Source organism: Prosthecobacter fluviatilis (genome assembly GCF_055388355.1).
The window spans coordinates 5,513,478-5,628,820 of sequence record NZ_AP043782.1 but is presented as its reverse complement, the minus strand read 5'-3'; the positions used below and the strand labels follow the sequence as shown (position 1 = coordinate 5,628,820).

78 protein-coding genes and 1 tRNA gene (2 of these 79 cut by a window edge) are annotated in these 115,343 nt (G+C 60.3%); 45 read left to right on the top strand and 34 right to left on the bottom strand.

Annotation, left to right across the window (positions count from 1 at the left end):
- Window positions 1–10,389 carry the 3' end of a putative Ig domain-containing protein gene (locus tag ACZ5WW_RS21920; protein WP_377162888.1) on the top strand. 11,541 nt of this gene lie to the left of the window's left edge, so the window shows 10,389 of its 21,930 coding nt (coding positions 11,542–21,930); its start codon lies beyond the left edge, outside the window; its stop codon occupies window positions 10,387–10,389.
- Between the two features lie 205 nt (window positions 10,390–10,594).
- Here the strand turns inward: ACZ5WW_RS21920 and ACZ5WW_RS21915 are convergent, their stop codons facing one another.
- Together ACZ5WW_RS21915 and ACZ5WW_RS21910 are read right to left on the bottom strand one after the other, a co-directional pair.
- Entirely contained in the window at window positions 10,595–11,455 is an 861-nt protein-coding gene (locus ACZ5WW_RS21915) for a hypothetical protein (RefSeq protein ID WP_377162886.1), read from the bottom strand.
- Between the two features lie 42 nt (window positions 11,456–11,497).
- Window positions 11,498–12,568, bottom strand: coding sequence for an SPFH domain-containing protein (locus ACZ5WW_RS21910; RefSeq protein WP_377162884.1), 1,071 nt, complete (start codon window positions 12,566–12,568; stop codon window positions 11,498–11,500).
- A 227-nt stretch (window positions 12,569–12,795) separates the two neighbouring features.
- On the opposite strand from ACZ5WW_RS21910, the gene ACZ5WW_RS21905 reads away from it, so the two are divergent.
- The 3 genes from ACZ5WW_RS21905 (at window position 12,796) to rpoN (ending at window position 17,529) form a co-directional block, all read left to right on the top strand.
- Window positions 12,796–14,763: a phospho-sugar mutase gene (locus ACZ5WW_RS21905; protein WP_377162882.1), complete on the top strand. Its 1,968-nt coding sequence runs from the start codon at window positions 12,796–12,798 to the stop codon at window positions 14,761–14,763.
- Between the two features lie 198 nt (window positions 14,764–14,961).
- Window positions 14,962–15,942, top strand: a complete 981-nt coding sequence (locus ACZ5WW_RS21900; protein ID WP_377162880.1) for a chromosomal replication initiator protein DnaA — start codon at window positions 14,962–14,964, stop codon at window positions 15,940–15,942.
- Between the two features lie 168 nt (window positions 15,943–16,110).
- Complete coding sequence (rpoN, locus tag ACZ5WW_RS21895; protein WP_377162878.1) at window positions 16,111–17,529, top strand: RNA polymerase factor sigma-54; 1,419 nt, start codon at window positions 16,111–16,113, stop codon at window positions 17,527–17,529.
- 172 nt (window positions 17,530–17,701) lie between these two features.
- Here the strand turns inward: rpoN and ACZ5WW_RS21890 are convergent, their stop codons facing one another.
- Together ACZ5WW_RS21890 and ACZ5WW_RS21885 are read right to left on the bottom strand one after the other, a co-directional pair.
- Window positions 17,702–18,283 (bottom strand): hypothetical protein, encoded by a 582-nt coding sequence (locus ACZ5WW_RS21890; protein ID WP_464694188.1) that lies wholly within the window; start codon window positions 18,281–18,283, stop codon window positions 17,702–17,704.
- Between the two features lie 108 nt (window positions 18,284–18,391).
- Complete coding sequence (locus ACZ5WW_RS21885; protein WP_377162874.1) at window positions 18,392–19,528, bottom strand: M20 family metallopeptidase; 1,137 nt, start codon at window positions 19,526–19,528, stop codon at window positions 18,392–18,394.
- A gap of 69 nt (window positions 19,529–19,597) precedes the next feature.
- On the opposite strand from ACZ5WW_RS21885, the gene ACZ5WW_RS21880 reads away from it, so the two are divergent.
- The 3 genes from ACZ5WW_RS21880 (at window position 19,598) to chrA (ending at window position 25,037) form a co-directional block, all read left to right on the top strand.
- Complete coding sequence (locus tag ACZ5WW_RS21880; RefSeq protein ID WP_377162872.1) at window positions 19,598–22,396, top strand: PSD1 and planctomycete cytochrome C domain-containing protein; 2,799 nt, start codon at window positions 19,598–19,600, stop codon at window positions 22,394–22,396.
- 267 nt (window positions 22,397–22,663) lie between these two features.
- Window positions 22,664–23,656: a bestrophin family protein gene (locus tag ACZ5WW_RS21875; protein ID WP_377162871.1), complete on the top strand. Its 993-nt coding sequence runs from the start codon at window positions 22,664–22,666 to the stop codon at window positions 23,654–23,656.
- A gap of 70 nt (window positions 23,657–23,726) precedes the next feature.
- On the top strand, window positions 23,727–25,037 hold the full coding sequence (gene chrA, locus ACZ5WW_RS21870; RefSeq protein ID WP_377162869.1) for a chromate efflux transporter: 1,311 nt from the start codon (window positions 23,727–23,729) through the stop codon (window positions 25,035–25,037).
- 15 nt (window positions 25,038–25,052) lie between these two features.
- Here the strand turns inward: chrA and ACZ5WW_RS21865 are convergent, their stop codons facing one another.
- Entirely contained in the window at window positions 25,053–25,742 is a 690-nt protein-coding gene (locus ACZ5WW_RS21865; protein ID WP_377162867.1) for a VIT1/CCC1 transporter family protein, read from the bottom strand.
- A 188-nt stretch (window positions 25,743–25,930) separates the two neighbouring features.
- Between ACZ5WW_RS21865 and ACZ5WW_RS21860 the strand changes: the two genes are divergently transcribed.
- The 5 genes from ACZ5WW_RS21860 (at window position 25,931) to ACZ5WW_RS21840 (ending at window position 33,076) form a co-directional block, all read left to right on the top strand.
- Window positions 25,931–29,050, top strand: coding sequence for an efflux RND transporter permease subunit (locus tag ACZ5WW_RS21860; protein ID WP_377162865.1), 3,120 nt, complete (start codon window positions 25,931–25,933; stop codon window positions 29,048–29,050).
- A 47-nt stretch (window positions 29,051–29,097) separates the two neighbouring features.
- Window positions 29,098–29,589, top strand: a complete 492-nt coding sequence (locus ACZ5WW_RS21855; protein ID WP_377162863.1) for a hypothetical protein — start codon at window positions 29,098–29,100, stop codon at window positions 29,587–29,589.
- An 88-nt stretch (window positions 29,590–29,677) separates the two neighbouring features.
- Window positions 29,678–30,661 carry an efflux RND transporter periplasmic adaptor subunit gene (locus ACZ5WW_RS21850; protein WP_377162861.1) on the top strand — a complete coding sequence of 328 codons (984 nt, stop codon included), beginning with the start codon at window positions 29,678–29,680 and terminating at the stop codon, window positions 30,659–30,661.
- Window positions 30,662–30,690: 29 nt separating this feature from the next.
- Complete coding sequence (locus ACZ5WW_RS21845; protein ID WP_377162859.1) at window positions 30,691–31,998, top strand: TolC family protein; 1,308 nt, start codon at window positions 30,691–30,693, stop codon at window positions 31,996–31,998.
- Window positions 31,999–32,068: 70 nt separating this feature from the next.
- Window positions 32,069–33,076 (top strand): methyltransferase, encoded by a 1,008-nt coding sequence (locus ACZ5WW_RS21840; RefSeq protein ID WP_377162857.1) that lies wholly within the window; start codon window positions 32,069–32,071, stop codon window positions 33,074–33,076.
- Here the strand turns inward: ACZ5WW_RS21840 and ACZ5WW_RS21835 are convergent.
- Both ACZ5WW_RS21835 and ACZ5WW_RS21830 read right to left on the bottom strand, forming a co-directional pair.
- Window positions 32,971–33,543: a c-type cytochrome domain-containing protein gene (locus ACZ5WW_RS21835; RefSeq protein ID WP_377162855.1), complete on the bottom strand. Its 573-nt coding sequence runs from the start codon at window positions 33,541–33,543 to the stop codon at window positions 32,971–32,973. The genes ACZ5WW_RS21840 and ACZ5WW_RS21835 overlap by 106 nt on opposite strands.
- 84 nt (window positions 33,544–33,627) lie before the next feature.
- Complete coding sequence (locus ACZ5WW_RS21830; RefSeq protein WP_377162853.1) at window positions 33,628–33,909, bottom strand: putative quinol monooxygenase; 282 nt, start codon at window positions 33,907–33,909, stop codon at window positions 33,628–33,630.
- 77 nt (window positions 33,910–33,986) lie between these two features.
- On the opposite strand from ACZ5WW_RS21830, the gene ACZ5WW_RS21825 reads away from it, so the two are divergent.
- From ACZ5WW_RS21825 to ACZ5WW_RS21815, 3 genes are read left to right on the top strand one after another with little or no spacing between them, the layout of a single operon-like run.
- Window positions 33,987–35,090 carry a leucine-rich repeat domain-containing protein gene (locus tag ACZ5WW_RS21825; protein WP_377162851.1) on the top strand — a complete coding sequence of 368 codons (1,104 nt, stop codon included), beginning with the start codon at window positions 33,987–33,989 and terminating at the stop codon, window positions 35,088–35,090.
- A gap of 56 nt (window positions 35,091–35,146) precedes the next feature.
- A complete protein-coding gene (locus tag ACZ5WW_RS21820; protein ID WP_464694187.1) occupies window positions 35,147–36,097 on the top strand; it encodes a carboxylesterase family protein in 951 nt (316 codons plus the stop codon).
- Window positions 36,098–36,118: 21 nt separating this feature from the next.
- The gene (locus tag ACZ5WW_RS21815) at window positions 36,119–36,604 is read left to right on the top strand and encodes a Fur family transcriptional regulator (RefSeq protein WP_377162847.1); all 486 of its coding nucleotides are present in this window, start codon (window positions 36,119–36,121) and stop codon (window positions 36,602–36,604) included.
- A gap of 110 nt (window positions 36,605–36,714) precedes the next feature.
- On the opposite strand, the gene ACZ5WW_RS21810 is transcribed toward ACZ5WW_RS21815, so the two are convergent.
- Window positions 36,715–38,301, bottom strand: a complete 1,587-nt coding sequence (locus ACZ5WW_RS21810) for a hypothetical protein (RefSeq protein WP_377162845.1) — start codon at window positions 38,299–38,301, stop codon at window positions 36,715–36,717.
- Window positions 38,302–38,488: 187 nt separating this feature from the next.
- Between ACZ5WW_RS21810 and ACZ5WW_RS21805 the strand changes: the two genes are divergently transcribed.
- From ACZ5WW_RS21805 to ACZ5WW_RS21795, 3 genes are all read left to right on the top strand, one after another.
- Window positions 38,489–39,142, top strand: a complete 654-nt coding sequence (locus tag ACZ5WW_RS21805; RefSeq protein WP_377162843.1) for a TPM domain-containing protein — start codon at window positions 38,489–38,491, stop codon at window positions 39,140–39,142.
- Between the two features lie 431 nt (window positions 39,143–39,573).
- Window positions 39,574–40,320, top strand: a complete 747-nt coding sequence (locus ACZ5WW_RS21800) for a hypothetical protein (protein WP_377162841.1) — start codon at window positions 39,574–39,576, stop codon at window positions 40,318–40,320.
- A gap of 679 nt (window positions 40,321–40,999) precedes the next feature.
- Window positions 41,000–42,487 (top strand): hypothetical protein, encoded by a 1,488-nt coding sequence (locus ACZ5WW_RS21795; protein WP_377162839.1) that lies wholly within the window; start codon window positions 41,000–41,002, stop codon window positions 42,485–42,487.
- A 32-nt stretch (window positions 42,488–42,519) separates the two neighbouring features.
- Here ACZ5WW_RS21795 and ACZ5WW_RS21790 read toward each other — a convergent pair whose 3' ends face one another.
- Entirely contained in the window at window positions 42,520–43,878 is a 1,359-nt protein-coding gene (locus ACZ5WW_RS21790) for a DUF1552 domain-containing protein (protein WP_377162837.1), read from the bottom strand.
- A 162-nt stretch (window positions 43,879–44,040) separates the two neighbouring features.
- On the opposite strand from ACZ5WW_RS21790, the gene ACZ5WW_RS21785 reads away from it, so the two are divergent.
- From ACZ5WW_RS21785 to ACZ5WW_RS21775, 3 genes are all read left to right on the top strand, one after another.
- Window positions 44,041–44,508 carry a plastocyanin/azurin family copper-binding protein gene (locus ACZ5WW_RS21785; protein ID WP_377162835.1) on the top strand — a complete coding sequence of 156 codons (468 nt, stop codon included), beginning with the start codon at window positions 44,041–44,043 and terminating at the stop codon, window positions 44,506–44,508.
- A 27-nt stretch (window positions 44,509–44,535) separates the two neighbouring features.
- Window positions 44,536–45,063 (top strand): hypothetical protein, encoded by a 528-nt coding sequence (locus ACZ5WW_RS21780; RefSeq protein WP_377162833.1) that lies wholly within the window; start codon window positions 44,536–44,538, stop codon window positions 45,061–45,063.
- A 185-nt stretch (window positions 45,064–45,248) separates the two neighbouring features.
- On the top strand, window positions 45,249–46,772 hold the full coding sequence (locus ACZ5WW_RS21775) for an ammonium transporter (RefSeq protein ID WP_377162831.1): 1,524 nt from the start codon (window positions 45,249–45,251) through the stop codon (window positions 46,770–46,772).
- A gap of 109 nt (window positions 46,773–46,881) precedes the next feature.
- Here the strand turns inward: ACZ5WW_RS21775 and ACZ5WW_RS21770 are convergent, their stop codons facing one another.
- Window positions 46,882–48,270: a CPBP family intramembrane glutamic endopeptidase gene (locus tag ACZ5WW_RS21770; protein ID WP_377162829.1), complete on the bottom strand. Its 1,389-nt coding sequence runs from the start codon at window positions 48,268–48,270 to the stop codon at window positions 46,882–46,884.
- An 81-nt stretch (window positions 48,271–48,351) separates the two neighbouring features.
- Here ACZ5WW_RS21770 and ACZ5WW_RS21765 point away from each other — a divergent pair, with 81 nt between their 5' ends.
- The 4 genes from ACZ5WW_RS21765 (at window position 48,352) to ppk1 (ending at window position 54,419) form a co-directional block, all read left to right on the top strand.
- Window positions 48,352–49,602 carry a glucuronyl esterase domain-containing protein gene (locus ACZ5WW_RS21765; RefSeq protein ID WP_377162827.1) on the top strand — a complete coding sequence of 417 codons (1,251 nt, stop codon included), beginning with the start codon at window positions 48,352–48,354 and terminating at the stop codon, window positions 49,600–49,602.
- Between the two features lie 73 nt (window positions 49,603–49,675).
- A complete protein-coding gene (locus ACZ5WW_RS21760) occupies window positions 49,676–50,701 on the top strand; it encodes an ROK family protein (RefSeq protein WP_377162825.1) in 1,026 nt (341 codons plus the stop codon).
- Window positions 50,702–50,734: 33 nt separating this feature from the next.
- Window positions 50,735–52,291 carry a hypothetical protein gene (locus ACZ5WW_RS21755; protein WP_377162823.1) on the top strand — a complete coding sequence of 519 codons (1,557 nt, stop codon included), beginning with the start codon at window positions 50,735–50,737 and terminating at the stop codon, window positions 52,289–52,291.
- Window positions 52,266–54,419, top strand: a complete 2,154-nt coding sequence (gene ppk1 / locus ACZ5WW_RS21750) for a polyphosphate kinase 1 (RefSeq protein WP_377162821.1) — start codon at window positions 52,266–52,268, stop codon at window positions 54,417–54,419. Before ACZ5WW_RS21755 ends, ppk1 begins: the two co-directional genes overlap by 26 nt.
- Before the next feature lie 132 nt (window positions 54,420–54,551).
- Here ppk1 and ACZ5WW_RS21745 read toward each other — a convergent pair whose 3' ends face one another.
- Entirely contained in the window at window positions 54,552–55,286 is a 735-nt protein-coding gene (locus ACZ5WW_RS21745) for an MIP/aquaporin family protein (protein ID WP_377162819.1), read from the bottom strand.
- A 129-nt stretch (window positions 55,287–55,415) separates the two neighbouring features.
- On the opposite strand from ACZ5WW_RS21745, the gene ACZ5WW_RS21740 reads away from it, so the two are divergent.
- Window positions 55,416–56,279 carry an alpha/beta hydrolase family protein gene (locus ACZ5WW_RS21740; protein ID WP_377162817.1) on the top strand — a complete coding sequence of 288 codons (864 nt, stop codon included), beginning with the start codon at window positions 55,416–55,418 and terminating at the stop codon, window positions 56,277–56,279.
- Window positions 56,280–56,299: 20 nt separating this feature from the next.
- Here the strand turns inward: ACZ5WW_RS21740 and ACZ5WW_RS21735 are convergent, their stop codons facing one another.
- Window positions 56,300–57,112 carry an MlaE family ABC transporter permease gene (locus ACZ5WW_RS21735; RefSeq protein ID WP_377162815.1) on the bottom strand — a complete coding sequence of 271 codons (813 nt, stop codon included), beginning with the start codon at window positions 57,110–57,112 and terminating at the stop codon, window positions 56,300–56,302.
- Between the two features lie 210 nt (window positions 57,113–57,322).
- Here ACZ5WW_RS21735 and ACZ5WW_RS21730 point away from each other — a divergent pair, with 210 nt between their 5' ends.
- Window positions 57,323–58,087 (top strand): hypothetical protein, encoded by a 765-nt coding sequence (locus ACZ5WW_RS21730; protein WP_377162813.1) that lies wholly within the window; start codon window positions 57,323–57,325, stop codon window positions 58,085–58,087.
- A gap of 33 nt (window positions 58,088–58,120) precedes the next feature.
- Here ACZ5WW_RS21730 and ACZ5WW_RS21725 read toward each other — a convergent pair whose 3' ends face one another.
- Window positions 58,121–59,599, bottom strand: a complete 1,479-nt coding sequence (locus tag ACZ5WW_RS21725) for a hypothetical protein (RefSeq protein WP_377162811.1) — start codon at window positions 59,597–59,599, stop codon at window positions 58,121–58,123.
- Between the two features lie 88 nt (window positions 59,600–59,687).
- On the opposite strand from ACZ5WW_RS21725, the gene ACZ5WW_RS21720 reads away from it, so the two are divergent.
- The 3 genes from ACZ5WW_RS21720 (at window position 59,688) to ACZ5WW_RS21710 (ending at window position 63,599) form a co-directional block, all read left to right on the top strand.
- A complete protein-coding gene (locus ACZ5WW_RS21720) occupies window positions 59,688–60,479 on the top strand; it encodes a TatD family hydrolase (RefSeq protein ID WP_377162809.1) in 792 nt (263 codons plus the stop codon).
- 47 nt (window positions 60,480–60,526) lie between these two features.
- The gene (locus tag ACZ5WW_RS21715) at window positions 60,527–61,498 is read left to right on the top strand and encodes a DUF6807 domain-containing protein (protein WP_377162807.1); all 972 of its coding nucleotides are present in this window, start codon (window positions 60,527–60,529) and stop codon (window positions 61,496–61,498) included.
- A 67-nt stretch (window positions 61,499–61,565) separates the two neighbouring features.
- Window positions 61,566–63,599, top strand: a complete 2,034-nt coding sequence (locus ACZ5WW_RS21710) for an FAD-dependent oxidoreductase (protein WP_377162805.1) — start codon at window positions 61,566–61,568, stop codon at window positions 63,597–63,599.
- Window positions 63,600–63,632: 33 nt separating this feature from the next.
- Here ACZ5WW_RS21710 and ACZ5WW_RS21705 read toward each other — a convergent pair whose 3' ends face one another.
- Window positions 63,633–64,385, bottom strand: a complete 753-nt coding sequence (locus ACZ5WW_RS21705; protein ID WP_377162803.1) for a polysaccharide lyase — start codon at window positions 64,383–64,385, stop codon at window positions 63,633–63,635.
- Between the two features lie 102 nt (window positions 64,386–64,487).
- Between ACZ5WW_RS21705 and ACZ5WW_RS21700 the strand changes: the two genes are divergently transcribed.
- Entirely contained in the window at window positions 64,488–67,547 is a 3,060-nt protein-coding gene (locus ACZ5WW_RS21700; protein ID WP_377162801.1) for a hypothetical protein, read from the top strand.
- Window positions 67,548–67,652: 105 nt separating this feature from the next.
- Window positions 67,653–67,728, top strand: a tRNA-Lys gene (locus tag ACZ5WW_RS21695).
- A gap of 23 nt (window positions 67,729–67,751) precedes the next feature.
- Here the strand turns inward: ACZ5WW_RS21695 and ACZ5WW_RS21690 are convergent.
- Window positions 67,752–68,441, bottom strand: a complete 690-nt coding sequence (locus ACZ5WW_RS21690) for a PIG-L deacetylase family protein (protein ID WP_377162799.1) — start codon at window positions 68,439–68,441, stop codon at window positions 67,752–67,754.
- A gap of 262 nt (window positions 68,442–68,703) precedes the next feature.
- Here ACZ5WW_RS21690 and ACZ5WW_RS21685 point away from each other — a divergent pair, with 262 nt between their 5' ends.
- Together ACZ5WW_RS21685 and ACZ5WW_RS21680 are read left to right on the top strand one after the other, a co-directional pair.
- On the top strand, window positions 68,704–71,547 hold the full coding sequence (locus ACZ5WW_RS21685; RefSeq protein WP_377162797.1) for a protein kinase family protein: 2,844 nt from the start codon (window positions 68,704–68,706) through the stop codon (window positions 71,545–71,547).
- A 114-nt stretch (window positions 71,548–71,661) separates the two neighbouring features.
- Window positions 71,662–73,179: a tannase/feruloyl esterase family alpha/beta hydrolase gene (locus ACZ5WW_RS21680; RefSeq protein WP_377162795.1), complete on the top strand. Its 1,518-nt coding sequence runs from the start codon at window positions 71,662–71,664 to the stop codon at window positions 73,177–73,179.
- A gap of 12 nt (window positions 73,180–73,191) precedes the next feature.
- On the opposite strand, the gene rimO is transcribed toward ACZ5WW_RS21680, so the two are convergent.
- From rimO to ACZ5WW_RS21665, 3 genes are all read right to left on the bottom strand, one after another.
- Window positions 73,192–74,550, bottom strand: a complete 1,359-nt coding sequence (rimO, locus tag ACZ5WW_RS21675; protein WP_377162793.1) for a 30S ribosomal protein S12 methylthiotransferase RimO — start codon at window positions 74,548–74,550, stop codon at window positions 73,192–73,194.
- An 81-nt stretch (window positions 74,551–74,631) separates the two neighbouring features.
- Window positions 74,632–76,641, bottom strand: a complete 2,010-nt coding sequence (locus ACZ5WW_RS21670; protein WP_377162791.1) for a hybrid sensor histidine kinase/response regulator — start codon at window positions 76,639–76,641, stop codon at window positions 74,632–74,634.
- A 33-nt stretch (window positions 76,642–76,674) separates the two neighbouring features.
- On the bottom strand, window positions 76,675–77,274 hold the full coding sequence (locus ACZ5WW_RS21665) for a hypothetical protein (RefSeq protein WP_377162789.1): 600 nt from the start codon (window positions 77,272–77,274) through the stop codon (window positions 76,675–76,677).
- A 299-nt stretch (window positions 77,275–77,573) separates the two neighbouring features.
- Here ACZ5WW_RS21665 and ACZ5WW_RS21660 point away from each other — a divergent pair, with 299 nt between their 5' ends.
- Window positions 77,574–78,053 (top strand): Fur family transcriptional regulator, encoded by a 480-nt coding sequence (locus ACZ5WW_RS21660; RefSeq protein WP_377162787.1) that lies wholly within the window; start codon window positions 77,574–77,576, stop codon window positions 78,051–78,053.
- 9 nt (window positions 78,054–78,062) lie between these two features.
- Here the strand turns inward: ACZ5WW_RS21660 and nagB are convergent, their stop codons facing one another.
- Together nagB and ACZ5WW_RS21650 are read right to left on the bottom strand one after the other, a co-directional pair.
- Window positions 78,063–79,949 (bottom strand): glucosamine-6-phosphate deaminase, encoded by a 1,887-nt coding sequence (gene nagB / locus ACZ5WW_RS21655; protein ID WP_377162785.1) that lies wholly within the window; start codon window positions 79,947–79,949, stop codon window positions 78,063–78,065.
- A 98-nt stretch (window positions 79,950–80,047) separates the two neighbouring features.
- Complete coding sequence (locus ACZ5WW_RS21650; RefSeq protein ID WP_377162783.1) at window positions 80,048–80,965, bottom strand: LysR substrate-binding domain-containing protein; 918 nt, start codon at window positions 80,963–80,965, stop codon at window positions 80,048–80,050.
- Window positions 80,966–81,049: 84 nt separating this feature from the next.
- Here ACZ5WW_RS21650 and ACZ5WW_RS21645 point away from each other — a divergent pair, with 84 nt between their 5' ends.
- Together ACZ5WW_RS21645 and ACZ5WW_RS21640 are read left to right on the top strand one after the other, a co-directional pair.
- Complete coding sequence (locus ACZ5WW_RS21645; RefSeq protein WP_377162781.1) at window positions 81,050–81,331, top strand: antibiotic biosynthesis monooxygenase; 282 nt, start codon at window positions 81,050–81,052, stop codon at window positions 81,329–81,331.
- Between the two features lie 23 nt (window positions 81,332–81,354).
- Complete coding sequence (locus ACZ5WW_RS21640) at window positions 81,355–81,777, top strand: carboxymuconolactone decarboxylase family protein (RefSeq protein WP_377162779.1); 423 nt, start codon at window positions 81,355–81,357, stop codon at window positions 81,775–81,777.
- A gap of 2 nt (window positions 81,778–81,779) precedes the next feature.
- On the opposite strand, the gene lipA is transcribed toward ACZ5WW_RS21640, so the two are convergent.
- The 7 genes from lipA to ACZ5WW_RS21605 form a co-directional block, all read right to left on the bottom strand.
- Window positions 81,780–82,682, bottom strand: coding sequence for a lipoyl synthase (gene lipA / locus ACZ5WW_RS21635; RefSeq protein WP_377162778.1), 903 nt, complete (start codon window positions 82,680–82,682; stop codon window positions 81,780–81,782).
- A gap of 230 nt (window positions 82,683–82,912) precedes the next feature.
- On the bottom strand, window positions 82,913–83,263 hold the full coding sequence (locus ACZ5WW_RS21630; protein ID WP_377162776.1) for a VOC family protein: 351 nt from the start codon (window positions 83,261–83,263) through the stop codon (window positions 82,913–82,915).
- 34 nt (window positions 83,264–83,297) lie between these two features.
- Window positions 83,298–85,988 carry an AsmA family protein gene (locus ACZ5WW_RS21625; protein ID WP_377162774.1) on the bottom strand — a complete coding sequence of 897 codons (2,691 nt, stop codon included), beginning with the start codon at window positions 85,986–85,988 and terminating at the stop codon, window positions 83,298–83,300.
- Between the two features lie 108 nt (window positions 85,989–86,096).
- Window positions 86,097–86,810: a hypothetical protein gene (locus ACZ5WW_RS21620; RefSeq protein WP_464694186.1), complete on the bottom strand. Its 714-nt coding sequence runs from the start codon at window positions 86,808–86,810 to the stop codon at window positions 86,097–86,099.
- Window positions 86,811–86,833: 23 nt separating this feature from the next.
- On the bottom strand, window positions 86,834–87,487 hold the full coding sequence (locus ACZ5WW_RS21615) for a helix-turn-helix transcriptional regulator (protein WP_377162770.1): 654 nt from the start codon (window positions 87,485–87,487) through the stop codon (window positions 86,834–86,836).
- A gap of 59 nt (window positions 87,488–87,546) precedes the next feature.
- Window positions 87,547–88,269 carry a hypothetical protein gene (locus tag ACZ5WW_RS21610; RefSeq protein WP_377162768.1) on the bottom strand — a complete coding sequence of 241 codons (723 nt, stop codon included), beginning with the start codon at window positions 88,267–88,269 and terminating at the stop codon, window positions 87,547–87,549.
- 14 nt (window positions 88,270–88,283) lie between these two features.
- Window positions 88,284–89,813, bottom strand: coding sequence for a B12-binding domain-containing radical SAM protein (locus ACZ5WW_RS21605; protein ID WP_377162766.1), 1,530 nt, complete (start codon window positions 89,811–89,813; stop codon window positions 88,284–88,286).
- Between the two features lie 408 nt (window positions 89,814–90,221).
- Between ACZ5WW_RS21605 and ACZ5WW_RS21600 the strand changes: the two genes are divergently transcribed.
- Window positions 90,222–91,382 carry a KamA family radical SAM protein gene (locus ACZ5WW_RS21600; RefSeq protein WP_377162764.1) on the top strand — a complete coding sequence of 387 codons (1,161 nt, stop codon included), beginning with the start codon at window positions 90,222–90,224 and terminating at the stop codon, window positions 91,380–91,382.
- A 168-nt stretch (window positions 91,383–91,550) separates the two neighbouring features.
- Here the strand turns inward: ACZ5WW_RS21600 and ACZ5WW_RS21595 are convergent, their stop codons facing one another.
- The 3 genes from ACZ5WW_RS21595 to ACZ5WW_RS21585 all read right to left on the bottom strand — a co-directional run bounded on the left by ACZ5WW_RS21595 (window position 91,551) and on the right by ACZ5WW_RS21585 (window position 96,288).
- Window positions 91,551–92,468 carry a glycosyltransferase family 2 protein gene (locus tag ACZ5WW_RS21595; protein ID WP_377162762.1) on the bottom strand — a complete coding sequence of 306 codons (918 nt, stop codon included), beginning with the start codon at window positions 92,466–92,468 and terminating at the stop codon, window positions 91,551–91,553.
- Window positions 92,469–92,561: 93 nt separating this feature from the next.
- Window positions 92,562–94,007, bottom strand: coding sequence for an exopolysaccharide biosynthesis polyprenyl glycosylphosphotransferase (locus ACZ5WW_RS21590; protein WP_377162760.1), 1,446 nt, complete (start codon window positions 94,005–94,007; stop codon window positions 92,562–92,564).
- 205 nt (window positions 94,008–94,212) lie between these two features.
- A complete protein-coding gene (locus ACZ5WW_RS21585; protein WP_377162758.1) occupies window positions 94,213–96,288 on the bottom strand; it encodes a TonB-dependent receptor in 2,076 nt (691 codons plus the stop codon).
- A gap of 96 nt (window positions 96,289–96,384) precedes the next feature.
- Between ACZ5WW_RS21585 and ACZ5WW_RS21580 the strand changes: the two genes are divergently transcribed.
- The 4 genes from ACZ5WW_RS21580 to ACZ5WW_RS21565 all read left to right on the top strand — a co-directional run bounded on the left by ACZ5WW_RS21580 (window position 96,385) and on the right by ACZ5WW_RS21565 (window position 99,608).
- Window positions 96,385–97,311, top strand: coding sequence for a metal ABC transporter substrate-binding protein (locus ACZ5WW_RS21580; RefSeq protein ID WP_377162756.1), 927 nt, complete (start codon window positions 96,385–96,387; stop codon window positions 97,309–97,311).
- A 176-nt stretch (window positions 97,312–97,487) separates the two neighbouring features.
- Window positions 97,488–97,916, top strand: coding sequence for a hypothetical protein (locus ACZ5WW_RS21575; RefSeq protein ID WP_377162754.1), 429 nt, complete (start codon window positions 97,488–97,490; stop codon window positions 97,914–97,916).
- A 1-nt stretch (window position 97,917) separates the two neighbouring features.
- Window positions 97,918–98,736 carry a metal ABC transporter ATP-binding protein gene (locus ACZ5WW_RS21570; protein WP_377162752.1) on the top strand — a complete coding sequence of 273 codons (819 nt, stop codon included), beginning with the start codon at window positions 97,918–97,920 and terminating at the stop codon, window positions 98,734–98,736.
- 35 nt (window positions 98,737–98,771) lie between these two features.
- On the top strand, window positions 98,772–99,608 hold the full coding sequence (locus ACZ5WW_RS21565; RefSeq protein WP_377162750.1) for a metal ABC transporter permease: 837 nt from the start codon (window positions 98,772–98,774) through the stop codon (window positions 99,606–99,608).
- A gap of 192 nt (window positions 99,609–99,800) precedes the next feature.
- Here ACZ5WW_RS21565 and ACZ5WW_RS21560 read toward each other — a convergent pair whose 3' ends face one another.
- The 4 genes from ACZ5WW_RS21560 to ACZ5WW_RS21545 form a co-directional block, all read right to left on the bottom strand.
- Complete coding sequence (locus tag ACZ5WW_RS21560; protein ID WP_377162748.1) at window positions 99,801–105,575, bottom strand: aminoglycoside phosphotransferase family protein; 5,775 nt, start codon at window positions 105,573–105,575, stop codon at window positions 99,801–99,803.
- 577 nt (window positions 105,576–106,152) lie between these two features.
- Entirely contained in the window at window positions 106,153–108,510 is a 2,358-nt protein-coding gene (locus tag ACZ5WW_RS21555) for an FAD-dependent oxidoreductase (RefSeq protein ID WP_377162746.1), read from the bottom strand.
- A 524-nt stretch (window positions 108,511–109,034) separates the two neighbouring features.
- Entirely contained in the window at window positions 109,035–110,093 is a 1,059-nt protein-coding gene (locus ACZ5WW_RS21550; RefSeq protein WP_377162744.1) for an NAD(P)-dependent alcohol dehydrogenase, read from the bottom strand.
- Between the two features lie 25 nt (window positions 110,094–110,118).
- A complete protein-coding gene (locus tag ACZ5WW_RS21545; protein WP_377162742.1) occupies window positions 110,119–110,529 on the bottom strand; it encodes a (R)-mandelonitrile lyase in 411 nt (136 codons plus the stop codon).
- 152 nt (window positions 110,530–110,681) lie between these two features.
- Between ACZ5WW_RS21545 and ACZ5WW_RS21540 the strand changes: the two genes are divergently transcribed.
- The 3 genes from ACZ5WW_RS21540 to ACZ5WW_RS21530 all read left to right on the top strand — a co-directional run.
- Window positions 110,682–111,716, top strand: coding sequence for a LacI family DNA-binding transcriptional regulator (locus tag ACZ5WW_RS21540; protein ID WP_377162740.1), 1,035 nt, complete (start codon window positions 110,682–110,684; stop codon window positions 111,714–111,716).
- Window positions 111,717–111,967: 251 nt separating this feature from the next.
- Complete coding sequence (locus ACZ5WW_RS21535; protein ID WP_377162738.1) at window positions 111,968–113,083, top strand: efflux RND transporter periplasmic adaptor subunit; 1,116 nt, start codon at window positions 111,968–111,970, stop codon at window positions 113,081–113,083.
- A gap of 12 nt (window positions 113,084–113,095) precedes the next feature.
- On the top strand, window positions 113,096–115,343 hold the 5' portion of the coding sequence (locus tag ACZ5WW_RS21530; RefSeq protein WP_377162736.1) for an efflux RND transporter permease subunit. It continues 962 nt past the right edge of the window; only the first 2,248 of its 3,210 coding nucleotides appear in the window; its start codon is at window positions 113,096–113,098; its stop codon lies off the right edge, out of view.

The following is a 115,343-nucleotide window of genomic DNA, read 5'->3' as shown; positions in this document are numbered from 1 at the left end:
GCGACAGTCTTCCTCAATGCCTGGATCGACTTCAATCAAAACGGCTCGCTCTCAGACGCTGGCGAGCAGATCGCCACCAACACGCTCATCGTCACCGGCACCTCCAATTCCAACCGCACCGTTTCCTTCACCGCTCCGGCCAGCGCAGCTCTCGGCAGTGCTGGCGTGCGCGTGCGCCTCACCTCCACCTCCTCTCCCGGCCCGACCGGCGCCAGCGGCAACGGTGAAGTGGAGGACTATGTGACCACCATCGTCGCACCCACCACCGACTATGGCGACTTCTCTCTTTTTGCCGACGCCTACAGCACGGGCAGTTCCAGCCTAAGGCTCGGCGCCCTGCAGGATCTGGAAGGCAGCGCCACCAAGGACTCCAGCGCGCAGGGAGATGACACCACAGGCACCGACGACGAAGACAGCGTGACCTTCCCCTCCATGACCGCCGGGCAGCCCATGTCCCTGCCGGTCACCGTGACCAATCTGACCGGCTCCACGGCCTATCTGAACGCCTGGATCGACTTCAACAACAACGGTGTCCTCACAGACGCGGGCGAGCAGATCGCCACCAATGTCAACGTCATCACCGGCACCAGCGGCGGCACGGTCACTCTGAACTTCAACGTACCGACCAATGCCGTCACCGCCGCAGCTCTCATCGGCGCACGCTTCCGCCTCACCAACGTCCAGACACCGGGCTCCACCGGCGGCGTCGGCATCGGCGAAGTGGAGGACCACACCGTCGTCATTCTCGCTCCTCTCACGGATTTCGGTGACTTCAGCGGCGCCCCCAGCGTCTCCAATACCGCCAGCACCAACCTCCGCCTTGGCGCCCTCGTTGACACCGAGTACGCCGCCACCACCGACGCCACCGCCACGGGTGACGACCTGAACGGAGTGGATGACGAAGACGGAGTCACCCTGCCTTCCATGACGGCCGGCGCTCCGGCCACCGTCTCCGTTGTCGCCACCAACAGCACCGGCTCCCCCGCCTACCTGAACGCCTGGATCGACTTCAACAACAACGGCGTCTTCACCGATTCTGGCGAGCAGATCGCCACCAACACCGCGGTGGTAAACGGGGCCACAAACAGCACCTACAACATCATCACAAACGTCCCCGCTGCCGCTGTCACCGGCACCAGTCTCGGGGTCCGCGTGCGTATCTCCAATGACATCTCTCCAGGTTCCACCGGCTCCGGCGGCGTCGGCGAAGTGGAAGACTACGTGGTCAGCATCGCCCAGCCGACCACCGACTTTGGCGACTACTCCCTCTTCAGCGTCATCAGCGGCACCACCAACAGCAGGCTGCGCCTGGGAGCTCTGACAGACACGGAATACAGCGCCACCACCAATGCCACCGCCACCGGCGACGACATCACCGGTGCGGACGATGAAGACGGAGTCACCCTTCCCTCCATGATCGCCGGTGCTCCGGCCACCATCCCGATCATCGTCACCAACACGACAGGCTCCTCGGCCTATCTGAACGCCTGGATCGATTACAACGGCAACGGCTCGCTCGCAGATACCGGGGAGCAGATCGCCACCAACACCGCCATCACCACGGGCACCAGCAACAGCACGGTCAACCTCAGCACCACCATCCCCGCCACCACGCTCACGGGTGTACCGCTCGGGGTCCGTGTGCTGCTCACCTCCACCTCTTCGCCGGCCACCAGCGGCAATGTCGGCACCGGCGAAATCGAAGACTATGTGGTCACCATCACCGCTCCCACCACCGACTTTGGCGACTTCAGCAGCTTTGCAGACGCCTCCCAGGGCGTGAGCCCCAGCCTGCGCATGGGCGCCAGCGTCGATGCCGAGTACACCTCCACACGCAACTCGACCGCCACCGGTGACGACATCACCGGCATCAACGACGAAGATGGTGTCACCCTGCCCTCCATGACCGCAGGCCAGACACTGACCGTCCCAGTCGTAGCCACCAACTCCAGCGGAGCCATGGGCTACCTCAACGCCTGGATCGACTTCGACAACAACGGCACTCTGGCCGCCGGCGAGCAGATCGCCACCAATCTCAACATACCGGATGGCAGCAGCGACACCTCCTTCAACATCACCTTCACCGTGCCTCTGGCCGCAGTGACAGGCACGAATGTCGGTGCCCGCTTCCGCCTCTCCGCCCCGACATCGCCTGGTCCCACCGGGGCCAACGCCGCCATCGGTGAAATCGAAGACTATGTGGTCAGCATCGCGGCACCCACGCTCGACTTTGGTGACAACAGCGGCATTGGCAACGCTGCCAGCACCGCAAACAGCAAGCTGAGGATCGGTGCTCTGGTCGATGCTGAATTCGCCGCCAACAATAACGCCACCGCCACGGGTGATGACATCACCGGCAGCGATGACGAGGATGGCGTGACCATTCCCACCCTCACCGCCGGCTCCTCTGCCACCATCCCTGTGGTCGTCTCCAACACCACCGGCTCATCCGCCTACCTCAATGCGTGGATCGACTACAACAACAACGGTCTGCTGACAGACTCCGGCGAGCAGATCGCCACCAACACCGCCATCGCCACAGGCACCTCCAACGCCACCAGAAAACTTAACATCAACGTGCCTCTCAATGCCGTGGCCGGCACACCCGTCGGAGTGCGCGTGCGCCTGACATCAGTCTCCTCCCCAGGCTCCACCGGCACTTCATCGGGTTCGGGTGAAGTGGAGGATTATGTCGTCAGCATCGTCGGCCCCACCACCGACTACGGTGACTGGAGCGGCATCGCCGACGCCTCCAACACCGTCGTCTCCAGCCTCCGCCTTGGCGCGCTCACAGATGCCGAGTTCAGCTCCACGAAAAACGCCACCGCCACCGGAGACGACACCACCAATCTCGCAGACGAAGACGGTGTGGCTCTGCCAGCCATGACGGCAGGCGGCACCTATCAGGTTCCGGTCACCGTGACCAACACCAGCGGCTCGACAGCCTACCTGAACGCCTGGTTTGACTTCAACAACAACGGCTCCTTTGCCGACGCAGGCGAGCAGGTCGCCAGCAACGTGAGCATCACCAGCGGGCAGACGAATGCGACTCTCAATCAAAGTGTCATCGTGCCTGCCAGCGCGGTCACTGGAACCAATCTCGGCGCACGTTTCCGCCTCACCGCCACCAGCACGCCAGGCTCTACCGGCACGGGCGGCGGCAATGGTGAGGTCGAAGACTATGTCGTGAACATTGCCGTGCCGACGACCGACTTCGGGGACTTCAGCCGCTTTGCCGGGGCTTCGAGCACGGCGAATGCCAAGCTGCGCCTCGGCGCCCTCGTGGACACCGAATTCAGCGCCACCACAGACACCACAGCCACAGGTGACGACCTCACCGGCAGCGATGATGAAGATGGCGTCACCCTGCCCAGCCTCACCGCCGGTGCTCCCGCCACCATCCCGGTCGTTGTCACAAACACCTCTGGCTCCGCCGCCTATCTCAACGTCTGGATCGACTACAACAACAACGGCGTGCTCACAGACGCAGGCGAGCAGATCGCCACGGATGTCAGCATCGCCAGCGGCCTGACCAACAGCACGCAGAATCTCAACATCACCGTCCCGGCAGGTGCCGTGACAGGCTCCAACTTGGGCGTGCGCGTGCGTCTCACCAGCGTCTCATCCCCCGGCTCCACCGGCGCAGCCGGCACCGGCGAGGTGGAAGATTACGTCGTGTCCATCATCAGCCCGCCGCTTGACTACGGGGACTGGAGCGGCATTGGCGATGCAGCCTCAACGGCCGACAGCACGCTTCGGCTCGGAGCCCTGGTGGACACTGAATACGTCTCCACCCTCAATGCGTCCGCCACAGGCGACGATACGACAGGCAGCGATGACGAAGACGGCGTCACCCTGCCCAGCCTCACCGCCGGTGCTCCCGCCACCATCCCGGTCATTGTCACAAACACCTCTGGCTCCGCCGCCTATCTCAACGTCTGGATCGACTTCAACAACAACGGCGTGCTCAGCGATGCAGGCGAGCAGATCGCCACGGATGTCAGCATCCCCTCAGGCATCACCAACAGCACGCAGAATCTCAATATCACCGTCCCGGCAGGCGCCGTGACAGGCTCCAACTTGGGCGTGCGCGTACGTCTCACCAGCGTCTCATCCCCCGGCATCACCGGCACCGCTGGCAGCGGCGAAGTCGAAGACTACGTCACCTCCATCGCTGTGCCGACCACCGACTTCGGCGACTGGAGCGGCGCTGCGGATGCCTCAAGCCTCGCCAGCTCCAACCTCCGCATGGGCGCGCTTGCAGACACGGAATACGTCTCCACGCTCAACGCCAGCGCCACAGGTGACGACATCACCGGAAGCGATGACGAAGACGGCGTCACCCTGCCCAGCCAGACTCCCGGCACCGCAGGCAGCGCCACCGTGGTCGTGACCAACAACACTGGAGCCCCCGGCTACCTCAACGCCTGGATCGACTTCAACAACAACGGTTCCTTCGCCGACGCAGGTGAGCAGATCGCCACGAACACAGTCATCGCCACCGGCACCAACGGCGCAGCGCAGGCTGTGAACTTCATCGTGCCCGTCGGCGCAGTGCCTGGGCAGCGCGGTGCACGCTTCCGCCTCACCAGCACCCAGAGCCCCACCTCCGTCGGCGCCAGCGGCACCGGTGAAGTGGAGGACAGCCTCGTCACCATCACCTGCCTTCCCATCTCAGTTTCACCCACCACGCTCACCACACCGACGGTCGGCACCGCGACATCGCAGACGGTCACCGCCACGGGTGGCCTGGCCCCTTACACTTACAGCGTCGGCACCGGCACGCTTCCCGCAGGGCTTGCCCTCAGCAGTGGGGGTGTTCTCTCCGGCACGCCTACCAGCAGCAGTGCCGTCACCTTCAGCATCGTCGCCACAGACTCCTATGGCTGCACAGGCACGCGCAGCTACACCGTCACGCCAGTGTGTCCGGCCATCACCGTCAATCCGGTCACCCTGCCCAGCGGCACTGTCGGCACGGCCTACTCGCAGACGCTCAGTGCCAGCGGCGGCACAGCCCCCTACACCTTCACCGTCGCCAGTGGCACACTGCCGGCAGGGCTGACGCTCAACACCACCAGCGGCATCAGCGCCGGTCTGATCTCCGGCACACCGACCACTGGCAACGGCGCCGGCGTCAGCGTCACCTTCCGCGCCACTGACGCCAACGGTTGCACGGCCACCCGCACTGTCACCATGACGGTCTGCCCCGTCATCACACTCACTCCGGCCACGCTTCCGGCTCCAGTGGTGGGCACAGCTTACTCGCAGACGCTGGCAGGCTCCGGCGGCGCAACACCATACACCTTCTCGCTTGCCAGCGGCACGCTTCCTTCATGGGCCACGCTGAGTTCCTCAGGAGTTCTCAGCGGCACGCCCACCAGCACCGCTTCCGCCACATTCTCCGTGCGTGCCACAGACGCAAACGGCTGCACAGGCACGCTGAGCTACACGCTCACCCCCGCCTGCCCGGCAGTCACCATCACGCCGTCGGCACTTGCCCAGGGCACAGTGGGCACCGCATACTCGCAGACGCTAACCGCCGCCGGCGGCACCGCGCCATACAGCAGCTGGACGGTCACCAGCGGCACACTTCCCGCAGGCCTTTCCCTCGACTCCGCCACCGGCGTCATCTCCGGTACGCCCACCGCCACCGCCAGCCCTGCCACCACGATCACGGTGCGTGTGAATGACACCTATGGCTGCCAGGGCACGCGCTCCGTCACGCTGCAAATCTGCCCGGCCATCACGCTTTCTCCCGCCACGCTGACCACACCGGTCATCGGCGTCGCGTATTCCCAGTCCCTCAGCGCCTCCAGCGGAGCCTCGCCTTACAGCTTCACTCTCGCCAGCGGCTCCCTGCCCGCCTGGGCCACGCTGAGCACCGCCGGCGTGATCACAGGCACCCCCACCAGCGGCACACCCGCCACATTCGCCGTGCGCGCCACGGATGCCAACGGCTGCTCCGGCACCGCAAGCTACACGCTCGCCCCGAACTGCCCGGCCATTGCCATCGCGCCAGCCACACCTCCGCAGAGCACGGTGGGCAGCCCCTACTCACAGACGCTCACCGCCACCGGCGGCACCGCACCTTACGGCAGTTGGACAGTCACCAGCGGCACACTGCCCGCAGGCCTATCCCTCAATCCTGGCACAGGCATCATCTCCGGCACACCCACCGCTGCCAACGGCACTGGCGTCAGCGTCTCCATCCGCACCACAGATGCCAATGGCTGCCAGGGCACACAGGCCATCACACTTCAGGTCTGCCCCGTCATCACGCTGGCCCCCGCCACACCAGCCACACCGACCGTGAGCACCGCCTACTCTCAGACCTTCACGGCCTCCGGTGGCGCAGGCTCCTACACCTTCTCCATCGCCAGCGGTGCGCTGCCCTCCTGGGCCAGCCTGAGCAGCGCCGGGGTGCTGAGTGGCACGCCAGACAGCCCTAACAGCGCCACCTTCACAGTCAAAGCCACAGACGCCAACGGCTGCTCCGGCACGCAGAGCTGCACACTCACCCCAGTCTGCCCGGCCATGGCCATTTCCCCCACCACAGCCGTCACCGGCACGGTGGGCTCCATCTACTCCCAGACGCTCGCCGGCAGCGGCGGCACCGCACCTTACAGCAGCTGGACGGTCACCAGCGGCACGCTGCCAGCAGGTCTCTCCCTCAATGCCAGCACCGGCATCATCTCCGGCACTCCAACCGCCTCCACCGGACCTGCCGTCAGCGTGACCGTGCGCACCACGGACGCACGTGGCTGCCAGGTCTCCGCAGTCATTTCGCTCAAGGTCTGCCCGGTCGTCGCTCTCAGCCCGGCCACCCTTCCCACCAGCACCGCTGGCACCAGCTACACGCAGACCATCAGCGGCTCTGGCGGCGTTGCCCCCTATGCCTTTGCGGTCTCCGCCGGCACACTGCCCGCAGGGCTCACGCTCAGCTCCGCTGGTGCGCTCACAGGCACCCCCACCACCACGGCTTCTGCCACCTTCACGATCACAGCCACAGACGCCAATGGTTGCACCGGCACGCGCAGCTACACGATGGCTCCAGCCTGCCCCGTCATCACCGTCACTCCGGCCACTCTGCCAAACGGCACCGTCAACACCGCCTACTCGCAGCCCCTCGCCTCCAGCGGCGGCATCGGCACCATCACCTGGTCCATCAGCAGCGGCAGCCTGCCTGCGGGCCTGAGCTTGAACCCCGCCACGGGCGTCATCTCCGGCACACCCACCAGCACTTCCGCCTCTACTTTCACCGTGCGCGCCACGGACTCCAATGCCTGCACAGGCAGCACCACATACACCGTCACACCGGCCTGCCCCGTTGTCACCATCACCCCGGCAACCCTCGCCAGTGGCACGGCCGGCACGGCCTACTCGCAGACGCTCTCCGGCGCTGGCGGCATCGCTCCTTACACCTCTTGGACGGTCACCGGCGGCAGCCTGCCTGCTGGCCTCACCCTGAACTCCACCAGCGGTGTCATCAGCGGCACGCCAGCCACCTCCAATGGCGCAGGCGTTAACGTCACCATTCGCACCACGGATGCCAACGGCTGCCAGGGCAGCTCGGTCATCGCCATCAAGATCTGCCCGGTCATCACCCAGTCTCCTTCCTCGCTGGCGGCTCCTGTCGTCGGCACCGCCTACTCTCAGAGCATCACGCCCGCAGGCGGCGTTTCCCCCTACACCTTCACCCTCGCCAGCGGTTCCCTGCCCACCGGCCTCACGCTCAGCAGCAGCGGCACGATCAGTGGCACAACCACCGGCACCGCTTCCGCCACCTTCACCGTCAAGGTGACTGCTGCAGACGGCTGCTCCGGCACCGCCGCCTACACACTCTCCCCCGTGTGCCCCACCCTGGCCCTCGCCCCGTCCAGCGCCGCACTCCCCGTCGCCTATCTTGGTGCCTCTTACACACAAGCTCTCACCGCCTCCGGCGGCACCGCCCCCTACACTTACGCGCTCCAGAGCGGTGACCTGCCAGGCGGCGTCCTCATCTCCCCCTCCGGCACCCTCAGCGGCACGCCTACCGCCAAAGGCTCCTTCCCCGTCACGATCCGCGTCACTGACGCCAACGCCTGTTCACAGTCCTTCAGCCTCACCCTGCAGGTGCGCACACTCTCTGTCGGAAATCTTGTTTACGAGGACTCCAACAACAACGGCCTCAAGGAAAGCAGCGAGCCCGGCGTGGCAGGAGCCACCGTCCAGCTCTTCTCCACCGGAGATGACAACGCCATCGGTGGCAGCGGCACCGCGGCGGACACGCAAGTCGGCAGCGACTTCGTCACCACCTCCACCGGCGCCTACCTCTTCAGTTCCCTGCCCGCAGGCAATTACTACGTCAAGGTCACGCCACCTGCGGATTACCTCTTCACTGGCGGCACCGCCTCCACCTCTGACGACAACGTGGATAACAACAACGACGGCGCTCAGCCCGGCGGCTCCGGCACACCTCTCTTCAGCCCGGTCATCAATCTCGCAGGTGGCGCAGAATCCACCACGGATGGAGACAGCGATGCAGACACCAACCTCACCGTGGACTTTGGCCTCTGGTCCAGCGTCGCCGTCGGCAACTTCATCTTCCTCGACATCAACGGTGACGGCCGCCGCAACGAAGGTGAAAGCCTCGGCAACATCTATGTCGAACTCTACGCCCAGGGTGCCACTCCCGGGGTGGATGACCCCGTCAGCGTCGGCACCTCGGGCTGCAGTTGCAAAGGCCGCTACTACCTCGAAGGACTCAACCCCGGAACCTACTTCCTTTACATCCCCGCCTCTCAGTTCACCACAGGCTCCCCCTTGGAAGGACTCCTGCCCATGTCTTCCGTGGTCGCCGGAGATGACGACGTCGGCCAGGATCTCATTTTCAACAGCAGCCCCGCCGTCAATGGCGCCCGCACAGCCATCTTCACCCTCCGCCCCGGCTTCTGCCCTGTGGGAGCGGCCGAATCCGGCGCTGAAGGCTCCACCGATGACGACATGGACGCCCGGGTCGACCTCACCCGCGACCTCGGCATCGTCGCCCCTGCCGGCACCGGCTTTGCCGCCAGCACGGCCATCCGCCGCTACATTGTCACCGGCGGCTTCACCGCCAGCGTGCTCCCCGGAGCCAGCACCTTCGCCACCTGGAGCCAGGGCAGCGACATCGGCGGTGCTACCGCAGACCCTGACGAAGACGGCAGCGCCAACCTCATGGAGTACGCCCTTGGCACAGATCCCGCCAGCCCGCTCCAGCCCAACCGCTTCGCCCTCACTCACGACGCCGCCACCGGCAGCCTCGTGGCCCAGCTGACGGTGCCCACCGCCACCCATGACGACCTCATCATCAGCCTCGAAACGCTGACAGACCTGAGCAAAGCCGCCGATGCCTCCGCCTGGAAGAAGCTCTCCATGGCGGCCACCACCACCATCAACGCAGACGGCACCCTCACCCGCTCCTACTCAAACCTCGAAAAACTCCTCGTTTTCAAAGGCATCGACGCTGGCTACGTCCGTCTCCGTATCGATCTCGACGCCAACCGTGATGGCATCTCCGAAGCCACCGTCACCTCCGCCATCCAGGGCTGGAGCCGCCAGAACTTCGCCACTGGCTCACGCACCTTCAGCATGCCGCTGCTCAATGCTGCCTTCTTCAACGGCCGCGCCGTCTCCGTTAGTGGCGGCGAGGTCATGCTGCCAGCCATCATCACCCTGCCCGCCGGCTCGTTCTACCTTGAAGCCATCGACGGCCCGCTGGCCGGACAGCGCTTCGAGATCGACGCCACCAGCAGCTCCGGCAACACAGTCGCCCTGCAGGGCGGTCAGAACCTCGGCGGCCTCGCCGGGGCGCGCATCAGCATCCGCCAGCATCACACCCTCGGCGAATTGCTCCCATCTGGCGCATTCAGCAGCGAAGACCGTGTCCTCTTCTTTGACCCCGCCGCCGGAAACTACACCACTCTCACCAACAGCAACGGTTACTGGCTCAGCGACGTCCTCAGCATGAACGCCCGCCCCTTCTCCGCCCACGAGGCCGCCATGGTGCAGATCCGTGGCTCAGGCAATGTCCTCATGTTTACCGGCGAAGTCCGCCAGACCAGCCTCGCCATACCGCTTGTTGCCGGCACCCAGCTCATCGCCCCTGGCTGGCCCGTGGCCACCCCTGCCCCCGTCAGCGGCCTCTCCTCCGGCCTCAGCCCCGACACCGCCGACCGCCTCCGCCTCTGGGACGGCGACCCCACCCCCGGCGCCACCGACTACACCGGCTACTACCTCGACGGCACCACCACCCCGCCCGCCTGGACCCCGCAGACCACCCCCGCCCCCGCCGCCACCATCCAGCCCTTCCACGGCTACTTCCTCATCCGCACCGCCCCGCTGCAGTTACAGCAGTACGGCCCGTGGTGAGCACTAGCCCAGCAGGACGGATGTGGCGAAAACCCGCCTTTCTCTGAGAGAGTGTGAAGACACCCCGGCTGCCAAAGATACCAGAAGCTGTCACCCAAAGTTTGCAAGCACTCGCTTCGGCTGCACAATCCCCCACAGCCGGTTGCCACACTCTTTTTCCCAACAGCCTCGTTTCTCCCAGGACAGTCTCTAGAGGCTGGACGCTTTATCGTAACGAAGATCTTGCACTCAGGGTATCCTCCACAAGCTTCCGAAACTGAAGCATCTTGTCGTACTCGGCTTTCTTGATTTTAGCGACTGCAGGATCGACATCCGCTCCAGGGTTCCCGTTTGGCCCATCAATCATGACGCGTTCAAATTCATGCCTCTCAATGTGCCCGGGACCTTGCAACAGCGTCCTCTCATCGATGGAGCACACCTCCGGGCCGATCTTCACCGAATACTGATAAAAGCAGTTGGAGAAACCATCGAAGGCCAGTCCATGAAACTCGGCAAACGCATGCCCGGGAATGCTGCGAATCCGGTCTTCATGCAATTCGGGACGTACTCCGCCATCTGTTTTTTCCATAACCTCGGGAAACCGCCCTCGGACAACAGCCGCCACCGCGTCGAAGTCGGCAATTGAGAGTGATCTGGCATAGCTGCGGGGCAGCAGTTGCCGCAGCGCCTTGGCATTGGCCATGGTCAGTTCCCAATCGAAAAGCAGACAGCTGTCAGCGGCATAAAAGGGCGCGGACAAGAGCACCTTTCCATCCTTCTCCTCCGTCCAAAGCTGGTAATAACTGCCACCCGAGAACAGGTAATAATTAATCCTGTCAGGGTCCGGACGCGGTTTGTCGTACTGATGGACCTCTTCCTTGGCTTTGACCAGCTTGTCCCCCTTTCGCAGTTTTAGAAATGGCGCGTTGTCAAAGAGAGGCATGCGATCCACCTCAATAACGTCCCGCACTCTGCGCTGCATGCTCTCGATGGAGTCGAATCCATCGTACGCCAGCCGATGCTGGGCAAAAAGCACAGGAACTGCGGTGAGCAGGAAAGCACAAACTGAAAGCAACCATGTTTTCATGGGAGAGGGTTCGTGCAAACCAAGCGATGCGGGCAGAACTGCTCAATGCGCCAGAAACTCGTCCAGCGCCGCCTTGGTGATGCGGTACTGCGTGCCGATCTTCTTCGCCTTGATGTCGCCGGACTCGATGCTGGAGATCACGTCCGCCTCGGTCACACCGAGGGTCTGCGCCACCTGCGCGGGGGTGAGGATGTCGGCGGCAGGCGCGGCGGCGGGTGCTGGAGCAGCAGTGCCAGCCGGTGCTGCGGCGCCGGAGGCCATGTTGAAGGCTCCCTGGGCCATCATCTGGTTGGCCATGCCAAAACCCATCGCGATCTCGGCGGCGGATCCGGCAGGGCCGCCACCGCCTTTGGCCATTCCTTCGGCCATCTGAAATTTCACGTAGTCATTCAGGTTGCCGATGGCACCCATGCTGCTGCGCTTGTCGATGGCGGCCTCCACTTCCGGCGGCACGCTGGCGTTTTCGAGGATGAAGCTGGTGATCTCGATGCCATACTTGCCCTGCGTGTTGGGATTGATGATGGGAAGCAGCGCTTCTCCCAGCTCCGAGTAGCGGGTGGCAAGGTCCAGCACCGGCACCTTGGCGCTGGCCAGCGCGTCCGTAAACACACTGACGATGCGGCTGCGCATCGTGTCGGCAAACTCATCCAGACGGAACTGATTGTCCGTACCGGCCACCTCTTTGAGGAAGAGCTTGGGGTCGGTAATCTTGAAGTCAAAGGTGCCAAAGGCGCGCACACGCACGATGCCGAAATCCGCATCCCGCATCATGATAGGGTTACTGGTGCCCCACTTGTTCCCCGTGAAGAGACGTGTGGTGACGTAATAAATGTCCGCCTTGAAGGGAGACTCAAAACCGTACTTCCAGCCCTTGAGTGTGGAGAGGATGGGGATGTTCTCCGTGCTCAGCGTGTGCTTTCCGGGGCCGAAGGTGTCGCCGAACTCGCCAAGATAAACAAACTGCGCCACCTGCGACTCGCGCACGATGAGCTGCGCACCACGCTTGATTTCCTTGTCCTCGTCAGGAAAGCGCCAGGAGAGCGTGTCACGTGAATCATCATTCCACTGGATGATTTCCAAAAACTGTCCTTTGAGGTAATCCATCAGGCCCATGATCGTAAGAAGGTAGGAGGGTTGTGTTGTGCGTTGGCTCGGAACAGTGCCGATATTAATGAGCGTCGTTTGATTTGGCGAGTGCAAATCCGTCACAGCTTTTGTAAAGCCCGCCCATGCCGGACAGGCGCCCCCACAGCCCGGAAACGATAAGCCATTCCTCATCTCCCGCTGAGCGCTTTGCCGTTTGATTCCTTAAAGGTCCGCTACAGATTGACTTTTCACCTATGTCCCTTGCCGATCAACTCCAAGCCGCCGTCACTTCCGGGCAACTCCTGCCTGCCAGCCTCGACAACATCAATGCTTTGCTCGCTGCCAGCGACAATCCGGTCTATCGTTCCAGCATTGAGGAGCTCGCCTCGGCCGGCCAGTGGGCGGAGTTGAACGACCGCTTCTTCCAGGCGCTGAAGTTTGGCACCGGCGGCCTGCGCGGGCGCACGATCGGCAAGATCGTCACCAAGGCCGAGCTCGGAGCCGCCCCTGCAGACCAGCGTCCGGACCATCCCTGCGTGGGCACGAACGCCATGAATTTTTACAACGTCAGCCGCGCCACCCGCGGGCTGGTGACATACATCAAAAACTACCGCGCCAATGCCAAGCTGGGCGGAAGGCCCAGCATCGTCTTCGCGCACGACACGCGCCACTTCTCCGCAGAGTTTGCCAAGTTTTGCGCCAAGATCGCCACGGACACAGGCGCTGACGTCTATCTTTTCGACAGCTGCCGTGCCACGCCGGAGATGTCATTCGCCGTGCGCCAGCTCCGTGCAGATGCGGGCGTGATGCTGACCGCCTCCCACAACCCGCCGCACGACAACGGCTACAAGGTGAACTTCAACGACGGCGCCGGCATCGTGGAGCCTCACGCCACCGGCATCATCAAAGAGGTGAACGCCATCAAAGACGAAGGCTACACCGCCCTGCCAGCTGCCGAACAGGGCAGGCTGATCCTGCTGGGAGACGAGATGGACCAGCAGTACCTCGCCCGTGTGGAAACGATGATGCTGCAGCCCGAGCTGCTGAAAAAGGAGGAGGCCAAGAAGCTCAAGATCGTCTTCACCGCGCTGCATGGCACCGGCGGCGTGCTGGTGCCCGTGCTGTTGAAAAAACTCGGTTTCAATTTCCTCACCGTACCGGAGCAGGACGTGCGCGACGGCCGCTTCCCCACCGTGAAGTCTCCGAATCCGGAGAATGCCTCCGCCTTGAAGATGGCCGTGGATCTGGCCAACAAAGAGGGCGCGGACATCATCATCGGCACCGACCCTGACTGCGACCGCATGGGCGTGGGCGTGCGTGACTCCAAGGGCGAGATGGTCCTCCTCACCGGAAACCAGGTGGGCTCTCTCATGGCCTGGTACCGCACCAAGACGATGTTTGAGCTGGGCATTCTCACCCCGGCCAACAAGGGCCGCGCCGTGCTGCTCAAGACCTTTGTCACCAGTCCGCTGCAAGACGCCATCGCGGCGAAGTTTGGCGTGGGCTGCGTGAACACCCTCACCGGTTTCAAGTGGATCAGCTCCAAGCTGGCCAAGTACGAGGCTGCCCTGCCGGCGGACATCCAGGCTCGCTACCGCGATCTGAACAACGTGGAAAGCCGCGCCGCACGTCTGCAGCACAGCAAGTTCCTCATCTTCGGCGGCGAGGAAAGCTACGGCTACATGGGCGATGACTTCAGCCGCGACAAGGACGGCAACGGTGCCGTGGTCATGTTTGCCGAGCTGGCCGCCTACGCCGCCAGCCTGGGCCTCACCGTAGCAGGCCTGCTGGACCAGGTGTACTCCGAGGTGGGCTACTTCCTGGAGCGCAATGAGAGCAAGGTCTTTGAAGGTGCCACCGGCGCCGCGCAGATCGCCAAGCTGGCGGACAGCTACGGCAGCAATCCGCCCAAGGAGGTGGATGGCTCCGCAGTCGTCAACGTGCGCGACTTCCGCAAGGACGAGATCAAGGACGAAGAAGGCGATGTGGTGCTCAAGGAGAAGATGCTCTTTGTGGACCTGGCCGACGGTCGCAGCTTTGCCGTGCGCCCCTCCGGCACCGAGCCGAAGATCAAGTACTACATGTTTGGCCGCAGCGTGCCCGCCGCAGGCCAGAGCCTCAGCGCCGAGGAGCTCGCCGCCGCCAAGGCCAAAGTGTCCGCCGGTCTCGCCTCCATGTGGGCCTGGCTGGACAAGGACATCGACGCCCGTCTGGCGGAGTAAAGCGCTGCACCCATGGCGTAGCGCGAAAATCTGATTTCGTGTCCCTTGGGTGAAGTCCCGGCAAATTTGAAAACAATGGCAATGCAGCTGAACAAACTTCAGCCGCATTCGTCTATCTACTCAGTAACCCTGTTGCTGAGGCAGATGGCTGGAAATTGCGGCTTGAAGTTCTCAGAAAGTTAAGAACTATTAATCATTATGAATTCTCAAACCACTCGCGGTAGGCTTTTCAGCCCATTCGGACTGGGTTGGTGCGCCGCCATCGTCTTTGCATCGACGGCCATGGCACAGCAGCAGCGCTATTATCCGCAGCCGCAGGGCTATCCTCAGCCTCAGGGTGGATATCCACAGCAGTACGCACCACCTTCCGGCTATCAGCAGGCGCCCCAGGGTTACCAGCAGCAGCCTCCAGGCTATGGCTACCCGCAGCAGGCACAGCCGCAGTATGAGAGCCCCCTGCAATTCCTGCCCAAGTTTGGCCGCCGCATGAGCGAGATGGCGCGTCGCCTCTTTTACGGGCAGGACCCCACCGGCTACGATTATCCCGCCCCGGGCTATGGCCAGAACGGCGGCAGCTACAGCCTGGACTCCACCCCACGCCCGCAATCGGCCCCGGTTTACCCGCAGCAGTCCCCACAGGGCTACCCGATGCCGGGCGCGGGTTACGCCCCTCAGCAGCCAAATTACCAATACCCCCCCCAGCAAAGGCAGCAGCAAAGGCAGCAGCAACAGCCAGCCCAGCCAAACTACAGCTACCCTCCGCAGCAGCAGCAAACAGCGCCCACTTCCGGCAGCAAAAGCAAAACGCCTGCGCCAAGTCCGCAGGGCAAGTCGCCCTCTGCCCAGCCCCCCAAATACACCCCGCCCAGGGTGAGCGACTCTCCGCCTGCGACCAAAACGCCCACCTCCCCCGTGACAGCCACTCCGAAAAAGGAGACCAAACCCGAAGCCCCCGCGCCTACCACGCGCCGCTCCGAGTCCGCGCCCAAAGAATTCCCCACCACCACCTCCAACTCCGGCGCAAGCTCCTCAGGCTCATTCCTCAAGGGCAAAAAAACCACCAAGCCTGGCCGCGTGATCAGCCCCTACCCGCCATATAAAGAACTCGACATCACAGGACTCGAGAGCGGCTCGCTCGCCCTTGACCCCACCACTCAAAAGGTCTTTGAGGTACCTTGAGGCTTTCAGATTATTTCCAGATCACACTAAGAAATCCCGGTAACCACCGGGATTTCTGTTTTTATGCCAGCGGCAGCTCTTTTGCCAAATTTGAAAATAAATAACGTGATGGCCTGATGTTTGCTTGCTAATCCTCTTGGATGGCGCTTGGCTGTCTTCCAACCATTCATGGCCGACCACGGACTCCAGCAGTTACAGACACAAAAGCTCGCCATCGGGCCTCAGATGCAACAGAGCCTGCAGATCCTGCAGGCTCCCACTCTGGAGCTCCGGCAGATCATTCAGCAGGAGATCGAGATCAACCCTGTGCTGGAGCTCGAAGCGCCTGAAACCTCCATCCAGGACGCCATCCCTGACGATCCCGATGACCGCAGTGTGGACGACAGCGACATCGACGCGCTGACGCAGATGGACGACGAATGGCGCGAGTACTGGCAGCAGAGCCGCCAGCAGACCGCCACCCGCCGCAGCGACGACCAGGAACGCTGGCAGTTCCTCATGGACTCCATCGTGGCGCAGACCACGCTGCAGGAGCACTTGCTCTCCCAGCTCCACACCTCCGACGCCAAGCCCGCCGTGGCAGAGCAGGTGGAGTTCCTCATCGGCAATCTCGACGACCGCGGTTTTCTCAACACCCGCATCGACGACCTCAGCCTCCAGCACGCCATACCCATCGACTCCCTGCAAGCCGCCAAGAAGCTGCTGCAGAGCTTTGACCCCGTGGGCGTAGGCTCCGAGGACCTGCGCGAGTGCCTGCTCGTCCAACTCGAGCGTCTCGGCAAAAAACAGAGCCTCGCCTGGCGTCTGGTGGACCAGTACATCGACGACCTCGCCAACAAGCGCTACCCCATCCTGGCCCGCAAGCTGGGCGTGCCGCTCGAGCAAATCTCCCGCGCGGCAGATTTTATCAGCACGCTCGACCCGCGCCCTGCGCAGCGCTTCTCGGTTTCGTCCAACAACTACGTCACCCCCGACGTCGTCGTGGAGCGCCAGGGTGGCGAATGGGTCGCCGTGATGACCAACGACGACCTGCCGCACCTGCGCATCAGCAACACGTACAAAGACCTCCTCTCCCAGCCCAGCAACAACGGCGAAGTGCGCAACTACGTGCGCGACAAGATCCGCAGCGGCAAGTTCCTCATCCGCTCCATCCATCAGCGCCAGCAGACGATCCACCGCATCGCCACGCAGATCCTCAAATACCAGCGCGAGTTCCTGGAAAAGGGCACCAATTTCCTCCGCCCTCTCAACATGGCCACCGTGGCCGATGAAGTGGGCGTGCATGAGACGACTGTGAGCCGCGCCATCGCCGGCAAATACATCGCCACGCCCCATGGCGTGTTCGACATGAAGTTCTTCTTCTCCCACGGAGTGAAGACCGAATCCGGCGACGACCTCAGCAACACCAGTGTCAAAAACGCCATCGCCGATCTCATCAAAAACGAGCCCAAGCACAAGCCCCTCAGCGACGACAAGCTCGCCAAACTCCTCGACGGCCAGGGCATCAAAGTCGCTCGCCGCACCGTGGCCAAGTACCGCGAAGCGCTGGGAATCCTGCCGAGTCATCTGCGGAAGTCATTTTCGTGAAGCCTGGAGTACGATGGACACTCTTGTCCGTCGATCAACGCTCACGCCAACCCCCGGCTGCCTAATAGTCTGAGAAAACCCCGTAGCTCAGTGAGAGCGGTTTACGACTTAGCTCCGGAGGGCGCAAACCATTAGCAGGGCAACACTTCGACTAATACGCGGCTCGCGAGCCTTACTTTGCCTGAGAGATGATTTCCTCGAGCCACCTTCCAAAAGCGTCTGCACCGATCTCCCCATAGCTGTCCGAGAAATGAATCACACGCCCATCCCGGACAATACGGATGTCGATACCTATGGCGCCAAAACCACCGATGGGATGCCCCGTCGTCTTAAAAATTCGGGACATCTCCTTTTCCCGCTCCTCCTGCGTGGAAAGAGACGCCAGGTACTCTTGAGTATCTTCAGACGCAACCGCAGTCTGATAATGCCTCAAAATGGCTGCACAGAGCTTCTCTCTCGTGAAAGACGCCACAGGCCGCACGGGCCCCTCGGTCTTGTCATTGGCTCCGCCTTTGCCAGCATCTTTCCATGTCGAGACAGTCAATACACCTTTGTCCGACCGAACGCGCACTCCGCGCCACTCCGGAGCCACGCATCCCTGATCAATCATCATGGAGACAGTCACGGACTCCCAGGCAGCCGAAAGCTCTGAGGCCAGATCCTTCGATCTGTCTGCAGCCCACGAATTCATCGTGAAGACCAGCACGATTAAAATGATTAGCGCAACTTTCATGATTCTACTGGTTTGGATCACTAAGCACGAGTTGAACGGAGAGAGGCATTTTCCTCACAACTTGCACTCCAATAGCAAACCACATTTACCCGGAGAACCGCAATGAATATCTCCATATCCCGCCCTCCCTCACACAAACCGCCGCGCGATCTCCGTGTAAAACGCCAGCGCCTTCTCCACCTCGGCGCACTCCACGTACTCCACCGCCGCATGCGCCTGATCAATGCTGCCCGGTCCAAACAAAATCGTCGGGATGCCCATGCGTGAAAACTTGCTGGCATCGCTGCCAAAGGGCACGCCGCAGACCTCGTCATTCCGCTGCATCTCTCCCAGCAGCGTGCGCGCCAGCTGCACCAGCGGCTCGCCTGCATCCGTCTGAAAGGCCCAGTCCTGCAGCATCGGAGCCTCCATCTCCGCCACGACGTCCGGATGCTGCTTCATAAGAGCATCCAGCAGCACCTGGTAGTGCGCCAGCACCTGCGGCACTTCTTCACCAGGCAGCAGGCGGCGGTCGATCTCGATCACGGCTTCATCCGGCACAAAGTTCACCTGCACGCCGCCGTGGATCACGCCCACATTGCAGGTTCCAGGCCCCAGCAGCGGATGCGCCGCAGGCTGCATGCGCGCATGATCCTCATTCAGCGCCAGCACCACACGCGCCATCGCCGTGATGGCATTGACACCCAGATGCGGCTTGGAGCTGTGCGCAGCCTTTCCCTTCGTCTTGATGCGCCAGCGCAGCACCCCCTTGCTCGCGATCACGCAGCGGAATTCCGTCGGCTCCGCCACCACGGCGGCAGCGGCCTGCAGGCCCTCGCAGAGCTTCACCACCCCACGAAAAGAATACTCCTCATCCACCACGGCAGCCATCCACACCTCGCAGGGCGGCAGCTCGCCGCTGGCGTGAATGTCCGCCACGGCATGCATCATGGCGGCCAGCCCGGCTTTGTCGTCCACGGAGCCACGGCCATGCATCTTGCCATCACGCACCACGGGATCAAAAGGATCAATCGTCATGCCCTTGATGGAGACGGTGTCCATGTGCGCCTCAAAGACGATGCGCCGCGTGGAGTCACGGCCGGGGATGCGGGCGATGACATTGTTTCTGCCTGGAAACACCTCCTGCTCCCACACCTCGATGCCGCGCTGCTCAAAGAAGCGCCGCACATACGTCGCCGCCTCCGCCTCGCCGGGGCCGCCCTCGTAGGAGCTGTTGATGCTGTTGATGCGGACGAGTTCGGAGAGGGTCTGGAGGACGGGGGACATTCCTACAGCCTAGTCAAACTCACCTCCGCAGCAAGAAGCCCTGCTTTATGGCCGTAGTTTTGCTGTCTTATGAAGGCCGCTTTTTCCATCGCCCTAGTCACGACGCTGCATGCAGCCAGCGCCGCAGCTGCCGCGCCCGCGGAGGATGCCAAAATCGCGTTCTTTGAAAAGACCATCCGTCCCATCCTCGTCCAGCGCTGCTACGAATGTCACTCTGTCGAGGCGGGCAAGAGCAAGGGTGGCCTCCTGATCGACTCACGAGACGCCATTCTCAAAGGCGGCGACAGCGGTCCGGCCATCGTGGCAGGCGATCCCGACAAGAGCCACATCATCGAGTCCATCCGCTACAAAAACCAGGATCTGCAGATGCCTCCCAAGGGGGCCATGCCTGCGGCGGAGGTCAAGGCGCTGGAGGAGTGGGTGAAAATGGGCGCGCCAGATCCGCGCAATGCCGTTATCTCCGGAAAACAGAGCGCACCCCGTGTCATCGATCTCAAGGAAGGCTCCAAGCACTGGGCCTTCCGCCCCATCGCCACCCCAGCCATTCCCAAGACGGGAGCCGCCAATCCTATCGACGCTTTTATCGGCGAAAAACTCGCGGAAAAAGGACTCAAGCTGGCCCCGCAGGCCGACAAGCGCACGCTCATCCGCCGTGCCACCTTTGACCTCACCGGCCTGCCGCCCACGCCGCAGGAAGTGGACGCCTTTCTTGCAGACAAATCCCCTGACGCCTTTGCCAAGGTGGTAGACCGCCTGCTGCGCTCGCCGCAGTATGGTGAAAAATGGGGCCGCCACTGGCTGGATGTAGCCCGCTACTCCGACTCGAACGGGCTCGACGAAAACATCGCCCTCGGCACCGCCTGGCGGTACCGCGACTACGTGGTGCAGTCCATCAATGCGGACAAGCCCTTCGACCAATTCCTGACCGAGCAGATCGCCGGAGATCTGCTGGAGGCCAAGGACCTCGCCGCGCGCAAGGAACACGTCACAGCCACCGCCTTCCTGAACCTGGGTGCCAAGGTGCTGGCAGAGCCGGACAAGGAAAAGCTGACCATGGACGTGGTGGACGAGCAGATCGACGTCATGGGCCGCGCCTTCATGGGCCTCACTCTCGGGTGCGTGCGCTGCCACGACCACAAGTTTGACCCCATCCCCCAGTCCGACTACTACGCACTGGCCGCCATTTTCAAGAGCACGCAGAGCTTCAGCGTGGACCGCATCGGCGCGCTGAGCACGGCCTACGAGGCACCGATGGGATCGCTGGAAGATTTTGCCGAGGTAAAATCCACCGAGCGCATCCTCAAAAACCAGCGCGCCGCCGTTTCCAAGGCCGAGGGAGATGCCATCGCCGCTCTGCGCAAGGAGGTGCGAGCACGTGCGGTCGATTACCTCATGGCGGCCGCGAAGCTGCCCGAAACTCCCGTCATGAGCCAGGTGGAGCCCGTGGCCAAGGCCAACGGCCTGCGCCCGCACATCCTGCTAAACTGCCGCGTGTATCTCGCCGCGAATGAGAACCTCCCCTTTTTCAAGCCCTGGCAGGACGCGCTGAAGTCCGGCAGCGTGGAGACACTGCGCGGCTACTACAGCGCCATCTTCACAGCAGCAGAAAAAGTCACACCCGCCGCGCCTGCCAAGGCAAAAGGAAAAGCGGAAACCGCAGACACCTATGCGGACTCCCTGCTGCATCAGGCACGCGCTGCGCTGGATGCACCCGCCGGTTTCCTCGCGCTGCCACCGGAGCCCATGATCCTCTTCCCCAAAGACGTGGCCGAAAAGGTCCGCTCCCTGAAGGACACCATGATGACCACGGAGAGCAATCTCCCCGACCTGCCCACCGCCATCGCGGTGTCTGAAGCCCCCAAGATCCTCAAGGAGCTGCCCATCCACATCCGTGGCAACCACCTCGCGCTGGGCAAGCCCGTGCAGCGCGGCGTCATTCAGGTGGTGCAGACGGCGCTCAAGACCACGCCGCAGTTTCCCACGAATCAAAGCGGCCGGCTGGAGCTGGCACGCTGGCTGGCCCGCCCAGATCATCCGCTGACCTCCCGTGTCATCGCCAACCGCATCTGGTCCTGGCACTTCCGCCAGGGCATCGTGCCGACCACAGACAACTTTGGCCTGCTCGGCCAGCAACCCACACACCCTGCCCTGCTCGACTGGCTGGCCCGCTGGTTCACCACCAGCGGCTGGAGCATGAAAGACATGCACCGTCTCATCATGAGCTCTCAGACCTACCAGCAGAGCTCGCTCTCCACCGCACAGGGAGATGCGGCCGATCCTGAAAACCTGCTGCTGCACCATTTCCCCGTGCGCCGTCTGGAGGCCGAGGAAATCCGCGATGCCCTGCTGCAGGTGGCCGGCAGTCTGGACACCACCATGGGCGGCAAGACCATCCCGCGCCGCAATCGCGAGTTTGTCTTCAACCACACCTCCAAGGATCTGACCACCTACGGCAGCACGCGCCGTGCGCTGTACATGCCCATCATCCGCAACAATCTCTACGATCTCTTCCAGCAGTTTGACTATCCGGATCCAGCCACCAGCACCGGCCTGCGCCACAGCTCCGTCGTCTCGCCTCAGGCACTGCTCCTGATGAACAGCGACCTCGTCACCGATGCCGCACGCGACTTCGCCGCGCGTGTATTCAAGGTCTCCCCCGAAAAGGAGGCCCGCCTGCGCGCCGCCTACCGCCTTGCCTTTGCCCGCGAAGCCACCGCCGAAGACCTCCGCCGCGCCGAAAACTACCTCACCGCCGCCGACGCCTCCCTAAACTCCACCCAGCAGGACTCCACCAAACGCGAACTGGAAGCCTGGACGCTCCTCTGCCAAGCCCTGATGATGAGCAATGAGTTCATCTATTTGAGGTAGTTTGCGCCAGCCGTCTTTTACTCCGGGGACAAGGCTGGACGCAGGCGCATGCATGCTCTGGCCCGATGCTCAGGAGCCTCTGGCAAAATGAAGGGCTGCCGTCCATGCCCGACGTCGGCTTCCTCCCCGCCACAGGCGGAAAAAATGGATCGCGCAGGGCACGTTTGGCCCATATAGACAGCCTCGTTCGCCGAAGTCCGGGCTGGCATGCAGCATGCTTTTCTTCGGCCTCCCAAATCCTCATCTCCCCAACCGCAACAGCGCACCATGTACGTCGGCAAAGACTTTCGTTTGATCCATCTCTGGCACTTCGCACGTCGGAATTTCATCGAGTCTTTGCTCATCAGCACCATCGCGGTTGTGCTCTACCGCTTCGCCGGACTGCGCTGGATCGCCATTCCCTTCCTGCCCATCGGCACCATCGGCACCGCCGTGGCATTCTTCGTCGGCTTCAAAAACAACCAGGCCTTTGACCGCCTGTGGGAGGCCCGCCGCCTGTGGGGTGGCATCACCAATGCCTCACGCAGCTTTGTCGCCCACCTGAAGGCCAGCCTTCCCGCCGACTCCGATGAGGTGCGTGAGGCCGCCTACCGCCACCTCGCCTTCATCAACATCCTCCGTCTTCAGCTGCGCCGCACCATCCCGTGGGCCACCAGCAAGGAGAACCTGCACAAGACCTTCGCCGGCGAGCGCCACGAACTGGAGGAATTTGAAAAAGGGCTCAAGCGCGTGCTCGGGGAGCACGACAAAATGATCTACTTTGACCGCCTCAAGAGCCTCAACAATCCCGCCTGCATGCTGCTCAAGGTCCATGCCGAGCACCTGGCCCGGATGAAGCGCGAGGGGGCGCTCGATCCCTTTGAGCACATCGAGCTCATGCGCCTCGTCACCGAATTTCACAATCTCCAGGGCGGCTGCGAACGCATCAAGACGACCCCGCTCTTCCGTCAGTACAACATCTTCAGCCGCATCTTTGTGCACATCTTCATCCTGCTGCTTCCCTTTGGCCTGCTGAAGGATCTTAGTGCCATTATGGGCGGGCCCGGTGTCTGGCTCACCATTCCCTTCTCGATCCTTATTTCCTGGGTCTTTTACACCATGGAGCAGACCGGCGAGTTCAGCGAAAACCCGTTCGACAACGCCATCAATGACACCCCCATCTCCACCATCTGCCGCAACATCGAAATCGATGTCCGCGAGATACTGGGCGAGGAAAATCTGCCTCCCAAGCTGCAGCCCGAAAACAACGTGCTTCTCTGACTCCAAGGGGCCGCCGCGCTGAGTCTTATCCCCATTGATCAACGCTGCGCCCTCTGGCATTGAGGCTCCAATGAGTCACGACGAAACGCCGCCCACCATGCCCAGCTTTGCCACGGCCCTTCGCTACTGGCTCAAGCTCGGCTGCATCAGCTTCGGCGGTCCGGCCGGTCAGATCGCCATCATGCACAAGGAGCTGGTCGAAAAGCGCCGCTGGATCGGTGACTCCCATTTCCTGCATGCGCTGAATTTCTGCATGCTGCTGCCCGGTCCGGAGGCACAGCAGCTCGCCACCTATCTCGGCTGGCGCTTGCATGGCGCAAAGGGAGGCATCGCCGCAGGAGCGCTGTTTGTGCTGCCGTCCGTCTTCATCCTCTTTGGCCTGAGCTGGCTCTACATGGCGGGCGGGCATCTTCCGTGGCTCGCAGCTATTTTCCACGGCCTGCTCGGAGCTGTCATCGCCGTGGTGGCAGAGGCCGTGCTGCGCATCGGCAAAAAGGCGCTCAAAAGCCCTGTTCTCTGGGGCTTGGCCACGCTGAGTTTTGTCGCCATCTATTTCTTCCAGATTTCCTTTGTCCTCATCATTCTCGGCGCGGGATGGCTCGGTTATGTGGGAAACCGGCTTTTGCCAAAGCAGTTCCCTGCCGGCAAAGGCCACGGGGCGGCAAAAGGGCACGCACCAGCGCTCGCACTGCCGCCTGCCCCCAGGGCCACCTGGGCGCGCACCTTGACCATCACCGTGCTGTGCCTCTCGCTGTGGTGGTTGCCGGTCTTTGCCATCGCAGCATGGCTCGGTTGGGGCAGCACGCAGGCACAGCAGGGACTGTTCTTCAGCAAGGCAGCCCTCGTGACCTTTGGCGGCGCGTATGCCGTGCTGCCTTATGTGGCCCAGCAAACGGTGGAAATCCATGGCTGGCTTTCACACCCGCAGATGATGAGCGGTCTCGCGCTCGCCGAGACCACGCCCGGACCGCTGATCATGGTCCTGCAGTTTGTGGGCTTTGTCGGCGGCTGGCAGCACCCTGGCGCACTGACACCCCTCGCGGGCGCCACGGTCGGCGCGCTCATCACCACCTGGGTCACTTTCCTGCCATGCTTCCTCTTCATCTTCCTTGGGGCGCCGCACATTGAGAAACTCGGCGAGCAGCCCCGCCTCAGCGCCGCGCTCACCGCCATCACGGCGGCCGTGGTCGGAGTCATTCTCAATCTCGGCGTCAAATTCACCACCCACGCGCTATGGCCAGCGAGCGGCGGTTTTGACACCTTCACTGCAGTTCTTGCCATCGCGGCCTTCATCGCCATGCAGCGCTTCAAAGCCGGGCTTATGCCCGTCATCGGTGCCTGTGCGCTCTTGGGCCTCGCCAAACAAGTCGCTTTCGCCTGACGGTAGAATCGCTGATCAAACAACCGCCCCAAACAATTTCCCCACGCCCGCCGTCAGCCCCATCGCTAAAGCTCCCCAGAATGTGACACGCCAGGCGGACTTCAATACTGGCGAACCACCCGCACGAGCCGCCAGCGCCCCCAGCAAGGCCAGGAACAGCAGCGAACTCAACGACACCGTCCATAAAAGCACGGATGCAGGCACCAGCACGACCAGGAGCAACGGCAGCGCGGCGCCCACGGCAAAGGACGCCGCCGAGGCGAGCGCCGCCTGCACCGGCCGTGCGATCAGCGTGTCAGAAATACCCAGTTCATCGCGGGCATGCGCGCCGAGTGCATCCTTCTTCATCAACTGGACCGCCACCTGTTTGGCCAGTTCCGGCTCAAGACCACGGCTCACATAGATCTCCGCCAGCTCGGAGTGCTCTTTCTCGTCATCTTCGGCCAGTTCCTGGCGCTCGCGCACGATGTCGGCCTGCTCTGTATCTGACTGGGAGCTGACAGACACGTACTCACCCGCCGCCATCGACATCGCCCCGGCGACCAGTCCAGCGATGCCAGCGACCAGCACATTGCTCTGGCTCGACTCAGCCGCCGCAACACCCACGATCAAACTCGCCGTGGAAACAATGCCGTCATTGGCCCCGAGAACTGCGGCTCGCAGCCAGCCGATGCGATGCGCCCGATGATTTTCAGAGTGACCCATGCCCTGAACTTCCTGCGTTCATGCTGCCCCCGCAAGACAGATCGTATCGGATATGCTCCTGATAAAACCAACCTATGGGATTGCCTCCGAGTGCAATAACCGGCTAGTTTGACAGTTCTGTTGCCTGATAGAACCTGCCCTCCCGGCCAGTTTCCAGCCCCCCCTTCAGCCTTTCGTCATTTTCCCGCATGTCCCTTCCCCGACTAGCACTCCGCCATCCGTGGACCGTCATCGTCGCCGTCGTGGCGATCCTTCTTGGCGCCTGGCAGGCCAAGGAAAAGATGGCGCGAGATGTCTTCCCCACGCTGGGCATCCCCACCATCTACGTGGCGCAGCCCTATGGCGGCATGGACCCGCTGCAGATGGAGGGCTACCTGACCTACTACTACGAGTACCACTTCCTCTACATCGCGGGGATCGAGCACGTGGAGTCCAAGAACATCCAAGGTGCTTCGATCATGAAGCTGCAGTTTCATCCCGGCACGGACATGTCCGCCGCGCTCTCGGAAACCATCGCCTATGTGAACCGCGCGCGCTCCTTCATGCCGCCGGGCACTCCGGGCGCCTTCGTCACACGCTTTGATGCAGGCAGCGTCCCGGTGGGCAATCTCGTCTTCTCCACCGAGAACCCCGCGCGCACCGTGGGCCAGATGCAGGACGCCGCGCTGAACATGGTGCGTCCGCTCTTTGCCACGCTGCCCGGCGTCTCCGCCCCGCCACCCTTCGGCGGCAGCGCGCGCACCATCCTCATCAATGTGAAGCCCGACCGCCTGCGCGCATACGGTCTGTCTCCCGATGATGTGGTCGCAGCCATGACGGCGGCCAACACCATCAGCCCCAGCGGCAATCTCTCCCTGCCCAACAGCTTCCCCATCGTGCCCACAAACGCGGTGGTGAAGAACATCCAGGATCTCGCCGCCGTGCCGGTCAAGGTCACTGATCAGGGCGCGGTGTATGTGCGCGACCTCGGCGAAGTCAGCGACGGCAGCGACATGCTTTACAGCATCGCCATCGTGAACGGTAAGCGCACTGTGTACATGCCCGTGACCAAGCGCAGCGATGCCTCCACCCTCAGCGTCGTGGAGCTGGTGAAGCAGAATCTGCCCAAATTCAAAGCCGCCTGCCCCGAGGACATCAACGTGACCTTCGAGTTTGATCAGAGCCCCTGGATCATCCGTGCCATCCGCGACCTGGTCAAAGAAGGCATCCTCGGCGCAGCCCTCACCGGCCTCATGGTTCTCATCTTCCTGCGGGATCTGCGCAGCGCCTTCATCGTGGTGCTGAACATCCCCATCGCCATCGCCGCTGCCATGCTCGCGCTGTGGATCGGCGGCTACACCATCAATCTCATGACCCTCGGCGGCCTCGCACTTGCCGTCGGCATCTTGGTTGATGAGGCCACGGTGGAAATCGAAAACATCCACCGCCATCTCAAAATGGGCGGTGGTCGCTCGCTGGCGCGGCTGGTCTTGGACGCCTCGGAGGAAACCATCGGCCCGCGCTCGCTTTCCATGCTTTGCGTGCTGGCGGTGTTTGTGCCCAGCTTCTTCATGACCGGCGCGGCCAAGGCGCTCTTCCTGCCTCTGTCCCTCGCCGTGGGCTTCAGCATGATCGCCTCCTACCTGCTCTCCAGCACGCTGGTGCCCGTGCTGAACATCTGGTGGCATCGTGAGGCAACGAGCCGCAGCGAAACCGTCCCGGTGGCTCTGGCTGCCGCAAGCCGGAAGATCGCGCTGCTTTTCAAGCCCTCCATCGCCCTTCGCCACATCCTCGTGCCCGCTTATCTCGTCGGCGTGGTGTTTGCCATCAGCATCCTGCTGCCGTTCCTCGGCACGGAGATCTTTCCGCAGATCGATGCCGGGCAGCTCCAGCTCCGCCTGCGTGCGCCCACGGCCACGCGCCTCGAAACCACCGAACAGATCGCCCTGCGCACGCTCGCCATCGTCGGTGAAGAAACTGGCCCCGACAAAGTCGCCATCAGCATGGGCCTCGTGGGTGTGCATGCGCCGAACTATCCTGTGAATCTCATCCATCAGTGGAACAGCGGCCCCGAGGAAGCCATCCTGCAAATCCAGCTCAAGGAAGGCAGTGGCGTGGCCGTGGCGCCGCTGCGCGAGAAACTGCGCGCCCGCCTCGCCGCCGAGTTCCCGCAGGTGCAGTTCTCCTTTGAGCCTGCTGACATCGTCTCCCGTGTGATGGCACTCGGCTCTCCCACCCCCATCGAAGTGGCGGTGAGCGGCAAGGATTTCGCCGCCAGCCGTGCGCATGCCGAGCTGCTCAAGACCAAGCTCGCCGAACTCAAGGACCTGCGGGACGTGCAGTTCAGCCAGACGCTCGACTACCCCAGTGTCGATGTACACATCGACCGCGAGCGCGCCGGACTGCTCGGTGTGAAAATGAGCGATGCCACCCGCAGCCTCGTGGCCGCCACCACCAGCAGCCGCTTCACAGTGCCGAACTTCTGGGCAGATACCAAGACCGGCGTCAGCTACTCCCTGCAGGTGCAGGTGCCGCAGCCGCTGATGAAAAGCCTCGAAGACCTGCGCAATGTGCCCGTGACCGCGCAGAACCGTCCTCCGGTGCCGCTGCGAAACATCGCCAAAGTCACCGAAGGCAGCGTCATCGGCCAGTATGACCGCTACAACATGGCGCGATCTATTTCCATCACCGCCAATCTTCAGGGCCGCCCTCTCGGCAGCATCGCGAAAGAGGTGGAAAAAATCATCGTCGCCAATCCTGCACCCGCCGGAGTCAGCGTGGTGCTGCGCGGTCAGGTGCAGCCGCTGAAGGAGCTGCAGAGCGGCCTGCAAACCGGCCTCCTCATGGCCATCATCACCATCCTCCTGCTGCTCGTGGCCAGCTTCCAAAGCGTGCGCCTCGCCTTCATCGTGCTCACCACCATTCCAGCCGCTCTGCTCGGGGTGGTGCTCGCCCTCATGTTCACCGGCACCACGCTCAATCTGCAGAGCTTCATGGGAGCCATCATGTCCGTGGGTGTGGCTGTGGCGAATGCCATCCTGCTCGTCACCTTCGCGCACCGCGCGCAGCTTGGCGGCATGAGCAAGCGCGACGCCGCGCTGGAGGGCGCCACCTCACGCCTGCGCCCCATCCTCATGACCACTCTCGCTATGATCGCGGGCATGATCCCAATGGCTCTCGCGCGCTCCCAGACCAGCCCGCTCGCCGTCGCCACCATCGGCGGCCTCGCCCTCGCCACCGTGGCCACGCTGCTGGTGCTGCCTGCCGTTTACGCACTGCTCGCATCCAAGACTGCCAAACCCGCCTCACTGGAACCTCTCGAATCTTGAATCACCACATCAAGCTCCAGCCAGCCAACCGCATCTCATAACCTACCATGAGCAGCCATCCTGTCCGCCATATCCTCCTCAGCTTGCCGCTGCTCCCGCTCTTTCTTGGCGCATGCACTCAGCCACAGCCCGTCGAAGCCCGCCACCCAACGCGAGGTATCGTCGAATTTGACGCCCAAGGCATCAAACGTGTTATACTCCGTGCTGGCGAAGCCGCCGAGGCCACAGCCACGGTCAGCGAAGTCACAACCGCCACCCCAGTAATCAAAATTTCTGCCCGTCCCGCCGGCGGTGCCGCTGGCTACCACCCCGCAGATCCGCACTGGCGCGAGACACCCGCCGCAGCTTGGGGCATGGACTTCGCCGCCAGCCGCTTTGGTAACACCCTCGTCATCTCCACCAAGAACGAGATCAGCTACATCCACCACCAGTACCGGCTGAAGGACATCCACATTATTCTTCCCTCCAAATCCCTCCGCTTCATCCGCCACTCCCGCCAACTAAACGGCGACGGCGCTCCAGACCTCTCCCGCCCCTGATCCATTCGCCGCTCGGTGGAGTGACGACAACCCCTCTACTCTTTGTGCCCAGCCATCACCCATCTTGCGCCCCACCATCCAATCCCCCATGCGTCTCCTGATCTTCCTCATACTCCTCGCTTCCGCCGCATCCGGCCTCGACCTTCCTGCCGCGAAGCCTTCCACCGGCACCATCCACCGCTGGGTTTCCCTGCCCGCCACGCTTGCGCCTTGGCAGCAGGTGATGCTTCACGCCAAGGTCACAGGCTACATCTCCGCCATCAGCGTGGACAAAGGCGATGCCGTCAAATCCGGCCAGGTCATTGCACGGATCGAGGTGCCAGAACTCCAGGCCGATCTCGCCAAATCCAAGGCTGAAGTCAACGCCGCCAGCATCGAGGTAAAGCGCATGCACGAGGCCCGCGCCAAATCGCCCGATCTGGTGCTGCCGCAAACAGTCGATGAACTGGAGGCCAAGCTGGCCATCGCCAAGGCAGGCATGGAGCGCATCACCACACTGCTCGCCTTTGCCGAGATCAAAGCACCCTTTGATGGCATCGTCACCGCACGTCATGTGGACGCAGGAGCACTCGTCACCGCAAACACCAGCAAGATCGTGGAGATCGTCGATGCCAGCACGCTGCGTCTGCAGATCCCCGTCACCGAAATGGAGACCTCGCTCGTGGCTGTGGGCAAGCCCGTCAAAGCCCAGATCGACGCCAGCGGCCCCACGCCCGTGGAGGCCAGCATCTCCCGCATCGCCTACGCACTCGATCCCGCCACCCGCACCATGCTAGCCGAGGCCGACCTGAAAAACGCCGATCTCAAACTCCGCCCCGGCATGTACGCCATGGCCAAGATCGCCGTGGAGAAACACGACAAGGCCACCCTCATCCCCGTGGCCGGACTGGTGATGGAAAAGACCAATGCCTTCGTCTTCAAACACATCGACGGCAAAGCCATCAAGACCGCCGTAAAGCCAGGCTTCAACGACGGCACGAATGTGGAAATCCCCGACCTCAAAGCTGACGACGTGATCCTCCTGCCCGGCACCACGCTGGTGACGGACAAGCAGCCGGTCACGGTGAAATGACGAAACTCAAACTTCATTCCTCCCACGCCATGTTTTCAATTGTTCGTCATCTGGCCCTGGCCTTTTTTGCGGCCTCCACACTTCACGCCGCCGAACCCGCTCCCGCATTCGTCGATCTCCGCACCGTCATGCGTCTCGCAGGTGCCAACAACGACGAGATCCAGCTCGCGCGTGCTAAGCACGATGAGGCCTTGGCAGAGTCAAAGCAGGCCTGGCAGCGCTTCTGGCCAGCTCTCAGCATTGGTGCCGGATATCGTGAACATGAGGGCCGACTGCAGGACATTCTGGGCAATGTGTACAACGTGAACAAGCAGTCCTACAATGTGGGCACGGGCGTGGTGATCGATTGGTCGCCGGGAGACATCTACTACTCCGCACTCGCCGCCAAGCAGCGTGCTCTGGCCGCGCAACATCTCGCTGAGAAGGCACGGATCGACATCGTGACGCAGTCGGTGGAACGCTACTACGACCTGCTGGCCACTGAGGCCATGCTGACCATCATCGCCGAGGATCTGGTGATCACCGAAGACTACGGCAAGCAGCTCGAAGGAGCCGTCACCGCAGGCACCGCCTTCCGCGCCGACTTGCTGCGCGTGAAGTCCCAGGTCAGCCGTGCCAAGCTGGCCATCCGCCAGGGCCAGGAGCAGCGGGATCTCGCCATGGCCAAGCTCGCCGAAATCCTCCGTCTCACTCCCGATGCCACGTTGCGTCCGGCCAAGTCCGATCTCGTGCCCGTCAAAATGATGGCCGGTAAAGGCGTGGCCTCCATGATCTCGCAGGCACAGCAGAAGCGCCCGGAGGTGCAGGCTGCATCTGCCATTCACAGCTCCATGGATGCGGAGAAAGACCGCGCTCGTGTGGCGCCACTCATCCCCACCGTGCAGGCGGGCTACACTGCAGGCGGACTCGGTGGCGGCCCCAATGTGGGCAACCAGTGGGGCAACTTCGGCAGCCAGCAGGACTACTACCTTGGCCTCGGCTGGAAGATCGGCCCCGGTGGCTTGTTTGACCGCCAGCGGCAGAAGCTGGCAGACGCACGCGAGGAAAGCGCCGCACTGCAGACGAGCCAGGTCAAGGCAGCGATCGGCCGTGAAGTCGTCGAAGCCGCCACCCGCGTGCAGTCCTCCAACGATCAGATCAAGATCAATGACGAAGCCGTGGACGCCGCCGAAGAGATGACCAAGCTGGCCAAGGAGCGCCAGGCCAGCCAGGTGGGCGTGGTGCTGGAATACCTGCTCGCGCGCGAGGAGCTGACCCGTGCACGCCAGAGCCGCGTGCTGGCCGTGACTGAGTACAACAAGGCCCAGCATGCACTCAAGCGCGCTGTGGGGCAGTAAGTTCGGCAGCAGGCAAGAATGAAGCAGTGTATCAGTTGCAGCCATTCGTGACTGCGACAAACTCCCGCCCATGAGCCTGACCCCTGACCACATCCTGCAGACCGGCCTCGCCTTCTGGGCCTCCAAGACTCTTCTCAGCGCCGTGGAGATGGAGATCTTCACCGAACTGGCCAAGCACCCCGGCGATCTCGGCACGCTGCAGGGCCGCATGGGGCTGCACCCGCGTGGTGCTCGCGATTTCCTCGATGCGCTGGTGGCGCTGAAGTTTCTGCAACGTGGCGATGATGGCATCTACCGCAACACTCCGGAAACCGACCTCTTTCTGGACAAGGCCAAGCCCTCCTACATTGGCGGCATTTTGGAGATGGCAAACCACCGCCTCTATCCCTTCTGGGGCAGCCTGACTGAGGCAGTGCGCACCGGTGAATCTCAAAACGAATCCAAAGGCGGGCACGACCCCTTTGCCACCCTCTACGCAGACCCGGCAAAGCTGAAGGAATTCCTGCGCGCCATGTCTGGCGTGAGCCGCGGTGCCAACATGGCCATCGCACAGAAGTTCCCCTGGGCGAAATACCAGAGCTGCGCAGACATCGGCACCGCGCAGGGAGACCTCGTCACGCAGATCACTCTGGCAAATCCTCACCTTCAGGGCATCGGCTTTGATCTTCCTGAAGTCGCACCCATCTTTGAAGACTACATCGCCGCCAATGGTCTGGCTGAGCGAGTGAAGTTTGCCGGAGGCAGCTTCTTCACCGATGAACTGCCGCAGGCGGATGTGCTGCTCTTTGGCCACATCCTGCACGACTGGAATCTGGACACCAAGCTCATGCTGCTGAACAAAGCCTACGCCGCACTGCCCGTGGGCGGAGCTGTGGTGGTGTATGACTCCATCATCGACGACGCCCGCAAGGAGAACGCCTTCGGCCTGCTCATGAGCCTGAACATGCTCATCGAAACCCCAGGCGGCTTTGACTACACCGGAGCAGACTGCATCAGCTGGATGCAGGAGGCCGGTTTCACCAACTGCCGCGTGGAGCACCTCGTGGGCCCGGACTCGATGGTCATCGGCATCAAGTAAAGTGCCGCAGCTTTCTCAGTCGCCAGCAGCCCCTTTTTGCGCGGTGGTACAAACTCCCACGGCTGCAAAAAGCCTGACGGATTGTCCGGCCAGTAAGCGCCGTCCTCGATCCACTCGTAGAGAATATCCACCTCTGCTGCAGAGAGCATGGGGCTGGCCCCTGGGTGACTGCCGCCCTCTGCCACCGCAGTCAGCAGCCTGCTGGCATTGGGGTTTCCCGGGACCACAAAAGCTCTCCCATGCCTGCGCGGCGCATAAACCCCGCTGCGCTGCACCAGTGACAGTCCCGCAGGAGGATGACTGCCGCGATGGCACGCCAGACAGTGGGTTTCCAGCACGGGTTTGACGTACTGCATGAAGTACCCGTAACCCGCCACAGCTTCATAAGGGTGCTCCAGATCGGTCTTGTGAGCATAGGCGGCGAGACCTGCCAGGCTTAGGCAACAAAGGATAACAAGGCGTTTCATCGCGCAGTGCTAGCCTCACACATGGCATCTGTGACGCCAAATATGCAGCAGCAAAGCCCGATGCAAACAACCGGTGCTTTCAGCTCAATAGACCGGACCTTTGACCGCCCAGCGCTTGAGCACAAACCCAGGTCCCTTGGCGCGCCACTTGGCCACATGCGGCGTGGTGTAGTGCTGGTCAAAAGCAGCCTGATCCACGTAGCTCTCGCTCAGGGCAAAGAGATTGGACTGTTCATTGTCCCGGCTGACCTCAAAACGGATGCAGCCAGGCTCCAAGCGCGAAGCGGCGGCGTTTTCGAGGATGACTTCAAGAAATTCATCGATCTTCAGCGGATCGATCTCAAGGATGACAATAACGTTGACCATGACAGCAAGAGAGAGGCGATTTTTGCTGAACATGCAACCTGCGTTCTACGTATCATGCCCTTAACCTTTCCCACGCCATGAAACTTCGACTCGTCCTCCCTGCGCTTTTTGTTGCCCTGAGTCTTCAAGCCCAAGATGCCAAACCCGCCGCCGCTCCGGCTCCTGCAGCAGCAGCAACGCCATCCAAGACCGAAGCCACGCCTGCACCAGCCGCTGCTCCTGCCAAGCCAGCACCTGCGACGCCCGCGGCAAAGCCCGCCGCAGCACCAGCCAAACCCACGCCCCCTACCCCCGCTCCGGCCAAGCCAGCAGCGGCTCCTGAAAAGCCCGCGCCTGCACCAGCCAAACCGGCCGCTCCTCCCGCCAAACCTACCCCACCTGCAGCCCCGGCCGCCGCAGCCAAGCCCACACCACCGAAGCCGGTGGCCATTTTCCCAGACAAGGCCCTGGAGGCTGCCGTGCGGAAGCAAGTGTTTGCCAAGCGCGACAATCAGGAAGTGATCACTGCGGAAGATGTGGCGACGGTCTCGATCATCGAAGGCAAAAAGGCAGGCATCAAGGACCTGACTGGCCTCGAAAAGTGCAAATCCCTGGCATCCCTCACACTGCCGGAGAATCAGATCTCAAATCTCGCGCCGCTCAAAGGTCTGGAGCGCCTGCAGTTCCTGGATGTCTCCAACAACCAGATCAGCGACATCACGCCGCTCGCGGCCTGCAACGCGCTGCAATACATCGAGCTGACCGGCAACAAGGTGACGGACGTCTCCGCGCTCGGCGGCATTCAGTCGCTCACCTCCCTTTACCTCGCCAACAACCAGATCAAGGACGCCACGCCGCTCTTCAAGCTGCCCAAGGTGTGGACTCTCTATCTCGAAGGCAACCAGCTGACGAGCATCGCCGGCATCGGTGGCATGAAGTGGCTTTCCATGCTTTCCCTGAAAGGAAACGGGGTGAAGGACATCTCCCCCCTGGAACCGCTGACGGAACTGCAGTTCCTCTTTCTCGAAAACAACCAGATCACCGACCTCTCGCCGCTGCAGCGCATGTGGAAAAAAGACAACGACGGCCCGCGTGAGTGGGCGCCGTACTGCCAGATATTCATCGAGGGAAATGCCATCGACGAAGCCTCAAAGAAGCTTGTCGAGGAAATGAAAAAAGCCGGCGCGCGCATCACCCCCTGATCCCAGCCTCATGCAAAGTGCTTGCCGTCGCAGACCCGTGCGGCTTAGCATCCGGCATGAACATGCTCCTCCGATCTCTCGCCGTCGGCCTGTTGCTCTCCTCAGCACAGGCCGCGGATCCTCCGCGGCAGTGGACCTCTAGCGACGGGAAATCGAAGTTCATGGGCAACCTCGTCGAATTTTCCGACAAGGAGGTCAAAATACGCCGCAGCACCGACTTCAACCAGTACCGGCTGGCGCTGGACAAGCTCTCCAAGGAAGATCAGGACTACATCCGTGGCCTGCTTCGCGAGAAACGCCGGGATGCCGGGCTGAAGGAAGGAGCCTATGCAGAGAAGATCACCGGGCAGTTTGTGAAAGGCGTTTCCAAGCAGGGGCTGAACTACCAGATCTGGGGCACCCCCAAGCTGGACGGCACCCAGCGTTACCCGCTCGTCATCTGGCTGCATGGCTCCGGCCAGAGCGGCAGCGACAACGAGTCTCAGCTCGGAGGCGCACCAAAGATCTGGACCAACGAGGAGAACCAGTCCAAGCAGCCCTGCTTTCTGCTGGCTCCGCAATGCCCTTCTGCCGAAATCGGCTGGAAGAATCAGGTGGCGGACAATCTGCTCGCCCTCATTGCCGATCTCACTGATCACCTCCCCATTGACTCAGACCGCCTCTATCTCACAGGCTCTTCCATGGGCGGCTTTGGCACTTTTGGCATTGCGGCGAAATACCCGCAGGTCTTTGCCGCCTGCGTGCCGCTTTGTGGCGGTGGCGATGTCAAAAACGCCGAAATCCTCAAGCCCATACCCTTTTGGGTGTTCCATGGCGACAAGGACGACATGGTCCCCGTCGAACGCTCGCGCGCCATAGTGGAGGCTGTCAGGCAGGCGGGCGGCGAACGAATGAAATACACCGAACTCGCGGGAGCAGGGCACGGCATCACAGGCATCGTCTATCCACGTGCGGATCTGCATGAATGGTTGTTTCAGCAGAAAAAGCAGACGATGTCTCCCCCCTAGAATTTCTTTCTCTGAAACACGATGCTCCACCACCACCACTCCGCCACCTGCCAGCATCATGATGCAGACTCAGCGCGCGAACTGGCCGCCAAAATGATGGAGCGCGCACGTGAAGCCGGGCTGCGACGAACCAAAGCTTTGGAGAACGTTCTCTCCATCCTTGTCCACTCGCATCAGCCCCTGTCCCTTGCGGACATCGCAGAGTCCCCCGATCTCACCAGCGGGGCCGACAAGGCAACGGTTTACCGTGTACTGGTCAAACTCGAGGAACTCAGCCTCATACGTCGGCTGGGGCTGCATGACCGCAGCGCGTATTACACCCTCCTGCAGCCGGGGCGGCATGACGACTACCTCATCTGCACCCAATGCGGCCGCATTCAGCGTCTGGACATCGCCTGCCCGGTGGAAGCCTTGGAAAAGCAGATTGAAAAGGAATCCGGCTTCCAGAAGCTCTATCACGAGCTGGAGTTCTACGGCCTGTGCCCGCAGTGTGCTGCGAAGGCCTGACACATTCCCTCAGCAGGACAAAGGCTCTTTTCCAGCGAGCCACCTGCAGAAATAAAAAAACCCGCGCCAGCAGCAAGCCAGCGCGGGTTAAAGATGAGTTACCGCCCTGTTTAAGGCGACGTAGCCGCTGTAGAAATGGTGTTGGTCACGTTGGAGGTGATCGACCCGTTACCACCAGGTGAAGGAGAGCTGCCACCTGCCAGATTGCCATCTCCGCTGGTGCCCTGCGTGCTGGTCTGGCTGTTGTTGCCTCCTGAACCAGTGTTGGTTGCGTCAACATTGGTGGTGGTATTGCCGTTGGAGTCTTGCGTGGACTGGTTCACCGTGGTCGTTGTATTGCCGCTGGAGTCCTTGGTCTCAGTGATCGTCGTGGTCGTCGTGTTTCCGTTACCATCAGTCGTTTTGGAGGAACTGGTGGTCACCACGGTGCCATCAGACTGCGTTGTCACCGTCACGGTCGAGGTGCCAGTTGTTGTGGAAGAGCTTATCGGCTGGACGTTTCCAGGATTGAGGGGATCCACGCCTGGAGGGTAGGTCGCCGTTGTGACCACAGTGGTGTCTCCGCTCTGTGCGCTGCCCTGTGCCACCATCTGGCCGGCATTTTCAGGTGTTACGTCGCTGGTGGCAGCACCGGCTCCGTGAGCGTCTCCCACAGTCACAGTCACGACCGTTTTGGTGCCGTCAGCGTTGGTCACAACCACCGTGTTCGTGGTGACAATGTTGATGATGTTACCTTCAGCCGATCCTGTGCACTGGAAGTCCGGCGGGTTGAACTCAGGCTCCCAGCGCAGCGCAAGGTAGCGGGTTTTGACAGCTTTGGCGGGTTTGGCTTTCAGCGAGCCTGTGCCCCGGGTGTCTTCGGCCACAGCCACGGGTGAAATGTTGCCAAAATCGCTCGGGTCAAAGGCCATGCGTCCACGCCAGTCTTCTTTTTCCGGAAGGTTGTCGAAGGCAAACACTTCAAAGCGCACCGGACGGGGAGAGTGGACCGAGGCAAACTCATTCAAAATACGCAGCTGACCGAAGTCATAGATGATGGTGCGGTATTTTTCATCAGACTCAGGGAAGGCAAACTTGTTGTAGGTGATGGCGGTGTCGAGACCGTTGGCCGGCTTGGGCGCGGCATAAACGACACGCGCACCGCCCAGGCCGTTGATAAGGTCCGCCGGCTTGCCACCCTTGCCATCAGCGGACTGCTTCACGGCATACCCTTTGTCTGTGGCTGCGCCAAAGAACTGCAGGAAGCGGATCATCCCGCCTTTGGAGAGCGCCAGCTCAAGCTTGACGTATTTCGCCTGCATCCCGGCAAATTTGAACTCCACCGTGCGGTCGGCGGCCGAAAAGACTTTCTCCTCAAGAACAGCCCAGCCGTTCTTGTCTGCGCTAGCAGAAAGAACCGCACGGCCTTCGATGCCATCATTCACGAAGGAGGATGAGGAAATCAGCACCGGCTTGCCCAGATTGACGAGCACAAAGCTTTTCCCGGCTGAAACCGTGGAAGACGATGTGATGTCACTGGAAAGAATCGAATCGACGTGACCAAAGCCCGACGAACTGTCGAGAGAGGCGTTGCTGGCAGGACCGCTGATCGTGTTAACAGGCTTTTCTTTGATGATGGGAATTCGCGACCATTTGGCCTGGATAGAACCGGCAGCCAGCAGACTGCCGAGAATGACGATGGTGGGGGCGAGCTTCATGATCAGAGGATGGAAAATTGAACGTCGATTCCGAGGATTTAAAGCCATAGAAAATCAGCGTTCGTTCTTTAATTATTGAGTCAACTCACAGTTACACCACAAAGGCCACCCGGTGTAAACATTTTTTCTGTGTCAGGAGCGATGAAATAGAGCTTGATTAGTTGTATATTCCATATATTCTATAACAATGAAATGTCCGCGCTGCCAAGCTAGCGTTCGCGCCGAGCAGAACTCCTGTTCGGCCTGCGGTTTTTCCGCGACATTGCTGCATAGTTACCTTGGAAATCAATGGGTTAGGCTAGAGCGCATCACCGATGCGGCCCACTGCCTTCGACTTGAGGACACCCGGCATCTCGAAATCATTTTGGATGATTTCGAACGCAGTTTTCCACAAGCGTTTTTTGCCATTTACTTAGGCTCTTTGCCCAGCAACTTGAACGTGGCAGAACTCGGCTTCTGGCTGCTGAACCAAGGAGCTTTTAACACTCACTCGGTCAGCCGTCGCAACGATTTTGGCACCGTGCTTGTGGTGGATCCCTCAGCTCAGACTGCAAGCATCACCCTCGGATATGCTATCGAGCAGTTTTTCAGCACCAAAATCATCGGTCGCATGATGCAAACCATCGGCGACCATCTGCGCAAAGGCGCTTTCAGCCTGGCCATTGAAGCCTCCTGCAGCCGCATAGGCGAAGTGCTCCGCAAGCACGCCCGTTACATGCAGTGGCAGCCCGATGCCACGGTTTCGGCTGACACCATAGCCGACATCGGCCTCCAGCCCCTGCGTAGCGGGCACCGGTCAGCCACTCGGCCGATAGGTGAATTCCCCAATTCTAAAGCATGATCACGCCCACCTCAAAATCAACGGCGGGCGCGCTTTTGCTAGGCTCAAGGCCTATTCTCATCTTGCTGTTTCTATGCGCCTTAGGCTCAGGCGATGCATCTGCAGAGGTTTCACAGACCGGAGAACAGAATGAGGAAAAGATCTTGCCGCTACCACGCTGGAGTGAGCAAGACCTAAGGAAATTCCGCAGCAATCTTCCAGGCGTTGGCAGCCCAGGGGCTCCCCCCCAAAGCGGTGAAGCCGTCTCAGACATCAACGACCTTATCAACACGCCTCTGGCCAGCGGCCCGCGGCTCGATCACTTCTTTAGCAAAAAAGAAAGCGGCATCTCCCCCCGCCTCCAGGTGGAAGACATGCGGCTTTTCCTGCCCGAGGCGATCCTCAGCCAGCAGCGGCAGAGCCAGCCCAGCCGGGGGCAGCTGCCCACTCCCTTGGCTTCGCTCAAGGATGTCACCCCCGAGTTTCTTTCTGCATGCGAAAAGAGCCTGCCCAAGGAGTACCTCATTGATCCGGATCAGCTCATCCCTGAAATCCAGAACCATGACATGATGCGCCTGCTCGGATTCCATGCCCAGGATGCACGCATCAAGCTGCACGTTGTGATCACAGGGCGTGACCAGAAGCTACCGGAGGGGGCCGAAGTGGACAAATTCGCTTCTGGAAGCTTGCTCAATTCAGATGCCTGCCTGGTAATCTATCCCCTGGGGGAACCTTGGCGGACCCGTTTGTTTGTCAGCAGGTCCATACACAATCAGATCTCCAGTGAGTTTCTCACCGAAACAATCCAGGCATGTCTGCAAGAGGCGCTGCAGACGAGTGATGAGCACGACCAGTTGAGACGTTACACCATTCATCTTTCGACCCGGCTGTTCTGGCTGCAGAAAGCTCTGGGCACTGAAGCTGCAGACAAGCCGGGCACCGGGCCGGCACTGGCCGAGTTCAGCCCTCAGTCAAAAGAGCCGGCAGCCCCCGCTCCTGTTAGCATCGCCACCGTCATGCTATGGCTCTCGGCAGGATTGCTGCTCTTAGGACTCGGCATCTTCACCAAACGCCAGATTCTTCACCGTCTGCATCTCAAGAGACAGCGCCGCGTCTGGATGCTCGCAGAACCTGAAACAGTCCCTCGACTGGGTGGCGCGTTTACAGGCGGCGGAGGCGGAATGATACGCTACTCCTAAATTTCAGCGCCGCCCAAGTTCCAAGAACTCAGAGAGTTTTCCAACTTCAATTTGTCAAAACCAATCCTTGAATGATAATTAGTGAAATTGACCATAATAAAGTGATGTGATGAATCAGGACACGATCCAGTTCCAATGCGGTTTCTGCCGCACGAACCTGACTGTCCCTGCGCAAATGGCAGGCGTCACTGGTCCGTGTCCAAGCTGCGGTCAGACAATCACATCACCCGCACCGGCGGTCGCTGAAGTTCCGGTGCAACAGTGGTCACCACCTCCAGCCCCTGCACCAGCCTGGCCTCCAGCTCCCCAATCTCCAATCATGGGAGAGATGCAGGGCATGGGAATGCCCCAGCCGGGTCTGAATACCGGTCTGCCGCCCAAGCGCGCCCCAGGTCAGCCCCCTCTCAGCAGCACGCTCGGCGCTCCTGCCAGCCAGATGCCTTGGTCGTCTCCGCAAGGAGCAGCACCCATGTCTTCTCCGGATGGCGCATCGGGACTTCAAGGGACGGGCCTCCCCAATCAGTCGCGCTTCATTCCCGGCTCGCCAGCTCTGCCAAACATGGGTGGCTCGGGCTCCATGCCCGGAGCGCTAAACAGCCTGCAAGGAACCTCTCTCCTAGGCAGAGATGTGTCCCCTGCCCCATCTTCTCCAGTCACACAGCCTCTGCATCCTGTAGGGTTGCCACCGCTCAATCTGGGCGTCCCCCCTGGAAACGACGCCTCACCTGCTGCGCACGTGGCAGCGGTGCCGCCTGGACGCAGCATCTCCAGCCTGAGGGCGCCACGTGGGACCAATTTCATCAGGCTTGCCTTCGCAGCCATCTTTCTCCTCGGGTTCCTTGGACTTGTCGGCTTTCTTTTGAAGGATTACCTGCCGGATTTGATCCCAGGCCTCATCAGCCATGATGCGGCCGAAGAAGCCTCCAAGGACGATTCTGGCATTTCTGACAGGCCCTTCATCAGCTCCAATCCGAGCAGCCCTGCCAAGCTTGCAGGCGGCAACGCAGCACCTGAAAAGCCTTCGGCCCCCTCTCCAGCAGCACCAGAAGCCCGGGACAAGACGGCCCCCATCACTGTCGGATTTGATCCTCAGGAACCGGCCCCCTCCAAAGTGGAGTCGGCCACCCCTGCCCAGCAGGTTGCAGTCCCTCAGCCAGCCACACCGCCCACGGCAACGAGCACCGCTCCCATGCCCCCCACAGCCCCTGCGGCAGGCCCGCTGTTGGAAGTGCCTGCAAAGCCAGTCATGAATGGTGGGACGGCAGGGGCTCCGGCAGCGTCCCCATCCAGCCTGTCACAGTCTCACACCATCGAGGAGGAGGGCATCACTGCCGAGTCACGCCCGGCAGCCGAGGCGCTTAAAAAATTCCTCCTCTCTAAATCACTCGAAGAACGGCTCAAGCACACCTTGGGTGCTGATCTGATGAAGCCCCACATGGAGCGCTACTACGCACATGCGCCAGACGGCCCCATCCTGGTGGACCGCATTCAGTTTGTCCGTATGGACCCCAACCCCGAGCTGGGTTCCGGCAAGCACTGCATCTTCAGCCTGGAAAACAAAACATGGGAGTTTTCCGTCCCTGTCATGCTCGAAGAGAAAGAAGACGGGTTCAAAGTGGACTGGGTCGCCTTTGTGGAATTCAAAGACCGCATGCTGGAAAAATTCTTCCAGGCCTACATGCCAGGCAAAGCATGCTTCCACGTCGGCATCATCCGCCGTCATTTCTTTGAGGACGGCGTGCCCAACCTGGACCGCAAAGATGCCTTCCGCGTCATGCCCGCCCCTCCCAACTCCTTCGAGGCATCCGTGTTTATTGACAAGGATTCTGCGCTTGCCGAGGAACTGCGCACCCGGCTGCCCTGGGAAACCCACGTATGGGCGGTGGTGGAGCTGGAATGGAAAAAGCTGGGCTCACAGCAGTGGGTGGAACTCAGCGCCGTGCCTCAGATGCACTGGTATTCGCTGCCCATGGCGCCCAAAGCCAGCGCGCCTGCCCCAAAAACGGCACAGGCAGAAGAATTCCCACCGGGCATTTCCAAAAACGGAAGCCGCGGTAGATCAGGTGCCCCTTCTTCAAACAACAACATGCCACCTCCTGGCATCCGCAAATCTTCGCCAGATCTGCCTGACACGATCAAGCGTCCCGTCATTCCCGGGGGCCGCTGAAAGATGACTTCCGGAGCAAGAGATCGGAGCCCTTAGCTGACTTCCAGCTTGCCCGTGCTGTCTCCCACCTTTTCAGCAGGCACACCCAGGCGGTCCAGCATGGAGAGGTACAGGTTCGTCATCGGTGTCTCGCCTGGCAGCAGCACACGCTTGCCCGGCGTCAGGGTTCCTCCCGCACGCCCGGCCAGCAGGATCGGCAGGTTGTCGTGATTATGACGGTTGCCGTCACCAATGCCGCCGCCAAACACGATCATCGAGTTGTCCAAAAGCGTGCTGTCCCCCTCCTTGATCGATTTCATCTTGTCGAGGAAGTAGCCGAACTGCCGCAGGTAGAACTGGTCGATCTTGGCGATCTTGGCCAGTTTTTGCGGGTCGCTCTGGTGATGCGAAAGCGAATGATGCGCGTCCGGCACACCGAGCTCGGGAAAGCTGCGGTTGCTGCCATCATGCGCGAGCATGAAGGTCGAAAGCCGCGTCGTGTCGGTCTGGAAGGCCAGCACCATCAGGTCAAACATGATGTGGATGTGCTCTTCGTAGGAATCCGGAATACCTTCAGGGATTTTCACATCCGGCATCTGCGAAGAGAACTTCTCTGCGCGCTCAATGCGCAGTTCAATGTCGCGCACCGAAGAGAAGTATTCGTCGAGCTTGCGCCGGTCGCCGGCGTTCACCTTGCCCTGCAGGCTCTTGGCTTCGTCCAAAACCGTGTCGAGAATGCTTTTCTGCATCCGCTTGGCCCGCGCGGCCTCCGGCCCTTTGCCAGCCGTGGCACCCAGGCCAAACATGCGCTCAAACACAAGCCGGGGGTCCATTTCAGGAGCCATCGGCATGGTCTCATTCTTCCATGCCAGGTTAAACTGGTAGGCGCAGGAGTAGCCGGAGTCACACTTGCCCGAGCTGCGCTGCCCATCCGTGCTCAGTTCCAGAGAGGGCAGCCGGGTAAGATGGCCGATCTTTTGTGCTGCGATCTGATCCACAGAAATGCCCAGATGAATGTCTGCGCCTGCCGTCTTTTTGGGCATGCAGCCGGTGAGGAAAGTCGCCGTCGCCCGCGCGTGATCACCGCCGCCATTGCCATGGCTGCGGGCAAAGTCCTGCATCAGGCCGGAGACCACCATAAAGTCATCGCGATGCTTCTCGATCTGCTTCAAAGAAGGCGAGAGTTCATAGCTGGTCCCTTCCCCCGTCGGCATCCACTGCTCCACGTTCACCCCGTTGGGAATGTACATCCATGCGGCACGAATTGGCTTGGCCGCTGGCTTCGTCGCAGCAAAGGCGCGTGCTCCAAACGATTCCAGAAACGGCAGCGAGATCATCGTTCCCAGCCCCCGCAAAATCTGGCGGCGGCTGAGCGAGTGGGCGGCGAGGGAGGTTTCACGGAACTCGTTCATGATATTGAGGGGATATACATTGTGACTACGCCAGCCAGGGCAAGAAACTTTCGTGCCAGACTGCACCTTCCGGACTTTGGCACGCCAAGAAAATTAGTTGAAATTGCGGAACGCCAAGGCCCGATTAAGCTTCCCCCCCGCAAAATATCCCCCTACAAAAAAATGAAGATCCATCATCTCCTTCTCCTCTCCATCGCCACCTTCGGACTCTCCAGCCTCGCCCAGGATGCCGGCGTCGCCACCATCGAGCTCAAGCCGGACGCCAAAAATCCGCTGGGGTACGACAAGACCGAACTCAGCGTCACTGCAGGACAGAAGGTGAAGCTCACGCTCAACAACACTGGCAGCATCGCCCCCCAGCCGCACAACTTTCTTCTGCTCAAGCCCGGCAAGCTCGACGCCGTTGGCCAGCTTGCCAACGCCATGCTGGCAGACCCCCAGGGCATGGCCAAAAGCTACATCCCTGAGGCAGCCAAGGCAGACATCGTCATCAACACCAAGCTCGTCCAGCCGAACCAGAGCGAGACGATCGAATTCACCGCGCCAGCAGAGCCGGGTGACTACCCCTACATGTGCACCTTCCCTGGCCACTGGCTCCTCATGCGTGGCGTGATGCACGTCACCAAGTAGTATGCAATCTCTCCACCCCACCACCTCATGAAGCACCTCCTCATCCCCGCGCTCATCGCCTTGCTTTCGCTCACTTCCGCCGTCCGTGGCGAAGAGGGCAAGCTCGAAGTCAACGGCCTTGCCTTCAAGTTTGCCACCCCATGGGCTGAAATCCAGAGCACCGGCATGTTCCGCGCAGGGACGCTCTCGGCCAAAGTCGAAGGTGCCGAAAAGCCCGTTGAAGCTGTGTTTTACAGCTTTCCCGGCCCTGGTGGCGGTGGCGACATTGAAGCCAATGTGAAACGCTGGCTGGGCCAGTTTCAGGGCACTCCTGAATCAAAGCGTGAAGAGCTTGCCGCCGGAGACAAAAAGATCACCCTGGTGACCGCCACCGGCACTTACAACGACGGGCCTCCCATGGGTGCGAAGACCCCGCGTGAGAACTACACGCTCATCGCCGCCATTGTTCCCGCCGGGGAGTCCAACATCTTTGTGAAGCTCACGGGCCCCAAGGATGCCATCTCCAAGCTGGCTGAAGACTTCAAAAAGATCGTCCTCAGCCCCTTCGCCAAGTAAACCGGCCGGTTGCAGTCAGCGTTCTCCTTCAGAGCGGGTGGTTCTCCACCCGCTTTTTTTATTTTCGAGACCGGCCTGGAGCTACGCACCGGGCAGATTTGAAATAGCTTTGCCAGGAAAACAAAACGGAGTTGGCACGGGCCATGCTTGAGATGGGATTGGAGCTAAATTCCACATCCTGACTTATGCTGAAACTCAACCACACTCGAACCTGGCGCAGCATGGCAATTGCTGCGGTAGTTGCCCTCACCACACTCGCATTCAACCCCGGCGAAGCCCGAGGTCAGACTGCTGAACCGGCACCTGCTGCCGCCCCAGCCCCGGCCGCCGCTCCAGCAGCGGCTCCGGCTCCCGCAGCTGCTGCTGAGCCTGCCGCCCCCACCCTTGAGCAACGTGTTTTCGACCTCGAAAAGTACGTGACCAACGGGCAGGCTGGCAAAGATGGTGACACAACGTGGAAGTCCAATATCGCAGGCCCTGGCCCCGGCCACAATGCCTGGCAGATGACCAGCACCGCACTGGTCATTTTCATGACCCTCCCCGGCCTCTTCCTGTTCTACGGCGGCCTGGTCCGCAAAAAGAACGTCCTCTCCGTCATTGCCCAGTGCATGGGCATCGCCGGTCTGGTCACCATTCTCTGGTGGGCCTGTGGTTACAGCCTCTCCTTCGGTGCTGGCAATGCCTTCATCGGTGACTTCTCCATGAAAATGCTCGAAGGCGTGTCTCCCTACGCCTCCGGTGCAGGCTACTGGTGGATCTCTGACGCCATGTGGGCCATGTTCCAGCTGAGCTTCGCCATCATCACCCCCGCTCTCATCATCGGCGCCATCGCCGAGCGCATGAAGTTCATCGCAGTGCTGGTTTTCGTGACCCTCTGGATGTTCGCCGTTTACTTCCCCTTCGCCCACATGGTGTGGAGCACGACTGGTTTCATGTGCGGCCCGCTTAACCCGGGCGCAACGATCAAGGCCATCGACTTCGCAGGCGGCACGGTCGTTCACATGACCTCTGGCTGGAGCGCCTTGGTGCTCTGCCTTCTGCTTGGCAGACGCAAAGGTTTTGGCAAGGAGCCGATGGCTCCGCACAGCATGGTTCTTTGCGCAGTCGGCACCGGCATGCTCTGGGTCGGCTGGTATGGCTTCAATGCGGGTTCCGCCCTGGGTGCTGATGGCATCGCTTCAAACGCGTTCATGACCACCACACTCGCCGCCGCCACCGCTGGCTTTGTCTGGGCCGTCACTGAGTGGATCCTCAAAGGCAAGCCTTCCGTCCTCGGCTTCTGCTCCGGCATCGTGGCTGGCTTGGTGGTGATCACCCCTGCCGCAGGCTTCGTCACAGCCAACTCCGCCATGATCATGGGTGTGGCTGCTGGCATCGTCCCCTTCCTTGCTGTCGCCTACCTGAAGAACCTTCTCGGTTACGACGACGCTCTGGACACCTTCGGTGTGCATGGCGTTGGCGGAACGATGGGTGCCATCCTCACGGGTGTGTTTGCTGATGAGAAAGCCAACTCCGTTGTCGCCGGCCTCAAGGACGGCCTCCTGATGAACCAGCTGAAAGCCGCTGGCCTGACGATCGCCTGGAGCATCGCCGCCACGCTGGTCATCACCATCATCGTCAAGATCGTTGTCGGTCTTCGTCCTGAGCCTGAAGTGGAAAGCCTGGGCCTTGACCTCGCCGAACACGGTGAGTCTGGCTACGAGCACTAATTCAGCAGGCTGGTAAAACCCCTGTTAACTCCAAAACCGGGCTGAGAAATCAGCCCGGTTTTTTTGTGCCTGCGCAGTCCTGCCTTGCCTCGCCACCCCCGGCTTTTTCTCACCATAGCAGCAGCATCGCCACACACATCACGCCATTGTTCAACGCGTGTGCCGTCATGGGCGCTATCAGGCTCCGCCGCCACAGGCGCAGCAGAGAAAAGGAGCCCGCCAGCATCATGATTGCCGGCACCCCTGCCCAGCCCTGCGGATGGATCACAGCAAAGACAAAGGCACTCAGCACTACCCCCATCAGCCAGCGCAGCCATGCGGACAACGCGGGAAACAGCAGCCCCCGGAACATGATTTCCTCTGAGACCGGAGCCCACACCACAGCCAGCAAAATAGCGCCTAGCCTCATCCACCCGCTGCCGGCAAAGGCATCCACAATCGGGTGAGTGGGAAACTCCCCCGTGAGTTTCATGATCCACGAGGCAGCGACCATTCCCAGGACCAGCATGGGCAGCGAAGCCAGCCAGCCCAGCACTCCCGCGCCCATCTCCCGCCACAGCCCATGTCCGCGGTGCAGCCCCAGCGCTTCACGCCACTGAGAGCGCTGCATGCCACGCCAAAGCGGCCACATCATGCCCACGGCCAGGGCGACCACTGCAGGCCCGTAAGCCGCCCAGCCTGGCAGCGGCATCGAAAACCGGCGCAGCAGCCACGCAGGAAACAAAAACAGCGCCAAAAAAATCGCAAACCCCTCCAGCAGGACACCGCCCTCCGCCTGGCTGCGCATGGCCAGCGTCACACTGAGTTTGCCGTCACGCCAGCGCACAAAAGCCAGCAGCAGCACCCCCATTCCTCCCACCACCGCCACAAGCCCGACAAAGCTGGCACACATCAGAAACACAGCCGTCTTCAGCCCTGCCTGCGCCACGTTTTTCATGGCCACGCCGTCTCCTGCTGCCTGCGCGCGCGCCAGATCAGCCAGCCAGCCATGCCTTCCATGCAGTTTTTCCCACGCCTCGTCCGCCACCTTTCCGCGCAGCGCCCTGAGCTGGCGCAGCGTCCTCACATCCTCCCGCAACCCCTCGTTCCTGGCAGCCAGCGCATCCAGAGCGGCTTCGTCAGGCCAGGCATCTCCAAGCCAGCCTTCCAAAATAACCCGTCGCAGCTCATCCTCAGACGAGCGGCAGAGCTTTTTCACTTCAACAAGCATGGCCTGCGATGCCCCGGCAGAAGCCCCCGCCCCGGCAGATCTCCCGCCATTCCCGGAGAGTTGCAGCAGTTCTTTCACGCCCACCGCATAGCGTGCCATCAGCTCCAGAACGCGGTTCGGGCGCACCTCTTCTCCGCCCCCAGCCCTGTGGGCAGACTGCATGCGCACCACAAACACCACGCATGCGATGATCGCACACAAAGCCAGCACCGCCCCCGGCTTCGGGTGGCTCACGGTGGGCTCAGGCTTCGATCCAGGCTGTGGTGGAGGCTCAGGGTAGGAATTCATAAATTCCCGCAATCAAACAGCTCCCGAACGGCAAAGGCACGCACAATTCGGTCGCCTCGACACGTTCATTGTCACCCAATCATGCGCACCCCACTCTTTCTTCTGCTCGCTGCCTCAGCCCTGGCACAGACTCCCCGCCCAGGCGTCAACTATGACGAAGCCAAAGTCGGCAACGCCCCTCTGCCCGACTTGAAACTGACCACCGCCGACGACTGGAAAGGCAAGCGCCGCGCCGAGATTCTCCAGCTTTTTGAAGACCACGTCTATGGCAAAACACCCTCCGATGTTGGCTCCCCCAAATTTGAAGTCACCGCGACCAAAGCAGACGCGCTGGGCGGCCTCGCGACACGCAAATTTATCCACATCTCGCTGCCCTCCCGCCCTGCATGGCCCGGCATGGATGTGATGCTCTACACGCCGAATGCGGTCAAATCTGCACCCTGCTTCGTCGGCCTCAGCTTTGGCGGCAATCATGCCGTGAGCACCGAACCCGATGTACCGCTCAGCACCCGCTGGATGCGCGAAAGCAAGGAGAAGCACATCGTCGATCATCGCGCCACGGAAGCCACCCGAGGCACGGAAAGCAGCCGCTGGCCTCTCCAGATGATCCTCAAGCAGGGCTTTGCAGTCGCCACCGCCTACTACGGCGATATTGAACCTGACCACGCAGATGGCTGGAAAGAGGGGCTGCGTGCAGCCGCGAGCAAGGACGGTGCTGACACCGTCTGGAAAGAAGGTGAATGGGGTGCCATTGGCGCGTGGTCCTGGGGCCTCAGCCGCATCGCCGACTATCTGCAGACCGACCCACAGATCGACGGCAAGCATCTCGCCGTCATCGGCCATTCACGCCTGGGCAAGACCTCCCTCTGGGCAGGTGCGCAGGATGAGCGGTTCGGCATCGTCATCTCCAACGACTCCGGCGAAGGCGGTGCAGCCCTCATGCGACGCGACTATGGCGAAACCACCGCCATCATCACCAAGGCCTTCCCGCACTGGTTCACCCCAAACTACGCGCGCTATGCCGGCAATGCCGCCTCATGCCCAGTGGATATGCACATGCTCATAGCCCTGGCCGCACCACGTCCCATTTACATCGCCAGCGCTGCCGAAGACCACTGGGCGGACCAAAAGGGCGAGTTCCTCTCCGGCAGGCATGCCAGCCCGGTTTACGCCCTCTTTGGCAAACAAGGGGTCGTCGTGGACGCACAACCCGCCATCGACACCCCTGTGGGCGATTTCATCGGCTACCACAACCGCACCGGCAAGCACGACGTCACCGACTATGACTGGACGCAGTACCTGAAATTTGCTTCAAGACATTGGGCAAAGTAACAGGCTGGCGGCACACATTGTCACTTGCCCGTACGCGGAAGCCCGTGTGTCTTGACGGAGTCCTTCCCACGCCATGCCCGCAAACAAAGCGAAAACCAAATCTGCGCCCAAGAAGCCGTCCAAACAATTGCGCAATGTGCCCTTCTGGATCGGCTTTGATCTCGGCGGCACAAAGATGATGGCCTCCGTGCTCGATGCGAATTACAACGTTCTCGGCTCCGCTCGCAAATCCACCAACGGCTCCGACGGCGCGGCCAAAGGACGCAACAAGATCATCAAGGCCATCCATGAGGCCATCGCAGAAGCCGGCGTGGACCCCAAAGGCCTGCAGGGCATCGGCATTGGCTGCCCTGGCCTGGTCAATCCTGACAAGGGCATTCTCATTTTTGCCCCCAACCTGGGCTGGACGAACATGGCGCTGCGCAAGCTGCTGCAGAACCAGTTCAAATGCCCGATTGCCGTGCTCAACGATGTCGATGCCGGAACCTACGGCGAGTATGTGCTTGGCGCAGGCAAAGGCGCCCGCTCCCTGCTGGGCGTCTTTCCAGGCACCGGCGTGGGTGCGGGATTCGTCTACAACGGCCAGATTGTCATGGGCCGCTCCATATCCGCCATGGAGCTCGGCAATCTGCTGCTGCCCGGCACACACATCGGCAGCCCGGTGTTTGGCACCGTCACGCTCGAAGACCTCACCAGCCGTCTCGCCCTTGCTTCACAGGCCGGCCTGGCCTGTTATCGCGGCCAGCTTCCCGACCTCGACAAAAAGACCGAGGGCTCCCTCCGCAACATCCGCAGCAAAGCGCTCGCAAACGCCTTCCGCAGCGGTGAAGATGCCGCCATGATCATGTTCCGCAACTCCATCCGCTACCTTGGGATGGGCGTTGCCACCGTTGTCAATCTCCTCGCTCCAGATCGCATCACCCTCGGTGGCGGCCTCGTCGAGGAACTGCCGGACCTCTACATGAACCTGCTCAAGGAGGAGGTCGAGCACTACGCCATCCCGGAGCTTGCCCGTGGCGTCAAATACTCGCTTGCCAAGCTCGGCGGCCAGGCCGTGACCGTCGGTGCGGTGGCCTGGATGCGAAGCACCGCAAAATAACCATGACTGCATGCTTCATCACAGATCCATTTCATGAGTGACGTGACTCAACCTGCCTCGCTCAAACCGCCGCCAGAGCATGCCGTTATTTACGTTGGCGCAGCTTCCGTCTCGCTCGTCATCGGCAGGAAGGATGACAACGGCCAGTTCACCCGCATCGAAAGCCTGGACCGGCCGCTGCCCGTCGCGCGCGACATTTTCCGCGCCCGCAGCATCTCACGTAACACTGTCGACCAGGCTGCGGCCATTCTCCGCGATTACCTCCAGACCATGCGCGAATACGGCATCCCGTCTTCGCAGCTGCGGCTCTTCACTTCCAACATCCTCGCGGAGGCCGTCAATCACGAGATTTTCCTGAACCGTCTGCAGGTTCACAGCGGGGTGGCCCCAAGCCTCATCGACGACGGCAACATGACTCGCCTCGTCTATCAGATCGCGCAGCGCATGCTCCTGAAGAACCCTCTTCTTGCCCGGGGAAACACCTTCGTCTCGCACATCGGCCCGGGAAACACCCGCGCCATCTATTTCCAGCAGGGTCGCCTCGCCGCCTACAGCAACTACCGCCTCGGCATCTTCCGCGCACGCGAGGCTGTCTCCACACCGGATGACGAGGCACGCCAGCAGATGGTCCATCTGGAGGAGCACATCCGCGGTGTCGTGGATCACCTGGCTCAGGATTATTCCGATGCAAAAATCGACCATCATGTCGCCATTGGCGCAGAAATCCAAAGCGTGGCCCCTCGCCTCGGCAAAGCACGCCACGGCGCCCATCGCGTGCTGGAGGATGATCTCGCACGCCTCACCGACAAGCTGGCCCGCCTGAGTCCTGACGAGCTCGTTCGCGAGCTGCACGTCCACTACACGGGCGGCGAAGGCATCATCCCCGCCCTGCAGACCAATCTGGCGCTCGCACGCCGTTTCGGCGACGACTCTCTCTGGGTGCCTGAAGGCGACTTCCAGCTCGAGCTCATGCTCGACCTCATGACCTCCGGCTCCCGCACCGCCATTTTCCAGGAGGAGGTCATGCAGGCCGCCTGCGAGATCGGAATGCGCTACAAAACCGACCGCAAGCACGCCGACCACGTCGCCGGCTTTTGCCGCCAGCTCTTCCGTGAGCTGCAGCACCTGCATGGACTAGACGCCAAGTACGAGCTTGTCCTCCGCATCGCCGCCACGCTCCACGAGGTCGGCATGTTCATCAGCCCGCGCGAGCATCACAAGCACAGCCTCTACATTCTCATGCACACCGAGATTTTCGGTCTCAGTTCGCATGACCGCGTCATGGTCGCACTGCTCGCACGCTATCATCGCCGCTACAATCCCGAGCCCAATCACCCCCACTTCTCCGATCTCTCACGCGAAGAGCGCATGATCGTCCTCAAGCTCGCTGCGCTGCTTCGCCTCGCAGACGCCCTGGACCGCAGCCATGCGCAGCGCATCAAATCCATCCAGCTCCGCCCCGAAGGCACACGGCTGAACGTGCTGACCCAGGGGGCGGATGACACCACGGTCGAGCAGATCGCCATCGACATGAAATGCGACCTCTTCCGCGAAATTTACGGTTATGACATCATCCTCGCCAAATCCTGAGACCCCACCCGCACTGCCGCAGCTGCGACTGACCGAGGAACATTTCATCAACCGTGAGCTAAGCTGGCTCTCATTCAATTCCCGCGTCCTCGACGAGGTCGCGCGCACGGACCTGCCCGTGCTTGAACGGGTCAAGTTTCTTGCCATCACCGCCTCAAACCTCGATGAGTTTTTCATGGTCCGCATCGGCGGCCTGCAGTTTTTGCGCGAGCAGGGACTGCGCATGCGAGACAATGCCGGCCTCACCCCCACCCAGCAATGGGAGCAGGTGCACCAGCAGGCTGCCGCCTTCGTGGCGCGCCAGTATGACATCCTGCAGCAGCAGCTTGTGCCGCTGATGAAGGAAAAAGGCATCCGTCGCCTCCTGAACACCGATCTCTCCCCCGCCCAGCGCACCCTGCTGCGCGAGTATTTTGACGAGCACATCTTCCCTGTGCTGTCCCCGGTGGTCGTGGATGACTCCGGCGCACGCGCAGCCATCCCCGCACTCAGCATCGTTCTTCTTTGCACCGTCACCGGCGGAGACAACGGGCAGTCGGAGAAGCGCCATGTGCTCCTGCCTCTGCCAGCCAATCTGCCAAGGCATGTCATCGTCCCTGATCCTGAGGGCGGCCAGCACCTCTACGTGAACCTTGAGGATGTCGTCACCCTGTTCATTGGCGAGTTTTTCCCGGCGGAAAAAGTCTCCTCACCTGCACGCTTCCGCGTCAGCCGCAACACGGACATCACCGTCGACGACGAGAGCGCCTTCGACCTCGCCAGCGAAATGGAGCAGGTGCTCGAAAAACGCCTCAAAAGCCCCGCCATCCGCATCGAAATCGAAACCGGCGCCTCGCGTGAGCACACCCGCATCATCCGCGATCTCTGCGGTGCACGCTCAGCGCAGATTTACGACATTCCCGGAGAGCTCGATCTCCGCGCCTACTTTCAGATCGCCGGCATCTCCGGTTTTGAAGAGCTCAAGGTCGACCCTTGGGACAGCCTCCCCACCACCGCCATCACCCCGGGCGAAAGCATCTTCGACGCGATCAAACGCGGAGACATCCTGCTGCATCATCCCTATGAGAGCTTCGACCCCGTCCTGGCTCTCGTGGAAGAGGCCGCCGCCGATCCAAACGTCATCGCCATCAAGCAGATCCTCTACCGCACCGCCAAGAACAGCCGCATCATCTCCGCGCTCATCCGCGCCGCTCAGGCAGGCAAGCATGTCACCGTGCTCGTCGAACTCAAGGCCCGCTTCGATGAAGCCCGCAACCTCGAGCGTGCCGCCGAACTCATCAATGCAGGCGCACAGATCATCTACGGTGTCGCGGGCCTGAAGACACACGCCAAGGTCTGCCTCGTCATGCGCCGCGAATCCGGCCACATGACCCGCTACATGCACTTCGGCACCGGCAACTACAACGAGGCCACCTCAAAGCTCTACACCGACATAAGCCTGCTCACATGCCGTGCCGATTACGGCGCGGACGCCTCCGCATTCTTCAACACCGTCACCGGTCGCTCGCGCTTCGTTCATTTCAGCAAGCTCAGCATGGCTCCCTACGGCCTGCGCGAGAGACTGCTCTCCATGATCCGCAGCGAGACTGAGCGTGCCCGCCAGGGCGAAGCCGCAGAGATCATGCTCAAGATGAACGCCCTCGAAGACCGCCAGATGATCACGGCGCTCTACGAAGCCTCCCAGGCTGGCGTGAAGATCCGCCTCAATGTGCGCGGCATCTGCTGCCTGCGCCCCGGCATCAAGGGCATCAGTGAAAACATCAGCGTCGTCAGCATCATCGACCGCTATCTCGAACACGCCCGCATCTTCTGGTTCCGCCAGGGGGGCAAGCCCGCCGTCTTCATCGCCAGCGCGGACTTCATGAACCGGAACCTCTCCAAGCGCGTCGAGCTCCTCACCCCTGTCGAAGACAAGGAAGCTCGCAAACGCCTGCAGCACATCCTGGAGGTGCACTTTGCCGACACCGCCCGCGGACGAGTTCTTAAAGCCGACGGCACATGGCACCTGCCCAACATCACCGCCGCCAAGGCACGCCGCTCCCAGGAGCAATTTGCTCGTGAAACGGCCAAGCGCACACGCCAGGCAAATGAGTCACCCGACGTTCTCGTGCCGCACACGCCGAAGTGATTTATTAATGCGCAGGCATTCTGAAATAAAAACGCCCAGAACCCAGCAAAGCATCTCGAAGATGCTGAGGGTTTCTTTGCTTTCAGCCTGGGGCTGAAAGCTTCGATTTCGTCTCAAACTCCTTGCAGGCCGTCACGCAGCCGCCCACAGCGCCTTGTAAACCAAGGCACCCACCACCCCACCAATGATCGGCCCTACCACGGGAATCCAAGCATAGCCCCAGTCGGAGCCGCCTTTGCCGGGAATAGGCAGCACAAAGTGGGCGATCCGCGGGCCGAGGTCGCGTGCGGGATTGAGAGAGTATCCCGTAGGGCCACCCAGCGAGAGGCCGATGGAGCCCACCAGCAGGCCGACAAGCGCAGGAGCCAGGCCTTTGTCGAAGCCGGAATTCGGCACCAGATTGGCTGGGGAAAGGATGGCCAGGATGCCGAGCATCAGCATGGCGGTGCCAATCACTTCGCAGATCACATTTCCAACCGTATGACGGATCGCAGGGCCGGTGCTGAAGACCGCCAGCTTGTCCCCCTGGGACTGGGTGGCTGGCCAGTGCGGCAGGTAGGCCAGCCAGACGAGAATGCCGCCCAGGAAGCCACCCACCATCTGCGCAAAGATATAACCAGGGACCAGTGCCCAGCTAAATTTGCCGATTGCCGCCAGCCCAAGAGTCACGGCGGGATTCAAATGTGCGCCGCTGATGGAGTTCACGCAGTAAACCGCTATCGCCACGGCAAATGCCCAACCTGCAGTAATCACAATCCAGCCGGCATTATTACCTTTAGTTTGCTTGAGCACCACATTGGCGACGACGCCGTCGCCGAGGAGCACCAATATCATCGTACCGAGCAGTTCAGCGAGATTAGCAGACATGGGATGGTTGGGTTGGTTGGTTGAATTTCCGGGCGAGGCTATCGGGACGGGCTGAAAAGAGCAAGGCAGAAGCATCTTCCCCATTTTTGACATTGTATCCTCTCTGCCAGCCAATTAGCCTCAGATGGCATGAAACTTATTTTGTCCGGACTGTCCGCTTTTCTCCTTACATCATTAATATCGGCATCTGAAACCGGGTCTATTATTCCTGCGGACATCATTCGGAAGGAGTATAAGATCACAGAAAACGGCAATCAGGTGTGGGTCTATCATTCCTCCACCGTAAAGGAAGCCCCCATTCCCTGTATCCTGATCGCAGCGGCCGGCACGCGCATGTTTCATGGCATGGATCTGGGAGATGGCGATGTACCCGAGCATCTGCCCTATGTGAAGGCTGGGTTTGCCGTCGTGGCCTACAGTCTGAGTGGCCCATGGCCTGATGATCCAGTGACCGATGCAGGTGTCGTCAAATCAATCACCTCTTTCATTCAAAGTCAGGGCGGCCTCAAAGACGCCTCTGCGGCGCTGCAACTGGCCAAAGAAAAACATCCCTTTCTCAGCGGCTCTCCAGTCTATGCCGTCGGTCACAGCTCCGCCGGTGTCGTGGCATTGAATCTCGCTCAAAAACTACCTTCCATACGCGGCTGCATCGCCTATGCACCAGCCACCGATCTGGAGCAACGCTACGGTGACAAAGTGATCTCTCAACTCGACACCGGCGTCCCCGGATTTCGCAAATTTGTGGAAGAAAACTCACCCTTTCGGAATGCGGAGCAAATTCACTGCCCGGTCCTGCTCTTCAATGCGCTGGATGATTCCAAGATCCCACCTGCCAGCATCAATGCCTATGTTGAACGACTGCAAAAGACAGGCAAGACAGTCAAACATGTCGAAGTGCCCACAGGCGATCACTACGACTCCATGCTGAATGCAGGCATTCCACAAGGCATCCAGTGGATCAAAACGCAGGAAGCTGCGGACTCGAAGCCTTGAGCAGGCTCCCGGTCCAATCCTCAAGTCCCTGACCCCATGGGCGAAACGTAATTCAGCGCGATGGTCAGAAAGAAATTCGAGATCAGAATCGCCAAGGATGAATAAACCACCGCCCGTGTGGTCCCCAGACCGACACCCACCGCGCCATTTTCCGCCCCCAGTCCTTGGTGACAGCTGATCAGCGTGATGATGACGCCAAAGACCAGGCCTTTGATCATGCCGATGCCCACATCCATGACCTCGGTATGTTCCACCACATGCCGCCAGAACCAGCTGCCCGGCACATCAAAGCCATACACAATGAGCCCATAGGAGGCCATGAGCCCGAAAGAGATGCTCTCCGCCACCAGCAGCGGCATGGAGATGCACATGGCCAGAAAGCGTGGCAGCACCAGGTAGTCCACAGGGTGCACTCCCATCACGCGCAGCGCGTCGATCTGCTCGGTCACTTTCATCGTGCCGATGTCCGCCGCCATCGCAGCCCCCACACGCCCGGCCACCATCAATCCTGCCAGCACCGGCCCCAGCTCGCGGCAGAGCGCCACAGAGACAATGGCACCCACGGTCGTCTCGATGCCAAACTCCTTGAACTTCGCATACGACTGGAAGGCAAACACCGCGCCTGTGAAAGCTCCCGTGACCACCACCACCAGCTGCGAGCCATAGCCAATGGCAACGATCTGCTGTGCCACCAGCCTGAGCCTCCACACACCGCTGCGCAGCCCGACGCCCAGCTCTCCCATCAGCGCTGTCAGCTGCCCCAGCCATGTCAGCATGCCCAGGCCAAATCTGCCGACATGCGCCAGCCACTCCATGCTCCGTGGAAAATCCATGCCGCCATGCATGGCGAAGACGCACGCCACTTGAAGCCCGCACGTGGTGCCGATTTCGTCACGCTACGACAAGCATCAAAATGAGGCGCTAGAGGAAAAGCCTGTTTTTCAAACGTTTGATCCGATCCAACCGCCGCCCCCTTAAAAAATCTCGCAATCAATAAGACTATACCGCAAAGTAAGCCGCTCACTTCCACAAGTCACTTCCACATGAAATCAATTCGTGCACTCATCCTGTTTCTGTCATCTGCGGCTGCGTTCATCAGCACCCAAGCACAGGAAAAGATGGTGCCGGAACTGGCCCCTCTGCAGGCTGACTATGACGCCAAATCAAATGCGCAAGTGATCCAGCCCTATGAAAATGCGGTGGCTGACCTGAGGGCGAAGTATCTGGCCACCATCGAAAACACGCGCGCGTCTGCACAGAAGTCAGGCAAGCTGGATGAAGCGCTCGCCTACAAGGCAGAGGTCGAGTCAGTCACCGCAACGAAGTCCGTGCCAGCAACGGATGACGCCGGCACTCAGGATAGCCTGAAGAAGCTGCGCAGCAGCTACCGCGCCGCAGTGAGCAAGCTGTCTCAGGAAAAAGAGCGCAGGCTGCAGCCACTGAAAGATGCCTACTCCAGGGTGCTAGATCCGCTGATCGCTAAGTTGACCAAGGAAGGCAGAATTGAAGATGCCCAAGTCGTCAAAGCCAGGCAGGACCGGCTCAAGCCGCTTCCAAACGGGCCTCTCAAGATCGTGGGCAAATGGAACACCACTCAGAGCAACGACCTCAAGATGGAAATGACCTTCAACAAGGACTACACCTATAACTACTGGAAAGACACGGGCACCTTCAGCTACAAGGCCGGAAAATACCTTCTCACCCACACCTGGGACTGGGAGATCAGACTGACCGATGACAACACCTTCGATGGAGTGTGCACACGAGGCTCACCCGGAGTAAAAATCCACGGCGAGCGCATTCCTTGATAACGCGAATTCCGCAAGCCTGCGCCACTCCTGCTACTCCACCCACGCCGCCTTGAGCCGCGCATCGTCCAGATCAAGCCGGTATAGAATCTGATTGTAGTCGTACCGCGGCGTCGCCACAGGATTGCCTGAGAACGTCTCCGCATAGGTACCCTGGAAATAAATGAAGCGGCCATCCTGCTGATCAAAGAACGCATGATGGCTCGGATTGTAGAAGCTGTACTTCGGGTGTGTCGCTATTTTCACCGCCTTGCGCCAGGGGCCGTCGATCTGCCTGGCCTCCGCATACCACACTTCGCCGAGATAGGAGTCTCCGCCCTCCTGCTGCACGGCGATCATGACCCAGCGCTCCCGGTGCTTGTTCCATTGCACGCTGCCCGCATGCAGCCGCACCGGTTTTCCCGTCTGTGCATCCACCACCTGCATGCGTGCCTTTTCTGCAGGCATCTTCTTTTCTGCGATGAGTTTCTCCTCGTCTTTCTGCGTCGTGGGTGCCAGCGCCTTCTGCCAGACATAATCACCCTGCTCAGCGGACCAAGCCAGCGCCTCATACGCTGAGGTGTTCTGCACGGAATCATAGTCCGCCTTCACCCGTGTGCGGCAGAAAGGTGTGGAGAAGTAAATCCATTCTCCTTCTTCCCCCTTCACCCTCACGGCATTGCTCTGCGGATGCTGCCACTCAAACTCATCCCCCAGCGCCGCGATACACCGGAAGCGCCCGCTCGCCTCATTCATCTCTGCCAGCCCGTGCTCCAGCCTTTTGCCCAGGTCTTTCCAGCGCGAGTAGTGGGCCATGAGATGCTCCTTGCCCTGCGTGTCCATCACGCTGTGCATGCCAAAGATCCACACGGCCCCCGGCTCCTCCACTGGCAGCATCTTCGCCACCGCCCCGTTTCCATCGGTGATGTATTCAAAGCGGATGCCTTGCTCGGGCTCCAGCCCGCCCTTGTCCGGCGCATCGCTCCACGCAGCCGTGGAGTGGTAATTTCCCAGCGGGTAGTTGGGCCGCAGCGTGTCGCCAAAGATCCAGAAGTAGCGTCCCTTCCATGGCACCACCTGCACAGAGTCCAGGCCCATGACGTCTGCGGAGAGATTGGGGCTGGGCAGCGGCGGCTCATGCCCCAGCAGCACACTGTCCCGGTAGATGCCCTGCCCCGTCAGTCGGCACAGGCGCTCGGCGATGTTGGTTCTCAGCACCTTCACTTCCTCAGACTTTCCAGCCACAGGCTTCAATCGCACGCCCGTGAAGCCAAAGCCATCTTTGGGCATCGTGTATCCTGGTCCCCGCACACTGAAATACACCGCCCGGTTCATCAGCCCGGGCTCATTGAAGGCGATCCACCCTGCGCTGTCCGTCGTCAGCGCGATGTGGTTCGTCGTCTCCAATGTGACCAGCGGCACCCCGCGCCCGGTATGTTCATCGACGACGCGGATGCCAAAATAATCCTCCGGCGCGGCACGGAGAAAAGCTGGCAGACAAAGCAAAACCAGGTGCAGTCGGCGGAGGAGCATGGGCGTGGTGTATCACGAACAAAGCCGCTAGGGAAAGGAGTAATTCACGAGGCTTGACACCCGCCCCCAAAATGCGAAGGCGCTGACCATGTTTTTCGACACGCACACCCACCTTGGCAGCAGACAGTTCGACGGCGACCTTCCCGCTGTTCTGGAGCGCGCACGCGCCGCCAGCGTCTCGCGCATGGTGGCTCCCGCCACGGATCTCAAAAACGCCGGCAAGCTGCTCGCCCTGGCCGAAAACGAACCCGACGTGCGTGTGGCTGTCGGCATCCATCCCTGCGATGCAGACACGGTCAGCGGAGATGCCTGGGTCGAAGAGCTCAGAACTCTGGCCCAACATCCCAAAGTCTGCGCCATCGGCGAGATCGGTCTCGACTACTTCCACGCCCCGCCCGAGGGCTTTGCCCTCGCAGACTGGAAAGCCCACCAGGCCCGTGTGCTCACAGCCCAGCTCGAACTCGCAGCGGAACTGCGGCTGAATGTAATCCTGCACAACCGCGAAAGCTGGGAGGACCTCACCGCACTCGTGCTGCCGTTTAGCGATCGGCTGCGCGGAGTCTTCCACTGCTTCACCGGCACCTTTGAGCAGGCGCAGCCGCTGCTCGATCGCGGCCACCTCATCTCCTTCACCGGCATCGTCAGCTTTAAAAACCCCGGCTTCATGGCCGACACCGCACGCGCCGTTCCCTCCGGGCAATACATGCTCGAAACCGACGCCCCCTACCTCGCGCCCATGCCTCACCGCGGCAAACGCTGCGAGCCCGCCTACGTGGCAGACACCGCCCGCGCTGTCGCAGGCCTGCGCGGAGAGTCCGTCGAAACAGTGGCGGCAGACACCACCCGCACCGCCTTGGAATTCTTCCGCGGCTGGGATTGATCTCCGCCGAAAGCATTCCAATCTCCCCCACGTTCATTCCCACCACCATGAAACTCCTCCTCGCCTCCTTCCTTCTCACGTCGCTCGCCAGCGCCGCCCAGTTCTCTGTCGAAAAGACCGCCACAGGCGGTGCCATCGTGAAGGTGGACGGACAGGTCTTTGCCGAATACGTCGTGGACCAGGCCAACAAGCCCTACCTCGCCCCGGTCTTTGGCCCCACCGGCAAGCAGATGACCCGCAACTATCCGATGATAACGATCGAGGGCGAGCAGCACGATCACCCGCACCATCGCGGCATTTGCTTTGGCCATGAAGGCATCAATGGCATCGAGTCCTGGGCCGAGCGCGCCACCTTTGGCGACTCCGCCAAGACCGCCGAGCGCGTCAAATCACTGGGCAGCGAGAAACACCGCGAATTCAAGACACTGGAAGCCAAGCCCGACTCCGCCGTGCTCGTCTCCATCATCGACTACCTCGACCCTAGCGGCAAAAAGTACCTGGAAGAAGAGCGCACCATGATCTTCACCGCCGGCGAAGGCACCCGGAGCATCGAGCTCAAGCAGGTTCTTCTGGCCACCGAGGGCCCGGTGAATTTTGAGGACAAAAAGGACGCCGGTCTCAGCATCCGCGTGCCCACCGAAATGGCGGTCAATATCGAGAAAAACAAAAAGGGCAGCGGCCACATCATCAACAGCGAAGGCATCACCGACGTGGAGGCCTGGGGCAAGCGCGCCAAGTGGTGCGACTACTACGGCACCGTGGGCGGAGAGAAGCTCGGCGTCGCCATGTTCAACCATCCCTCCAGCTTCCGCTTCCCCACCCCTTGGCACGTGCGTGACTACGGCCTCTTCACCGCCAATCCCTTCGGCACCAAAGCCCTGGACAAAAACGCCCCCGATGGCGCCTATGAGCTGAAAAAAGGTGAATACACCCTGCTGCACCACCTCTTCTACTTCCACAAGGGCGATGAGAAGGAAGGCAAGGTCGCCGAGGCTTATGAAGCCTTCGCCAAGAAATAAGGGAGCCGGTTGACAAGACGAGGCGAAAAGAGATGCATGGCGCTGCCGCCTGCTCTTTTTTCGCCTCATGCTTTTTCACCGTCTGTTACTTCTTCTCGGCCTCACTTCCTCCATCTGCGCAGCAGATTTTGATCTCGTGATCTACGGCGGCACGCCGTCAGGACTGGGCGCGGGAATCACCGCAGCACGAGAGGGCGCATCCGTGGTGGTGATCGAGCCCACCCAATGGATCGGCGGCATGGTCACCGGTGGCCTGACAAGCACGGACGTGGGCAAGCAGGAAACCATCGGCGGCTTTCCCCGTGAATACTTCGCCCGGGCCGCCGCCCTGAAACCCGACACACCCATGTGGTATGCGGAACCGGGCGCCAACATGGCCGCCTTCCAGGCCATGCTCAAAGAAGCAGGCGTCAAGGTTGTCACAGCCCAGGCGCTCAAGTCGGTCTCCAAAGACGGCGCACGCATCACCAGCCTGACCACCAGCGACGGCGCCACCTACCATGGCAAGGAGTTCATCGACGCCAGCTATGAGGGCGATCTCATGGCAGCAGCCAAAGTGAGCTACATCGTCGGCCGCGAAAGCACCGCACAATACGGCGAGCCACTCGCAGGCTACCACCCCATGCCCATCCGCCCGCGGACCGTTGAGGTGATGGAGAGCGACTGCCCCAGCATCGGCGGCAAAGGCCCGAGCTACATCCACGGCACCCCCGTGAGCATCTCCGGCCTGGATGCACAGAGAAAGCCCATCTACGGCGTCTTCCCAGATCCCAAGCTCGCCCCCGGCAGTGCTGACAACCGCACGCAGAGCTACAACTTCCGCATCTGCGTCACTCAGCGGGAGGACATCAAGATCCCCTTCCCCAAGCCCGCCAGCTACGATGCCACCAAGTACGAACTGCTCCTGCGCCTGATCAAGGCATTCCCCGGCATCCGCTTTGGCCGCCTGTTCCATCTCGGCAAAACCGCCAACGGCAAATACGACCTCAATGCCCAGGGGCTCTTTTCCACCGACTATCCGGGCGCAAACTTCGATTACCCTGATGGCGATGCCGCCACCCGCGCACGCATCTGGCAGGACCACACCGATTTCATCCAGGGCATGCTCTGGTTCCTCTGCCACGATGAGCGCGTGCCGCAGAGCCTCCGCGACCAAGCCAACACCTGGGGGCTTTGCAAAGATGAGTTCACCGACAACGCCCACTGGCCCTACGCCCTCTATGTCCGTGAAGGCCGCCGCATGATCGGCGACTACGTCATGACTCAGAAAGATCTGCAGACCGATATTTTCAAAAATGACTCCATCGGCATGGGCTCCTTCCTCATCGACTGCCACATCGTGCAGCGCATCCTCGCCGAGGATGGCACCGTGCGTGATGAAGGCAGCTTTCAAGACACACCAGCCCTGCCCTATCAGATCCCCTACCGCAGCCTGACGCCCAAGATCGCCGAGTGCGAAAACCTGCTCGTCCCCGTCTGCCTCTCCGCCAGCCACATCGCCTGCTGCTCACTGCGCATGGAGCCCGTGTACATGGCCCTGGGCCATGCCTCAGGTCTCGCCGCTGTGATGGCGCTCAAAGCAAACACCCCCGTGCAGAAGATCGACGTGCCCGCCTTGCAGAAGAAGCTGCTGGAGCAGAAGGCCGTGCTCGAACTCGCCACCATGGCCAAAATGATCCGCTCCGCCAAGCTGCCGGGCATCGTCATGAGCGAGCAGGAGGCCGAGCAGACCGGACACTGGACCGGCAGCACCTTCGGCAGCCCCGTTGATGGTTCCAGCCTGCACGATGCCAACAGCGACAAAGGAGAAAAAAGCCTGACCTACCGGCTCAAGATTCCGACCAGCGGAAGATACGAAGTGCGCATGTCCTACGCCTCAGCCACCAATCGCGCCAGCAACGTCCCCGTGCGCATCGAGCATGCTGGCGGTACGGATACCGTGATCGTGAATCAACGCAAAGCCCCCGCCATCGACGGTCTCTTTGTCAGCCTCGGCACCTTCACATTCAGCGCAGACCAGCTTGCCGTCATCACCATCAGCAACAAGGACACCGACGGCATTGTCGGAGCCGATGCAGTGCAGCTGCTCCCGGTGAAATGACCGCTGAGCCAGAGCGGACTCACGCGCCCCATCTCACCGCGTCACCTTCATCTCCGTGAACTCCGCCCAGCAGTCGTGTGTTGGTGCCCATGTGGAGTCGCCACCGCCGTGAAAGGTTTCAAAGTACAGCCCATCCACCCCAAAGCTGTCCACCGTGCGCCATTCCATGTCAGTGCGTTCCACCACAGGCCTGCCATCAATCCACACCCTTAGCACACCGTCGCGCTTTCCCACCGCGTTCATAGTCACTGCGATCCTCACTTTGACAGGCACCTCCGTGGGAAAACGAAAGTCCGCAGGAAAGGCGAAGCTGTCGCCATAGTCACCCTTTTGATTTTTGTGGTACACGTAGGCTTCGCCTCGTCCCTCTTTGCGCCACATCAGCCTTGCCGAAAATCCATTCACCCCTGTTGCCCGGCGACCGCCGCTCACATTGTCCGGCCCACCGCACAATCCCGGCAGCTTGCCACCTTTCACAAAGTCAAAGCCCTTGCTGAAGCGCATCGTGTAGCTCAGCTCTGCTGCCTCATGTTTTCCCAGGGGCATGCGCCATCCGGCCCCACCTTGTTCAGGCCCGATCTTCCCCACGGCAAAGTTCACACGCAGCCATTTCAAGGCATCGCTTTCGACCACCGCCACCCGCCCCTGGGCAATGCCGCCCTCAAACTCACACCCCGGCCAGTCGCTCTTCCATTGCTTGATCGTGTACGGTCCCTGCCCGCCAGCCAGGGAAACATGCACAGGCAGATCCGCCAGAAGGCCAGACGCCCATGAAAACAAAAACATGAATGCTAAACAGCGCATGCCCACTTATAAGCCTGCCGCTTAAGTCCTGCTGAAAAAAAATCACACTGGACACACATCAGGATTCTTGGTGTCATTTCAGCCATGAAGATGATTCATGCGCTGCTCTGGCCGCTGCTGCTCCTGTCACACGCCACCGCCGCAGAAACCGACTGGCGCAAGGCTGCGCGTGAGTTCATGGCTGGACAGGATTTCGCCCCCATCGAAATCAAGCCCGGCACACGCTTTGAAACAGACCGGGCACGCCCACGCTTTGCCTGGATGCAGCGCGTTCTCATGCCTGCCTTTGAAAAGCATCTGGAGAAATGGCCGCAGTACGCTGACGCCGCACGCAGTTTTGCCAAACAGGCGCTGATGATCAAAGCCGGTCATCCTGACGTCGATCACAGCCGTCCTTGGGAGGTGCTGGCCCAAGAGGGGACGGCGCTCATCAGGAATCATGTGGACGATCCGCTGATACTATGGCTCACCGCTGCGGCCGTCTGGGAATTTCGTGAAGGCACCCATGAGGCGCGGGATCACCTCTCCAAAGCCTCCCGTCACAGGATGATCCGGGACTACCCTTCTGTGCTTCCATCATACATCCAGGCAGAGCTCAGGGACATCGCCATCCAGCGCTACAGTTCCCAGGAGACCATCTCCAGAATCAATCTGGCGCTTTTCAAGGAGCTCATGAAAAGCGCGCCTGACCAGGCGGTGTATGGCCCGCAGGATGATGAACTGCTGTATGATGATCTTGGTCACGCCATGGGTGGCGTTCAGTCCAAAGACTGCTCTGCCGAGCTGGCGCAGCTCTGCACCACTTCCCATTTCACCCCATGGCTTCGCGAAATGCTCCATGGCCGGATTCAGAATCACATCGCCTGGGATTACCGCGGCGGCGGTTACGTCAGCACAGTGAGCGAGGAAAACGGCAGAAAGTTTGAAGAACACCAGATCAAGGCACGCGCACACTTTCTCATGGCCTGGGAGCTGCACCCAGATCGCGCTCCCGCCGCTGCCAGCATGATTGACATTGTGAAATGCGGTCACGGCAGGCCTGAGGATTCCCTCAGGCTCTGGTTTGACCGCGCGACCTCCGCTGAGTTCGACGACTATTCCGCTTATGAAAACTATCTGTGGGCCTTGCGCCCACGCTGGGGTGGCAGCCTGGAGAAGATGAAGGCCTTCTACTGCGCCTGTGCACTCACAGAACGCCATGACACCGGAGTCGCAAAGGCGTTGCGCAAGACCCTCGAATATCTCGAAGAAGACTCCCAGGACTCACGAAGTCTGCTGTCAAGGTCGCCGCTTCGCGAGGTCATGACAGCCTCCCTCCGCAGCCTTGCCACATCTCAGCAGGTCTATCGCCTTTGGGAGCATCCATGGCGCCTGGCCGATCTGGGGCTCATGGCATGGAAGGCCTCGGATTATGAAACGGCCTATGAAACCTTTCAGCAGGTGCCCGTCCCATTTCCCAGGCAGACCCGGCGGTGGTTGAGCCTGCAGGCAAATGAAACCGACGTGCGCGGCCAGTCTGCAGTCTTCGCCTTCGGTTTGAACGCTGAATGGGAGGTAGCCGAAGAAAACTACCAACTCGGAAAACTTGACGAGGCACTGCAAAGTTTTCAGGACATCGCCTCCCGCTTCCAGGGCGAGCCTCCGGCTCTGCTGCTGCAGCGCATCGCCGCCTGCAAATTTGAAAAAGCCTTTGCCTCCGGCCAGTGGGTGCCCCTGCCTGCCACGCCAGATCTCAGCGGCTGGTATCACCGCAGCGGTTTCTGGAAAGGCCTGCCAACAGGCACCCTCGTCAACACCGGACATGACGGTGCCGCCTACCTGCTGCACAACGGGCGGGTTGGCTCCAGTTTCGAACTTTCTGGCTTGTACCAGATCAAGAATGCTCCTGGCACTCAAGGGCTCAGCATCATGATCGGCTACCACAGCACGTTCAACCATGAAGACTGGGTGGGCTGCAACCAGTGGGGGCACTCCAGCAGTGAAGATGCGGCCACCCTGCTACGGCGGGCCTACCTGTCGGATGCTCCTCAGATCAGGCTCCCTGCAAACGGTCAAGTTCACCGTTTCCACATCATTTGCCACGCAGGTGCCATCACCTACCGTCTGGACCACCGGGACATCGCGGTGGATCGTAGAGTCACTGACGAGGCAGGCAATGCATTTGAAATGCGGGAAGACTCGGTCATCGGTTTCTGCTCCCAGATGTTCCGGGACAATTCCGAAACTCACATCCGCCATCTTGCCATTCGGAAGCTCGATCCGCCAGCTGCCACGGAAAAAGAGATCAATGCTGGCAGCCTGGAGGCACTGCGCTCAGGCTTTGCCAAAGATTGCCGCGATTCACTCAGGGACCTCAATGCAGCCAGCCTTCTGGAGGCCGGGCAACTGGCCGACGAGCTGCGCCGGGAACGCAAGACCGCTGAAGCCGGCAAGATCATGGCTTTCGCAGGGCTACTGAAGCAGGACACCCGGGTGCAGGCGGCTGACATGCCAGTCCCAGCCGCAGACGAGGTCGCACTGTCCGCGCTCCTGCGCGGTTACCATGCGAGTCAGGCTGCTCGTCTGCTCACGACCCAGAATAAGTGGAAGGCCAAGGCACTCAAACTGCTGGGCTCTGCCGAGCAGAGCCAGGTGGAAGCGTTCATCCTCGCGGAGTTGGAGCCCAATCCTGCCCCCCAGACTGAAGAGCTCCTGGCCCCCGGCAATGCGTTCAAATGGCTGCCACAGGCCGGCGAATGGACTCGCACCGCCGATGTGCTCACAGGCAGCGGCGACAGCACCATGCTTTATGAGCTCAGCCGCAAGCCGCCCTTCCAGATCGACTTCGACATCAATGTGCTCAACGGCAACCGCCCGCGGCTGCTCATGGGCAAGGTCAAGTTTGCCAATGAAGCCGGCAAGCCAACCTTCGGCCTGTACCCTCAGCCCAAGGGGGAAAAGCTGTTCGACTACGAACACAGCAAACTCTATCACATCACCCTCAAAGCCACGACGGACAAAACCGAACTCCTAATCGACGGCAGCCATTTCTGCGACGGGCCAAAGATCGAGAGCGACCTCAATGTGCTCCAGTTTCGAGCTGGCGACTGGTCCTCCAAAGGCAAAACCGAGTTCCACAAAATCCGCATCTCTCCCCTGCATTGAATCACTTGCCGGCCCGAAAGTGTCTGTTGAGGCAAAAACTCACTTGCGCGAAGCCCGGACATGATTAAGACTCTCCTCCCTCCAACGCTGTTTGGTTTCAAACATGCCTCCGTAGCTCAGTTGGTAGAGCAGTTGACTCTTAATCAATTTGTCGTAGGTTCGAATCCTACCGGGGGTACCACCCATGAGATGGTAAGCTGAGTTTCAAAATTCAGCATTCACCACAGGGCGCACACTCTTAAAGGCTTCCGCATACTTGGCTCCGCAGGCCAGCCCCCGATAGCGGGCCAGCACACTCTTCGTCTCCATGGCGGCGTCCGTTTTCGTCGGATCATACGCCTCATTGCGCACGTACGCCATCAGCCTGCCAAGCCATTCGCTCGCAACAGGCCACTCCGTGGAGACGTCCACATAGGTGTCCGGCTCAAAGCCGATCGTGTGCCCCGGACCGTTGTCATACCAGTACACCCGTGAAGGCGATTTCACCTCATCCCGCCCGAGCAGCCTCGCCGGCTGGTACAAGGCCGCATGGCAGATCGCGCTGGCAGCCTCATGGTCCGGGTGCCGGTCTCGCGGCCACAGCATGAAGGCCGTGTCAGGTTTCACGTCAGCCACCACTTCAGCCACGGCACGCTTTGTCTCGAGTGTCGGCTCGAAGCCAAGGCTCTTGTAGGGCAGAAAGCGCATCTCCATGCCTCTCTCAGCAGCCAGTTGCTTCGAAAGCTCCATCAGTCCCTGCTCCCGCCCTCTGACCGGCGGCCAGTTGGTGTAATCACCAATCAAACTGAGAATGACCACTCGCTGATGCTTTTGCACAGCCCTCAGCAGAGTGCCAGGGATGCCGAAAGGACAGTCATCATAATGGGCGCCGATGGCGAGAATGCTGCGTGTCATGCCTGCAGCATGGCCACGAGAGCCCGCGAGAGCAAGCAAGCAAGTCAGCCCCACCTTTTTCAGACTTATTCTTAACCAAGATTAACTAAACTAAATACATTTTTCTAAACCCAGAATAATAATTTATATTTTCCATTGCATCGTTGAGTCGCAAAGATCATATTCGATAATACGCCTCGCGCGAAATAAATACCCACTGCATTTTCCATACGGACACGTCAGAGCTATGAATGAAGGGCCTCAACTTTTTGGTTCCCTCTCATTGGCAAGCCACCGCAATGGCTCGCCGATCAAGTTGCCGCGTGCTCAGGATGAAGTCGTCATGCTGGCCTTTGATCAGCGAAACTGCCGCTTGGTGGAACTCCACATCTTCACCGGCCAGACTGCTCAAGCCGCCCCCCCTAGCCAGACCGCCACCATCAGACGCTTGGTCAAGCCCCCGCGCTGGCAGTTCCCCCCAGGCTGGAGCAGCTCTCGTCTTGGCGGGCGCCGCTTCAAATCTGACAGGCAAAGCTCAAAGCGGCAGCGGCCACGCAGGCGCACCCTCGTCAGTGCTCTCCACCGTTTCCACGAGACCCAAACAAACATCGATCATGCGGCGGCAAAGCCCGAAATCGTCGATGCAGACCAGCAGTCCCGCACATGCGAAAATCTTCGCGCAGCCTCAGGCCTGCGCGGCCAGTCCTTCATGCGGATTCTCGACGTCGGCATGGATGACGGACTGGCCTACTATGTCACCGGCCTCAATGACGGTGAATTTGTCCAGGAGTATGTCCGCAGGCGTGGTGCTTTGCCGGTCGTGACCTCCCTCGCCTTGGTCAAGCATCTCCTCCAGGACCTCGTCAAAATCGATGCAAGCCTGCACCTGCACTCCACCCTTTGCGTGGAGCGGGTGCTCGTCACCTCACAGGAGGAGGAATACTTGCAGCTCCGCCTGTTTGACTACGGGCTCTCTCAACCAGCGCCCCCTGCCTCCGCCCTGGGCGTTTCCAGGCTTGTAGGTGAGACTTGCCGGTTGCTCTTCCTGCTGCTCACCGGGCAGCCCTACTCCAGTGGAAATCCGGAAGATTTCAGCACGATCGCCGAACTCCCGGCCAACCTGCGTTTTGTCATCAAATCGGTCCTGACCACCCGGCCAGCGGACGTGTCAATCACCCTCAAGAGTCTGCGCGATGAGATCCGCGAGGCCATGTGTTCCTACGCCACCTTGGTGCAGGCCCGAAATCCCAAGATGCTGCTGGTGGCAGATATCTCCACCCTGCCCATCTCCCACCTCCAGACTTTGCTCCTTGGAGACATCCCCCTCAAAAACCTGTTCGGAGAAAGTTTCCGGATCCAAAATCCCGAGCTCTCAGGCCGCCATGCCTTCACTCTTCCGGCGGTCAACGTGTCTGCTGACCAGTCAGTCACCCTGCACTTGCTTCCGCCAGAAAGGATCGTCAATCAGCCTGACTTCATGGCCCTGCCGCCCCAGGTCTGGCGGCAGGACCCCTCAAAGCAGATCAACCTTCTGCACATGCTCAACCTCTGGAAGGGCCCCGACTGGGCATTTCTCTCAGAGGTCCGCGAGCCGGGCATGTCTCTCAGCGCCTTGATGGCCAAACGCGGCACGCTCAACCCCGGAGAAGTCGTCACGCTGCTCAGGCAGATCCATTCCGGGCTGGAGCAGGCTTTGGAAACCGGGGTTCATCGGGTTGACTTGGATCCTTCCAACATCCAGCTCTGCGTCGGCTATGACGGTCCCGTCCTGCCTCGCGACCTCGAGCGCCTGCACCTCAAGCGGCTGGACGCCTGGCCCAAATTTGTGGTGAAGCTTCGCCTGCACAAGACCATGCGCAGTTTGTGCAAGCCCCGACTCATCGATCTTGGCCCGTGGGCCACTCCCATCGGCGAGGAACTCACTGTCATCGCCGCTCGCGAGGAGCGTCATCGTGCCTTCATCTGCCTGGCCGCCTATCTTCTCACAGGTGAAGGGCAGATGCGGGAGATAGCCAAACTCCCCAGCAGCATGCCCGAGACGGCAGCCGGATTCGTGCTCGACTCCCTGCAGCGGGCGCTGAGCAGCAGCCCCGTTCCCTCTCCTCCTGACTTTACCGAAAAGCTCTCCCATCTTCTGACCACAGCCAGTGCCGAGATGGACCGCCTGGAAGATCCCCTGGCCGCACAGCCCCCGCTCGCCCAGCAGGAAACGGAAAGCGGAGGTTTTGTCTCTGATTTTGAAGAAGACAGGCCCTCAGAAGAGGCTCCGGTGGATCACCCCAGAAAGACTCTTCTTCTGGCCCCGGTCAGCCACGACCTTCAATCGCTCGATTTCCATCGCCCTTCCCCGCCTCGGTTCAGATTCCCTTGGCTCGCATTGGCGGCCACGGCAGTCCTCCTGGGAGCGCTGGCATGGATGATCTTTGGAGATTTCACAGAGTCCACCTCAGGGCTGTTTGTGAGTTCTTCACAGCCTCCCGCTCAAACACCGGCCCCCATTTCCGAAGAAATGGCCCCCGCTCTCTCCAAGCCTCCGGCCCATCCGCCCTCCCAGCCACAGCCCGTCATTCACAAAACCCCTGTGCTGGCCCTTGAGCCCGCCCCTGCTCCGCCCCAGCCCCCCCAGGCCTTGGCAGCAAACGTTTCAGCGCCAGCCCTCCCGAAAGAGTCGCCCCCTCCCCCTGCGCCAGCCACACCAGAAGCAGCCGCCACCCCGAGGACGATGGTTGCCAGCGCTCCGGAGCCTCAGCTCGCTGCGCCAGAAGTTGCACCGCGCATGGCTCCCCCACCCGAGGATGCACCCGTCATACGTCGTGCCATACTTACCACCTCCGGGAATGCCACGCCTGCTCAGCCAAGCTCGCCCCCAAAAGAAGTGGCCGCCACCATCATCCCCCCCGCGCCGCCAGTCACCGCAGAAGCGCCCGCGCCCGCCGCCAGGGTGTCAGCCACCGGGCAGCCCCCCCCTTCTGCCCAGCAAGTCCCAGCACCACCAGCCCCCGCGTCAGCAGTCGCAGAGCTGGACGGAGTCACCGTGCGTCATGCCATTGTTATGACTCAGGAAGAAATCAACGAGACCCTCCGTTCCCAGGCCAAAGCACGCAAACGCACCTCCAGAAGGAGATAAGCCAGCAGCTTCGTTCGCACGAAAACACCATTCATCGGTTGCAAGACACGGGGTGTTTCATCACCCTCCAGCGCATGCCTGTGCAGCCAGCGGCCGCACTCAATGCCCTGCGCCATGAAACACCACACCTCCAGGACCTTCAGCCTGCTTTGCACCCTTGGTTTCCTCAGGGCATTCGCCGTCATCACAGCAACGGCAGCCCCGGCCGAAAAGCTCGCAGCGCTTGAAAAGCTTCCGATCAAAGCCGGAAAAATCACTCTCGTAGAAGAAAGCAGCGCCAGCACAGGCACACGAGTGCCGCCGCATGTCGTGGTGAAAGCCAACCTTACACCTGCTTCAGACTCCAGCATCCATGTGGAAATCTGGCTCCCTGAAGCAGCACAGTGGAACCGCCGCTTCATCGGCCTGGGAAACGGCGGCGCAGCAGGGCGCATCAATTCAGGAAGCCTCGCAGGGCCGATGGCTCGCGGCTTCGCAGTGGCCACCACAGACATGGGCACCGCCCCAAATTCTGATTCCGGCATCGGCAAACCGGATGTGTGGAAGGACTTCGGCTATCGCGCCACCCATCTCATGACCACGCTGGCCAAGGAGGTCATCCAGTCTTACTATGGCCGCGCCCCCGAGTACTCCTACTTCAGCGGCGGCTCGACCGGCGGCTCGACCGGCGGCCAGCAGGCACTCCAGGAGGCCCAGCGCTATCCCGAAGATTATGACGGCATCGTGGCCAACGTCCCCGCCCACTGCCGCACCCCTCTGCATGCTTACTTCCTCTGGAACGAGCAGATTTTCCATGACTGCCCATTCACCCCCGCGCAGGAGGAGAACATCATAGCCGCAGGCAATAAATACATGGCTTCCCGCGAGATCCCCCAGACCGCAGGCAAAATGGTCTCCGATCCTCGCTGCAACGATTACGACATCGAAGCCGTCATCGCCATTGCCCAGAAGAAGGACCCGACGCTGACGGAGAAGCACGCCGAAGCGCTGCGGAAACTCTTCGGCGGCCCCAAACACACGATCACCGGCGAGCGCATCTTCGACGGCATCCCCCTCGGCAGTTCCTTCAAAATCGCCCACGGGCACCTCTATCTTTTCCAATGGGTCTTCGGCAAGGACAAAGACCTCTACAGCCTCGACTTCGGCAAGGACATCGACACCTACACCGCAGCACTCGGCCCCTATCTCAACGCTGAAAATGCAGACCTGAGCCCCTTCGAAAAACGCGGTGGAAAGCTCATCATGATCTCCGGCTCCTCCGACTCCTGCGTCCCTTACCACGCCACGCTCGACTACTACGAGCGCGTCATCGAGCACTTCGGCTCCCTTGAAAAAACCGCGTCATTTTGCAAACTCTACATCGTCCCCGGCATGAGCCATGGCCCCGGCCCTGGAATCAACAAACTGCCCGACATGCTCGGCCTGGTCATGCACTGGCGCGAAAAAGGCGAAGCACCTCACGCTCTCAGTGCACAACGGGTCAACGACGGCAGAACTGAAATCGACATGCCGCTCTATCCCTACCCGGAAAAAACCAGATGGGACGCCTCAGCCGGGTTTAAGCCCGTTCAAGGGCCACGCGGTGGTGTGGACCGCGTCGCCGAACGTTTCCGGCCCAAGGCCGCAGAGTGACTTGGCCGTCACTCACGCCGCCACCAGATCATACCCGCGCCACTCCTTCACCGTGACATCCGCAAAGCTGCCCACCGGCAGCTTCTTGTTCACAAACACCGTGGTGTCGATGTCGGGGGCGTCCATTTCGCTGCGCGCCACTCCGGGCTCCTCCACAAGCACGCGCATTTTGCGGCCGACCTGCGTCGTGTTAAAGCCCTCGATGCTGCGCTGAATGGCACGCATCGCCTCGTTCCAGCGGGCCTTGCGGGTCATGTGGTGGATCTGGTCCTCCATCTTCGCTGCACGCGTATCCTCCTCACGGGAGTAGTTGAAGACCCCGGCACGCTCAAACTTGGTGTCCTCGATGAACTTCAGCAGCTCGTTGAAGTCTGCCTCCGTCTCACCCGGAAAGCCGACAATGAACGTGGTGCGGATGGCGATGCCCGGAATGCCAGCACGGATGCGCTTGATCAGGTCGCGGATGTAGGCGCCGTCCGTCTCGCGTTTCATGAGGCTCAGCATGCGGTCGCTGATGTGCTGCAGCGGCATGTCGATGTATCGCGCCACCTTGGGGCTCTCGGCGATGGCCTGAATGAGATCGTCACTCCAGTGCGCGGGATGCGTGTAGAGCAGGCGGATCCAAAAATCACCTTCGATCTGGTTCAGCTCGCGGATGAGAGAGGAAAGGGACTCGCCCTTGGTGGAGTCCACCCCGCTGCGTGGCTTCGGGCGCTCTTCCGTCCACTTGTCCATGCCGAAATAGGTCGTGTCCTGGGAGATAAGGTTGATCTCCTTCACACCGCTGGCGATGAGCTGTCTCGCCTCCTTCACAATGCTTTCCTGTGTGCGGCTGCGGTGGCGGCCACGGATGCGCGGAATGATGCAGAATGAGCAGGGATGATTGCAGCCTTCGGCAATCTTGATGTACGCCATGTGCTGCGGCGTCAGCCGGAAGCGCGGCGTGTCATAATCTGGGATGTACTGCGGCTGACGGGTCACCAAGTTTTCCTGCTCGTGCTCCTTGGTCCCCACAAGCTTCTGAATGATGGGGGCCACCTCGGTGATTTGATCGAGGCCAATGAAGGCATCCACCTCCGGCATCAGGCCGGGAAGCTCCTGCGAAAAGCGCTGCGAAAGGCAGCCGGCCACAATGATCTTCTGCCGCGCCCGCTTCTTCGAGCCTGCACGCTGGTCCACCGCATCATGCACCGCGCCCACGCTCTCCTTCTTGGCCATGTCGATGAACGAGCAGGTGTTTACGATGAGCACATCCGCGAGGTCCGGCTCAGGCGTCATGACCATGCCCGCCTGCTGGAGGTGGCCGATCATGATTTCCGAGTCGATAAGATTTTTCGCGCAACCGAGGGAGACGAGGCCGACTTTGATCATGGGGCGCGGATGGTAGCGCCTTTGCGGCAATCGAAAAGGGGAAAGATGACCGCCGGAAGACGGTTTTCACCAGATTGGGTCTCAGGAAACAAGCATCGTTGGCTGCTGCGGCGCACGGTTGTCGCTCAGCTCAAACGCCCGGGCATCCGTCTGCGGCTTCTGCACCGCTTTCGCCAGCGCCTTGCTCAGTCCGTCCAGAGAGTAAGGCTTGAGCATGATGTCCACAGGCGGCGTCCGGCCCTGGCTGAGGATGGTAAACTCATCAGGATCAATGACAAAACCACTGCACACCACGACAGGCACATCATTGCCCACGGCGCGCAGCTCTTTAAACGTGTCACGGCCGGAAAGCTTGGGCATGTAGATGTCCAGCAGGACGGCGTCCACCTTCTCCTGGGTGCGTAGAAGGATGTCCAGCGCCTGCTGGCCGTCGCTGGCCTCCAGGACTCGATAGCCAAGGAAACCCAGCATGTTCATCGCGATGGAGCGCACCGGAGCCTCATCGTCCACCACCAGGATGGTGGTCTGGCTGCCCACCGGGGCATTGATGGCAGGACCGTTGTCGATCGGCGACTCCTCCTCGACCTGTTCAGGATTGAGCAGCCTTGGAAGGAACACTCGGAATTCGCTGCCCCGTCCCAGCTCGCTGTCAAATTCGATCCATCCCCCGTGCTCACGCACAATGTCCTGGGCGGTGGAAAGTCCCAGCCCTGTTCCCTTGCTTCCTGACTTTGTCGTAAAGAAGGGCTCAAAGATGCGCTGGCGGTGCTCTTCGGAAATCCCGTGGCCGTTGTCACGCACCACGAGCATCACAAATTCGGCCGTCTCGTTGTTTTCCGCCGCTTTCGACGGCTTGCGGTGGGTCACGTTCTCGACAGCGATTTCGATCACCCCCTTGTCCGCAGGCAGCGCATCCCGTGCGTTGAGGCAGAGATTGAGCATCACCTGCTCGATCTGCGTGGCGTCACCGGTGGCATACGAGGCGTCCATGCCTCCACGCATCTGAATGGTCACACGCGGATCGATGCTGTGCTTCAGCAGGTTCTGCACATCCGCCAGAAGGCGCTTCAGATTCATGGCCTTGCGCACCGCCGCACCGGTGCTGCGGCGCGAATAGCCAAGAAGGGATTTGACGAGCTCGGCCGCCCGCGTGGTCGCGTGGTTGGCGTTTTGCAGCTTGTCACGCACTCCGGCCTGGTTGGAGGCAGGCGTCAGCTCTGCCAGCGTCAGGTTGCCACGAATGGCCGTGAGCAGATTGTTGAAGTCATGGGCGATGCCGCCGGCAAGCTGCCCGATCGTTCCCATTTTCTGCGATTCGCGCAGCTGGTTCTCCAGCACGCGCATCTCAGAGCGGTCTTTGACGATCCAGATACGTCCGATCACCTCGCCGGCATCCGTCCGCATCGGGCTGGAGCGCAGGGAGAAAACACGGTTGTCATGGGAGACCAGCGGCGGCGTTTCAGCCTGGCCTTCGAGACTCGCTGAGGTCTTTTCGATCCAGGCCGTGATCACAGCCTTCTCTTCAAATCGGTCGATCAAGGCGCTGAGAATGCGCTTTGAGTCACGTCCGGCGATCTCCTCCACAGGCTTCCCGAGAAAATCATCCAGCTTCGAGTTCGATGCGATGATCGCCCCCTGGGCGTCCACCACCAGCACACCCTCGTCACTCGCGGCAAACAGGCCCTGCAGAGCCGTGAATGCCTCACGCAGCAGACGCTCCGCATTAAGCAGTCTCTGTGCCGTCTGGCAGGCATGCTGTTCGGCCGCGTTCAGCGCCTGACGCTGCTTGGCAAAGATCATGTTGATGTCACAGCGCAGCTTCCAGAAATCAGCCGGCAGCCATTCTGCGGACTGCGCATCTGGGGGCACCCCGCGCAGCACCGCCGTGGTGCCCTTCATGACAGCCGTTGTCGGCTTCAGCAGCCAGCCGGCCACCAGATAGGCGGCCAGAAAGACGCCACCGCCAAGGAGCACCCCGTTGATCCCGAAGAACCACTCGAGCGGCTGTCCCATGATGCGAGTGGCCCCCATGGCCGGCAGGAAGCCGAACAGCCAGAGGGGAAACAGGATGCGGAGTCTCAGGGAATTCATAGAAGGTGAGAACGAATAATAGGGCAATAACGGTCAATTAACAGCACGATTGGGAGCAGATTGCATGCGGCTGAGGATCTGTTGCATGCAGTGCTCGACGGCCGCGCTGAGGTGGTTTTCCAGCCACGCCTCAATCTCACCACGCAGTGCAACGAGGCTGGCCTGCGCCTGCTGCCCTGTCTGGGGAAGACGTTGCTCCATTCGGTCAAGCCGGTCATTCAAGGCGCTTGTATTCATGGCGATGCCGAAGATGTCGTTGCGAAGCTGCTCGATCTGGGCCGGCAGATCATGCGCCACAGCGCCCGCTGGCGCGGCAGGCTGCAGAGGTGCAGGCGCAGGTACAGCCTTTGTCGCAAACAGCTCTGCCGACCTACTGGCCTCCATCCCCGGTGCGTAGGGCGCATGCGCCACATTTGAAGGAGATAAACTTGGCTGCATCTGGGCTGCCCAGACCATGGCCCCCTGCTCCGGCAGCGCAAACGGGCTTCCCGTGCCGACTGGCATAGGCTCAGTGCTGACAAAACCCGGGGCAAAGCTCATCAGCTTCTCCGCAATGGCCACGGCGATGGGCTCTGCGGGCCTTGCGACCTCGGAGCTTTGGCGTTGGGTGGAGAATGAAAATGGTAAAGGCATGCTTGGAATCAGGCAGTCCGATGAATTTTATCAATATTAACAATAAAATCCATAATTATTTTAAATTAATTTGAACGCTACCGCCATATCCCTATCTCTTTTGGGTCTGCTTTTAGCCCTGCTCACCCCCTCTTTTTTGCAATTTAACTCATTGTAAAACAACAAGTTAACAATTTCCACTCATTCACTTTATACGATATTTTATCACTCCCGCCTTCTAAATTAACCAATCTCAACCACCGTATTCAGAAAAAGCGCTGCCTTGCACGATCCTTCGCCATGGCTACCCTCTCCCTGACATGGATGAACGTATCACTAAACGCTTGGAAACCCATCTGGCCAGCCAGGGGTTGCGCCGTACCAAGCAGCGGGATGTCATCGTCGAGGCAGCCTTCGCCACCGACGAACACTTCAAAGCAGAGGAACTGCTGGAAAAAGCACGCAAGCTCGACAGCACCGTATCCCGTGCCACCGTCTATCGTACTCTCACCCTGCTGGTCGAGTGCGGGCTGCTTCGTGAAGTAGATCTGGGACGTGACCAGACTTACTACGACCCCAATTTTCTCGACAAGCCCCAGCACAATCACCTGATCTGCCTCGACTGCGATCGGGTGGTGGAATTTGAGGACGACCACACCGCTCTCCTCCATGACTGCATCACCCGTCGGCTGGGCTTCCAGCCCAGCATGAAGAGCATGCGCATTGAAGCTCACTGCGATGAGCTTCGCCGCCTGGGAAAATGCAGCTACCGCGATGCCAGGCACGCGGTAGCTGACTGACACCCGGTCCTAGACCCGGCGCCAGCGCTGGAAGGTCTCAATGGCCTCATACTCTGCCAGGCCCAGGGCATCATACAGCCGCGCATTTTCACGGTTGGTCTCCGGAGCCTCCTTTTCCAGGGAAGACAGGGCTCCGTAGCGTGACAGAGCATTGGCCTTGCGCTCAATCTGCAGGGGGCTCATCGGAATCGCCATGTCGATCTCATGCGGCTCCAGCGGGCGCTCCTTGCCACGGTACAGCCACACACTGCAGGAACCCGCAAAGTCCTCGCCTCCGCACGACTGCAGGGCAGCCACAAGCAGGCGGAAGCAGATGCCCGCCACACTGGAAGGGTCGGCAGCGTCGCCGGTGATATAAATTTGATGCGGCTTGTGCTCCTGCAGCAGACGCACCAGCACCTTGTGGTCCTCCTCGGTGCTCTTGAAGCGGCGGTAGCGGCCATTTTCATAGAAAGGCAGGTCCACAAAGGTCACGCGGTCATTCGCCAGCCCCACGGTGTGGGCGGCGTCACGCAGTTCACCGCGCAAAATCAGCCCCTTGAGCTGCCTCAGCAGCGGCGGATCTTCGCCAAACTCGCCCTTGGCCTCCAGCAGTCCCAGTGCCTCCCTGGCATAGGCCACCTGAGGCTCCCACGTGGTGGGGTTCGTTGCATTGGAGGCCAGTTCCAGCAGTGTCTCCGCAAATTTATCCGCCTCACTGTCTGGCACACGCAGACTGCCGGAAGTCAGTGCAATCAGCCGCACATCGTGACCCTGTTCCACCAGTCGGTCGATCGTGCCACCCATGCCAGTGATGGCGTCCTGCGGCTCTGGGCTGAACACCAGGCAGCGCTTCGGGTAGGGCCGCGCACGCTCAGGCCGGTAGGTGTCGTCCTCATCAGGCTTGCCGCCGGGCCAGCCGGTGATCGTGTGCTGCAGCTGGTTAAAGATGCGAATGTTGAGCTGGTAGGCTGGCCCCTGTTCGGAGAGCAGGTCTGAAAGACCGTTCTCATTGTAGTGCTCGTCCACTAGCTTCAGGATCGGCCGCTTGATCTTGAATGCCTGCCAGACCATCGCACGCCGGGTCTCGCGCGGGGTCCAGGACGCCGGACCGACGAGCCAAGGCAGCTTGACGCGGGTCAGTTCGCGCGAGGCCCCGTGGTCGATGAAAAATCGTGCATCGGGGTGATCCTGCAGGAAGGAGGCCGAAATAACTTCCGTCATCGGCCCTTCGACAGCTTTGGCCACCATGACAGCCTTGTTTTCCCCCCACGCCATCAGAACCAGCTTCTTGGCCCTCAAAATTGTGCCCACACCCATGGTGATCGCAAAGTGCGGCACATTCTGCTCCCCGCGGAAGTCGCTCGCCGCATCCTGCCGCGTCACACGGTCCAGCGTGATCCGGCGGGTCAACGAGTCGCGGCTGGAGCCGGGCTCGTTGAATCCAATGTGCCCTGTCCGGCCGATGCCAAGAATCTGCAGGTCAATGCCTCCGCTCGCCTCGATCTTCTCCTCATATTGGCGGCAGTGGTTGAAGACCTGGTCTCCCGGCACCGTGCCGCTGGGCAGATTGATGTTCGCCTTCGGGATGTCGATGTGGTCAAACAGCTGCTCCGCCATGAACATGGAGTAACTTTCAGGATGGTCGGAGCTGAGCCCGTAATACTCATCGAGGTTGAAGGTGATGACGTTTTTAAAGCTCAGCCCTTCCTCTTTGTGCAGACGGATCAGTTCACGGTAAAACGGCACTGGCGTTGACCCTGTTGCCATCCCCAGCACCGCCGGTTTGCCTGCCTTGTTCTTCGTTTCGATCAGCTGCTTCACTTCCTGTGCCAGCGTTTTGGCCGCCTTGGCGGAGTCTGGGAAAATGACAGTCGGAACTTTTTCGTAGGCTTCGGCAGGGGGGCGAATGGACATGGTGGTAGGTTGGGGTTGAGCGAACAGAACGCGGAATGCCGCGCACGCAACCCGCTTTCGCATCTCACACGTTTCATTAGGTGCGGACTAATGAAAGCTCACCGCATGATTTGCCCCGTTTCAGCGCTTTGTGAGCCAAGCATTTGCACAAACTCCAGCAGTTCGCGCCCCCGGTCTCCGCTCCTGAATGCAAAGGCATGAGCCAGCACTGCTTTCGTCTCGTCAATGTCCCTGAACACGACTCCGCAGCTCAGCCAGCGGGACAAGGACGCAGGCAGCATGCTGATCCCCTGCCCGGCGGCGACCATCGTGAGCACGGCCGCGACCCGGTCCGACTCCTGCACCACTTTGGCCTGAATTCTGGCACGCTGACATAGCGCGCTCACATGCTCCCTGAACCCTGGGGCGGCTCTCGCGGAGACCATCACCCAGCTCTCGTTCTCCAACTGGGCCAGCTTCAGCATCAGCTTTCTGACCAGGGCATGCTGCTCCGGCAAAACCACCTGCAGCCGCTCTTGTTTCCAGATCACGGTCTTGATGTGCCGGGAAACCCTGGCCGGTGCCGCACCGATGAATGCGCCATCAATCTCCCCGCGCTCCAAGGCGACCAGCTGCTCTGCCGGAGCCATGTCCATCAGCTGTATCTGGCAGTCGGGCCGGCTGACGCGAAACATCTGCAGCAGCCTCGCCAGACCATCATCCAGCAGAGCCCCCACAAAGGCTAGCCGCAGCCGCATGGGTTCTCCTGCGCCCACACGGCGGATGCTCTCCGTGGCCTGGTCGAGCTGTGTCAGCACTTTTTTCGCCTCTTCCACGCACAGCTTGCCTGCCTGTGTCAGGGCAACCCTCCGCGTATTGCGCTCCAGCAGTCGGCCGCTGAGCTTCGACTCCAAAGCCTGGATCTGCCTGGACAGGGCAGGCTGGGATAAATTCAGCCTCCTCGCAGCCTTGGAAAAACTCAGATTCTCGGCAACTGCGACAAAGCATTCCAACTCGTAAAGGGAGGGTCTATTCATGCGCTTAGAACATCAATCTGATGCATTGATAGCATTTCCACAAGACTCAAACCTCCCCTACCCCTCACTCCACGCCCACCTCACATGCACCACGTCCTCATCATTCATGAAGTCGCCGACTATCCGGCTTGGAAAAACATCTTCGACCGTGCTGCAGGCATTCGCAGAGCAGCGGGCGAGCGCGCCTATCAGGTCCTTCGCTATCAGTACAGCCCAAACAAAATCGTTCACTTCTCCGCCTGGACCTCCATCGCCGACGCCAAACAGTTCTTCGAATCTCCCAAGCTTGTTCAAATTCGAGCTGAAGCAGGCGTCCAAGCCCCCGAATTTATTTACTTGGAGCAGCTGGAAACAGGCACTCTTTAAACCATCCCCGCACACCATCCCTCATGAGAATTGATTACGCCAAGATCGAGCCGGAGCTCACATCACGCTTTCGGCAGCTGACCCGTGACCTGGCGCACACCGCCATCGATCACAGCCTGCGGGCACTGGTCGAGCTCCGAGTCTCACAGATCAACGGCTGCACCTACTGCATCCAGCTGCACCAAGGCGAGGCTCAAAAGCTCGGGGAGGCTCAGGCACGCATCGAACAGCTCGCGGAGTGGCGGTCATCAGCGTTGTTCACACCTCGAGAACAGGCCGCACTCGCCTGGGCCGAAGCCCTGACCTACAAGGCCACCGTGCATGATGATGCTCAAGAATACGCGTGCCTCACCACCCTGTTCTCAGATGAGGAGATCGTAGCGCTGGGCTTCGTCGTCTCACTCGCCAATTTCTGGAACCGCATGGCTGGCGGCTTCCGCAAGTAAGCCTACTCCAGATCCAGCTCAGGCTTGAAATCCGACGCATGGTACGAGCTGCGCACCAGCGGCGCGCTCGCCACATGGCGGAAGCCCTTTTTCAGCGCGATCTGCTTGTAGTTCTCAAACGTGTCCGGGTGGATGTACTCGATCACCGGCAGGTGCTGCGCGGAAGGGCGCAGGTACTGGCCCAGGGTCAGCACCGTGACGTCGTGCTCCAGCAGATCATCCATCGCCTGGAAAAGCTCGGTTTCAGTCTCGCCCAGGCCCAGCATGAGGCCGCTCTTGGTAGCGCATTTGGAGCCCAGCTCGGCCGCCATCGCCTTGGCGCGCTTCAGCACGTGAAGGCTGCGGTGATACATCGCACGGCTGCGCACCAGCGGCGTCAGGCGCTCCACCGTTTCCAGGTTGTGGTTGAAAATATGCGGCTTCGCTTTCATCACCACTTCCAGCGCATCATCCTTGCCGTTGAAGTCCGGCACCAAAATCTCGATCGTGATCGTCGGCACCGCTTCGCGCACCGCTTCAATCGTCCGGGCAAAGTGATCCGCCCCGCCATCTTTCATATCATCACGCGCCACAGCGGTGATCACGATGTGGTTCAGCCCCATCCGCTTCGTCGCTTCCGCCACTCTCTGCGGCTCGTCTGCTTCCAGCGCAAAAGGCTTGGCCGTCTTCACCGCGCAAAAACCACAGGCACGCGTGCAACGGTCTCCGGCGATCATAAACGTCGCCGAGCCCTGACTCCAGCACTCCCAGCGGTTCGGGCACTGCGCCTCTTCGCACACGGTGTGCAGCTTCAGATCCGTGATCAGCCCCTTCGTGCTCCAAAACTTCGGGTCACGCGGCAGCGTTACACGAATCCAGTCCGGTTTCTTGTCACGGTGCAGGGCAGGGTCGATCTTGGGGGTCATGGGCGGGGGGAGATGGATGGCCCAAAAAGCAGCCAAATGCAACGCGTTTGGACGCCTGGGCAAGCCCCAGCCCCGTATCTCCACCCCCGTTCTCAGCAAATAAAAGTCATCAAAGGCCAAATCCAGGCCAGAATCATTTCACCAGGCCCCAAACGCGTTCATTTCTCCGTCCATGCACCCATCGCTTCAGCCCTAGGCTGACCCGTGGGGGCATTGATCTTTTGCCAGCCTCACCGCACGCGCTTCCGCGTCAGCATGATCTCATTCCCCTCCGTGTCCACGCACATGGCCAGGTGCGGCGGCTCACCGTTTTCGGGCTCGGGTTCCCGTGTGAGCACACCTCCAGCGGCCACGATCTCCCGCGCGCCCTCGATCACATCCGGCACCTGAAAGCTCAGCCCGGTCCAGGTCCGCGCCCCTTCCCCGCCACCATGGATGCCGATGACGCCGCCGCAGATCTCCACCTCGCTGATGATGTCGTTCTGCTTGAGGACCGTGCCTCCAAAGACGCTGGCATAAAAATTCACCGCGCGGTTCATGTCCGCCGCCCAGATGACGTATTTGAGTCGTTCCACTTTCATACGCTTTACTGCCACAGGCCATCCTGAGGCGCACTCAATTTCCAAACAGCGCCCGCTGTTTCGGCGGCTGCGTGGCAGCCTTCGGCCTGGCCGGGCTCCCGCCTATCCGCTGCGCCTCCTTCAGCTCTTTCTCTGTCGGCGGCTTGCGCTCGTCCTTGTTCCCGCCGCCAAAGATCCGCGGTGACCAGTGGGTGTCCTGCAGTGTGCCAGAGCCCTTGTAGGCCAGCAGCTGAGTCACGGGAAACAGCAGGATGCCCAGACCCCGCATCCGCACCTCCGCATTGAAATCGATGTCGTCCCGGATGAAGTCCACATTCCCACGGCTCACGATCCGGAAGGCGCTGGACTCCGCTTCAATGTTCTCCGTCACAATGAAGCCATCCGCCACCTCAAAGGTGCAGTCCGCTTTTTTGGCCACATTGTACCCTTTGATGGGCGAAGGCAGGAACGCCCCGATGATCGGCGTCAGCGGCCCGAGCACCGGCAGGGCCAGCAGGTTTCCATTGACGATGATCAGCGCACCGCCCCCCTTCAGCGCCTTCCAGTCGTTCATCCGTCCCGTGAATTTGAAATGCCCGCTGATGTCTCCCACGCTTTCATTTCCCGGGGAGTACACCTGTGCAAACCGCTGAAAGCTCAGGGCGTTCATCCGCAGCTCTCCCTCATAGGTGTTCGGCTCGCGGTTGTCGTTCAGGCTGCCCTTCAATGTCATGCCGCCGCCGAGCACGTCCGCCGCGATGTTGATCCTGGAGATCCCCTCCCGGTTGCGCACATCTGCACGCACCTCCTCAAAGGGCAGCTTGCGGCCAAACACATCGTACGGAAAGCGTCCGGCCCGCACCTCCACATCATACCCCTTCACTCCCGGCGCCAGATTCACCGCTCCTTTGGCATGCAGCGTATCGCCAAACAGCCGCCCGCCAAAATCGAAGTTCAGCATGCTTCCCACGATGTGCACTTCGCCGGCGGGCGCGTTGATCGGGTAATCCTCGTTCCACAGCACGTAATGCGCCCCTCCCACAGGGTTTTTGAAGTTCACCTTGTAGTTGTTAAGCTGCGGGTTGCCCTTGTAGCCGATCGTGCCATTGGCCGTCACATCCGTGCCCGGGGAGAAGCGGTAGAGCGCGATCTGATCCGCCACCTTCGGAGCAAACGCCCTCACGATGCCCGCTGCATCCGCAGTCGCACGCACATTGACGAGCCTCAGCCACTTCTCGTCGTCATCATCGTTCACAAACACCAGCTCCGCCTCCGCCGGCCCGTCAGGGCGCTGCACCTGCACATTGGCATAGTTCTGAAAGTCCCCCAAAAAGGCCAGGTCCATCTCCGCAGACTCAAAAGGCACATCCTTGTAGCGAAAATGCCGCAGCACCCCATGACCTGAAGTCGGGCACTCGCGAATGCGGTTCACCGAAGGCCCGGCGCACGACACCTGCACGTCGATGTGTGAAGACTCGTCAAAGACAAAGCGCTGGATGATCTCCCGCGTCTTCGGCAGCAGCACAAACGGCAGAAACGCATTCGGGTCCATGCGCAGCGCCAGGTTGTACTTAAAGCCCAGGGTGCGGTGCTGCATCACATCCAGAGCCAGGGAGCCCGTCTTGTGCTTCAGCAGCGCATCACGCACAAAGATGCCATCACGTGTCGCCCCCAAAGACAGGCTGAGTGAATTGAAAACTTCCCCCCGGCTGCCAAACCGCCCGCAGTCCAGCCTGCCCGTCACTTCGGCGGGCAGGAAGTCACCCTCCCCGGGCTTGTTCAGGAAGATGCTGCCCTCCAGCGCCAGCTGTGGCGCCTCGTAAAACACCACCTCGCGCATCTGCTCATTGTTGAAAAACGCCCTCGCCAGCCCTGGCAGGTCGGCGCTGGACGTCAGCCGGAAGCGCAGATGCTCCGCACCGATGCGCCAGGTCGCCGTGGCTTCCAGCGCACCCAGGTGGTCCACCAGGTGCAGCCTCTTCAGATCAATAAACCCGCCATCATACTCCGCCTCCGCCACCAGCTCCTTCCAGACATAATCCTCAAACGCCAGTCCATCCGCTTGAAACAGCAGCTCTGCCTTCAGCTCTTGTGGCCGGTCCAGCGCACCGGAGACCTTCACACTCAGCATCGGCACATGCGGCGCATGAAATCGCGCCAGCCAGTCCAGACCATGCTGAATCTGCACCCGGTGCTCGCGTATCGCGATCAGCCGGTCCTGGGCACTGGCGCCCGGCTGGTCGGACTTGGGCTCCGGCAGGTCCAGCACACCGCTGATCATGATGCGCAGTCCGTCAGACAGCAGCCCCTCCGCATGCCGGATGTCCAGCTGCCTCTCTTCCAGCAGGGCACGTGCGCTCAGGTCCTTGAGCTCGATCACCGTCAGTTCGGGCCTTTCCGGGTCCACCGGCAGCGCCATGCTGGCATGCAGCAGCTCCATTCCGTCGATCTTGACCCTTCCCTCGATCAGGCTTCCAAAATCAACATCCAGATTCAAACGGTCCACTGAAGCCACGATGTGCTGCTTGCTCGCGTCATTGAACACCTTCACCCCACGCGCCACCAGCCCGCCAAACGGATTCACCGTCAGGCGCTGGAAATTCAGATGCACCCCATGCTGCGCCAGTTCTCGGGTGACAAAGCCATGCCAGCTCTCATGAAAAGCCGCCGTGTTCAAATACACTCCCCCCGCCAGCAGGAAACTGGCGGCAAGGAAGAGCATGAGACTGCGCAGAAAACGAAGCATGAACCCGCCAAACTACCCAAGGCGCCCAAACTCACAAGCAGGGAGTCCTCATCAGCGCACAGCTCGCATGGGAACAATGCCCGCAAGGGAGGCAAAACAAACCCGGTCCTAGCGGTACTGCTCCGGCCTGCCCACAGGGAACAAGCCAAAGGGGGCTATCTGGCTGGCCCGTAGTTTTTCAGGCCCGATGCTCGGCGCATCAGAGGCGAGAAACACCGCCAGCTGGATCACACCCGGCATCCCTTGCGCGCTGGTGTCAAACAGCGCCGCATCTCCCTCCACCTTTTTGAACAGCAGCGGCCCATGGGCTGCATGGTCCAGGACGATCGTGCCACGCGGCTCCACCCGCAGGCCTCCACGCCCGAGAGTTGCCGCCTTCCCCGTCTTCACATCCTTGCCATCGACTCCCGCACCCAGCTCCAGCGGCATTGGCGTCCGGTTTTTCAGCACGATGCGGTAGGCCTGGCTGGGCAGCCCCTCCACAAAAAGGATGCCACCGCAGAGGTGGGACACCAGCCACTTGCCGGAGGCCGCGTCCTGCACGCCGAGGTCCACCGTTCCATCCCCCATGCGCGCAAGTCCGCGCTGTGTCTCCGGCACATCGTCCTGGCGTTCCACCATGTGCCGCACATGCTCAGGCTCCGCGTAAACCACTCGTGCCACCATGTGCGGTGTCGTCGCTGTCTGGGCCTGGTAGGCTGGAAAGCCCTGGTGAAAAAGGTTGGGATCCTGCTGCCAGGCCGGCCTCAGCGGAGCGATGCTGCTTCCACAAGATGCCAGCAGCCCGGTGCCTGCTGCCGCCACTGCCTTGATCCATGCCATTGTCCTGCCTGCGTTCCCTGAAGTCATTCTGTATGCGCTGTTGTCTTGATTAGAAAAGTAACACGCACCAGACCCGACACTTCTTCCACCGAACGACGCACCTCGCAGCCTATGAGACGCTCGATCAGTTCGCACTCCAGCTCATCCACGATGGCGTAACGCGCCGCCAGTTCACGCAGCGGCCGGTGGTGCTCCACCAGTACCAGACGCCCATGCGCATCCGTCTCGACGGCGCTCATGCAGCCATCTCCGCTCCTCAGACGCGCCAGCAGGCGGGCACGTTCCTCCAGTGTCGTCGCTTTGGCCAGTTTGGCAGCCCAGGCCTCCCCCTTGGACTGGAAATAGGTGTACAGCAGCTTCGGCGGTGCGCTTTCCCCATAGACCCGCTCCGCCGTCGTGAGCACATCCATCGTCAGATCCGGCACGCCGCCGGCAAAAAGAGCATCCGCCTTGGGCGTGAGCCGGTACAATTTTTCAGGCCTGCCGGCAGCCTTGGGCCGCCGCCACGTGTCCAAAAACCCGGCCTTTTCAAGCTCCACACAGTGCTGCTTCACCCCCATGTAGCTCATTTTCATCGCCGTACACAGCTCCGTCACCGTCATGCCGGTGGAATGCTTCAGCCGCTGGACGATGTCCAGCACTGGCGAGTGCAGCATTTCTCGGAGCAGGTTTAGCATGGTCAGTCAGCTGCCAGACTAGCTCCACTGTCCGCTCGGTGCAATACCCTCTCCGACCTTCAGCTGATCAGCAAAAGGCGCGGCGGCTGCCTTGGCAGCGTCGCTGGCGCCCGGTGAACGCACGGCGGCACCGGACATCCGGGATATTCGATGGCTATTCGCCAGAGATGCCCCAGGCCGAACGAAAACGGCCTGGCATGGGGCTTCGTCGCATAATGCAAGTCCAGGTAGTGCTCGTTCAGAAACTCGCAGAACCCCTCATCATCTCTGCCTCCGTAGAGTCTAAGCAGCTCTGCACGAAACTCCGGCACATCCACCCGCCGCACCACCTCCTCATTCGGCAGCCCCTCGGAGGCAGCCCCGAAATAAGTGCACAGGAACGTGTCCGCCTCCACTGTCGCGCTGTCCGCATGCCAGGACTGCACATCCGTGCGCAGCAGGTCAGACTCGATCTCGTTCACGTAGCCGTTGATGCAGTCCAGGCTGGGTTGCAGCCCCCGCTCACGCAGCAGCTCCTGGTCCTGCAGCAGCACCTCCCGCGCCACCTGCCCCGCCCCGCTGAGGTCCAGCGCCCGCAGCCGCGCTTCATCGATGCTCGTGATCCCCCTCTCCACCGCCAGCTTCTCCACGATCTCGCCAAAATTTCCCCGCAGCTCACGCGGCCAGCACAGGGCGTTGACGCCATCACTCATCGGCGTCATGACCAGTTCTTCAAAGCTTCCCACCACCCGGATGCGCGGGTAGTCCTGCGGCAGTACGCACATGGTGGAGGCTTGGCTCATCGTTTGCCCCCCAGTCATGCCACCACATGCCGCGCCTGCCGGCTCCCCGCTGTGCTGCGCTTCGGCGCTTCACGCTCCGCCGTCTGGGCCCCGCTCAGCCGCAGGCCCTCGCGGCCAGGCACACGGTTCCAGTCCTTCATCATCGTGGCCGCCGCTGTGTCGGCCGGCACGCCGCAGGTGCCTGTCAGGTAGTCAAACAGCGCCTGAGCCAGCACCGGCAGCGCGATCTGGTGCGTGCGTCGCAGCCTGGCATACAGGCTGTCTGCAAAGGCCATGAACTCTTGAAAAGGTGAAGCGCCTTGCTGCCACAGCAGCGCCAGCGTGGCGCTAAAGTTGCCGCTGTTCGCCACCAGGTCCCAGTAGCGGGCAAAGCGCCGCATTCGCTGCATCTCCAGAAAAGGAATGTCCCGGTTCTCCAGCATCTCATAGGGAGGCACCGGCGAGTACTTCATCTGAAACTCCTCGTCATGCCTCACGATCGGCGTGCCGCGCAGCCGCTTCAGAATGCCCACCTGGATCTCCTGCGGCCCCATTTTCACCAGCCGGTCAAACCCGCGCCCAAAACTCGCCACATCCTCCCCCGGCAGACCGACGATGAGATCCGCATGCACATGGATGCCGGTCTGTTCCCGCAGAAACCGCAGGTTGTCCTCCAGCCGTGTCAGGTTCTGCCGCCGGCTGATGTTCTTGGAGGTCGCCTCATCAAAGGTTTGAATGCCCACCTCAAACTGCACCGCGCCCGCAGGAAACTCACGGATGATATCCCGCAGCTGCTCAGGCAGGCGGTCCGGCACCATCTCAAAGTGCAGAAACATCCCCTCGCGCCAGCGGTCCAGAAAGAAGCGCAGGATCGCCATGCTCGTTGGCAGGTGCAGGTTGAAGGTCCGGTCCACAAACTTGAACGTCAAAGCGCCACGGTCCAGCAGCCCCTGCATGGCCCCCAGAAACGCCTCCAGCGCAAACGCCCTCACCGGCACATCCAGCGACGACAGGCAGAACTCACAGGTAAAAGGGCACCCGCGGGAAGCCTCCACGTAGAGAATGCGGTTCGCCAGATCCGGCTCCGTGTAGAAATCATACGGCAGAACCACACGCTCCAGCACCGGCAGTCCGGCAGGCATCACTTTCGGCAGCGCCTTCTGCGCCGCCACATCCTCCCCCAGCAGCACACCGCAGACCTCGGCAAATTTCAGATCCGCCTCGCCGGTGATCACATGGTCCGCCAGCGCCACGATGGGTTGCCCCTCCCATTCATACGACACCTCTGGGCCGCCAAGCACGACACGGATATCCGGCCTCAGCAGCCGCAGCATTTCCAGCACCTCCGTGGTTTCCACGACGTTCCAGATGTACACCCCGAAGCCCACAATCCGCGGTTCCAGAGCCAGCACCGCCTCCACGATTTCCAGCGGCGCCTGGTTGATCTGGAATTCGGCAATGCAGGCCCGCCCACGCAAATCACCCAGGTTTGCCATCAGGTAGCGCAGCCCAAAAGAGCTGTGGATATATTTGGCATTCAGCGTGGCAAGTACGATGTCGGGCATCACGCCAAGTGTGGCCGAGTTGTCGGCTCGCGGCAAACACCTTTGCAGCAGGCGTTGCCAGCCTTTGTCCGTCCCCGTCCCGGTCGCCCCGCGCATCGTGGAAAGCAGCAGGTCTCCTCACCATGGCACACACGCTGCTTAAGGAAAACCGGTCACCCATGAAATTACACCCCAGTCATCTGTTCCTGTTCACAGCCCTGATTCTGTGCATCTACATCGTGGCTTCGCACCTCGGCTGAGCCGCCAGGCCCAGAACGTGGATTCCCGCGATAAATAGCTGCGCCCCCTCGGTCGGGGTTTGGGGCCGGGCCAGGCCAGCGGCAAGGAATGCACCCAAACTGTCTCAGGGGACGTTTGACATTCCAACCCATCCGCGCCTAACCTCCGCGCCCATAGATCCCGCAGTACATGCACGACACCCCCCCGCTGCCTGAGAAGGAGTTTCGCTCCTCGGCTCCAGGTTTTTGGTCCGCCAAGAACGTCTCCACCACCGACTGGAACAGCGCCACCTGGCAGCTCAAGAATCGGATCACCACGCTCAAACAGCTTGAAGAGCACCTGACGCTCACAGAAGAGGAGCGCGCAGGCGTGCTGCTCTCCGGCAACAAGCTGGCCATGGCCATCACGCCGCATTATTTCAACCTCATCGACGCCGAAGATCCCGGCTGCCCGATCCGCCGCCAGGTGATTCCGCGCATCGAGGAAACCTGGGAAGACCCGGATGAAATGAGCGACCCCTGCGGCGAAGACAGCCACATGCCCGTCCCCGGACTCGTCCACCGCTACCCGGACCGCGTGCTCTTTCTCGTCACCGACCGCTGCGCCAGCTACTGCCGCTACTGCACCCGCAGCCGTGTCGTCTCCGGTGTGGGTGAGCAGGAACTGCACACCGAATTTGAGGCCGCCTTCCGCTACCTCGAACGCCACACGGAAGTGCGGGATGTCCTGCTCTCCGGCGGCGACCCCCTGCTCTTCTCTGACGCCAAGCTCGATGCCCTGCTCACCCGCCTGCGCTCCATCAAGCACATCGAATTCGTCCGCATCGGCAGCCGCGTCCCCATCTTCGTGCCGCAGCGCATCACCCCGGAGCTCTGCAAGATGCTGCAAAAGCATCACCCCCTGTGGCTGAGCATCCACACCAACCATCCCCGCGAGCTCACCACCGAAGTGCGCGACGGCCTGGCCATGCTGGCCAACCACGGCGTCCCCCTCGGCAACCAAAGCGTCCTCCTCCGCGGCGTCAACGACAACGCCGAGGTGATGAAATCCCTCGTGCACAAGCTCCTCATGTGCCGCGTGCGCCCGTACTACCTGTATCAGTGCGATCTGATCCAGGGCAGCTCCCACCTGCGCACCAGCGTCGCGGACGGCATCGACATCATCGAACAGCTGCGCGGCCACACCACCGGCTACGCCATTCCCCAGTTCGTCATCGACGCCCCCGGCGGCGGCGGCAAAGTCCCCCTCAATCCCGACTACGTTCTGGTCCGCGACGAGCAACGCGTCGTCATTCGCAACTACGAAGGCAAAACGTTTGAATATCCCGAACCGGCTCTGGTGCGGCGTTAGTCTTACCACCTCCATTAACTGGCTCGTTCCGAGGCACCCCGCCATTTTTTGTGCCGGGTGCGCTGCTCCAAAAAGTGCTCGATCAGCCAGCAGCGGCAGAGTGTTGAGCATTTGATCGACGCCGGGTGCAAGCCTGGTCCATGCACCTTCACCCGGCACTGAAACGCCTCACTTCTGCGGAAACCGCGCGCAGTCGCGCCACCAGAGGAGCGCCCCCGCTGGCACCGCTGCCAGCCAGAGCAGCCGCCCGCCCAAAGATCTCAAGGCACGAAACTGGGCAAAAACGCCAGCACCGCTCAGAAACGAAAACCGGCTGTACTGCACCGCCGCCCGCAGCAGACGCAGCGGCGCGGTGAAGAACCAGCCGCTTTCCAAGTCGAGCACCATCTTGAACATGAGCCGGTGACCTTCGGCATTCGTGCGCGGATTGGAAGGCCCGTGCACCAGCGAGGGGGCATCGGTCCAGTAGATGCGCAGTTCCTCGTTAACATGTCGCGTCAGGTAGTGCCGCGACACCTGGCACCAGATGTAGGACTCGGGAATAAAGTTGCCAGGGACGTCCTCGGGATAGGGAAACTGGCGGAGCACATCCAACCGCAAAAAACCCCACTTTTCCCCTCTCACCTTGTGACGGTACTCAAGCTCCGCAGCCGAACAGTCCAACGGATCTGAGGGAAAGAGTGAGCCAACGAGACGCCCGTTCTGATCACGGCAAAGACCTGTGACTCCCGAAAACCTGTCACGCATGTTTTCAGGAATACTCTCCCAGTGATGCTTCAGGCGCGCCAGCGCCTCCGGAACGCAGCCATCGTCGGAGTCCAGCTTGATGGAGAGCTGGCCCTGGGCTTGCTGCAGTGCCAGATTGTGCAAATGGTGCGCTCCACGGTGAGGCAGCCACAGGTAATGCACAGGAAAGTCGGCCTCGTTTTGATAACGTTCTATCAGCTCGGGGGTGTTGTCCGTGGAACCGTCGTCGATCACCAGCCACTCGAAATCACGGCAGGTCTGCGCCTGCAGGCTGTCAAACACACGCTGCAGCGTGTGCGCGCGATTGAAGGTAGGGGTAAAAACCGTGAACAGCGGCATGTGAAGATGACTCAACGGAGCCTAAAGACAGTGGAAGATGAGGACAAGCCGAAACCCGATTCCGCACACTTTCTCCCAATCCCCGCTGACTCCTCAGTAGGCGTTGTCTCTCTTGAAGAAGGTCAGCATCATGATCTGGAAATCCAGCCACAGGCTCCAGTTTTCCAGGTACCAGAGATCGCACTGAATGCGCTCTCCCAGATCGGTATCCCCACGCAGTCCATTGACCTGCGCCCAGCCGGTCATTCCAGGTTTGGAGTGGTGACGCGCGTTGTAATGCGGGATTTGGTGTTTGAAGCCGGCGATGAGCTCAGGGCGCTCAGGACGTGGACCGACCAGGCTCATCTCCCCCTTGAGCACATTCCAAAACTGAGGCAGCTCATCGATGTTCCACTTGCGCATGAAGGTTCCCACCTTGAGACGGCGCGGATCGTCTTTGACACACCACTGCGCCCCCTTGGCAGCCTCTGCATTCAGCTTCATGGAACGGATCTTGATGATGTTGAAGGGCACTCCGTTGAAACCCCAGCGACGCTGGTGGTAAAACACGGAACCTCGTGATTCCAGCCAGACCAGAGCGCTGAACAGCGCGATGATCGGAGCGCTCAGTACAAGCCCGACCGTGGCTCCTATGACATCCACCATGCGCTTGGTCATGACATTCAACGTGTCGTCCAGAGGCAGACGTGTGACCCCCAGCACCGGGGTGCCGGCGATTGTTTCGAGAGTGAGCCCCGAAACAAAAACCCGGAAATAGGAGGGGATCACCTTGAACTGAATCATTTCACGCTCACACAAATTGGCCAGGGAGATCATCTGCTCGCGCGGGCCATGCAGATCCGCGACGACGATCATGTCCACCGCATGTGTGGTGACCAGATGCTCCACCTCATGAAGATCTCCCAGGCAAGGCACAACCTCGTCCACCGGGCTTCCGTCCTCAGCGCTTCCAGTTCTCACCCAGCCCATGATGTCAAACGAGCCTGTCTGGTCTCTTTTCATGGTCTTCCACAGGGCCACAGCCTCGGCATTCCAGCCCACAAACAAAGTGCGCTGCTGCAAAGCTTCAATGCGGCCCGGTGCCTGCAGGAATGAGATGAAAACCGCGCGCCAGCCCAGCAGCAGCAGCAGGGCGGTGGCTCCATTAAGCATCACATACACACGAGAGATGCTGGGCTCCAGCTTCAAGGCGAGCGTAATGGCCAGGAACCCGGCCGTCCAGAGCAGCACCCCCTTGGCGATCTTGGATGACACCCAGCGGCTGCGCAGAAGCACGTTTTTGTGGTAAATCCCCTGCCAGCCCAGCGCCAGGACCAGTGACAAACTTCCCAAGGCCATATGGCCTCCATACTGGCGAAACGACATGACATCGAAGTTGCCGAACTCACGGATGATCGTGTGAAAGCGCAGCCAGAACGCCGCATAAGCCGCCAAAACAGCCATCACCAAGTCTCCCAAAATGCTCACGAGCACCCAAAAGTGAGGAGATAGCTGCTCATTCTCCCGCCACGCACGCCTCGCTTCAAGTGCATGGAACATGGCACCAGAGCTTAAGATCTTGGAATTCGAGTTGGCTGCTTCCATCGCTTCAAAGTGTACTGAATACCTAAATTATACTCAATATAGCTTTAGCAGCAACCGATTATTATGAAAATTATCTTACATTTGGAAAAAAACTCCATTTGGAGTGTCATTTTTGATAACCAGACTTTGAAGATGAAAGCCTCTGATACACCTATCCCCCTCAAAACGTCAGCTTAAGACCAGCCACGATGCCACGTCCTGGCAGTGGTACCCGGTTCTTGAGGACTGATGTATGCTCACGCGCGTCTTCATTCGTCAGGTTCATCCCTTTGACATAAAAATCCATCGTGGCAGGCCCCTGCACAATCCGGTAGGTCAGCGTCAGATTGACCAGAAAGTAGCTGTCTGTTCTGGATTCATTCATCGCCAGCTGACTCTGCGGCGCCGCATAGATGCCTTCGAGTCGGGCTCCGAATGGACCGTGCTCCATCATCAGCGTGCTGGACAGATGAAAGGGCGGGATGCGTGGCAGGGACTGTCCCGTTTTGGTGTCTCGTGCACGCACCACATCCGCACGCAACTGCAGATGAAGGTTGTTTTGGTTTGCCGCAGGATCCGACGTGATGGGATGCAGCAGGTGGAAGGTGGCCTCCAGTTCGGAGCCGATGAACTCGGCGTTCGTGGCCTGATAGACCAGCTCATTGTAACTCTCCCCGCCAACCACATGCACGACGCCGGTCGGAAACTGGCCGATGAAGTTGGTGTATCGATTGTAATACCCGCCGACACTGCCGGTCACCCAGCCAACACGTTTCCTGAGATTGAGGTCAAACCCGAGGGACTTTTCCTGCTGCAAGTTGGGATCGCCGATTTCAAACGCCCCTGTGGCGGCATGAGTGCCGTTGGCAAACAGCTCCTGGTAGGTCGGTGCACGCTCCGCACGATTGATGGTGAATGCCACGGCGTATTCATCATTCGGAGTGAAGACGATGCCCACCGAGCTGCTGAGATTGTCAAACGTCCGTGCCAGCGCCGGACCAAAGGCGGCGCTGTTGAGCGACTCCACTGAGATGTGATCATAGCGCCCGCCAAACTGGAAGCTTACTGGGCCGCGTTTGATGTCCTCGTATAGAAAGACGGCATCCGCCTGTGTGATGGTGGGTGGCAGAAAGGCTTCATCGCCTGAGGTGCTGAACTCGCTGCGATCTGACTGATAGCCGACCACGCCTTCCATCCCGGCGATCTTTTCATGCTTCACCTCCACACGGGCGTCGTAGCCGTTGTTCTTGAAGAGGGTGGAAGGCGTGCCGCTGTCGAACTCGGTGTGCTGGTATCTTGAGGTGGCAATCTTGTAATTGATCTCCTTGATCAGCTTGAACGGCTTGTAGAAAGCACCGCGCACATCAAGGCGCTGCTGGTGCATGTCGATGACGACATGCTCTTCGGCAGGAGAGCCATAATTGGTGTGAAACTCCGTCCATGCGAAGCCGAAGAAGCCTTTGTCCCACACATAGCTGAGGCCGCTGGTGATGCCTTCGGAGCGAAGGTTGCTGTTAGGGATGATCTTGCGCGTTTCCGTCTCTCCAGGTGGAAGCGGATTTGTGGTCTGTTCTGCGGTGGTGCGAGCATTGCCGGGAATGCGAAAGTCCTCAGCAGCACGGGTGAAGGCCTCGACGTGGAAGGCGAGGCCTTTGTAGCCGCCTTCGATCATCGCGCTGGAGAGATAGCCGTTGTCCACCGAAGTGAAGCGTTCATTGAGCGCACCACGGATGGTGCCATCGAGCTTTTCATCGACGATGCGGCCGTCGATGGAGTTGACGACACCACCGATGGCATTGGAGCCATACATCAGTGTGGCGGGACCGCGCACGACTTCGACGGACTTGAGGTTGGAGGTGTCGAAGCTGACGGCGTGATCGACGCTGGTGGCGGAGGCGTCGATGGTGTTGAGGCCGTTTTGGAGGATGCGAACGCGATCGCCATCGAGGCCGCGGATGATGGGGCGGCTGGAGGCAGGGCCGAAGTAGGAGCTGCTGACGCCGGGCATGCGGGCGAGGGTCTGGCCCAGGGTGGGTTCGAGGGCGAGGGTCAGGTTTTGGCCATTGAGGATGGAGGCTGCCTGGGCCTGCTGGAAGAGGGGGCGGTCCAGGGGGGCTGTGATGACCATTTCATCGAGAGGGATGTCCTCGATGTGGCTTTCGGCGGTTTTGGCCTGCTGGATTCTTGTGTCGGATTCAGCAAAAAGGGCACCGGGAATGAGGGCCAGAAGCAGTGGGAGGCGGATGCGAGTTGGCATAGTGCAAATGGATTGCATGAATGAAGGCTTTATATGCAAGTTGATTGCAATTGCAAATCATTTGTATTTTTGATTTTTGTGACCTAGCTTCTTTTCATGAAGCAGCTCTTTTTGACTTTTGGGTTTCTCGCCGCAGCACTGCCGGGCCTGGCCGCCACCAAAGTGGCGACGCTGCACCCCATCCTGGCGGATCTGGCGCGGCAGGTGGGCGGGGCAAATGTGGAAGTGGTGGAGATCTTGAAGCCCGGGGCGGACATTCACCATTTTGAGCCGGCTCCGAAGGATCTGGCGGAGATGCGTGGGACGAAGCTGCTGCTGGCTTCAGGCAAGGGACTGGAGAGCTTTCTGGACAAGCTGCGTGACAGCCTGGGGGCGGATGTGAAGCTGGTGGAGGTGGGAGCGAAGATTCCTTCGATCCCGTTTGAGGAGCATCATCATGAGCATGCGGAGAAGGATGGGGACGAGCATGATCATCATCACCATGGGGCAGAGGATCCGCACTGGTGGCATAGTGCTGAGAACATGAAGCGGGCGGCGCGTGTGGTGGCGGATGAGCTGAGCGCGATTGATCCGGCGAATGCGAGTGCGTATGCGGCGGGGGCGAAGGCAGCGAGCAAGAGGTTTGGAGAGCTCAAATCTTGGGCGCAGAAGGAGATCGCGAAGATTGGGAAGAAGGACCGGCTGCTGGTGACGGCGCATGGGGCGTTTGGGTATTTCTGCAAGGAGTATGGCTTTGAGCCGATCTCGCTGCTGGGCATCGGGCGGAGTGATGATGCGTCATCGAAGCATGTGGCGGAGACGATCGAGGAGATCCGTGAGCATGGGATCAAGGCGATCTTTCCGGAGGATCAGGCGAACCCGAAGGTGCTGGCGGAGATCGCGCGGAGCACGGGGGTGAAGATTGGGGAGCCGCTGATCGCGGATGGCACGGCGAAAGTGGCTCACACGTTTGAGACGATGCTGGCGCACAATGTGAGGTCGATTGTGGCGGCGCTGGCACCGGCTGCTGCTCCTGCGAAGTGAGTTGTGTCGCGATTCTTTGAAACAAGTCTGCACTCAGTCATGAATTCACCACAGAGGACACAGAGAGGCACAGAGGTTCAGAATTTGAGATTCGGATCTCTGTGCCTCTCTGCATCCTCTGTGGTTAAAGAGATTCTGCGCAGCAGCCGGGGGCGTTTTTAACCGTTCTTGATGTCATGAGAGGTTTTCCGCCTATTCAGATTTTCCTACTCGTGCTCGCGTTTGTGGTGCTGGCGATTCCGCTGAGCATTCTGACGGGGACGACGACGCCTGTGAAGGCTGCGGAGCTGAAGAAGATGGTGGAAGAGAAAAGTGTGAAGGGGCTGGTGAGGGTGCGGTATGCGCACCGGCCGGTGACGCTGAGTGTGAAGATCGGTGAGAAGGAGGTGATCTCGAGTGTGGAGGAGTCGCCGATGGAGGTGGATGCTCCCCTGCCCTCGACGAAGGATGGGGTGGATGTGTTTGTGAAGGCGACGTGGCCGGAGGGGACACCGGATACGGCGGTGACGGTGGAGTTGGAGCCGGATGGACTGGCGACGCGGAGCGAGACGCGGTGGTCGTCTGCGGCGAGTTTGGATGAGGTGATCACGTTTGAATGGAAATGACATGAGCGCGGCTGTTTCCCATTCCCCTACTCACACCAAGGAGCACGTCTGCTGGGGTGGAGGGTGCGCGCATACGCAGCACCATCGGCTGGAGGTGGTGGACCTGAGTGTGCAGTATCAGGAGGTGCGGGCGCTGGAGAAGATCCAGTTTGCGACGGAGTGCGGGCGGAGCATGGCGCTCATTGGTCCGAATGGCGCGGGGAAGAGCACGCTCTTGAAGTCGCTGGCGGGGCTGATCCGCGCGGACAAGGGCAAGATCCTGTGGCGTGGGAAGCCGCTGACGCGGAGCAGCCATGAGATCGCGTATCTGCCGCAGCGTGGTGATGTGGACTGGAATTTTCCGATCACGGTGCGCGGGCTGGTGGAGATGGGGCGCTACCCGAACCTGGGATGGTGGAGGCAGTATTCGAAGCATGATTCAGAGATTGTGGAGCGGGCGCTGGTGAGCATGGACCTGTGCGATTTGCAGGACCGGCAGATCAGCGCGCTTTCAGGCGGGCAGCAGCAGCGGGCGTTCATCGCCCGGGCGCTGGCGCAGGAGGCGCATGTGCTGCTGCTGGATGAGCCGTTCACGGGCCTTGATAAACCGGCGCAGGATAATCTGAGCCGGTTGTTCAAGGAGCTGACGGCGGAGGGTCGGCTCTTAATCGCGAGCCATCATGATCTGCAGACGGTGGCGAACATCTTTGATGATGTGCTGATCATCAAACGGCAGCAGGTGGCGTTTGGGCCGGTGAAGGAGGTGTTTACGCCGGGGAATATTGCGAGCGCGTATGAGAGCGGGGAGGCGGCGAACGGAAAGATCAAAACTGAAAGCTGAAAGATAAAACCTGAGAGCTGAAGAGCCTTTTCTCCATGTCCACCTTTGCTGATTTCCTTGCTGAACCGATTGCCAAGCGGACGCTGATGGCGTGCTTGATGATTGGGTTTGCGAACGGGTTTGTGAGTGCGTTTGTGGTGCTGCGGAAGGATGCGCTGAAGATTGGGACGCTGTCGCACTCGCTGCTGCCGGGGATTGCGCTGGCGGTGCTGATCATCGGGCTGTCGCAGTGGAGCGCGCTGGCGGGGGCGATCTTTGCGGCGCTGATTGTGGGGCTGGGGTCGATCTTTCTTTCGCGGACGTCGCGGCTGGATCAGGACACGGCGATGGGGGTGCTGTACACGACGGCGTTTGCAGGCGGGGTGCTGATTTTGAAGAACCTGGACATGCGGCAGAAGCTGGATGAGTGGCTATTTGGGAGCATCGTGGGCATGGCGGACTCGGACTTGTGGATCGCGTTTGGGATCAGCGCGATTGCGGTGATCACGCTGACGGCGCTGCAACGGCCGCTGCTCATCTATCTGTTTGAGCCGAACATTGCGGCGAGCCTGGGGGTGCCGGTGAGGCTCCTGAATTATGCGACGTTTGCGGTGACGATCCTGGTCTTAATCTCATCGCTGCAGGCGGTGGGCTGCATTCTGAGCGTGGGGCTGATGGTGGCCCCGGCGGCGACGGTTTATCTGCTGACGAACAATGCCCGTGCGCTGTTCTGGGGCGGCGGGGTGATCGGCGCGGTGGGGTCGGTGGCGGCGTTCTTTCTGTCGTACCCGCTGGGGTGGAGCGTGAGCGCGACGATCATCGTGGTGCTGGGGGTGTTCTTTGTGGCGGCGTATGTGTTCAGTCCGAAGTATGGGCTGTTTAGTCGGAGGTGAGTGGTGGCGTAGTGATGCACCTCTGCCCTCGACGGGCCAAGCAATCCGGCAGGTGGATACGGAATCGAGGGCGTTGCTGGCTACCTCGCGCTCTAAGGGGTTCGTGCCTCATGAATGAGGCGAACGAAAGACGTTCCCCTCCAAAAATAGATTCCATTAGATCTCACTTTTGTTTTGCGTGAGCCGAAATAGTCACTGCGGCAACCGAGGGATCTGAATTAATAAATTTGCCGAGTCTCCACTAACAACGAATTCAGGCATATCTTTTAGAATAATTTTCAATTTTTTAGGTAGTGCCGTTTTGTGTCTAAGCAACCGAGAACATAAGTCACCAAATTCGAAGATAGAGACGGTCTGTTTGCCTTGCCTAGCGAATTCCGCAGCAGTCTGGCGAATGATACTCTGGGCTTCGGAAACTGAAACTTTGACTACAGCGGGGCGTGATGGGGTCGAATTCTTAGTAGGCGTTGCTATTCGGTCGGCTGGTGAAGATGGCGATGAATTTGCATCTAGAACAGCTTTTATCGGCTGCGGTTTTGAGGGCTGCGGTGAGTCAATTCGAACTCGGGGTCGCTGGTTGTTAGTAGCCATGTCATTTCCGAGCCCCCCTCCAGATGCCGACACGTTGAGCTTCGGTTGAGCAGTCGACAGTGGTGGGGAGACCGAGGAAGGTAAGCGTCCAAAGACAGGCTCCTTAGCAAGGACGACGACCCACTCAGGGGATTGCTTGTTAATCCGTATGTCAGGCAAAGTCTTGAGGAGAGCGCTGAAGCTTTCGTGCCCGAGACGCTTAAAGAGCCATATTGAGCCAGGGAATTCTCGCTCTAGATCGCTCTGCAGGTCGCGCAATCGAATCGGTTCGGATTTGTCGGCAGCTTTCCGCACTAGACGTGAAATTGTTTCTTCTACAAGGGGACGTAGTTCTGTGGGGTCTATTGACTTACCACTGTACAAAGTCAGTTCCGGAGCCAAAAAGCGCACAGCAACGGCATCCAGGGTCGTTGATCCCTCAGAAAATTCCACTACACGTCGTTCGGGATCTTGGAACTGCAAAATGGGTCGGCTGGGACCTTCCACATTCTTCGCCGTAAAGGAGTAAACCACGCCTGCGGCGCTCCGAATTGATCCAGCGCGTTTGCTGCGCGTATATCTGGTTACAATGCCTAGCTGCCTCACGCCCGACAAATAGAATGGGGGGGGCGCATCGGATGCCGATTCACTGTCCCCCTTAGGCCGCACAATGGTTTCCTCACCGGATTCTATCAATTCATACTCGCCCGTATTCAGTAGAACGTTGGCAAAGTCGGATAGATCCGCCCGCTTTTGTCCAAAGAGCCCGTCGATCCCAAATGCGGCCTCGATTCTGTCTTGAAGCTCCGTTAACGTAAGATCAACACCAAGGTCCGCGCGGGCTTTAATAAGATCATCGGTAAACCGCATGACCGTCTGTAGCTGGAGGTGTTCCAACCGACTTTTTGCAATCGCCGCTGGCACCGCTTCCTCAGCCAGTTGAATAGAGCGATATATCTCGGCATCGACAAAACCGCCGGCGCGACCTCCTTCGCTGATATGGCCGGGCTGCACCATCCAACCTCGCAGCCCGCTCGGAGAGAAGCCAAGATAAAAATTTACCATGGTTTCCTCGTCTTGGTTGCGCTCGAATACGTATCGCCCCCCGCTTGATGACTTGCCATCAGCATCCTTGCGCTTTGCACCCGGCACGAAGAAGACATCGACCTCACCGTCAATTTGAATCTTTCCCGCCTGTGGGCCATCGATCCTTGTGATGATGCCGTTAACTCTGCGCAGGTATTGTTCGTGCGGCCAGAAGTCTCGCGTTCGATCCCACCCGCCCAGGTCCAGGCTGGAAATCAATGGACAGCCTATAGGAGTGACGGCCATCCATTGCTCGGAATTGGTTTTGCGGCCAATGACGAGATTTTTGCACTGATCAAGGGCGCTTTCCATCTCAGTGAGCGAGTTCGATTTTGCTGCAAACCAGCGCTGAAAAAACAGAATGTAAAGATAGTAGTGCGGACGCCACGAACTGTAGCGATGCGACCATGCGCTGAGATTCGTTATGGCCCAGTCAAAATCGAACTCCGGTAGTTGTATCGAGGCTTCAAACCAAAGGCGGTAATCTTCCTCAAGCCGCGAGCTTTCACGCAGGTTCACACGCATAAGCGTGGAGATTCGACGGATCTCGGCTTGCGAAAGCTGACGCCATTGGCGCTTGCCACGTGCAAAAAAGGCATTGGCCAACGCGCGTCGGCTGCGATTACTGCTCCGTCCGCTACTTTCTGACACTTCCCAAATCAGAATGACGGAATCGAGATCGCCGTAAAGTTTGCTCAAGTCAGCAGCGCACTCGTTCAGGAAATCGCGATTGCGGTCAAGCACTCCGTAAAGTCGGCGCGCATCGTTGAGGAGATTCTCGGCAAGAGAGAGTTGCTCGGCCAACCAATCGGCGATCTTTACATGTTCGCCACCGATCTGCGCCACATTGTCAATTCCAAGCGCACGTTTTACCGCATGCGCAACGCGGACGATCATTTGTAGATGGCAGATGTAGCCGTAAGGGTCTTCGGGGCCTAGCTTACGTGCTTCGGCAAATGCGTCTGCCGCACCTTCATAATGTGGACGCACGGCTTCGAGCAACTCGCTCGGTTGAGCAGACTTCATGCGATCGATAACCTCCCGAGCACGAGCACGACGCACTACCCCAAGGGTATTATGGTGAATGCGATCATGCGGAGAAAGACCAACCGCCGTTTGCAAGCAGGACTCAGCGAAGTCGAAATGACTTCCGACTTTGTAGACTTGGAAGCGTCCCAAGTGATTCCAGAAATGTGGATTGTGCGGATACTCGTCCGTCAACATTTTGAGGATGACCTTTCCAGGCTCTGGGCTGCCGTAGCTATCTATTACCTCAACAACTAGGGGAGCGAAGTCTCCACGATCATCTGCATCGGTCGAACCTCCACCTTGACGATCCGTAAAGACCTCTCGCAGGAGCTCGTTCACTTGCTCGGACTGAGCATCCGTGCAAGCGCGGAGCTCTCGAATGAAGTCAGTCGCCATGTCCACAAGATCGACGCGCCAATACCCCCCCCCGGTTATGCGCGAGAGAACCTCCTCGGCAATTACTTGATGTTGCAAACGCCATTGACCTGCGCGCGCCGTCACTAATCGGGCAGGGCCCTCACCCAAAAGTTCTTCGAGTGCAAGTTTCGCGTCTGCGGGATAATTTCGAAGGAGCTTGCATACCGCCTCAGGTATGCCGCTGTTTGAGTAAATGGTGCAGATGGCAAGATATTTCAGCAGCGTGCGGGGCTTCTCGCGCAAGTTGCGCAAATGCTCCTCCACATAACGCTCCAGTCCTACATAATCCCGTTCAAAAGTGATTAGGCCGTAGAAAAATGGGCTGCGAAATCGAGCCAGCGTAGTGTCAGACGTGATCCGTCGAAGATCTTCGAGCCTCCGCGGATCAGTGGTCAGTCCAGAGTAGGCTTTGAAAAATTTTGCCGACTCACCTGCGTCCATCTCACGCACCAACCCAATTACGTCGTCCTCTGGCTCTTTTAAGACACGGCGCACATAAAGCAGAACCGCGCGGCAGTTCCTGTCACGCAAGTTGCGATGCAAATCCTCTCTGTCTGTTTCGGAAAGAACGCTAGCTTCCGCCACGACTAAGACCGGCTTTTCTGCTAGACGAAAGAGACTCGCCACTCGATCCACTACTGCGTCCGACCATTTATGAATGATCGCCACAGGATATTCGAGCCGCAGATCCCACGCTGCGCGCAAGGCAACGGTCGTGCCCCCTGAACCTGGCTGATGGTAGAAAACCACGGTGTGGTTAGTGTGTGCCTCAAGCCGGTCGCGCAACGTCGGCTGCAACTTCTCGATGCTTTCATTTCGCGGAATGTCAATGTCTGCCGCAAGATCATGGAGCAAAGGTGGATTGCCCCGCCAGAATTCCACGGAATCACGTGCGGCAACAATTTCTGACTCGTCATCAAGCACACGAGAATGAAGCACCAGTAGGCATTCTTGCATTGTGCGCAGGCGATCTACTGAGATGACTGTCCACCCCCTCGCCGAAGGAACGGCGGTTTCGAACTGGATTGTTGATGTGCCATAGAGATTATTCAGCCGTTCCAGAAAAGTTTTCAGAGCTAACGGGACATGCTTGTGCCGAAGCTGCGAAGGAATGTCGCTTCCACCGAGAATAATCGTCGTCGCCTCGCCGTTACTGGCCTCGAACATCACATCTGCGATGCGATTCAAGCGCTCCATCGGCGTGCGCGGGTCTCGACTGGCCCCCGGCAGCATCACAACAAAAAGAGGAGTCGGCGTTGTCTCTTGAAAGACTTTCTGAAGAAGGACGCGGATACGTGGAAGTGTCTTGGCTACCCAATCATCCAGTGCCTGCGGCAGCTGTTTGGATAGCAACCGACCACCGGCCAGCATCCAGGCGCAACCTCGATCTAGGTTGCTGGTCGGAATGCTCGTCGGCTCAAATACATGAAGTCCGCGGTGGCATTTCAGGATTGCTGAAGCCAGATGATGTAACCCTTTGGTTTCGGACTCCGGGTCCAAGTCGATCACCGCCGACCACGGCAACTGGCCGAGACTTGCAGCGAGCGGCTGATGGCTCAATCCTTCAGCGACCAAAATATAACGACCAGTATTGCGAGCAAATTGACCCACTACATCAAGAAAGACATTCCAAAGTTTATCATCCGTATGTGACGAGTGTGAAAGCGTATGAACAGCCGTATTACGAAGAAGGCGTCCCAAGCTTGTAGGCTCATGGCGTTCGACGTAGAGCCGCGCAGCCCAGCCTGCATAGCATAAGGCGAGGAACCTCTTGTTTTCACCCATCGGCTTATTTGCCCAATTGATCCCGGCTGCCACGCGAGCGAGGTAGAATTGTCGATCCACGTCGTCCTTCCGATCTGGTAATGTCTGCTGCTGCCACGAATGAACTGCCGCACGGCAAGTCTTGACAATATCCGCAGCCCAAAGGGCTCCGTTAGGGAGCCGCTCCGACCGTTCGGGCCTATCCACCGTCTTCAGCAATCCGATGAGCGCCGATGCGGGCAACTCGCCAAGTGCGTTAAGAATCGCGTAGAGTTCGAGATAGGCTTGGTCAAATCCAGCTGGTCCCATTTTAGACAGACCGAAGTCAATAATCTGATAAGGCTGAGATTGCGGATCACGAGCGTAGAAAAGCAAATTACCTCCATGCAAATCATGGTGAAGCAAAGCCTTTAGCTGAGGACGCGGCTCGATTTGTACCTGCTTCAGTTCTTCGCAGAAATGCAGCGGATGTATGAGGACCTCAGCGGCCTCCGTAAATGTCGCGCTAGTGCCCAGGATGCGGTTGGCCAGTGTGTGAAACTCCGGTGCATCATCGGGCGACAGGCGGTATCCTAACCATTCGGTGAGTAGTTCATGTGGAGTATGCGGCTTCTCTGGCACGGTTGCGACCCATGCGTGAAGTAGATCTCGCGAGACGCATCCAACCATCTCCCGCAAACTCGAATCTTCACGATTTGACGCAGTTTGAAATGCGTCAAGGCTCTGACCTGCAATACTGTAGAGCATCGCGTAGCCGTTTGTCTCCTTGGGATCAGTCCCAACTGGGGGAAATTCTGCTTTCAGCTTTGGAATGTGCTTTGCGGCAAATTCCGAAGCAAATTCGCTCGCAAGTTTATACGCAACATTTTCAGCAGTCTGATCAGCGTGCCTGGGCCAAAGGCTGAGCTTAAGAATGTAGGTGCCATTCAAGGCCTCCCCTTCAGCTGAGGGCCTAAAGTCAACACGGAACACCGCTGCCCCAGAAAGACCGCCACTTAATGCCTTTAGCGTGTAAGCCGCATTGGGAGCCCATGACTTTACGGCCATTTCGCCGACATCGCGAAGTGCGTCAAATTCTGGCGGCAGAGCTTTCCAAGGCATAAATCTTCAGATCACTGGTATGCCCCATGGTAGCGATTTGCAACTAAAGCAACAGACTTTTTTAGGACTCTTCACCACCAACCCCCTCATTTACGCCTCCACTCCAAGCAGGAAAGGACCACCCCCCCATGCGATTCTAACGGTTTCCATAGACTACCCGGGGACATTGCGGGGTTCACCTGCTCGGGGTGCGCTACAACACGAAAAAGGCGCGAGAGGAGGCGATGCCCGCCAGCATATCCGATGAAACTGGACCATGAGCTGATCACTGCTCCAGTCTGCTCTGAATCGTAGCTGAGATACCTCGCCAACAAATTGAGTGACTACTTCGGTAGGGGCACGCATCTGTGCATTTCCCAGTAATTGCAACCGCCGTGTGAGCCAAGTCTTTCTTCGCTCGTGGGACTACAAAAACTGTTACTCGCCAAATGCCAACAGACGCCTCCAGGATCGGGCAAGCTAGACACCAATAAAGCGCAACTGGGTTACTTGGAGGGGAGGATTTGGATGGCGTCGAGACTGAAGCCGGAGGGAGTTTAAAGTTTCAGGTTTAAAGTTTAAAGTTCCCAGAGAGGGATCATTTGGCGGGAAGGACCTGGACGGCGTCTAGGTGGACGTTTCCGCCTGCGTTGGCGGTGCGGAAGATGACGGCGGACTCTTCACCGGAATTGAACTTGTACGTTCCCAAGCTGTAGGCGCCTTGGGGGTCTTTGGGGGCTTTGGTTTGATCGACGGTGACGGTTTTTTCGCCGTCGGCGGTGAGGATTGTTACTGGGGCGGTTTTGGCGCGGTTTTCGTGGGGCTGGAAGTAGATTCGGACTTCGTAATTTCCGGTCTGCTTGACGCTGAAGGGGAAGCGGGCGCTGGCGGTTTGATCGGAGCTGTAGCTGTAGTGTTTGCCGACGTAGGGCTTGAGGCCTTCGCCGTGGGCCCATTTGCCGGTGAGCTCGGCTTCGGTGTCGTCGATGACGATGCCTTCGAGCTTCTTGGGGTCGATGCTGTCTGCGGAGGTACCGGGTGGGGGGAGGTCGGGGAGTTTTTTGGCGTTGGCGGGAAGGTAGAGATTCCCTTCGAGGGTGTCGCGGCGCATGGCTCCGGGCTGGGACATGAGGTCTTTGAGGATGTCTAGATATTGCTCATAGACGCCACGGGGGGTGGTGTGGTGGCGGACGCAGATCCAGGCGGCTTTGCCAACGACTTCGCCCATCATGCCGCAGGTGCGCATGACGCGGGTGGAGCCGAGGGCGTGGCGCTCGACGGAGATGGTGCGGCCGGCCATGAAGAGATTGCCGATGTCCTTGCTGTAGAAGCAGCGGTAGGGGACGGGGTAGCCGTTTTTGCGGTCGGTGTGCTTGCCGAATTCGGCGCGGGAGATGAAGGGATTGTCGGGGAAGTTTTTGGCGTACTGCTCTTTGGGATAGTGGAGGTCTTGATCCCAGGTGGTGGGGACGCAGCCGTCGGGGTGGATGATGCCTTTGACCATGTCTTCGCCGTTGAGGATCATATCTCCAACGATGCGGCGGGATTCGCGGGGGCCGCCGATGTAGGCGAGCCAGGTGAGGTCGAAGTCGGCGTATTTGTCGGCCTTGAGGGTCTTCAATGCGGAGACGGCGCCATAGACGGCGCGGAAGTTGTGGTCGCGGATGAGCTCGAGGTCGTTGAGGGGGTGCTTGTCGAAGCCGCTTTCCCAGAACCACTCGCCATGGACGTAGTCCTCAGGGGCGGGTGTGGGGGTGTAGCCGAGGTCGTAGCCTTTCATGTTTTCGGCGTTCTTTTTGCCGACGGGAGCCATGGGTTTGGGCTCGGGGAAGTCTTCGAGCGTGAGGGGGAGGGCCCAGGGGGTGGCGGGCCAGGTGACGGGGTGCTTGAGGTTTTGCATGACCCACATGTTGCTCATGCCCATGCGGCCTTTTTCTTCCATCATGAACTCGGCTCCGGCGAGGGCGCCGACGCTGCCGTGGCCGGTGCAGTCCACGAAGAGCTTGCCGAGGAAGCGGGTTTCTTTGCCGGTCTTGGTATCGAGGCCGATGACGGAGCGGATGTTCTTTTTGTCGGCTGTCATTTCGACGCCGTAGACGTGGGTGTTGAGGTGGAGGGAGATGGTTTTCTCGGCGTTGACGGTGTCTTCTTTGAGCTTGTCATTGAACTCCTGGGGGGAGGCGGCGGGGCTGTTGCTGGCGCGGTCGGCGAACTCCTCGACGATCTCGCCGAGATGGGGGTAGAGGCCGCGGCGGGTGCCGCCCATGGCCCAGACCTGGATTTCGCTGGAGCCATTGCCGCCGAGGACGGGGCGGTTTTGGATGAAGGCGACCTTGAGGCCCTGGCGTGCGCCGGAGATGGCGGCACCCATGCCGGAGTAACCGCCGCCTACGACGACGAGGTCGAACTCGGGGGATTCGGGGGCTTTCTCTGGGAGGCCGAGGAGCTGGCGGCGGAGTTTATTTGTGGCGGCGAAATCGGCGGGCGGGGTGAAGTCTTCGCCGTCTTTGGCGAGGATGAGGGCATCGATGCGGCCATCGAAGCCGGTGAGGTCGTGGAGGGCGAGGGTGGCTTTGCCGCCGGAGAGTTTGACGGGACCGGCTTTTTCCCACTGCCAGTCTTTGCCGGTGGTGCCAAAGGTGTGGTCGAGGGCGGTGCCGTTGACGGTGATCTGGAAACGGCCGGGGGCGCCGGTGGCATTGAAGGGGGCGACCCAGTTTTTGGTGCGGGCCCAGAGGGTGTAGGTGCCTGCGGGGAGGTCGATGTCTGTGGTGGCGTCTTTGACGGGCTTGCCCATGCCGTGGGCCATGAGGTAGGGGGAGCCCATGATGTCGATGAACTGGGTGTCGAGGACCCAGCCGCCGGGGGTGGAGAAGGATTCTGCCTCAAGCCAGAGGGGCTGCGCGTGCGCGGCGGTGGCGAGGGTGAGGAGGGTGGCGAGGAGGACAGATTTCATGGTTGGGGGTGGTTTTAAACGAGGACGAGGGGGGAAAGCAATCGTGGAGTGTTTGTTACGGTAACAGGGTGGGGTGGCATTTATGATTTATGATTTGGGGGAGTGGTGACATGCGGGAAGATGGGGAGACTTTCAGACAATGAGACAACCAGATGGGGAGATGAGGGGTGAGTGGATGGATCGAGTTCGAGCAGGAGGACGAGGACGATGGTGGGACGATGGTGGGACGATGGTGGGACGATGGTGGGACGATGGCGGGAAATAAAAAACGCGGTGCCTTTGGGAGGGCACCGCGTGGTGGAATGGGTATGGAGGCGTGGGGCAGTGTGGAGCGCTGGTGGTCGGGCGGGCTAACGCCACACCCAACCTACGAGGGGTGGGCGTGGGCTGATGGGGAGAAAGGGAGCGCTGATCGACAGGCAGGAGTGCCTGTCGTACTTCCCACGAAAAACGCGGTGGGTCCGAGAGGACGCACCGCGTGAGGAGAGGTGGGGGGACACGGGCAGGATTGCCCGTGCTACTTTTTATTCGGCTTTGAGGGAGGCCATGTCGATGGAGAAGCGGTATTTGACGTCGCTCTTGAGGAGGCGGTCGTAGGCTTCGTTGATTTTTTGGATGGGGATGATTTCGACGTCGGAGGTGATGCCGTGGGTGCCGCAGAAGTCGAGCATTTCCTGGGTCTCAGCGATGCCGCCGATGAGGGATCCGGCGAGGCGCTTGCGACCGAAGAGGAGGCCGAAGGCGGAGACGGGGAGCGGTTTGTCGGGTGCGCCGACGAGGGTGAGGGTGCCGTCGATTTTGAGGAGGTTGAGGTAGCTGTTAATGTCGTGATCTGCGGAGACGGTGTCGAGGATGAAGTCGAAGCTGAAGGCGTGGCGCTGCATCTCGTTGGCGTCGGAGGAGATGATGACTTCATCGGCACCGAGGGCGAGGGCGGCGTCTTTTTTCTTGGGGGAGGTGGAGATGACGACGGTGTGGGCACCGAAGGCGTGGGCGAACTTGACGCCCATGTGGCCGAGGCCGCCGAGACCGACGACGCCGATTTTTTTGCCCTTCAAATCGCCCCAGCGGCGCATGGGGGAGTAGGTGGTGATGCCGGCGCAGAGGAGCGGGGCAACGCCGGGGAGGCTAAGGTTTGCGGGGACGGCGAGGGCGAAGTGCTCATCAACGACGATGGAGGAGGAGTAGCCACCGTAGGTGACGGGGGCGGTGCCGTGCTTGTCTGGGGAATTGTAGGTGAAGGTGGCGTGGGGGCAGAACTGCTCGAGATTGGCGGCGCACTGGGGGCAGGACTGGTCTGAGCCGACGAGGCAGCCGACGCCGACGATGTCGCCAACCTTGTGCTTTTTGACGGCGGAGCCGACCTGGGTGATGCGGCCTACGATTTCGTGACCGGGGACGCAGGGATAGACGGTGGGCATGGCGCTCCACTCATTGCGGGCCTGGTGGAGGTCGGAGTGGCAAACGCCGCAGTAGAGGATGTCGATCTCGACGTCGCGGTCGGTGGGGTCGCGGCGGGGGATGCTGAGGTGGGAGAGGGCGGAGGTGGGGCTGGAGGCGGCGTAGGCTTTGGCGGTGGGCATGGGAGTAGTGGGGATGTTGAGAGGGTTAGTTGAGCTGAGTGGGCTGCTGGTATTCTTCGTCGGTGACGTGCTCCAACCAGTCGACGGCCTTGCCATCGAGGCTTTCCTGGATGGCGATGTGAGTCATGGCGGTGGTGGGGGAGGCACCGTGCCAGTGTTTTTCGCCGGGCGGGAACCAGACGACATCTCCGGGGTGGATTTCGACGACGGGGCCGCCGAGGCGCTGGGCGCGACCGCAGCCGGAGGTGACGATGATGGTCTGGCCGAGTGGGTGGGTGTGCCAGGCGGTGCGGGCGCCGGGCTCGAATGTGACGGTGGCGCCGGCGACGCGGGCGGGGGCCTCGGTTTGGACGAGGGGATCGATGCGCACGGTGCCGGTGAACCAGGAAGCAGGGCCCTGGGCGGAGGGGCGTGAGCCGTTGCGGTGGATGTCCATGGGAGTATGGGGGGGTTACGCCTGAGAAGGGTTTAGCAGCGGTTTATTGTGCGCAAGTTTCAGCCAGTGAAGCGAAACCAGGGAGAGAGGGCAAGAGCAAGATTGGATTCGCGCGGCGGTGCTGTGTAGAATGCGGGATGGCACGACCCTCCATGAATGACATCGCCCTGCGGCTTGGGATTTCCAAGATGACGGTGTCGCGTGCACTGCGTGGCGGGAAGCATGTGGAGGCGGAGCTGAAGGGGAAGATACTGCAGGCGGCGGCGGAGCTGGGGTACCGGCCGGACCCTGAGATCGCGAAGCTGATGACGCACATGCGGCGGACGCGGAAAACGAGCGCGCCGCAGACGCTGGCGTTTGTCTGGGCGGAGCGAAGCTCGCGGGAGAGGGAAAGCTCTTCGTGGTCGCAGCAGCTGGTGCTGGGAGCGCACCGGCAGGCGGAGAAGCTGGGGTTTAAGCTGGAGGAGTTTCACCTGGCAGCGAGAGGGATGACGGGACGGAGGCTGTCGGAGATCCTGGAGGCGCGAGGGATACCGGGATTCATCCTCTCGCCGCTGGTGTCGCGCAGCCGGGGGCATGTGAGCATGGCGTGGGAGAAGTTTTGCAGTGTGGTGATCGGGCTGGGCTATGCGAGGCCGCAGCTGCATCGGGTGCACCACCATCACTATCTGGGGATGATGACGGCGCTGCGGATGCTGAAGAAGCAGGGGTATAAGCGGATCGGCTTTTACTGCGGGAGCACGATCAATGAGCGGATGTTTCGGGCGTGGTCGGCGAGCTTTTTGGCGCATCATCCGCTGACGAAGCCGGGGGAGCTGCTGGCGCTGCGCAAGTCCCTGAACTGCAGTGATTTCCAGGAGTGGCTGCGACGCGCGAAGCCGGAGGTGGTGATCGATGGCGGACATCTGGTGAAGGAGTGGCTGGAGGAGATGCCGAGAGACCGGAGGCCGCAGCATGTCTCGCTGGGCTGGCGAGCGGACATGCCTGAGGTGGCGGGGGTGGACCAGCAGGCGGATGTGCTGGGAGCTGCTGCGGTGGACCTGCTGGTGACGCAGTACCAGCAAAATGAGCGTGGCATTCCGGAGTCTCCCAGAATCGTGATGACGGAGGGCGTGTGGAGAACTGCCCAGCTTGAGAAGGCAGAACCAAGGCGGACAGGGGGGGTAAAGGGGAGGGTTGACGGGTAGTGCTGGCCCAGCGCAGGTTTTGATGAGAAAACTGGCTGTGCCTGGGAGAACTGAGGGTTTACGCTCTTATGGCGTCAAATATTTGGTTTTATGCCTAGTATCTCGAACTACTTTTTATTCGTTTTTGTTTTATTCCGTTGTAGCGCCTGAAATCCCACGCGAACTGCCGCACTGGTGTCGGGGGTGGGGCCAAAAACCCCTTGAAGAGGTTATATGAATGGACTGGAGTTTGTGGCTCGTTAGGACCAAGAATGGAACCACTGCATCTCGCTTCCCGGAAATCCCTCATTTATGTCGGCCTAGCGGCCAGCATTCTCTTCAGCGGCTGCCATCACAAGGAGGCTGAACACAAAGAGGAGGAGAAGCAGCCCAAGCTGGTGCTGACAAATCCACTGAAGAAAGATACGCTGGTCACGCGCGAATATGTGTGCCAGATCCGCTCCTGCCGAAACATTGAGCTGCGGGCAGTGGAACGCGGCTACCTGCAGTCGGTCTTTGTCAAAGAGGGGCAGGTGGTGAAGGAAAACGAACCGATGTTCAAGATCCTGCCGCTGGTTTACCAGGCGGAGCTGACAAGCGCGGAGGCTGAGGCGCAAGTGGCCAAAGTGGAATACGAGAACACCAAAAGGCTGACGGAAAGCAAGGTGGTGTCTGACAAGGAGCTGGCCATCTCCCAGGCCAAATGGGAGCAAAAGAAGGCGGTGGTGAACCTGGCCCAGGCGCATCTGGGCTTTACCAACATCAATGCCCCTTTCACGGGACTGATGGACCGGCTGTATCTGCGGAACGGGAGCCTGGTGGATGAAGGGGATCTGCTGACCACGCTGTCTGACAACAGCGAGATGTGGGTGTACTTCAATGTGCCTGAGGCGGAGTATCTGGATTACATGTCGGAGGAGCAGCCGGAGGAGAGAAAAAAGGTGGAGCTGCTGATGGCGAACGGGAAGATTTTTAACCAGCCAGGAAGGGTCAACGTGATCGAGGCGGAGTTTAACAACCAGACCGGCACCATTCCCTTCCGTGCGGACTTCCCGAATCCGGACCGCCTGCTGAGGCACGGAGAGACGGGCAACATACGCATGAAGAAGCTGGTGAAGGATGCGCTGCTCGTGCCGCAGAAATGCACCTTTGAGATTTTGGACCACCATTATGTGTATGTGGTCGGCAAGGACAACATCATCAAACAGGAGAGAATCCATGTCGTGGAGGAGGTGGAAGACCTTTTCATCGTCAGCTCCGGTGTGACCACGGAGGACAAGATCATCTTTGAAGGGATGCGGCAGGCCAGAGATGGCGACAAAGCCGGGGAATACACATTTGAGAAGCCCGAAGAGGCCTTCAAAGAACTGAAGATTAAGGCGGAATAAAATAACCTGACCATGTTTACAAAGATCCTGCACAGGCCAGCACTGGCCATCGTGATTTCGTTGATCATCCTCTTCCTGGGGGCACTTTCGATCTTCACACTGCCCATTTCACAATTTCCCAACGTGGCACCGGTTCTGGTGACGGTGACGCTGGACTACCCGGGAGCGAGCGCGAAAGTGCTCGAAGAGTCCTGTCTCATTCCGCTGGAGCAGTCGATCAACGGGGTGCAGGACATGAAGTACATGGTGTCCAGCGCGGCGAGCTCGGGCGAGGCGGTGATCCAGATCTTCTTCCACATGGGGACGGACCCCAACCAGGCGACGGTGAACGTGCTGAACCGTGTGAACGCGGTGTCGTTCCGACTGCCGCCGCTGGTGGTGCGAGAGGGCATCATCGTGTGGAACCTAGCGCCGAACATGCTCATGTATGTGAACTTGTACAGCAAGGACAAGAACGCGGACATGAAGTTCCTCTTCAACTACGCGTACATCACGCTTTTCCCGGAGCTGTTCCGCACACGCGGAGTCGGTTACGTGAAGATCCTGGGAACGCGGCAGTATGCGATGCGCGTGTGGCTGAAGCCGGACCGCATGCGTGCCTACAACGTCTCAAGCGAGGAGGTGATGAAAGCGCTGCGAGAGCAGAGCATGATCGGCTCTCCGGGACGAATAGGACGAGCGGACAGCAAGACCTCGCAGTCGCTGGAATACGTGCTGGTGTATGCGGGCCGATTTAACACGGCGGAGCAGTATGGGAACGTGATCCTGCGCTCCACGGAGAGCGGCGAGCTGCTGAAGCTGAAGGACGTGGCGGAAGTGGAGCTGGGAAGCGAGTTCTACGACCTTTACTCCGACCTGGACGGCGACCCGTCCGCGGCCATCGTGATCAAGCAGAGCTATGGCAGCAATGCGGCGGAAGTTATCAAGGAGCTGAAGGCGAAGCTGGAGGACGCGAAGGTGAAATCCTTCCCGCCGGGGATGGACTACAAGATCAGCTATGACGTGTCGAACTTCCTGGATGCCTCGATCCACCAGGTGCTGCACACGCTGGTGGAAGCATTCGTGCTGGTGGCGCTGGTGGTGTTTGTGTTCCTGGGAGACTGGCGTTCGACGCTGATCCCGACGCTGGCGGTGCCGGTGTCCCTGGTGGGAGCCTTCTTCCTGATGCAGCTGCTGGGGGTGAACATCAACCTGATCACGCTGTTCGCGCTGGTGCTGGCGATCGGGATCGTGGTGGATGACCCGATCGTGGTGGTGGAGGCGGTGCATGCGAAGATGCACGGCACGTTCATCTCGCCCTACAAGGCGACGCAGATGGTGCTGCATGAAATCGCGGGTGCGGTGATCGCGATCACGCTGGTGATGACGGCGGTGTTTGTGCCGGTGACGTTCATGTCGGGTCCGGTGGGTGTGTTCTACCGGCAGTTCTCGATCACGATGGCGGTGTCCATCATTCTTTCGGGTGTGATGGCGCTGACGCTGACGCCGGTGCTATGCGCGATGATTCTGAAGAGGACGGACCACCACCACAAGTCGCGGGGACCGATCGCGTGGCTGCTGGGGATCTTCAACTACTGGTTCGACAAGGTCACGGACCTTTATGTTGGCATCCTGAGGCGCATCGTGCACCTGCGGACATTCACGTTCCTGATCCTGGGCGGAGCCGGTGCGGCGATCTACTTCATCAATGAGACGCTGCCTGCGGGATTCATCCCGACGGAGGACCAGGGCATGATCTACGCGATTTTGCAGACACCGCCGGGAACGACGCTGGAGCGTACGTATGCGAAGTCTCGCGAGCTGATGAAGGTGGCGAAGACGATTGAAGGGATTGACTCAGTGTCCACGCTGGCGGGCTACGAAGTGCTGACGGAAGGCCGCGGATCGAACTCCGGAACGTGTCTGATCAACCTGACGAACTGGGAGGAGCGCCATCTGACCGCGCCGCAGATCATCGCGGAGCTGAAGGAGAAGTGCCAAGAGATCTCCGGGGTGCGAATCGAGTTCTTCGAACCTCCGGCGGTGCCCGGATACGGTGCGGCGGGCGGCTTTGCGCTGAGCCTTCTGGACAAGACGAATTCCGGTGACTACGACAAGCTGCAGGATGTGAACAACGAGTTCATGGAGAAGCTGGCGAAGCGGAAGGAAATCCGCGGACTGTTCACGTTCTTCAGTGCGAACTACCCGCAGCAGGAGGTGATCATCGACAACAAGATCGCCATGCAGAAAGGGGTGTCGATCGGCAAGGCGATGGACAACC

What these genes read in the sequence shown, in the direction of transcription:
- ACZ5WW_RS21600 (WP_377162764.1), top strand. Translation starts at nt 90,222, where the DNA reads ATGCACGACACCCCCCCGCTGCCTGAGAAGGAGTTTCGCTCCTCGGCT.
- ACZ5WW_RS21670 (WP_377162791.1), bottom strand. Translation starts at nt 76,641, where the DNA reads ATGAATTCCCTGAGACTCCGCATCCTGTTTCCCCTCTGGCTGTTCGGC.
- ACZ5WW_RS21755 (WP_377162823.1), top strand. Translation starts at nt 50,735, where the DNA reads ATGAGTGACGTGACTCAACCTGCCTCGCTCAAACCGCCGCCAGAGCAT.
- ACZ5WW_RS21805 (WP_377162843.1), top strand. Translation starts at nt 38,489, where the DNA reads ATGAAATGTCCGCGCTGCCAAGCTAGCGTTCGCGCCGAGCAGAACTCC.
- ACZ5WW_RS21855 (WP_377162863.1), top strand. Translation starts at nt 29,098, where the DNA reads ATGAGCAGCCATCCTGTCCGCCATATCCTCCTCAGCTTGCCGCTGCTC.
- ACZ5WW_RS21735 (WP_377162815.1), bottom strand. Translation starts at nt 57,112, where the DNA reads ATGGATTTTCCACGGAGCATGGAGTGGCTGGCGCATGTCGGCAGATTT.
- ACZ5WW_RS21780 (WP_377162833.1), top strand. Translation starts at nt 44,536, where the DNA reads ATGAAGCACCTCCTCATCCCCGCGCTCATCGCCTTGCTTTCGCTCACT.
- ACZ5WW_RS21565 (WP_377162750.1), top strand. Translation starts at nt 98,772, where the DNA reads ATGTCCACCTTTGCTGATTTCCTTGCTGAACCGATTGCCAAGCGGACG.
- ACZ5WW_RS21775 (WP_377162831.1), top strand. Translation starts at nt 45,249, where the DNA reads ATGCTGAAACTCAACCACACTCGAACCTGGCGCAGCATGGCAATTGCT.
- ACZ5WW_RS21880 (WP_377162872.1), top strand. Translation starts at nt 19,598, where the DNA reads ATGAAGGCCGCTTTTTCCATCGCCCTAGTCACGACGCTGCATGCAGCC.
- ACZ5WW_RS21760 (WP_377162825.1), top strand. Translation starts at nt 49,676, where the DNA reads ATGCCCGCAAACAAAGCGAAAACCAAATCTGCGCCCAAGAAGCCGTCC.
- ACZ5WW_RS21745 (WP_377162819.1), bottom strand. Translation starts at nt 55,286, where the DNA reads ATGTCTGCTAATCTCGCTGAACTGCTCGGTACGATGATATTGGTGCTC.
- ACZ5WW_RS21815 (WP_377162847.1), top strand. Translation starts at nt 36,119, where the DNA reads ATGCTCCACCACCACCACTCCGCCACCTGCCAGCATCATGATGCAGAC.
- ACZ5WW_RS21680 (WP_377162795.1), top strand. Translation starts at nt 71,662, where the DNA reads ATGAAACACCACACCTCCAGGACCTTCAGCCTGCTTTGCACCCTTGGT.
- ACZ5WW_RS21620 (WP_464694186.1), bottom strand. Translation starts at nt 86,810, where the DNA reads ATGGCATGGATCAAGGCAGTGGCGGCAGCAGGCACCGGGCTGCTGGCA.
- ACZ5WW_RS21725 (WP_377162811.1), bottom strand. Translation starts at nt 59,599, where the DNA reads ATGCTCCTCCGCCGACTGCACCTGGTTTTGCTTTGTCTGCCAGCTTTT.
- ACZ5WW_RS21720 (WP_377162809.1), top strand. Translation starts at nt 59,688, where the DNA reads ATGTTTTTCGACACGCACACCCACCTTGGCAGCAGACAGTTCGACGGC.
- ACZ5WW_RS21570 (WP_377162752.1), top strand. Translation starts at nt 97,918, where the DNA reads ATGAGCGCGGCTGTTTCCCATTCCCCTACTCACACCAAGGAGCACGTC.
- ACZ5WW_RS21865 (WP_377162867.1), bottom strand. Translation starts at nt 25,742, where the DNA reads ATGGGTCACTCTGAAAATCATCGGGCGCATCGCATCGGCTGGCTGCGA.
- ACZ5WW_RS21740 (WP_377162817.1), top strand. Translation starts at nt 55,416, where the DNA reads ATGAAACTTATTTTGTCCGGACTGTCCGCTTTTCTCCTTACATCATTA.
- ACZ5WW_RS21900 (WP_377162880.1), top strand. Translation starts at nt 14,962, where the DNA reads ATGAATTCTCAAACCACTCGCGGTAGGCTTTTCAGCCCATTCGGACTG.
- ACZ5WW_RS21710 (WP_377162805.1), top strand. Translation starts at nt 61,566, where the DNA reads ATGCTTTTTCACCGTCTGTTACTTCTTCTCGGCCTCACTTCCTCCATC.
- ACZ5WW_RS21610 (WP_377162768.1), bottom strand. Translation starts at nt 88,269, where the DNA reads ATGAGCCAAGCCTCCACCATGTGCGTACTGCCGCAGGACTACCCGCGC.
- ACZ5WW_RS21615 (WP_377162770.1), bottom strand. Translation starts at nt 87,487, where the DNA reads ATGCTAAACCTGCTCCGAGAAATGCTGCACTCGCCAGTGCTGGACATC.
- ACZ5WW_RS21605 (WP_377162766.1), bottom strand. Translation starts at nt 89,813, where the DNA reads ATGCCCGACATCGTACTTGCCACGCTGAATGCCAAATATATCCACAGC.
- lipA (WP_377162778.1), bottom strand. Translation starts at nt 82,682, where the DNA reads ATGACCCCCAAGATCGACCCTGCCCTGCACCGTGACAAGAAACCGGAC.
- ACZ5WW_RS21550 (WP_377162744.1), bottom strand. Translation starts at nt 110,093, where the DNA reads ATGCCCACCGCCAAAGCCTACGCCGCCTCCAGCCCCACCTCCGCCCTC.
- ACZ5WW_RS21715 (WP_377162807.1), top strand. Translation starts at nt 60,527, where the DNA reads ATGAAACTCCTCCTCGCCTCCTTCCTTCTCACGTCGCTCGCCAGCGCC.
- rimO (WP_377162793.1), bottom strand. Translation starts at nt 74,550, where the DNA reads ATGATCAAAGTCGGCCTCGTCTCCCTCGGTTGCGCGAAAAATCTTATC.
- ACZ5WW_RS21850 (WP_377162861.1), top strand. Translation starts at nt 29,678, where the DNA reads ATGCGTCTCCTGATCTTCCTCATACTCCTCGCTTCCGCCGCATCCGGC.
- ACZ5WW_RS21825 (WP_377162851.1), top strand. Translation starts at nt 33,987, where the DNA reads ATGAAACTTCGACTCGTCCTCCCTGCGCTTTTTGTTGCCCTGAGTCTT.
- ACZ5WW_RS21700 (WP_377162801.1), top strand. Translation starts at nt 64,488, where the DNA reads ATGAAGATGATTCATGCGCTGCTCTGGCCGCTGCTGCTCCTGTCACAC.
- ACZ5WW_RS21770 (WP_377162829.1), bottom strand. Translation starts at nt 48,270, where the DNA reads ATGAATTCCTACCCTGAGCCTCCACCACAGCCTGGATCGAAGCCTGAG.
- ACZ5WW_RS21630 (WP_377162776.1), bottom strand. Translation starts at nt 83,263, where the DNA reads ATGAAAGTGGAACGACTCAAATACGTCATCTGGGCGGCGGACATGAAC.
- ACZ5WW_RS21580 (WP_377162756.1), top strand. Translation starts at nt 96,385, where the DNA reads ATGAAGCAGCTCTTTTTGACTTTTGGGTTTCTCGCCGCAGCACTGCCG.
- ACZ5WW_RS21915 (WP_377162886.1), bottom strand. Translation starts at nt 11,455, where the DNA reads ATGAAAACATGGTTGCTTTCAGTTTGTGCTTTCCTGCTCACCGCAGTT.
- ACZ5WW_RS21790 (WP_377162837.1), bottom strand. Translation starts at nt 43,878, where the DNA reads ATGAACGAGTTCCGTGAAACCTCCCTCGCCGCCCACTCGCTCAGCCGC.
- ACZ5WW_RS21560 (WP_377162748.1), bottom strand. Translation starts at nt 105,575, where the DNA reads ATGCCTTGGAAAGCTCTGCCGCCAGAATTTGACGCACTTCGCGATGTC.
- ACZ5WW_RS21820 (WP_464694187.1), top strand. Translation starts at nt 35,147, where the DNA reads ATGAACATGCTCCTCCGATCTCTCGCCGTCGGCCTGTTGCTCTCCTCA.
- ACZ5WW_RS21590 (WP_377162760.1), bottom strand. Translation starts at nt 94,007, where the DNA reads ATGTTCCATGCACTTGAAGCGAGGCGTGCGTGGCGGGAGAATGAGCAG.
- ACZ5WW_RS21595 (WP_377162762.1), bottom strand. Translation starts at nt 92,468, where the DNA reads ATGCCGCTGTTCACGGTTTTTACCCCTACCTTCAATCGCGCGCACACG.
- ACZ5WW_RS21840 (WP_377162857.1), top strand. Translation starts at nt 32,069, where the DNA reads ATGAGCCTGACCCCTGACCACATCCTGCAGACCGGCCTCGCCTTCTGG.
- ACZ5WW_RS21860 (WP_377162865.1), top strand. Translation starts at nt 25,931, where the DNA reads ATGTCCCTTCCCCGACTAGCACTCCGCCATCCGTGGACCGTCATCGTC.
- ACZ5WW_RS21660 (WP_377162787.1), top strand. Translation starts at nt 77,574, where the DNA reads ATGGATGAACGTATCACTAAACGCTTGGAAACCCATCTGGCCAGCCAG.
- ACZ5WW_RS21705 (WP_377162803.1), bottom strand. Translation starts at nt 64,385, where the DNA reads ATGTTTTTGTTTTCATGGGCGTCTGGCCTTCTGGCGGATCTGCCTGTG.
- ACZ5WW_RS21885 (WP_377162874.1), bottom strand. Translation starts at nt 19,528, where the DNA reads ATGTCCCCCGTCCTCCAGACCCTCTCCGAACTCGTCCGCATCAACAGC.
- ACZ5WW_RS21835 (WP_377162855.1), bottom strand. Translation starts at nt 33,543, where the DNA reads ATGAAACGCCTTGTTATCCTTTGTTGCCTAAGCCTGGCAGGTCTCGCC.
- ACZ5WW_RS21640 (WP_377162779.1), top strand. Translation starts at nt 81,355, where the DNA reads ATGAGAATTGATTACGCCAAGATCGAGCCGGAGCTCACATCACGCTTT.
- ACZ5WW_RS21845 (WP_377162859.1), top strand. Translation starts at nt 30,691, where the DNA reads ATGTTTTCAATTGTTCGTCATCTGGCCCTGGCCTTTTTTGCGGCCTCC.
- chrA (WP_377162869.1), top strand. Translation starts at nt 23,727, where the DNA reads ATGAGTCACGACGAAACGCCGCCCACCATGCCCAGCTTTGCCACGGCC.
- ACZ5WW_RS21730 (WP_377162813.1), top strand. Translation starts at nt 57,323, where the DNA reads ATGAAATCAATTCGTGCACTCATCCTGTTTCTGTCATCTGCGGCTGCG.
- ACZ5WW_RS21625 (WP_377162774.1), bottom strand. Translation starts at nt 85,988, where the DNA reads ATGCTTCGTTTTCTGCGCAGTCTCATGCTCTTCCTTGCCGCCAGTTTC.
- ACZ5WW_RS21540 (WP_377162740.1), top strand. Translation starts at nt 110,682, where the DNA reads ATGAATGACATCGCCCTGCGGCTTGGGATTTCCAAGATGACGGTGTCG.
- ACZ5WW_RS21810 (WP_377162845.1), bottom strand. Translation starts at nt 38,301, where the DNA reads ATGAAGCTCGCCCCCACCATCGTCATTCTCGGCAGTCTGCTGGCTGCC.
- ACZ5WW_RS21830 (WP_377162853.1), bottom strand. Translation starts at nt 33,909, where the DNA reads ATGGTCAACGTTATTGTCATCCTTGAGATCGATCCGCTGAAGATCGAT.
- ACZ5WW_RS21545 (WP_377162742.1), bottom strand. Translation starts at nt 110,529, where the DNA reads ATGGACATCCACCGCAACGGCTCACGCCCCTCCGCCCAGGGCCCTGCT.
- ACZ5WW_RS21665 (WP_377162789.1), bottom strand. Translation starts at nt 77,274, where the DNA reads ATGCCTTTACCATTTTCATTCTCCACCCAACGCCAAAGCTCCGAGGTC.
- ACZ5WW_RS21690 (WP_377162799.1), bottom strand. Translation starts at nt 68,441, where the DNA reads ATGACACGCAGCATTCTCGCCATCGGCGCCCATTATGATGACTGTCCT.
- nagB (WP_377162785.1), bottom strand. Translation starts at nt 79,949, where the DNA reads ATGTCCATTCGCCCCCCTGCCGAAGCCTACGAAAAAGTTCCGACTGTC.
- ACZ5WW_RS21905 (WP_377162882.1), top strand. Translation starts at nt 12,796, where the DNA reads ATGTCCCTTGCCGATCAACTCCAAGCCGCCGTCACTTCCGGGCAACTC.
- ACZ5WW_RS21875 (WP_377162871.1), top strand. Translation starts at nt 22,664, where the DNA reads ATGTACGTCGGCAAAGACTTTCGTTTGATCCATCTCTGGCACTTCGCA.
- ACZ5WW_RS21765 (WP_377162827.1), top strand. Translation starts at nt 48,352, where the DNA reads ATGCGCACCCCACTCTTTCTTCTGCTCGCTGCCTCAGCCCTGGCACAG.
- ACZ5WW_RS21555 (WP_377162746.1), bottom strand. Translation starts at nt 108,510, where the DNA reads ATGAAATCTGTCCTCCTCGCCACCCTCCTCACCCTCGCCACCGCCGCG.
- ACZ5WW_RS21535 (WP_377162738.1), top strand. Translation starts at nt 111,968, where the DNA reads ATGGAACCACTGCATCTCGCTTCCCGGAAATCCCTCATTTATGTCGGC.
- ACZ5WW_RS21785 (WP_377162835.1), top strand. Translation starts at nt 44,041, where the DNA reads ATGAAGATCCATCATCTCCTTCTCCTCTCCATCGCCACCTTCGGACTC.
- ACZ5WW_RS21650 (WP_377162783.1), bottom strand. Translation starts at nt 80,965, where the DNA reads ATGAATAGACCCTCCCTTTACGAGTTGGAATGCTTTGTCGCAGTTGCC.
- rpoN (WP_377162878.1), top strand. Translation starts at nt 16,111, where the DNA reads ATGGCCGACCACGGACTCCAGCAGTTACAGACACAAAAGCTCGCCATC.
- ppk1 (WP_377162821.1), top strand. Translation starts at nt 52,266, where the DNA reads ATGACATCATCCTCGCCAAATCCTGAGACCCCACCCGCACTGCCGCAG.
- ACZ5WW_RS21585 (WP_377162758.1), bottom strand. Translation starts at nt 96,288, where the DNA reads ATGCCAACTCGCATCCGCCTCCCACTGCTTCTGGCCCTCATTCCCGGT.
- ACZ5WW_RS21910 (WP_377162884.1), bottom strand. Translation starts at nt 12,568, where the DNA reads ATGGGCCTGATGGATTACCTCAAAGGACAGTTTTTGGAAATCATCCAG.
- ACZ5WW_RS21575 (WP_377162754.1), top strand. Translation starts at nt 97,488, where the DNA reads ATGAGAGGTTTTCCGCCTATTCAGATTTTCCTACTCGTGCTCGCGTTT.
- ACZ5WW_RS21645 (WP_377162781.1), top strand. Translation starts at nt 81,050, where the DNA reads ATGCACCACGTCCTCATCATTCATGAAGTCGCCGACTATCCGGCTTGG.